This is a genomic window from Massilia sp. 01N417, assembly GCF_056399645.1.
In genome coordinates this window covers 57,672-148,022 of the sequence record NZ_JBFTRS010000018.1, presented here as the reverse complement: position 1 = coordinate 148,022, position 90,351 = coordinate 57,672, and the positions used below count along the sequence as shown (strand labels likewise).

Below are 90,351 nucleotides of genomic sequence, written 5' to 3'. Positions count from 1 at the left end.
CCCTGGCGCCTGCATCGCYCTGATCGAACAAGCCGCAGCCGGACGGCCGTGTCCGCATTGTGGCTGTCCCCGCAAACACCGCTGCGGCCAGGCGAGCGGCCTGCAGCGTTTTCGCTGCCTCGGCTGCCGGCGCAGCCATAACGCGTTGACGGGCACGCCGCTCGCGCGCCTGCGCAAGAAGGCATGCTGGCTGTCTTACCTGCAATGCCTGCTCGAGTCGCGCACGGTCCGCGACGCCGCGCTGGTCGTCGGCGTGGATCGCACGACCAGCTTCCGCTGGCGCCACCGCTTCGTGYCCGGCGCCATGCGGGACCGGCCGAGATATCTCACCGCCATCGTCGAAGCCGATGAAACCTATCGCCTCGAATCGCAGAARGGKTCGCGCACGCTCACGCGCCGGCCGAGACAGCGCGGCGGCGTKGCGGCGCGGCGCGGYATCAACCAGGAGCACGACTGCCTGCTCGTCGCCCGCGACCGCAGCGGCCAGACACTCGATTTCCATACCGGCCGTGGCCAGGTTACCGCCGCCCAAYTGRATCATTGTCTTCGGCCGGTGCTCGCTGCCGACGTGTTGCTGGTCAGCGACGGTGCGCTCGCGTATCGGCGCTTTGCCGCGCGATCAGGGATCACGCACGCGTGGGTGAACGTGCAGGCGGGAGAGCGCGCACGCGGCGCGATCCACGTGCAAAACGTGAACGGCTGGCATAGCCGGTTCAAGCGCTGGCTGGCGCGGTTCCGCGGCGTGGCGAGCCGTTACCTGATCAATTATTCAGGCTGGCAGCGCATGCTGGATGCGCGCAAGCTGACGACGCCGCGGCATCTGCTGCAAGCCGCCGTCCAGCTCAGCTAACTGGCGCAGTGACCGAATTAACGCGAACTCAGCCAAAAAAAATGCCGCCCAGCGAACTGGACGGCATGTCGGTAGCGTGTTTCAGGTCAGTTGTAACTGGTCCAGTGTTGCGGAATCTCGATGTGGCCCGACTGGGCTGCGTCAGCGTAGGCACGCATCTCGGCCACGACGGCCTCGAGTTGTTCCTTGCCCGGATTCGCGAGGAAGCCCTTCATGCGCTCCTGCACCGCGGCCTGCTGGTCTCGCCATTCGTAACGGGACGCCTTGCTCATGCTACCCCCTTGCGGCGAACTGCCGTCTTTGAATTTTTCGTGTTCATGACATCCTCCTTCTTCAGACGTTCAGGATGCCCGAAGCGGGTCGAGGTGGTCCGTGCGATGCCGCACATTGACCCGGCCGCCCGGCGCCGGCTCAGGGCCTGGCCAGCACGGCGCGGTAGAACAGGTCGAGGCGGCGGTCGAGTGCGCGGAGCGCCTGGTCCAGCGGCTGCTTTTCCGGCGGGAACACGAAGCGGCACAGCTGGTCGCCGGCGATGCAGCCCATCAAGTGGCCGGGCAGCAGGTCGAGGTCGATGTCGGGACGCAGCTGGGCGCGGATGTCGGGGCGGGCGAAGAAACGGCCCAGCATCTCGCGGGTCTGGCGCGGACCGCCGTTCCAGAAGGCTTCCGCCAGTTCGGGATTGGTGGGTGCCTCCGCCATCACGATGCGCTGCATGTCCACCGCTTCCTGCGAGGTGAGCAGTCCATACATCTGGCGCGCGAAATCGTCCACGACTTCCTTCAGCGGACGGGTGTCCGTCTGCATCGGCTGGTTGCGGAAGAAACGGTCGCGCTTGTCCGCCAGCACCGCATGCAGCAGGCCGGCCTTGCCGCCGAATTTGACGTAGATGGTGCGCACCGCCACGTGGGCGGCGCGGGCGATCGATTCCAGGCTGGTCTTGGTATAGCCGTTCTTGAGGAAGAGGCCGCCGGCAATCTGCAGCAGCTCCTGCGTGCGTGCTTCGACCTCGGCGGCCTTGGGCCGGCCGGCGGCCTTGCAGTCGTTTACGGGTTTGTCCATACCGACACTCTAACCCGGAAAAAAATGAAATGCAACCGTTTCATTTCTTGACTTCGCCGATTCTTTGTCGAATAATGCGATGAACCCATTTCATTTTTTCTTCGGAGTCGTATTCATGGCAGATTCGCAAACCACGGTCCAGCAGAAACCGACCGCCGCCGTTCCGCCTGCAGCGCCGGCCGCCGCCAACGGCAGCAAGGGACCGCCGAAGCGCGTGCTGATGGTGGTCGGCGTGATCGCCCTGGCCGCGCTCGCCGCCGGTGGCCGCATGTGGTACCGCAGCAGCAACTTCGTCGAAACCGAAAACGCCTACATCACCGGCCACGTGCATCCGGTCTCGGCGCGCATTCCTGGTGTCGTCACCAAGGTCCTGTTCGACGACAACCAGATCGTCAAGGCCGGCGACGTGCTGGCCGAGCTGGATCCGGCCGACCAGGGCGTGAAGGTCGAGCAGATCCAGGCCCAGATCGCCAGCGTGCAGCAGCAGATCGTGCAGGCCGACGCCGCCGTCGAGCAGGCGAAAGCCCAGGCCTCGGCCGCCGGCGCCCAGGTGGTGCAGGCCCAGGCCAACCTGGTGCGCGCCAAACAGGACGCCGAGCGTTACGGCCAGCTGTACAACACCAATATGAAGGCAGTCTCCAAGGCTGAAGTCGACGCCGCCACCGCGGCCCGCGCCGGCGCCACCGCCGACGTCAACGCGCGCCGCGACAACGCCAATGCAGCCAAGGCCCAGATCGCCGCCGCCGGCTCGGCGCGCGACGTGCTGAAGGCCCAGGTCAAGGTGCTGCAGGCCCAGCTCAAGGACGCCCGGCAGCAGCTCGGCTACAACCAGATCGTGGCGCCGGTGAGCGGCCGCATCGGCAAGCGCAGCGTCGAAGTCGGCGCCCGCATCCAGCCGGGCCAGCAGCTGGCCGCGATCGTCCAGGACGACGTCTGGGTGACCGCCAACTTCAAGGAAACCCAGCTGCCGGGCCTGGTGCCGGGCCAGGAAGTCAGGATCGAAGTCGACGCCCTGAAGGACAAGGAACTGGTCGGCCGCGTGGACAGCTTCTCGCCGGCTTCGGGCAACCAGTTCGCGCTGCTGCCGGCCGATAACGCGACCGGTAACTTCACCAAGATCGTCCAGCGCGTGCCGGTCAAGATCACCTTCAAGCCGGAAGACCTGAAGAAGTACGCCGGCCGCCTGGTGCCGGGCATGTCGACCGTGGTCGAGATCGACCTGCGCCAGAAACCGGCACAAGGCGCGCAGCAGCCGGCCCGCACCGCGTCGGCCCAGTAAAGGATCGTCATGACGAGTTCCACCCAGACGATGAGCATGCCGGCCAACGGCACGCGCGTCGACGCCCGCACCTGGATCGCGGTGGCCGCCGGCCTGCTCGGCGCCTTCATGGCGGTGCTCGACATCCAGATCACCAACTCCTCGCTGCGCGACATCCTCGGTACGCTGTCGGCCACGCAGGAGGAGGGCTCGTGGATCTCGACCGCCTACCTGTGCGCCGAGATCGTGGTGATTCCGATGACCGCGCTGTTCGTGCGCGCCTTCGGCCAGCGCCGCTACCTGATGCTGACCACGGCCCTGTTCCTGGCCTTCTCGACCCTGTGCGGCGCGGCCTGGAACCTGCAGAGCATGATCGTGTTCCGCATGCTGCAGGGCTTCACCGGCGGCGCCCTGATCCCGATGGCGATGACCCTGGTGATGACCCGCCTGCCTCCCGCCAAGCGCGCGGTCGGCATGGCGATGTTCGGCCTGACCGCGACCCTGGCCCCGGCCATGGGCCCGACCCTGGGCGGCTACCTCACGGAGCTGTACGGCTGGCCCTCGATCTTCTACATCAACTGGGTGCCGGGCGTGCTGCTGATCGCCGGCATGTACTGGGGCCTGGACAAGGAGCCGCTGAACCTCAGGATGCTGGCCAAGGCCGACTGGCTGGGCATCGCCTTCATGGCGGTCGGCCTGGCCAGCCTGACCATCTTCCTGGAAGAGGGCAATTCGAAGGACTGGTTCGAGTCGAGCTTCATCATCACCTTCGCCGCGATGGCGCTGATCGGCATCCTCGGCTGGGTGGTGATCGGCTTCTGGCGCGCCGACCCCTTCGTCAACCTGCGCCTGTATGGCCAGCGCAACTTCATGGTGGCGACCATCCTGTCGGCGGTGATCGGCATGGGCCTGTACGGCTCGTCCTACCTGCTGCCGCTGTACCTGGGCCAGATCGCCGGCTATTCGCCGATGCAGATCGGCGAGGTCATCGCCTGGATGGGCCTGCCGCAGCTGTTCGTGATGCCCTTCGTGGCGCGCCTGTCGCAGAAGATCGACAACCGCATCATGTGCATGTTCGGCCTCGGCCTGTTCGGCATCTCCTGCCTGATGAACGCCTACATGGACGCCAGCACCGGCTACGACCAGCTGATGGTCACCCAGATCATCCGCGCGATCGGCCAGCCCTTCGTGATGCTGACCCTGTCGAACTTCGCGATGAACGGCATCGCGCCGAAGGACATGCCGTCGGCCTCGAGCCTGTTCAACATGACCCGCAACCTGGGCGGCTCGGTGGGCATCGCGCTGCTGGCGACCTCGCTGACCAACCGCGAGCACTTCCACTCGGCGCGCATCGGCGAATCGGTGTCGATGTTCGCGTCCGCCACCCAGGCCCGCCTGGACCAGCTGACCCAGGGCTTCATCTCGCACGGCATCGACCCGGCCACCGCGGCCAACCAGGCGATCGCGGCGATCGACCGCATCGTACGGCGCGAGGCTTACGTGATGGCCTACAACGACGGCTTCTTCCTGGTCGGCGTGATCCTGATCGCGGCGATCGTGCCGCTGTGGTTTGCGGACAAGGTCAAGTCGCCGGGTGGGGCCGGGGGCGGCGGCCACTGATGATTGATATGTCGTCCCCGCCTTCGCGGGGGCGACGGGATGGATAACTCTCAATGAAAAATACTATGTTCAAGCCTGTCATCCACACCGCCGTCGCCGCGGCCGTCGCCGCGCTCCTTTCCGCCTGCGGCACCGTCGGTCCCGACTTCAAGGCCCCGCAGGACATCGCGAGCCCGGCATACCGCCACGCGCAGGCCGGCCAGCAGCAGGACGCCGCGCGCCTGCCGGCCAACTGGTGGACCGTGTTCGGCGACCAGACCCTGGACACCCTCGAGCAGCGCGCGCTGCACGACAACCCGAACGTGCGCGCCGCCGCGCAGCGCCTGGTGCAGGCACAGGCCCAGCTGGGCGTGGTGCGCGCCGGCCAGCTGCCGTCGGTGAACGTGCAGGCCGGTATCTCGAACTCGCGCACCTCGGCCGAGACTTCGCAGGGCCTGGCGCTGGGCCACCGCTCGATCGAAGGTAACAACTACTCGGCCGGCCTCGGCTTCTCGTGGGAGCTGGACCTGTGGGGCCGCGTGCGCCGCGTGGTCGAAGCGGCCGATGCCCAGGCCCTGGCGGCCCAGGACGACCGCGACGGCGTGCTGCTGATGCTGTCGGGCCAGGTGGCGACGACTTACTGGCAGCTGCGCGGCCTGGACGCCGAGCTGGCGATCCTGCGCAATGCGCTGGCGACCCGCCGCGAATCCCAGGAACTGATCGAGGCGCGCTTCAACGCCGGCCTGTCGAACGAACTGGACGTCTCGCGCGCCCGCATCGAGCGCGCCAACGCCGAGGCCGACCTGCACGAAGCCCAGCGCCAGCGCAACACGCTGGAGCATGCGCTGTCGGTGCTGGTGGGCGCCTCGCCGAGCGAGCCGCTGGTGGCTGGCAACCAGGACGCCGCGTTGCAGGATAAACTTTTACCCCAGCCGCCGAGCATCCCGGTCGGCCTGCCGGCCAGCCTGCTGGGCCAGCGTCCCGACCTGGCATCGAGCGTGGCCGGCCTGAAGGCCTTCAATGCCCAGATCGGCGTGGCCGAAGGCGCCTTCTACCCGGCGCTGTCCCTGACCGGCAACTACGGCTATGCCTCGGAAAGCCTGCGCAACCTGGCCCAGGGCAGCGCGCGCCAGTTCTCCTTCGGTCCGCTGGCACTGTCGCTGCCGGTATTCGACGCCGGCCGCAACCGCGCCAACCTGAAGTTGGCCCAGGCCAGGTACGACGAGGCGGTCGCCAACCACGAGGCACGCCTGCTGAGCGCATTGCGCGAAGTGGAAGATGCGCTGTCCGACGTGCAGGAACGCCAGCAGCAGGGCGAGGTGCAGGTCCAGGCCCAGCAGGCCGCCGCGCGGGCGCTGCAGGTGGCCCAGGCGCGCTACGACCGCGGCGTCTCGACCTACCTGGACGTCACCGACGCCCAGCGCAGCGCGCTGGCGGCGGACCGCGCCGCGGCCCAGATCCGTACCCAGCGCCTGCTGGCGGCGGTGTCGGTGGCGCGTGCGCTGGGCGGCGGCTGGACGCAGGGCGAGCCGGTGGCGACCATCGCCAGGGCCGGCAATTAAGAGGTGCTCCGGCCGGCCCGCACGCCGGCCGGAGAGGGGCGCACGGACGTGATTTTTGGTGATCTTCCGTGCCGGCCCCGCATGCTATGCTCGATCGATAACAATTCCATATGGGGAACCCGATCGATGAACACCGCCGTCAATTCGCAGATGTTTTATTGCCGCGCCTGCGGCTCGCAGATGCACTTCAGCGCCCAAGCCTGCCCGGGCTGCGGTGCGCCCCAGCAGGGCCAGGGACTCAGCGCCTCGCAAAAGCGCATCCTGCCGGCGGCCATCCTGTGCTTCTTCATCGGCTTCCTCGGCGTGCACCGCTTCTATGTAGGCAAGGTCGGCACCGGCATCCTGCAGCTGCTGACTTTCGGCGGCCTCGGCATCTGGGCCTTCGTCGACTTCATCATGATCGTCATCGGCTCCTTCCGCGACGGCGACGGCAACCTGATCAATCTCTGGACCTGAGCGCGGGCCGCACGGGCCTCAGCGCTTCTTGGCGCCGCCGCGCTGGTGCTGGGCGCGCTGCTGCTTCTGCTGCGTCTCCACGCGGTTCTGGCGCGCCTTGTACAGCGCCACCGCGTCCTTCTTCGCCTGCTCCAGCGTGCGCAGTTCCGGCTTGTCGTCGTGGACGACGAAGTATTCGGCGTCCTGCGCCTGCATCACCAGCTTGATGGCCGCCTCGTCCTCCATGTCGTACATTTCGGTGAGCAGGGTCGTGACTTCGTCGAGGAAGGCTTCGTAGGTGAGGGTAGTCATGGTTTTCGCTTCAAATTCCGGATAAGGCAGCCATTATCGCAAACCTCGCCCCCGGCGAGTGCGGCGGTGTAATATCGGCACTCATCATTATTACGAGACGCCGGATTCCATGCACCCACGCTCCCTCCTGATCGCCGCACTGCTGGCCTCCAGCGCCGCCTGCGCCTCCGCCTCCGCCCAGTCCTGGCAAGCCACCCCCAGCGGCACCAGCGCCGAACTGCGCGGCCTGTCCGTCGTCGATGCGAAGGTTGCCTGGGCCAGCGGCGCCAAGGGTACCGTGCTGCGCACCGTCGACGGCGAACACTGGCAGGCGATGCAGGTGCCGGAGGCCGACAAGATCGACTTTCGCGACATCCAGGCCTTCGATGCCAGGACCGCGGTGGTAATGGGCGCCGGCCCCGGCGCGGCTTCGCGCATCTACGCTACCTCCGACGGCGGCGCCAGCTGGCGCCTGATGACGACCAACCAGATGGCGGAGGGCTTCTGGGATGCGATGGCGTTCTGGGACAAGGACCACGGCATCCTGTTCGGCGATCCGGTCAAGGGCAGCTTCCAGGTCTACACCACCGGCGACGGCGGCGCGTCCTGGCAGCTCGTCGAGACGAAGGGACTGGAGGCGATGCCGAACGAGGGCGCCTTCGCCGCCAGCGGCACCTGCCTGACGGTGGCCGGCACGAACGATGCGTGGATCGCCACCGGCGGTTCGGCCGACTCGCGCGTGTTCCATTCCGCCGACCGCGGCAAGACCTGGCGCGCGCAGGCGACGCCGATCCCGGCCGGCGCGGCGGCCCGCGGCGTGTTCTCGGTGGCCTTCCTGAACCCGAAAGAAGGCTTTGCCGCCGGTGGCGATTACAAGGAGACGCACATGGCCGGCATCAACGGCGCGCGCACGGAAGATGGCGGCGCCACCTGGAGTCCGGTGCAGGTGCAGCCGGCCGGCTATATGTCGGTGGTGGTGCCGGTGCCCGGTGCGCCGCGCAGCCTGGTCGCCGCCGGCCTGGCCGGCTCCGGCTTCTCGCGCGACGCCGGGAAGAGCTGGACCGCGCTGGACAAGACACCGATGAACACGGTCGGTTTCGCCAGCCCGACCACCGGCTGGGCGGTGGGGCCGAAGGGCCTCCTGATGAAGTACAGCGGACCAGTTCTTGTCGGCAAATAAACACATCCAGGCGCGCCCTGCGCCGGGAATCACGATCGTGGTTGACGCCCTGTTGAGCGGGCAATTACACTCGCTCTGTTTTCATTTTTTGGGTCCATTCATGGGCACTTGTTCGAGCGATAGTTGTCGCCAGATTATTTCTGGCACATTCTCGGCAAGATAACGCAGGCTTTCCCGTCTCCTGCCGTCATCCTGCCAGGATGATGGTATCTTTTCTGTTCCGGCCGCACCGGAGCATTCATATTCCAGCAACACGCAAAACGGTCCCCGGTGGCCGGGCCGCACTGCGGTCCGCCGCCGGCGCGCATATCAACGACGGCTTCACTCTGCGTGCAAGGAACGTGGATGTTCGAGTTCTTCAATGACCGCCAGCCGGCGGCCGACCGCGGCGGACGCGGTTTCAATCGCTGGGATTGGCTCCTGCTGCCGCTGGTGCTGGCGGTGCTGGCCGCCTGCGCCTACGGCGCCATGCAGATGGCGCGTCCCTTCGTGGTCGGCCAGGCAACCCCCATCGCGCTGGATCCCGCGGCGCTGCCTTACTACCTGCTGCGCACCATCCTGCGGATGTTCATCGCGCTCGGCTGCTCGCTGGTGTTCAGCTTCGTGTTCGCGGCCGTCGCCGCCAAGTACCGCGCCGCCGAAAAGGCCTTGATCCCGCTGCTCGACATCCTGCAGTCGGTGCCGATCCTGGGCTTCCAGGCAATCGCGATCGCGCCCTTCATCGCGCTGTTCCCGGGCAGCCTGCTGGGCGTGGAATGCGCGGCCATCTTCGCGATCTTCACTTCGCAGGCCTGGAACATGGCGTTCAGCCTGTACCAGTCGATGCGCACCGTGCCCGACGAGCTGAACGAGGCGGCGCGCGTGTTTCGCCTGTCCGGCTGGCAGCGCTTCTGGCGCCTCGAGCTGCCGTATGCGACGCCGGCCCTGCTGTGGAACATGATGATGTCGATGTCGGGCGGCTGGTTCTTCCTGGTGGCTGCGGAAGCGATCTCGGTGGCCGGCCAGGACATCAAGCTGCCCGGCATCGGCGCCTTCATCGCCGTCGCCATCGAGCAGGAAAACGGTAAAGCCGTGGCGTGGGCGATCCTGGCCATGCTGGCCGGCATCGTGTTGTACGACCAGCTGTTCTTCCGCCCGCTGCTGGCCTGGGCCGACAAGTTCCGCTTCGAGGAATCGCAGGGCGAGACCGCGCAGCGTTCCTGGCTGCTCGACTGGGGCCGCCGCAGCCTGTGGGTGAGCCGCCTGGCGGAGCGCTTCTGGGCGACGATGCGTATCACCCTGGGCTGGTTCGGCACCGCCGGCGCGGCGCCGGCCCCGCAGAAACCGGCGGCCTGGCAGCGCATCCTGCCGCGCCTGTGGGACGTGCTGCTGCCGGTGGCCGTGCTGGCCGCCACGATCAAGCTGGCCATGTACGTGCACGCCGAGGTCGGCTGGAGCGAAGCCGGCCACGTGGTCCTGCTGGGCCTGACGACCCTGCTGCGCGTGATGCTGCTGATTGCGCTGGCCTCGCTGGTCTGGGTGCCGGTGGCGGTGTGGATCGGCCTGAGCCCGCGCTACTCGCAGCGCGTGCAGGCGGTGGCCCAGTTCCTGGCGGCCTTCCCGGTCAACCTGCTGTTCCCGCTGGTGGTGTTCCTGATGGTTCGTTTTCACCTGAATCCGAATATCTGGCTCAGCCCCCTGATGGTGTTCGGCACCCAGTGGTACATCCTGTTCAACGTGGTGGCCGGCGCCTCGACCATCCCGAACGAACTGCGGCTGGCGGCCGACAACCTGGGCCTGCGCGGCTGGCTGAAGTGGAAGCGGGTCTACCTGCCGGCGGTGTTCCCGGCCTACCTGACCGGTGCGATCACGGCCAGCGGCGGCTCCTGGAACGCCAGCATCGTGGCCGAATACGTCACCTGGGGCAAGACCACCCTGGCGGCGGATGGCCTGGGCAGCTACATCAAGCAGATGACGGACGCCGGCGACTTCCCGCGCATCGCGCTCGGCATCGGCATCATGTGCATCTTCGTGATGCTGCTGAACCGCTTCTTCTGGCGCAAGCTGTACCTGCTCGCCGAGAACCGTGCGTAATTGAAGGAAACGAGATGACTCAAGATACCCTGATCCAACTGGCCTCGGTGGGCAAATCCTTCAGCGGCGCCGACGGCGCGCCGCGGCGCATCCTGGACGGCGTCGACTTCACGCTGCGCCAGGGAGAAATCGTCGCGCTGCTCGGCAAGTCCGGCTCCGGCAAATCGACTCTGCTGCGCATCATGGCCGGCCTGGTGCCGTCCGACGGCGGCAAGGCCAGCTACCGCGGCCAGCCGATCGCCGGCCCGGCGCCGGGCGTGGCGATGGTGTTCCAGTCCTTCGCCCTGTTCCCGTGGCTGACGGTGCAGCAGAACGTCGAGCTGGGCCTGGAAGCGCAGGGCGTATCGCCGGCCGAACGCGAACGCCGCGCCGACGCCGTGCTCGAGCTGATCGGCCTGGCCGGCTTCGGCGGCGCGCTGCCGCGCGAGCTGTCGGGCGGCATGCGCCAGCGCGTCGGCATCGCGCGCGCCCTGGTCACGAATCCGGACGTGCTGCTGATGGACGAAGCCTTTTCCGCCCTCGACGTGCTGACCGGCGAGACCCTGCGCGACGACATCCTGCAACTGTGGGAGAGCAAGCAGATCCCGACCCGCGGCATCGTGGTCGTGTCCCACAACATCGAGGAAGCGGTGATGATGGCCGACCGCATCATCATCCTGTCCAGCGATCCGGGCCGCATCGTCAGCGAAGTCCGGATCGACCAGTCGCGTCCGCGCAAAGCCGACAGCCCGCGCGTACGCGCCCTGATCGACGAGGTGTATGGCCTGATGACGATGCGCCGCCCGGCGCCGGCGGTCGCGGTCGGCATGCCGGCCCGCCAGCCGGATTTCGGCCTGCCGGACACCGACGTCAGCCGCATCGAGGCGGTGCTGGAACTGGTGGCCGAGCCGCCTTTCGACGGCCGCGCCGACCTGCCGCACCTGGCCGAGGAAGCCGAGCTGTCCGACGAGGAGCTGTTCCCGACCTTCGAGGCGCTGGCGATGCTGGGCCTGGCCCAGGTCGAAAGCGGCGACATCATGCTGACCCACCTGGGCCGCCGCTATGCCGGCGCGGAACAGGCCGAGCGCCAGGAGATTTTCGGCCGCCAGGTACTGGAGAACGTGCCGCTGGCGGCGCGGATCCGCGCGGCGCTGGCCGAGAGCGCCGGCGGCACGCTGTCCGAAGAACCCTTCATCGAACTGCTGGAAGAGGGCATGAAGGAAAACCGCGCCCGCCGCACCCTCAACATCGCAGTGGAGTGGGGCCGCTACGGCGAACTGTACGAGTACGACTTCCACCTCAAGCGCCTGAAGCTGCCGGACATCGAGTAGCGCCAGCAGCGGGAGTAGCGGCAGTAGAGGTGAGCGCGGCGATAGTTGGATTACAATCGCCCGCATTACAACTACGCGAGAGACGCCATGAAGAATTTGTTCAGCCCACTGGTCGCCGCCCTGCTGGCGGCCGGCACGATGTCGGTCCCGGCCCTGGCTGCCGATGCCCCCGCGCCGGCCACGGTCGCCCAGCTGGCCACGATGGAGAAACGCTTCGCCCCGGTCGACCTGAACGCCGACACCGGCAAGCTGTCGAAGGGCGACCTGGTCGCCATCGAAAAGCTGATCGAAGCGGCGAAGATCGTCGACACCCTGCAGCTGCGCCAGCGCTGGTCCGGCAACGAGGCGCTGTGGGCCGCGCTGCAGAAGGACCAGACGCCGCTGGGCAAGGCGCGCCGCGACTACTTCTGGCTGAACAAGGGACCGTGGTCCATCATCGACGGCAACCATTCCTTCATGCCGGCCGAGTATGCCGGCATCAAGATCCCGGCCGAGAAACCGGCGGGCGCGAACTTCTATCCGGAAGGCGCGACCAGGCAGGCGCTCGAATCGTGGATGAACGGCCTGCCGGCCAAGGACAAGGAACAGGCCCAGTGGTTTTTCACCGTCATCCGCACCGGCAAGGACGGCAAGTTCAGCATCGTGAAGTACTCGGACGAATACCGTCCCGAGCTCGAGAAGCTGTCGACACTGCTGAAGGACGCCGCGAACGCCACCGACAACGCCTCGCTGAAGAAATTCCTGAACCTGCGCGCCGAGGCCTTCCTGTCGAACGACTACCTGGCTTCCGACTTCGCCTGGATGGACCTGGATTCCCCGGTCGACGTCACCATCGGCCCCTACGAGACCTATAACGACGAACTGTTCGGCTACAAGGCCGCCTTCGAAGCCTACGTGAACGTGCGCGATGCGAAGGAAACCGAGAAGCTGAACTTCTTCGGCAAGCACATGCAGGAGCTGGAAAACAACCTGCCGCTGGATCCGAAGTACCGCAATCCGAAGGTCGGCGCGATCGCCCCGATGGTGGTCGTGAACCAGGTCTACGGCGCCGGCGACGGCAATATGGGCGTGCAGACCGCCGCCTACAACCTGCCGAACGACGAGCGCATCATCAGCCAGCGCGGCTCCAAGCGCGTGATGCTGAAGAACGTGCAGGAAGCGAAGTTCGACGCCACCCTCAAGCCGATCACCAAGCTGGTGCTGAGGCCGGGCGACCAGAAGGACCTCGACTTCGACTCCTTCTTCACCCACATCCTGGCGCACGAGATCATGCACGGCCTGGGCCCGCACGCGACCACCCGGGACGGCAAGCCCTCGACCCCGCGCCAGGACCTGAAGGACGCCTATTCGACCATCGAGGAAGCCAAGGCCGACATCACCGGCCTGTGGGCGCTGAGCTACATGATGGACAAGGGCCAGCTGAAATCCTCGCTGGGGCAGGGCAGCGCCGCCGAACGCAAGCTGTACAACACCTTCCTGGCATCGAGCTTCCGTACCCTGCACTTCGGCCTGACCGATTCGCACGCGCGCGGCATGGCAATCCAGGTCAACTACCTGCTCGACAAGGGCGGCTTCGTCTCCCACGGCGACGGCACCTTCTCGGTGGACTTCAGCAAGATCAAGCAGGCCGTGGCCGACCTCGACCGTGAATTCCTGACCATCGAAGCCACCGGCGACTATGCCCGCGCCCAGGCGTTCATGAAGCAGTACGTGGTGATCCGCCCCGACGTGCAGAAGGCGCTCGACAAGATGAAGGCGGTGCCGAATGATATTCGTCCGGCGTTTACGACGGCTGCGAAGCTGAGCGGCAAATAAGCAAGGTGCACTTTTGGTAAGTTTGCCGTTTTAAACAGTCAGTAAAAAATAATCCGGCGAGGGCTTCCCTGCGCGATAGAATTGCCTATAGGCATGTCATCTATCCCGTGGGGAATCCCTCTCATGTACAAGTCTTTCCTCCTCGCCGCCGTCCTGTGCGCGGCATCCCAGGCTGCAAGCAGCGCCAATGCGGCCGACCTCACCGTGCTCGAACAGCGCTGGATTGCTTCCGCCTATCCCGTCCTCGAGTACGCGCGCAGCGTCCAGCTGCCGATCGATATCGTGGTCCAGCCCCAGGCCGGCCCGAACGACGTGCCGCTGGCGATGGGCTTTGCCGAAGGGCGCTGCAAGCTGGTGGTGTCGCTGCGCGGCAATCCGGATGCCGAGAAGCAGCTGGCCGGCGTGGCGCCGGAAGCGCAGGGCGAGCTGATCGAGGCGATGGCGGCGCACGAGATCGCGCATTGCTGGCGCTACGCCCAGGGCGCCTGGCATGCGCTGCCGGCCGGCTTCGTCGAGGTCGGCGAGGAAACCGCGGCCGATCCTTCGCTGCTGGCGGAGTCGAAGGCGATGCGCGAGATGCGCCGCGAGGAGGGCTATGCCGACCTGGTGGCGCTGGCCTGGACCCGCCGCAGCCATCCCGCCGACTATGCCCGCGTGCACGCCTGGCTGTCCCAGGTGCGCGCCGTGCAGCCGGCGGCGCGCAGCGGCCACGATACCCGGGTGTGGGTGCAGCTGGCTGCCGACGGCAAGGGTTTCGGCACAGCCGCCAAGCCCTTCGAGGACGCCGCTCCCCTGTGGAAAGAAGGCCTGCTCAGCGACGAGTGATAAACGACGAGCGGGTCATTTATTATTTCTTCGACAAGTGTTCGTTCACGCACAGATGTTCGGTACGCTGGGGGCGTTAAATCACCGGTATCAATAATCATCGATACAAGGGATCCCCGACATGAAAACGCTGATTGCGACCCTGCTCGCGACGGCCGCCGGCGCCACGTTTGCCGCACCGACCTTCGCACTGAACCACGATCCCGCCAGCTACCGTGCCGTGACCCAGAAAGCCATGGCCGAGTACAAGGCGGCGACCGCGAAGTGCGACAGCATGAGCGGCAACGACAAGGACGTGTGCATGGCCGAAGCGAGGCTGACCCGTACCCGCACCGAAGCCAACGCCCTGTCCCAGTACAACAATACGCCCCGGGGCCGCGAAAAGGCGCGCACCAACCTGGCCGACGCCGAATATGACCTGGCCAAGGCCAGGTGCGGCGCGAAGAGCGGCGCCGACAAGGACGACTGCATGAACAACGCCAAGTCGGTGCACACCGCCGCGGTGGCGGACGCCAAGGCCGGCAGCACCGCCACCGGCGCCAGCGCGGCCGGCRSCACCGCATCCGGCGGCGACAGCCGCGAGCAGGCCCGGTCCGCGGCCGCCACCGACAAATGCGCCCAGGTGGGCGGCGACGGCAAGACCGGCTGCCTGGTGCAGACCAAGCCCTCGGCCGTGAAGGAGAACGCGAGCGAGATCGCCAACCGCAGCGAGAACGCCGCCGACCGCGCCGGCGACAAGGCTGCCGCCGCCACCTCGGCGGCCGCCGTGAAGACCAAGGAAGTCGCCTCGACGGTTGCCGAGAAGACCAGGGAAGTCGCCCACTCCGCCGTCGAGAAGACCAGGGAGGTCGCTTCGACCGTTGCCCAGAAGACCGAGAACGCCGTCGACCGTGCCGGCGACAAGACCCGCGACGGCGCCGCCGTCAGCGCGCAGAAGACCGACAACGCAATGGACAAGGCCGGCGACAAGACCCGCGACGCCGCCTCCACCACCCGCGTCGCCGCCTCCGACACCGCCATCACCACCAAGGTGAAGGCCGGCCTGATCAAGGAGCCCGACCTGGAATCGCTGGGCATCCACGTCGAGACCGAGAAGGGCGTCGTGATGCTGAGCGGCTTCGTGAATTCGAAGGCCGAAGCCGACAAGGCGGTCAAGGTCGCCAAGGGTGTGGACGGCGTGGCCAGCGTGAAGAGCGCGATCAAGGTCAAGTAAGCGCTCACCCAGGCTTTCAGCTTTCCGGCGGCCGGCTTTTTGTAGCCGGCCGTCTATTTTGTTCTGATACCACAGGTTGCGATCGACGTCACGGAAATTGCCTGTAGGCTAAAGTCTGCAAGGTATAATCGCCGCCGTGAACAGAATCGAAGCCTTCGGATACATTGCGGCCCAGGCGGCGCGCGGTGACATATCCTTCCCCACCAGCGTCAACGCCGTGCTGCGCCTGCAGCAGGCGCTGAACGATCCCGATTGCCACCTCGAGGAAGCGATCCGCCTGGTGCTGGGCGAGCCTCAGCTGGCGGCGCGCACGGTGGCGCTGGCGAATTCCTCGACCTTCAACGCCGGCAAGCCGCCGGTCACCAATGTGCGCGCGGCCGTCACCCGGGTCGGCTACCGCAACCTGCAGATGCTGGTGGCCAGCCTGGCGGTGCGCCAGTTCGGCAGCCGCATCCAGGATCCCGCCCTGCGCGCCAAGGCCGAACAATTGTGGGAGCACACGGTACAGGTGGCCGCGCTGGCCCAGGTGTTCGCACGCCGCGTCACCTTCGTCAATCCCGATACCGCCATGTTTGCCGGCATCGTCCACGAGATCGGCGCCTTCTACCTGCTGTCGCGCGCCGATGAATTCCCCGGCCTGCTCGACGACGACGAGGAGCGCTGGGGAGAGCTGTGCGAAGACGTGGTCACGCGCGAAGTGGCGCGCCGCCTGGCGCTGCCGGAACCGGTGGCCGACGCCATCTTCGAGTTGCGCGGCTGCTGGCTGAACATGCCGCCGAGCTCGCTGCTCGACACCCTGTTGCTGGGTAACCTGTACGCCAGGGTGCCGTCGCCGCTGGGCACCGAGGCCCCGCCGCTGCCCGACCACAGCGAAAGCGCGCTCGACTACCTGGTCGACGAGGCCACCCTGCGCACCATCATCGAGGAAGCCGCCGAGCTCAGCGCTTCGATGGGGCAGGCCGTGCTGGTCTGATCAGTCCCAGGCCAGTACGCCCGCCTGCCAGGCTGTCGTTTTCGCCACCATCTTCCTGCCGCGCAGGATCTTCACTACCGCCGCCACGTCCGGACGCCGCATCGCCGCGGCCTTTCCCGCCAATGCGAAGCTGCGCCGGGCCGGGATCGGCAGCGCCAGCAGGCGCACGCCTTCCGGTGCCGGAAACACCGCCAGCTTCGGCATGATCGAATAGCCCATCCCGCGCGCGACCATGGCGGCGATGCTGGTGTCGTTCGCCAGCCGGTGTCCGGCGCGGGCGTCCAGGCCGGTGGCGCGGCAGCGTTCCAGCACCTCGTCCGCGCCCGCGCAGGCGAGCTGGATGAAGGACAGGCCATCGAGCTGGTCCCAGGACAAGGGTTCCGAAACGGCGTGAGCGGCGGGCAGCACCAGCACGTAGTCGTCGTGCAGATAGGGCAGGGAAGCGAGGCCGCGCGCCAGCGGCAGCTGGGCGATGGCGATGTCGGCGCGTCCCTCGCGCAGGGTGGCGAGCAGGGCTTCGCGGTCGGCATGGCTGTCGTCGATGTCGAGGGCGATGCCCGGGTGGACGGCGGCCAGGGCCTCGGCGGCATAGGGCAGCAGGTGGGTGCCGAAGCTGCGGAAGCAGGCCACCCGCACCTGCCCGGACAGGGGCGGCGTCTCGCTGGCGCTGGCGCGCAGGCCCTGTTCGAGCTGCAGCATCTGCCTGGCCTTCTCCAGTACCCGCAGGCCGGCGCCGGTAGGCGTCGAGCCGCCGTGGGCGCGGTCGAACAGGCGCAGCGCCAGTTCCTTTTCGAGTTCGGCGATCGCGTGGCTGATGCGCGACTGTGTGCACGCCAGCTCGGCGGCGGCCGCACTGAAACTGCCGTGGTCGGCGACCGCGACGAACATCCGCAATTGGCTGAGCTTGAGAGCCATCGAAATCCTTCATGCCTGGATCGTCGATTATCCGGGATTTCGGTAGCGCATGCCAGGCGGCGGCGCGAGCATGCGGTTTTCACAAGGAGAGACACATGCAATTGCCCGCCAACGCCGCCCTGATCGTGATCGACGTCCAGCAAGGCTTCCTCGATCCGCGCTGGGGCCAGCGCAACAATCCGGCTGCCGAGGAAAATATCGCCGCGCTGCTGGCCGCCTGGCGCGCCGCGCGCCGCCCGCTGATCCACGTGCGCCACGCCTCGACCAGCCCAAGCGGCACCTTCCGCGCCGGCACGCCCGGCTTCGCCTTCAAACCCCAGGCGCAGCCGCTGATGGGCGAGCCGGTCGTCACGAAGTCGGTCAACAGCGGTTTCATCGGCACCGACCTGGAACGGCGGCTGCGCGAGGGCGGCATTGATACCGTGGTGCTGTGCGGCCTCACCACCGACCACTGCGTGTCGACCACGGCGCGCATGGCCGGCAACCTCGGCTTCGACACCATCGTGGTCGAGGATGCCTGCGCCACCCACGAGCGCACCGGACCGGACGGCCGCCACTTCACGGCCGGGGAGATGCATGCCACGGCGCTGGCCAGCCTGAACGGCGAGTTCGCGCGGATCGTCTCGACGGCGGAGTTATGTGAAGTTTTCGTGTAAATTGATGGAATTGATGATACTCTTGAGAATCATCAATTTCTAATTGGAAATTTCATGTCTGCCCTGCGCCGCCTCGCCATCCTCTGTTCCGCCGTCTGCGCCAGCCATGCCCACGCCGGCGTGATCAACCTGACGGCGCCGATCGGCGGCGCCAACGTCTACGCGATCCACGATTTCTCGGCCTATTCGAGCGACGTCGAGGGCGCCATCGTCGCCGGCGGCAACGTCAGCCTGCAGAATTACGCGGTCAACGCAAAGAACAAGGATGCCTTCGGCGCCAGGGACATCGCGGTGGCCGCGGGCGGCAACCTCAAGCTGAGCAATGGCTCGATCAACAATGGCGTGGTGTATGCGGGCGGGACGACCTCGCTCGCTTCGGCGCCGGCCGTGGGCACGACCGCCACCAGCCCGATCGATTTCGCCGCGGCCGAGGCCTACTACAAGACGCTCGCGAGCTCGCTGGCCCAGCTCGATCCGACCGGCAGCGTGAGCGCCCTGTGGAGCGGGGTGATGGTGAGGGGCAGCGGCGCGGGTGGCGTGGATGTGTTCAATGTGCCGGCCTCGATGTTCGCGAATTCGAGCAGCTGGACCCTGGAGAACCTGACGCCGGGCCAGACGCTGATCTTCAACGTCGGCGGCTCGGCCGGGACCTTCAACAACGGCGGCATCAGCTTCACGCCGCTGGACAACTACAACGTGCTGTTCAACTTCTACGAAGCCAGCAGCCTGAACGTGAAGGGCGTGATCGGCAGCGTGCTGGCGCCCTATGCGACGGTGAGCGAGAACTGGGGCCAGGTCAACGGCAATGTGATCGTCGACACCTGGGCCTCGACGGTGCAGATCAACGCCAACCATTACTTCACGCCGGTCGACGTGGCCGGCTTTACCATGGGCGGCAAGAATGCCGACGTGCCGGAACCGGGCAGCGTGGCGCTGCTGCTGGCCGGTCTGGCGGCCGCCGCCCTGGTGCGCCGCGGCCGCCGTCAAGCCTGAAAGAGGATCAGGCCAGGGCGCGCACCGCGCGGCGCCCGTGGGCGTGCATCGCGCACGCCAGCACCAGGCCGGAGGCAGCCAGGCCTGCCGCCACCCACTGCGGCGAGGCATAAGAGAAGCCCAGGGTCAGCGGAATGCCGCCAAGGAAGGCGCCCAGGGCATTGCCGATATTGAAGCCCGACTGGCCCAGCGAGGAGCCCAGCATCTCGGCTTCGCGCGAGTGCTCGATCAGCAGCATCTGGATCGACGGACCCAGCGCCAGCGCATTCGCACCGACCAGGAAGGCCAGCACCACCATCGCCGCCTGTGACGACGCCAGCACCGCGTTCAGCAGCAGCAGCACGATCATCGATGCCAGCAGGATCTGGATTGCGCGCAGGGGATGCACGCGGTCGGCCAGCTTGCCGCCGAAGTGGACGCCCGCCGTCATGCCGACCCCGACCACGATCATGATCATGGGAATCATGTCGGCGTGGAAGCGGGTCACCTCGGTGAGCAGCGGCGCGATGTAGCTGAGCCAGGCGAACAGGCCGCCGGTGCCGATCGAGGTGATGCCCAAGGCCAGCCACAGCTTCGGGTTGCGGAAGATGCGCAGGTCCTGGGCCAGGCCGGCGCGCCGGCTGCCCTCGAAATAGGGGATGATTTTGTGCGTCATGAAGGCGGTGGCCAGGCCGATCAGGGCGACGATCAGGAACACGATGCGCCAGCTCATGTGGTGGCCCAGCCAGGTGCCGGCCGGCACGCCGACCACGTTGGCGATCGTCAGGCCGGAAAACATGCTGGCCAGCGCCGCCGCTTCCTTGCCCTTGTCCGCGAGGCGCGTGGCGACCACGGCGCCGACGCCGAAGAAGGCGCCGTGCGGCAAGCCCGCCAGGAAGCGGAACAGCATCATCGTGTGGAAGTTGGGCGCGAAGGCCGACAGCGCATTGAAGGCCGCGAACATCAGCATGAACCAGACCAGCACGCCGCGCGGCGGACGATGGCCGAGCATGCTGACCAGGGTCGGCGCACCGACCACGACGCCGACGGCATAGGCCGAAATCAGGTAGCCCGCTTGGGGAATGGAAATATTCAGGCCGGTGGCGACGTCGGGCAGGATGCCCATCATGACGAATTCCGTCATGCCGATGCCGAAACCGCCGAGGGCCAGTGGGGCCAGGCTCTTCTTGATCACGTGTTTATCGCTTTGTAATGACAGCCTGCCACGCAAAGCAGGCGGCAGGCGGGACGGTGAGGAACCGGCCATTATCGCGCTACACGGTGGGGGAGTCCGCTTTCGAGTGGTGATGACCGGTATAGCCGGGCATGATAGCGATATCAGCCAGTGTTTGCCGGCGCGTCGTCGATCCAGGCGACGCGGCCGCTGCCCGCTTCGTTCAAGCGGGCGATCAGCGGCTCGGCCTTGTCCACCGGCATCCGGAACGCGAATCCGACCTGGTCCGCATGCTCGACCTGCTCGAGGGTCGCCCCGGCCAGCTCCAGCTCGCGCCGCACCAGTCCCTCGAGCGGGTACGGAACGGCGCAGCGCAGCAGGCGCTGGCGGATGATGGCGATCTTGTCCGCCTTCAGCAGGGCCTGGGCCACGCTGTCGGTATAGGCGCGCACCAGTCCGCCGGCGCCCAGCTTGACGCCGCCGAAGTAGCGCACCACGGTGGCCAGCACGCCTTCGAGGTCCTGGTGGCGCAGCACGTCCAGCATCGGGCGTCCGGCGGTGCCGCTCGGCTCGCCGTCGTCGACCGCGGCCGACTGCCCGCCGGCCAGCAGCGCCCAGCACACGTGGGCGGCGCCCGGGTGTTCCGCGCGCAGGCCGGCCACCACTTTCTGTGCGCCGGCGCGGTCCGGCATCGGCTGGACGCAGGCGATGAAGCGGCTCTTCTTGATGATGAGCTCGTGGTGGACGGGGGTGTGGATGGTCTGGGGCATGGGCGCGGGCCTTGGAACGGCTGAAAACAAAAAAGCCAGCTCGAAAGCTGGCTGATCTGCTACTGCTTGTTCGTGGTAGGCCGTGCTGGGCTCGAACCAGCGACCAACGGATTAAAAGTCCGCTGCTCTACCAACTGAGCTAACGACCCGACGGCCCGCATTATAGCGGCTCGGCAGCGTGAGGCCAAGACCTTTCGTGTGGGAAATGAATCCTGACTCGACTGTGATACGGAAAAAGAATCACACAGCAATAAATCGTGTATTGGACAAATCACAGGACCTGCGGCACTCTGGTCGTTCATTCGATCGCCGTTCCGAGGAGACAGCATGCCGACCTACCGTTCCCGTACCACCACCCAGGGCCGCAACATGGCCGGCGCCCGTGCCCTGTGGCGCGCCACCGGCATGAAGGATGGCGACTTCGAGAAACCGATCATTGCCGTGGTCAACTCCTTCACCCAGTTCGTGCCCGGCCACGTGCACCTGAAGGACCTCGGCCAGATGGTCGCCCGCGAGATCGAGGCGGCCGGCGGCGTGGCCAAGGAATTCAACACCATCGCCGTCGACGACGGCATCGCCATGGGCCACGGCGGCATGCTGTACTCGCTGCCTTCGCGCGACCTGATCGCCGACTCGGTCGAGTACATGGTCAATGCCCACTGCGCCGACGCCATGGTCTGCATCTCGAACTGCGACAAGATCACCCCGGGCATGCTGATGGCCGCGATGCGCCTGAACATCCCGGTGGTGTTCGTCTCCGGCGGCCCGATGGAAGCCGGCAAGGTCGTCAAGACCGTCGACAACGGCCAGAAGATCATCAAGCTGGACCTGATCGACGCCATGATCAAGGCCGGCGACCCGACCCAGTCGGATGCCGACGTGCTGGAAGCCGAGCGCTCGGCCTGCCCGACCTGCGGTTCCTGCTCCGGCATGTTCACGGCCAATTCGATGAACTGCCTGGCCGAGGCCCTGGGCCTGGCGCTGCCGGGCAACGGCACCATCGTCGCCACCCACGCCGACCGCAAGGAACTGTTCCTGCGCGCGGGCCGCCTGATCGTCGAACTGGCCAAGCGCCACTACGAGCAGGACGATTATTCGATCCTGCCGCGCTCGATCGCCAGCAAGGCGGCGTTCGAGAACGCGATGACCCTGGACGTGGCGATGGGCGGCTCGACCAACACCGTGCTGCACCTGCTGGCCGCGGCCCACGAGGCGCAGGTCGAATTCACGATGGCCGACATCGACCGCATCTCGCGCAAGGTGCCCTGCCTGTGCAAGGTGGCGCCGATGACCGACAAGTACCACATCGAGGACGTGCACCGCGCCGGCGGCATCTATTCCATCCTGGGCGAACTGGCGCGCGCCGGCCTGCTCGATACCTCGGTCTCCACGGTGCACAGCCCGAGCCAGGGCGAGGCGATCGAGAAGTACGACATCCGCCGCAGCGCCGACCCCGCCGTGCATCAATTGTTCCGCGCGGCCCCGGGCGGCGTGCCGACCCAGGTCGCGTTCTCCCAGGCCGAGCGCTTCGAGGACAACGACATCGACCGCGCCAACGGCTGCATCCGCGACCTCGCGCATGCGTATTCGAAGGATGGCGGCCTGGCGGTCCTGTACGGGAACATCGCGGAGAAGGGCTGCATCGTGAAGACGGCGGGCGTCGACGAGAGCATCCTGAAATTCTCCGGCAGGGCGCGCGTGTTCCACAGCCAGGACGCGGCCGTCGAAGCCATCCTCGGCGACCAGGTGGTGGCCGGCGACGTCGTCATCATCACCTACGAAGGCCCGAAGGGCGGCCCCGGCATGCAGGAGATGCTGTACCCGACTTCGTACATCAAGTCCAAGGGCCTCGGCAAATCCTGCGCGCTGTTCACCGACGGCCGCTTCTCGGGCGGTTCGTCCGGCCTGGTGATCGGCCACGCCTCGCCGGAAGCGGCGGAAGGCGGTGCGATCGGCCTGGTGGAAGAGGGCGACATGATCGACATCGACATCCCGAATCGCACCATCGACCTGCGCGTGTCGACCGAAGAGCTGGCGCATCGCCGCGCGAAGATGGAAGACCGCGGCGCCGACGCCTGGCAGCCGGTCGGCCGTGAACGCGTGGTGTCGCAGGCGCTGCAGGCGTATGCGGCCCTGACCACCTCGGCGGACCGTGGCGCGGTGCGCGACCTGGCGCAGCTGAAGCGCTGATTCCGCTTCAGGCGCTCAGTCGAGGAAGCCGCGTCCCGGCAGCGGGCCCGTCGAGAACATTCGAGGCGGATGCCCGCCGGGCGCGCGGTAGTATTCGACCGTGAGCCTGTGGCTGCCGTTGTCGCTCAGCGGCTGCTGGAACTGGATCGAGACGTCGCCGTCGGGTGAGGCGAAGCGATCCGGTCCCACCAGCAGCAGCTGCTTTTCCTGGCCGGCGCCGATGCGGACGTAGAGCGTGTCGTCGAGGCTGAAGAGGTGGGCACGGTAGCCGTCGCTGAGGCCGTAGAGGCCTTCGGCCTCGGCGGCTTCCTGGGCGCTCGGCCGCCGGGGATAGTCGGTAGAAGTGGCGCAGCCCGCACCGCCCAGCAGCACGGCCAGGGCGGCAAGAAGGGCGCGTGAATAAGCTCGCATGATTCCCCCAAGGTAAAAACTCTGGCGTAAATCAAAACGGCCCGCTATAATGCGTGCCTTCTTCGGGTCGTTAGCTCAGTTGGTAGAGCAGCGGACTTTTAATCCGTTGGTCGCTGGTTCGAGCCCAGCACGGCCTACCAAGATTCAAGAAAAACGCCAGCCTTCGGGTTGGCGTTTTTTTTCGGCTGCCGTGCCGGCGTCAGCGTTGCGCCAGCGTGGCCGTGATCACATACCTGACGGCCAGGCGCTGGTCCGGCACATAGGTCATCAACATCTCGTCGCGGTCTTTGCCGCGATTGAAATCCATCGTCACATTGCCGTCGCGCGAAACGAACTTGTCCGCCGAAATCGGGATCAGTCGGATCGGGCGCTGGCGGTCGATCTGCGCAACGATGCCGGTGGCCGCTTCGCCTACCTTCAGGCGCCAGCCGTTCGACATCGCGTAAAGGCCGGTAACCGCCTCGGTTTCATCATCGCTGAGACGGAATGGGGCCGTCACCTGCACCGTGGCGATCGATGCGGAGGTTTCGGGTGGTGGGTAATTGCTGGACTGGGCACCAACATTCGATGCCAGCAGCAGGGTGGCAGGTACTGCCAATAATGAGAGGCGCATGATCGCTCCTTCGCAAAACTTCGGGTTGACCGCGATACTGGTCTGGCCAGGAGCGGTAAACTCAGTGTAGGACGATGTCCACCGGCCTCAAGCGATTTGAGGGGGCCATCACGAAACGGTCGCTATTCCGGAAAACCCAGATCAATAAGAAATGACCCAAAATCTGCGGGGTTCGCTGGATTTTGTATCGTGATTCAGTCGTCGTTCCAGGCGTGGGTGGGAGCGGTCACACAAAAAGGACTTAGCAAAATACCGCCGAGCCGCTATAATGCCGGGCTTCGGGTCGTTAGCTCAGTTGGTAGAGCAGCGGACTTTTAATCCGTTGGTCGCTGGTTCGAGCCCAGCACGGCCTACCACGAATACGCAGTAGCAGATCAGCCAGCTTTCGAGCTGGCTTTTTTGTTTTCAGCCGTGCCAGCCGGATTGCCGTATTACGCAGCGCCCGCCAGATGCCCGCCTTCGCCTTCCCAGTTGGCGACATCGTAGGGCAGGTCCTGGCCGGGTGGACGGTAGATGCCGGTCTTGGTCACGGCCTTGTCGATTTCCTGGGTCGTCAGCAGTACCGTGATCTTGCAGCTGGTGACGCCGGCGGCGTTGACCCTGAGGGCCAGGGCCGCGGCGCTCGTGTTGTCGGGCAGGTCGCCGATGATGATGACATCCCTGTCGCCGAACACGTAATAGAAGGCTTCCACCTTGCCGCCGATCGAGGCGAACAATTCTTCGACGGCCTGGCGCCGCCGCGTGCCGCCTTCCTTGATCAGGCCATTGATGCCTTTGCTGAGATAGTTCGCTTCCACGAGATACTTAGCCATGTCTGTCTCCATCCGGATGTCCAGCAATTGACCACTTCCCGCGCGCGGCTGCACACTATCCGCCGCAACGACGTATGTATGACGCTAACAATTCGTGACAGCTTTAGCAATAGCGAACTGTTATCCTTTTTCCCGTTCAGGCAAAACAGGCAGAAGGGAGAGAAGGCATGAAAGCGTTCCGTTTCGCATTGGCCGCAGCGGCCCTGGCCGGCGGCGGCGCCGAGGCGCAACTGGCGGATCCGGCATCCCAGGCCCGGCTGCAGGCCCGGCCTTCGCCGGAAGCCAGGGCATTCGCCAGGATCCCTGCGCCCTTCGAGCCTGACTATATGGTCAACGAGGGAGAGCATCCCTTTACCGGGCTGTTCGACGGCTACCGCAGCGACCCGCGCCTGGTCGCCGGCATCAACCTGAACCGCTATCTCGGGCTCGAGATGGGCTACCGCGAACGCAAGGACCGCGGCTTCCACGCGATCGATCCACGCGATCCGCTGGATACGACCGGCGCGCTGGGCACCAAGGGCTTCAACAGCTACGTCGCGGCCAAGGTGACGGCGCCGATCACCGACAATCTATCGGCCTACGGCAAGCTGGGCGCGTCCCATAGCGAGCGGCGCGGCGCAGACGCCCTCGGCCGACAGAACAATGTGGTCGGCGGCGTCTATACCGGCATCGGTGCGCAGTACAGGCTGAACGACAAGGCTTCGGTGACCGTGGAAGGCCAGAAATTCGGCAATAGCGCCGAGAAGTGGGGCAGCGACACCAATGCCAACGGCGTCAACGCCAAGCTGAAACTCGGCTTTTGAACCAATGCTAGGACAGCGCGGAAGTGACCTTCAATACCTCTTCCGCCGTCGTCACCCCTTCCACCACCTTGTAGGCACCCGCTATGCGCAGCGGCTTCATGCCGTCCGCGACGCTCTGCTGGCGCAGCGCCGCCAGGTCCGTCACTTCCTGGATCAGGTGGGTGAAGTGTTCCGTCACCGTCGCCAGTTCGTAGATGCCGGTGCGGCCGCGGAAGCCGGTCTGGCGGCATTCGGGGCAGCCGACCGGGCGGTAGACCGTGGCCGGCTTCGGGATCTCCCAGGCGCCGCCGACGCTGTTCCAGACCTCGTCGCTCAGTTCACCGTCCGGGCGCTTGCAGTGCGCGCACAGGGTGCGCACCAGGCGCTGGGCCATGATGCCGCTCAGCGTCGAGCCCAGCAGGTAATAGGGCACGCCCAGTTCCAGCAGCCGCATCACGCTCGAGGGCGCGTCGTTGGTGTGCAGGGTCGACAGCACCAGATGGCCGGTCAGGGCGGCCTGGATCGCCATCTCGGCCGTCTCCAGGTCGCGGATCTCGCCGATCATGATGATGTCCGGGTCCTGGCGCATCAGCGCGCGCACGCCGTCGGCGAATGACAGGTCGATGCCGGGCTGGACCTGCATCTGGTTGAAGGCCGCTTCCACCATCTCGATCGGGTCCTCGACCGTGCAGACGTTCACTTCGCTGGTGGCCAGCGCTTTCAAGGTCGTGTACAGGGTCGTGGTCTTGCCCGAGCCGGTCGGTCCCGTCACCAGGATGATGCCGTGCGGGCGCCTGGTGAGCGCGTCCCAGCGCTGGGCGTCGTCGGGCGGGAAGCCCAGTTCCGGCAGGGTTTTCACGACCACTTCCGGGTCGAAGATACGCATCACGAGCTTTTCGCCGAAGGCGGTCGGCATGGTGGACAAACGCAGCTCGACTTCCTGCCCGCCGCTGGTCCTGGTCTTGATGCGGCCGTCCTGCGGGCGGCGCTTTTCGATGACGTCCATCCGGCCCAGCAGCTTGATGCGGGCGGTCATCGCGATCATCACCACGGCCGGCACCTGGTACACCTGGTGCAGCACGCCGTCGATGCGGAAGCGGATCACGCCGGATTCGCGCTTCGGTTCCAGGTGGATGTCGGAGGCGCGCTGGTCGAAGGCGTAACTCCACAGCCAGTCGACGATGTTGACGATGTGCTGGTCGTTGGCGTCGACCTGCTTGTTGGTCTTGCCCAGTTCGACCAGCTGTTCGAAGTTGTTGCGCAGCGCGAGGTCCTGGCCGCTCGACTTGTTGGCGTCGCGGATCGACTTGGCCAGGCTGAAGAACTGCGAGATGTACTGGGCGATGTCGAGCGGATTCGCCACCACCAGTTCGATGCGCCGGCGCGAGATGCGGCCGATTTCGTCCTGCCACTCGGTGCGGAAGGGATCGGCGGTCGCCACCACCAGGGCGTCGCCCTTGAGTTCGACCGGCAGGATGTTGAAGCGCGCCGCATAGCTGGCCGACATCACGTCCGCCACCTTCGTGAAATCGATCTTCAGCGGATCGATGCGCAGGAAAGGCAGGCCGACCTTGCCCGCACACCATTCGCTCAGCAGGTCCAGGGTCAGCAGCCGGTGCGGCGGCCTGGCGGAGACGATCTTGCACTGGGCGATCGCCGTCAGCGGATGCATCGAGCCCACCGCATTCTTGAGGATCCCCTGGGCCTGGGCAAAGTGCGGCTTGACCGTCGACTTTTCGACGATGCCGTCGGCCAGCATCCACGAAAAGATGGTGTGCAGGTCGAGCGCCCTGGGCTTGCCGGACTTCGATGCGGCGGTCGGGGCGTTCATTTACCTTCCTGCAGTCCCTTGACCCAGGACTTGGCCGGCAGCTTGGTGGCGGCCACGATCTCCGCGGCGCGGGCGGCCAGGCGCTCGGGGTCGAGGTCGGGCTTGTTCTTGAAGCACAGCGCGACCACGTTGCCTTCATGGACTTCGGGCAGGCAGATCACGGTGTCGAAGGCGAAGCGCATGGCCTTGATGTTCTTCTTGAAGCTCGGATGATCGCCGAACAGGTTGACGGTCATGATGCCACCCTCGGCCAGGCAGGCATTGCAGGCCTGGTAGAACTCGGGCGTGTCGAGCACCGGGCCGCGCGCGGTGGCGTCGTAGAGATCGCACTGCAGGACGTCGAAGGCGTCGTGGTTGGCGTCGTCCAGCACGAAGTCCATCGCATCCATTTCCAGTACCTGCAGGTGCTCGTCGTCGGAAGGCAGCTTGAACATCGACGAGCAGATCGCGATCACCGACGGATTCAGTTCGACCGCGGTGACCAGGGCTTGCGGGAACTGGCGGTAGCAGAACTTGGTCAACGTGGCGGCGCCCAGGCCCAGCTGGGCGATGGCGCGCGGCTGGTCGATGAACAGCATCCAGGCCATCATCTGCTGGGCGTACTCGAGTTCCGGCCAGTCCGGCTTGCGGATGCGCATCGCGCCCTGGACCCATTCGGTGCCGAAGTGCAGGTAGCGCACGCCGTCCTGTTCGGACAGGGTGACGGGAGCGAATTTCGGCTTGCGCGCAGCAGGTTTGGCTTTCGATGCGGCGGCAGCCTTGGCGGGCGCGGACGCGGGACGGCGCGAAGATTCGGCCAGTTCGATGGATTTGCGTTTGATGAGCATAGGACGACCTGAAGGGAACGTCCTATTATCGGGGGGAGGCTTCCCCAGTGCAAGCAACGCACCGGGGAAGGGCAGCAGGCTGATGCTGCGGGAGGAACTGACGCCGCGGAAGAGGAGGGGGTCCTCCGCGCCGGTAGAACTTATTGCTGAGGCTTACTGGTACTGGTCCGGCTCGACCGACACGCGCAGGCGGACGCGGTTGCCCGGATCGCGGTTCATGACGGTGTTGAAGGTCTGGCCGCGGTAGTTATAGGTCACGTCGTAGCCGTTGGTGCGCTGTTCGACCGATTCCACGGTACGGCAGCGTTGCACGGCCTGTTCCTGGGTACCGGCGTAGCCGCCGCGGCCGTCGTTCTCGACGTGGTCGCCGACCATCGCACCGGCGATCGCACCGGCTGCCGCCGCGGCGACCTTGCCGTTGCCGCCGCCGACCTGGCTGCCCAGCAGGGCGCCGGCGATACCGCCGACCACCGAGCCGCCCTGGCCGCGCTGCTGCTGGACCGGGGCTTGCACGTAGTCGGTGCGGCATTCACGGCGCGGCGTGCGGATCTGCTCGACGCGCGGCTGCACACGCACGACTTGGCCGAAGTCTTCGAAATCGCCAGCCTGGGCCAGCGGCAGGGCGCAGACGCCCACGGCGGAAAGAATCAGTTTGGCTTTGAAGTTCATGTTCATACCTCGTTTTGGTGTGCTTGTGTGCTTGGTGTTCTAGATCAGTTGGAAATTTACTGCCATGAGTGAATGTTACCGCTAGTCGACTCGATGGGGGCGATCCTCGTGGCAACAAAATGTAACAGCCATACAGATACTTCGAAGCCTTAATTCAGACTGAAATAGCCCTACAATTCTTACAAATATGGGCTGCGCGTCCATATTCGGGTTGATCTGGATACCACAAAACGTTACCCTTACGGGACTAAGGGTTTTAACGGTGGGAAACGAAACTAGAGGGGAACTTGAGGATTGAGGGGAAAATGAGTTTGTTGATGAGAGTGCCGCCTAATCTTGTGCAGTCGATCCGTGCCTATCGTGCCACGGAACTGCAGAAGGAAGCAGGCCGCCTTGGCCATCACTTCCTCTATGCCCATTGCGCCAACGCCCTCACCAAGCAGCAAGTCTGCGCCCGCATCGGCGAGCAGTTTACCTTCCCCCGCCAGTGCAGCAAGAATTTCGAAGCGTTGCGTAATTGCATCACCAACGTGATCGCCGAAGCCGGGCCGCAGCCCGGTTTCATCGCCGTCCTCGACCAATTGCCGAATACGCAAAAATTCGACAAGGAGGCCCGCGAAACCCTGCTCGACGTTTTCCGCGACGCCGCCGAATTCTGGGCCGAGAAAAAAGTCCCGTTCCGCGTGTTTTATTCGTTTGAAGAGCCGCAATCGCCGCAATCGGTGGGGTGGGTTGGGGCGCGGCCGTTTGAATAGTGCCGCTGTCGCGAGGAGCCTTTCCCGACCCTGCTTTGGATGACTAGTGGTGGCGTTGACGTCGGCCTATCAAGCTCGGGTTAAAACAGCGTGGCTGGAACCTCTTGAGGTCTGGATAGTCATATTTAGAGCTCGTACTTCATTCCTTGAGCGCCAATTGCATCTAAATCCCATCAGTTCGGCCTAGCATAGAAATTAGAAAGTAACCTACGGAAGGTACTTGCCCGTCAAAGGATGCACAATGATCTTGGCGCATCGTATCCGGTTAAGCCCGAACAACGTGCAGGGTACTTACCTGGCGCGCGCTGCCGGCACGGCGCGCTTCGCCTACAACTGGGCCTTGGCCGAGTGGCAGCGACAGTATGAAGCTTGCAAAGTCGATCCATCGCTGCCAAAGCCAAACGCGGCGGCGTTGGCACGGCAGCTCAACACGATCAAGCGAACAGAGTTTCCGTGGATGTTGGAAGTAACCAAGAACGCACCGCAGATGGCTATCATTCAGGTGGGGCATGCGTTCGAAAATTTCTTTACCAAGCGCGCCAGCTATCCCGTATTCAGGAAGAGGGGGCTCGACGATCGCTTCGCCCTGACCAACGACCAGTTTCGAGTCGAGGACCGACGTATCCGCATTCCTAAGCTCGGATGGGTCCGTATGCGCGAAGCACTGCGCTTTTCGGGACGAATCGTCTCTGCCTCGATCTCGCGCGGTGCAGGCCATTGGTACGTCAGCATTACTGTCCACACCCCGGACTTGCCTTTGCCGTTAGCCGAAAATCAAGGCGCGGTAGGAGTAGATCTGGGGATCGCGGCGCTGGCCACATTGTCGACAGGCGAAAAATTCGCTGGTCCCAAGGCATTGCGAACCCAATTGGTACGGCTGCGCCGCCTATCGCGGGCTTTGTCACGTAAAGTCAAAGGGTCGTGCAACCGAGCCAAGGCAAGGCTGAAGCTGGCCAAGTTGCATGCGAGGATCGCTAGCATCCGCCGCGACAGTTTGCACCAGCTGAGCACCAGTATCACCCGGCGTTTTCATACGATCGGCATTGAGGATCTGAACGTCAAAGGCATGCTGGCCAACCGCCGGCTTGCACGCGCGATCGCCGACATGGGCTGGTCTGAGCTATGTCGCCAGCTCAAATACAAGTCGGCTTGGCGCGGTGGCCAGGTGGTAACGGCGGATCCTTGGTGCCCCAGCAGCAAAACTTGTTCAGGATGTGGGTTGAGACTCGATGCACTCGACTTGGGTACGCGGCTGTGGATATGCCCGGGCTGCGGCATACTCCATGACCGCGATATCAATGCAGCCATCAACCTAAAAAACATGGCGGTGAGTTCCACCGTGTCTGTCTGTGGAGGGGGAGGCGCTGGCCACGCGTGCAAGCGCGAGGCGAAACCGCCCCCGGCGAAACAGGAATCCAACATTAAAGTTACCTGCAGCTAACTTAACTGCAGCTAACTTTATATAAGTTTGGAGGAACGGTACAATGCGCGCTTATGAAAAATATCGTGATCCTTATTTCTGGCCGCGGCAGCAATATGGAAGCCATCGTGCGGGCGCGCGAAGCGCAGCAGTGGCCCGCCCGCATCGCCGCCGTGATCAGCAATAAGCCTGACGCCCAGGGTCTCGCGTTCGCGCAGGCGCACGGCATCCCGACCGCGGTGGTCGACCACAAGGCCTACGCTTCGCGCGAAGCCTTCGACGCGGCCCTGCAGCAGGCCATCGACGGCTACCAGGCCGACCTGGTGGTGCTGGCCGGCTTCATGCGCATCCTGACCAGTGGCTTCGTCGAGCACTACGCCGGCCGCATGCTGAATATCCATCCTTCGCTGCTGCCGCTGTTCCCCGGACTGCACACGCACCGGCAGGCGCTGGAAGCAGGCGTGGCGGAGCATGGTGCCACCGTGCATTTCGTCACCGCCGAGCTGGACCATGGCCCGAGCGTGCTGCAGGCGCGCATCCCCGTGTTGCCGGGCGACACGGAGGACAGCCTGGCGCAGCGGCTGCTGGCCGAGGAACACCTCATTTATCCGCAAGCGGTGCGCCTGTTCGTCGAAGACAGGCTCAGCATCGCCGACGGCGAAGTCCGCATCGCCGAGACCACCAGTATCTAAAATTCAAGGAATTACATGAGATTGCCACCCGCGATCCTCGGCAATGCTGAAGAAGTATTGCGCGAGATCCTGCGCTTCACGTCGCCGGCCGACGTCACCCTGTCGCGCTACTTCAAGGACCATCCCCGCCTGGGCGGCCGCGAGCGCGGCGCCATCGCCGAATGCGTCTATTCCGTGCTGCGCAACAAGAACTTCTTCACCGAATTCGGCGGCTTCGGCACCGGCGCCAGCGCCACCATGCGTCGCCTGGTCCTGCTCGGCATGGCCGACGCCATCGGCGCCGAGTCGCTGGGCGGCCTGAGCGAAGATGAAAACGCCTTCCTGGAACGCATCAAGGAAATCGACCGCTCGCTGCTGCCGCCGAAGAAGCGCGCCAACCTGCCGGATTGGCTGTACGACAAGTTCGTGGCCCAGTACGGCGAGGAAGAGACCCTGGAACTGGCCGCCGTGCTGAACACGCCGGCGCCGCTCGACCTGCGCGTCAACACCCTGAAGGCCGACCGCGAAAAGGTCATCGCCGAACTGGCGACCGCGCCGATCGTCGCCGAGCCGACGCCGTACGCGCCGACCGGCCTGCGCATCCGCAAGAAGCCGGCGCTGCAGAACCTGCCGCTGTTCAAGGAAGGCGCAATCGAAGTCCAGGACGAGGGCAGCCAGGTGCTGGCCCAGCTGCTGGGCGCACGCCGCGGCGAGATGGTGGTCGACTTCTGCGCCGGTGCCGGCGGCAAGACCCTGGCCATCGGCGCCATCATGCGCAGCACCGGCCGCCTGTACGCCTTCGACGTCTCCGAGAAGCGCTTGAGCAAGCTGAAGCCGCGCCTGGCGCGCAGCGGCCTGTCGAACGTGCATCCGGTGGTGATCGCGCACGAGCGCGACGCCAAGGTCAAGCGCCTGGCCGGCAAGATCGACCGCGTGCTGGTCGACGCGCCGTGCTCGGGCATGGGTACGCTGCGCCGCAATCCGGACGTGAAATGGCGCCAGCAGCCGCAAGACATCGCCGAACTGACCGAGAAGCAGATCTCGATCCTGGACGGCGCCTCGCGCCTGGTGAAGTTCGGCGGCCGCCTGGTCTATGCGACCTGCAGCCTGCTGGATGAGGAAAACGACGGCATCGTCGCGCAATTCCTGGCCAGCCATCCGGATTTCGAACTGATCCCGATGAACAAGGTGCTGGCCGAGCAGCGCATCGCGCTGGAGATGGGCGACACGCTGAAAATGCTGCCGCACAAGCACGGCACCGACGGCTTCTTCGCCGCCGTGTTCGAGCGCAAGGCCGGCGCCAAGCCTGTCAAGGCGGATGAGGCCGCTGCCGACGCCGGCGAGTAAGCACCTTGGCGCCGCTGCAGCTTTCCAGCCTGATCGACAACCTGCTCGATGACCTCAGCCGGCCCGGCATGCCGTGGCAGGTCGGGTCGGTCGCGGCCAGCATCCTGATCGGCTGGCTGTGCACGGGTCTGCTGCAGGCCTGGTGGCGCCGGCGCCGCACCGCGCGCGGGATCACGCGCCACGAAGGCGTCGCCAGCCTGGCGCGGGTCGCCGCGCCGCTGCTGGTGGTGGGCCTGCTCTACCTGTCTGCCTGGCTGCTGGACATGAACCGCTTCCACACGAATATCGTGAAAGTGGCGATTCCGGTGTTCTGGTCCCTGGTCGTGATCCGCGCCGCCTTCTTCCTGCTGCGGCGCGTGTTCGCGCGCCATGGCCAGCTGGGCGAGGCCTTCGTCACCTTCGAAAAAGTCTTCGCCCTGATCGTGTGGGCGGCGGTGGCACTGTATATCACCGGCAAGTGGCCGGACATCATCCATTACCTGTACAGCACCACCTTGCAATACGGCCCCAAGGCCAGCAACAAGGTGCTGCTGGGCGACGTGCTGGAAGCCGTGATCTCGATCGCGGTACTGCTGATGCTGGCGCTGTGGGCCGGCGCGGCGCTGGAAGAACGCCTGATGGGCGTGCAGGCCCTGCACAGTTCGCTGCGCGTGGCGCTGGCGCGGGTCAGCCGCGCCGTGCTGATCGTCGGCGCCGTTCTGCTGAGCCTGAGCCAGGCCGGCCTCGACCTCACCGTGCTGTCGGTGTTCGGCGGCGCCCTCGGCGTCGGCCTGGGTCTGGGCCTGCAGCGCATCGCCAGCAACTATGTGTCGGGTTTCATCATCCTGCTCGAGCGCAGCCTGTCGATCGGCGACATGATCTCGGTCGACAAATACACGGGCAAAGTTACCCAGATCAATACCCGCTACACGGTGCTGCAGGGCCTGGACGGCGTCGAAACCGTGTTGCCGAACGAGATGCTGATCTCGGGGCCGGTGCTGAACCAGACGCTCAGCATGCGCGCGGTGCGGGCCTCGACCAAGGTCATGGTGGCCTACGGCTCCGACCTCGACGAGGTGATGCCGCTGCTGGCGGCCCAGCCCGTCGGCATCCCGCGGGTGCTGGAAACGCCGGCGCCGGGCGTATCGCTGAGCCGTTTCGCGCCGGAAGGCTACGAGCTCGACCTCGGCTTCTGGATCGGCGATCCGGAGAACGGGCAGGGCGGTGTGGTGTCCGCCATCAACAAGAAGATTTACGACCTGGTGCAGTCCGGGCAAATCAAACTTGGCATCCCGTCACTTGATACCCGCCTCCTTGATGCGCATATAGCATCGGTTGTGGCGCGGATCCACAATTAAGCCTGAACTCCTTGCTGTGTAACGTGCCGCAGGTCACTGGATACGCGTAAAATGCGTATTTGCGTCATGCGGTTCGTATGACATCTCGGCGAACCAAGTCATCCATTGTGGAGTGTTAATGAATTTTCTGAGCAACATCTTCGAAGCCGTCCTGTCCTTCCTGGACGGTGGCTTGATCGGCCTGTCGGGTTGGCAGATGGTTGTGTACACGCTGATCGTGACCCACATCACGATCGCCGGCGTCACCATCTACCTGCATCGTCACCAGGCTCACCGGGCGCTCGACCTGCACCCGATCGTCAGCCATTTCTTCCGCTTCTGGCTGTGGCTGACCACCGGCCAGGTCACCAAGGAATGGGCCGCCGTGCACCGCAAGCACCACGCCAAGTGCGAGACCGTCGAAGATCCGCACAGCCCGGTCACCCGCGGCATCAAGAAAGTGCTGCTGGAAGGCGCCGAACTGTATCGCGCGGAGACCAAGAACAAGGAAACCCTGGAAAAATACGGCCACGGCTGCCCGAACGACTGGATCGAGAACAATCTGTACACCAAATACAGCTGGCTGGGCGTGTCGGTCCTGCTGCCGTTTAACGTGATGATGTTCGGCGTGGCCGGCATCACGATCTGGGCCGTGCAGATGCTGTGGATCCCGATCACCGCGGCCGGCATCATCAACGGCCTGGGCCACTACACCGGCTACCGCAACTACGACTGCAACGATGCCGCCACCAACCTGCTGCCCTGGGGCATCCTGATCGGCGGCGAGGAACTGCACAACAACCACCACACCTTCGCGACCTCGGCCAAGCTGTCGAGCAAGTGGTACGAGTTCGACATCGGCTACGCCTACATCCGCATGATGGAAATGGTCGGCCTGGCCAAGGTCAAGAAGACCATTCCGAAGCCGAAGCTGGCCAAGAACAAGCTGGAAGCCGACCTCGACACGCTGCAATCCGTCATCACCAACCGCTACGACGTGATGGCCAAGTACGCCAAGTCGGTCAAGGCTGCCTTCAGCGAGGAAATCGAGCACCTGAAGCACAAGGCCGAACTGGAGAAGCGCTTCCTGAAATCCTCGCGCAAGCTGATGCAGCGCGAGCCGGCCAAGCTGCAGGCTCCGCAACAGGCCCAGCTGAGCGAACTGTTCGAACACAGCAAGGTGCTGGAAACCATGCACCAGATGCGCGTGGAACTGGGCGCGATCTGGGAGCGTTCGCACTCGACCCGCGACCAGCTGCTGCATCAACTGCAGGACTGGTGCACGCGTGCGGAAGCTTCGGGCATCAAGGCGCTGCAGGAGTTTTCGATGCGGCTTCGTAGCTATGCCTGATGGCGTGATGGCTTGATGAAGAAACGGCTCCTGCGGGAGCCGTTTTTTTTTGCCGTCGTTCCCCGCAGGCGTGAATGACGGTCAGCGGCATCCCGAAAATCGCGGATAGCCACAGGCAATCAACTCCCCCACCTCCGGCCTCTCCAGATAGTCCAGGTGCGCCGCCACCGGGTCCTCGATCAGGCCCAGCCAGGAGCGGGCATTCGACACCAGCACGTCCGCCACCGCCACATCGGGCGCCGCGTAGCGGGCCGGCAGCAGGCGGTAGGACAGCAGGTCGTTCGGATCGGTGAAGGCGACCACCGCCAGGCGGCCGACCGATTCCGCGAGCGGGGCGGCCTGGCGGCGGCGCAGTTCGAGGAAGCGTTGCAGCGAGTCGGGCGCCGGCGCCGAACGGTTGTCGGGGCGGCGTTCGATGTCCTGTTCGGCCAGGCCGAGGATGGGCAGCTGGTTGCCCGCCATGTACAGCAGGCCCAGGCGGCGCGCGGCCTGCTGGCCCAGTGCCTGGGTGCGCGGCTGGCGCGATTCGAGCATGCTGCTCAGGGCATCGAAGAGGATCTTGCTGCCCAGGCTTTCCGCGACCACGGCCAGGGTATGGTCGCCGTTCGGATTGCTTTCGATGATGCGCGACACCGATTCGACCATGGCGTCGCGGATCGCGTTGCGGCTGGCGCCTTCGTAGATCACCGCATCGGACAGGCAGTCGTTCAGCAGCCTGTCCTTGACGTAGCCGTTCAGCCAGGCGCGCGTCGGCTTGCACTCGCCGCTGCCGGCCGGCGAACAGTCGCTCGGGCTGCCGGTGTTGTCGTAGTCGAGCTGGCGCTTGAGCGGCGCCGTCAGCGGCGACCAGATCAGGGCATGGAAGCGCACCGGCGTGCCGCCGACCTGCTGGGTGCGCTCGACCAGCTGGATGCCGTTGGGCCCGGCCGCCGCCTGCTCGGGCAGGTTCGCCGATACGACGCCGGCGATGCGGTCGATGCCGTGATTCGCCCAGCTTGCGTCGTGGGTGCACATGCCGTGCACCAGGATGACGTCGAGCGGACGCTTGCTGCCGGGCTGGACCAGGCTGACGATGCCGGGGAAGGGGGCGCTGTCGCGGACGACGACGGGTGGACGGTAGGGTGTGGTGCAGGCGGCCAGCAGGCCAGGGGTCAACAGGGTCAGCAGCCGAAGCCAGTTCGAAGGTGAATGCCGCATCGTTCTCTCCCCGGAAACGCCGGCCGGAGCGGTCGGCAGACGGGCTCGACTATAGCGAGCCTGGGGGCGTGCAGCGGGGCAATTCGATGATGGGCTGATCCGAGTCAACAACAAAAAAGCCGCGCACTGCGAAGTGGGCGGCTTTTTTGGACCAGAAGAAAACCAGATTACTTGATCTTGGTTTCTTTGTAGATCACGTGCTTACGTGCTTTCGGGTCGAATTTGGTGATTTCCATCTTCGCCGGCATCGTGCGCTTGTTCTTGGTCGTGGTGTAGAAGTGACCGGTACCTGCGGTCGATTCCAGTTTGATCTTGTCGCGGCCAGTTTTTGCCATGATGACTCCCTATTTAGATTTTCTCGCCGCGGGCGCGCATATCGGCCAGCACAGCGTCAATGCCGAGCTTGTCGATGACGCGCAGGCCGGCGTTGGAAATACGCAGGGAGACCCAGCGGTTTTCGGATTCTACGAAGATGCGGCGGTTCTGCAGGTTCGGCAGAAAACGACGCTTGGTTTTGTTGTTGGCGTGGGAGACGTTGTTGCCAACCATCGGGCCCTTGCCAGTAACTTGGCAAACACGTGCCATAGCGCACTCCTTGAGTAAACTTCCACAATCGGAAAAACGAGAGTATAGCTTGAAAACAGCCGCGTAATCAACAACTTGCGGAAAAAAATTGTTTCTCAAATCATCGCGCAGATTTAACAATCGTAAAATTACGCAAGAATTGCGCCGTAAGCTGCTGTTTACACGCTGTTATCGGGGCCTGGCGAGGTGTTGCGCGACGGCCCGCAGGACCCCTTCGATGGCTGGAGCGAAGCGCTCGGAGGCGGCGATCGCATCGGGCCCGACGCCGGAACCGATCACGGGAATGCGCACGCAGGCGTCCAGGATCAGCTCGGCCGACATCATTCCGAGGATCTCCTTGATGCTGTCGTCGGCATGGTGGGACTGCCAGGACGGATTCAGCACCGCCACCGGCTTGCCGGCAAAGCCCGGGTGGCCGACCAGCCAGTCCAGGGTGTTCTTGATGGTGCCGGTGACGCCATGCGCATACTCGGGACTGGCGACGAGGATGGCGTCCGCCGCGTCGACGGCCGCGTGGAGGGCCTGCACGCCCGCCGGCAGCCCGGCGAGTTCGGGATTGAAGAGGGGGAATTGCTTGTGTTCTTCGAACAGGACGACCTCGACGCCGTCCGGCGCAAGGCGGCGGCAGGCGCGCAGCACGCCGCCGCTCATCGATGCCGTGCGCTGGCTGCCGCACAGGGCCAGCAGCTTCATGCGTCACCACCGTGCATGACGGCCTCGGCGATTTCCTGGGCGCGCTGCACGCTGATGCCGCGATGGAAATCGACCGCCAGCGGGTGCCCGGACTCTTCCAGCACGATATAGGGACGCTGCTTGTTCGCGCGCGGATGGACCGAGGTCTTCAGGCCGAGCGTGTCCGGATACCAGGGCAGGGCATTGCAGAACCAGCCGAAATAGCGGTCGCCGGTGTCCGGGGCGTCGTAGGTATCGATGTGGCGTTCGTAATTCGTTTCGCTGAGCGAGACCCATACGCCCCACAGGAAGGGATCGGCGACGCCATGGATCGGCACTTCGAGCACGACGCGGATGAAGAACTGGCGGCCGTCCTCGTCTTCATAGCGGCAGACATCGCTGCCGAGGTGGCCGGCTTCCTGCACGGCTTCCGGCTGGGCCAGCCAAGGATCGGGCGCGCGGAAGGAAAAGCTGGGCGAGCCTTCGTGGATCTCGTCGCAGGACGCGCATTTGAAGCTGAAGATGGCCGCCATCGGTTTGTCATTGCTGGAAATAATTTCCAAGTGTAGCAGTGTGGAAGCTGCAACCGGCATGCCGGCACGTTTGTCCAAGTTCAAACCCATGCGCTGCGGATGCCGCAGTGTGGACACACCCGAGACACGAGGATGCCATGCACGACGATTCCCTGGCCCATGTGGAGCGCCCGGCCGGCGCCTCCGCCGCGCCGCCCGGTCCGCCATCGGCAAGAGACTGGCGCCCGCTGCTGGCGCTGCTCGCCTGGTGCTGCGCCTTCCTCGCGATCCGTCTTGCCGAACACGGCACGCTCGAGCGCGACGAAGCGGAGATCGTCTATCTCACCCAGCAGCTGCGGCTCGGCTACGGCACCCAGCCGCCGCTGTACGCCTGGCTGCAATGGCTGTTCTTCGAGGGTTTCGGCGTCAACCGCTTCGCCCTGCTGATCCTGAAAGACCTGGCGCTGGCCGCGAGCTGCATCGCCATGTTCCGCGCGGCCCGCCTGCTGCTCGGCCGCCGCGGCGCCCTGGCGGTGACCGCCTCGCTGGCGCTGTTTCCCCAGGTCGGCTGGGAAGCGCTGCGCATCCAGACCCATTCGGTCCTGATGACCGCCATCGCCTGCGCCACCCTGTGGCTTTATTTCGCCCTGCTGCGGCGGCCGACGCTGGCGCGCCATATCGGCTTCGGGGTGCTGTGCGGACTCGGGCTGCAGACCAAGTACAACTATGGCGTGTTCCTGGCCGGCCTGCTGGGGGGCAGCCTGCTGGTGCCCGCGCACCGCGAGGCGCTATGGAATCGCCGGGCCTGGGCCGCCGTGTTGCCGGCCGTCCTGCTGGTCTTGCCGCACGCCGCCTGGATGGCCGGCCATCCCGCGCTGGCCTTCGGCGGCACGCTGCAAAAAATGCAGGACGGCGCCGCGGACGCGCCCTGGCTGGGGCGGGTGGGGCAGGGCGGCGTGGGTGTGCTGGAAGCGCTTACCTCCTTCGCAGCGCTGCCCGTGCTGGCCTGGGCGCTGGTGTGCTGGCGCCGGCGCGCGCTGTGGCGCGGCCGCCTGCACGTCGACCGCAGCGCGCCGGCCAGCCGCTTCTTCGCCTGCCTGTATGGCGTCTGCGGGCTGTTGCTGGTGGCGCTCGCGCTGACGGGGGAAGTCGGCACGATCAAGGAGCGCTGGATGATCCCCTTGCTGTTTTCGCTGCCGCTGGGCCTGTGCGTGATGTTTCCGGCGCTGGACAGGGCGGCGATCCATGCGGACATCCTGCGCATTGCCGCGGTGGCCGCGCTGGGCCTGCTGCTCCTGCTGCCGGCGCGTACCTGGCTGGGCCCGGCCTTCGGCAAGATCATGACGCGCCACCATCCCTATGCCGGGCTGGCGGCTGCGGTGGAACGGCGATGTCCGCAAGCGCGCACGATCGTGACCGAAAGCCTGCTATCGGCCGGCAACCTGCGCTTCGCCCGGCCGGCGATGACGACCCTGCTGCTGGAGGATGCGCGGCGCGAGGCGACGCCGCTGCCGGGGCCGGCCGCGCTGGTGACGCACGCCCCGGACGCGCCGTCCGCGCTGGCGGTGTTCCGCGCCACCTGGCCGCAGGCGAGACTGGCGCCGCGCGCGGTGGTGAGCCTGGCGCTGGAGGATGGCAGCGGCCGGCGCATGGACTTCATGCTGGCCTGTGTCGCAGGGGAAGCGCCGCGCTAGAGCTGGCCGTGCTCGGCAAACGAGTGCACCAGCGGTCCGGCGATGATGAAATGGTCGAGCACGCGGATATCGACCAGGCCCAGCGCCTGGGACAGCGTGCGGGTCAGGCGCTGGTCGGCGTCGCTCGGCTCCGGCGAGCCGGACGGATGGTTGTGGGCCAGCAGCACGCCGGCGGCATTCCAGGCCAAGGCTTCCTTGACCACTTCGCGCGGGTGGACGCTGGCGTGGCTCAAGGTTCCACGGAACATTTCTTTATCGGCAATTAAGCGATTCTTGATGTCTACAAACAACACCACGAAGGATTCGTAGGGCCGGCCGCCCAGTTTGATGCGCAGGTAGCGCTTGACCGCTTCCGGCGAGGACAGCAGGTCGCCGGCCTGCAACTGCTCGGYGATCGCGCGCCGGGCCAGTTCCATCACGGCCTGCATCTGCGCATACTTGGCCATGCCGAGTCCGTGCACTTCGGAAAAATCGGCCAGGGTCGCGCCGAACAGGCCGTGCAGGGAGCCGAAGTGCTGCAGCATGTCGCGCCCCAGCTCGACCGCGCTCTTGCCGCGCACGCCCACCCGCAGCATCAGGGCCAGCAGCTCGGAATTCGACAGCGCCTGCGCCCCTTCGCGCACCAGGCGCTCGCGCGGCCTTTCCTGTTCGGACCAGTCATTGATACCCATGCATTTCCCCGTCTAAAAATGGCGTGGAGCGGGCGCGACGGGTAGGTCTAGCTTACAATAGCGGTTTGCACGTTACGCACACGCACAATCCCGCAATGTCCACCACCAACGCTCCCATCGTCACCGAATCGGCTTACCTGACTCTGCATTATCGTCTTGCCACCGCCGACGGTACTGATATCGTCACAACCTTCGGCAGCACGCCGGCCACCCTGTTGCTGGGCCAGGGCCAGCTCGCCCCCTTCCTCGAACAGCGCCTGCTGGGCCTGGCGGAAGGCACGCACACGAGCTTCGAGCTGAGCGCGCTCGAGGCTTTCGGCGAGCGCAACCCGGAACTGATCCAGGCCGTGTCGAAGAAGACGCTGGAAGAGAACTCGGTGCCGGACGCCGATTACCAGGTCGGCGACCTGGTCGATTTCGCGGCGCCGGGCGGCGGCCGCTTCGCCGGCGTGCTGCTGCAGGTGCGCGAGAACGACGCCCTGTTCGACTTCAACCACCCGCTGGCCGGCCAGCCGCTGAAGTTTGAAGTGCAACTCATTTCCGTACTCTAAGACATGGACAACGAAATCCTGTTAGCCCAGCCGCGCGGTTTCTGCGCCGGCGTCGACCGTGCGATCGAGATCGTCGAGCGTGCCCTGCAGCAGTTCGGCGCGCCCATCTACGTGCGCCACGAGATCGTGCACAACGCCTATGTCGTCAACGACCTGCGCAACAAGGGTGCGATCTTCATCGAAGACCTCGACGACGTCCCGGCGGGCAACACCCTCGTGTTCTCGGCCCACGGCGTGTCGAAGGCGGTGCGCGACGAAGCCGAATCGCGCGGCTTGAAAGTGTTCGATGCGACCTGTCCGCTGGTCACCAAGGTCCACGTCGAAGTCGCCAAGATGCGCAAGCAGGGCGCCGAGATCGTCATGATCGGCCACGCCGGCCACCCGGAAGTCGAGGGCACCATGGGCCAGGCGGAAGAGGGCATGCACCTGGTCGAGACGGTCGAGGACGTCGAGAAGCTGCAGGTCGCCAATCCGGACCTGCTCGCCTACGTGTCGCAGACCACGCTGTCGGTCGACGACACCGCCGAGATCATTGCCGCGCTGAAGAACCGTTTCCCGAACATCATCGAGCCGAAGAAGGGCGACATCTGCTACGCCACCACCAACCGCCAGGAAGCCGTGAAGTTCCTGGCGCCCCAGGTCGAGGTCGTGGTCGTGGTCGGCAGCCCGAACAGCTCGAACTCGAACCGCCTGCGCGAAGTGGCCGAGAAGAAGGGCACCCCGGCCTATATGGTCGACAATGCGGCCGCCATCGATCCGGCCTGGATCGCCGGCAAGAAGCGCATCGGCGTGACCGCCGGCGCCTCGGCCCCGGAAGTGCTGGTGCAGGCCGTGATCGACCGCCTGAAGGAACTCGGCGCCGCCAGCGTGCGCGCCCTCGAAGGCGTGGAAGAGCACGTCACCTTCCCGCTGCCCAAGGGCCTGACCGGCGATCCGGCCGGCGCTCCGGCGGCCGGCGCTCCGGCGACCGACGCCTCTGCGGCGGCCTGAGCGGAAAGACGATGGCTTTCGATTCGATTCCGCTGGAGTTCTTCAAGGACTATCCTGAGCCGGGCGTCAATTTCATCGACGTCGGCTGCGTCTTCGACAATCCGGTGCACTGGCAGGTCGCCATCGACACCCTGTACGAGCGCACCGCCGAGCTGCATTTCGACTTCATCGTCGCGATGGATGCGCGCGGCTTCATGATCGCCGGCGCGCTCGCCTACAAACGCGCGATCGGCTTTGCGATGGCGCGCAAGCCCGGCAAGCTGCCGGGAGAAGCGATCAGCATCGAGTACCGGCGCGAGTACGGCAGCGCCACCATCGAGATCCAGCCGGCCCGCATCAAGGGCGAGCGCGTGCTGATCGTCGACGACGTGCTGGCCACCGGCGGCACCATCGAGGCGGCGGCCAGCCTGCTGCGCCAGATGGGCAAGGAAGTGGTGGGCGCGGCGGCGCTGTTCGACATCGCCTTCTTCCAGGACAAGCGCACCCTGACCATGCCCGTCATCACCCTGCGCGACGTCTGAACCGAACGCCTTCGCGGCACAAGTAAAAAAGCCGGCGCCCCCGCAAGGAGGCGCCGGCTTCATTCATTCAGCGGCCGCTCAGAACTTGTAGCTGTAGGCCAGGCCGATCAGCTGCATATGGGTCTTCCAGGTGCCGCGCGTGGTTTCGCCGTTGCCGGTGCAGGAGGTGGCGACCGGGTTGCAGCCATTGCTGTAGTTGCCTGGCGCATCCTTGAAGTCCAGCCAGGTGTAGGCCAGGTCGAGCGACGAGGCCGGGCCCAGCTTCCAGTTGGCGCCGAAGGACAGTTGCATCCGGTCGGCGTCGGGCAGGGCGGCGTGGCGCAGTTCGTTGCTGCGCACCGGGGCGTCGTCATGGGCGATGCCGCCGCGCAGGGTGACGTTTTCGTTCAGCTTGTAGTTGGCGCCCAGCGCCACGCGCACGGTGTTCTTCCACTGCTGGCGGATCACTTCGTCGCCTTCGCCGGTGCCGACGAATTCGATGTCGATGTTCTGCATGCGCGAGTTGCGGGTCCAGGTGACGTCGGCCATGCCGGCCCACTTGTCGTCGAACTGGTGGAAGGCGTTCAGCGACAGGGTTTCCGGGGTGCGGATCTCGACGCGGGCGGCCGAGTTGGCGCGCCGCGCGGCCGCCTGCAGCACGCCGTTGACGACCTTGTCGCCGCTCACGGTCGAGAAGTCCCACACCGCCCCGCCCTTCAGCTCATGCTTGATCGAGGAGCGGTAGGCGATGCCGAAGCGGGTGTTCTGGTCCAGCGAGAACAGGTAGCCCAGGTTGAAGCCATAGCCCCAGTCCTTGCCTTCCACGCCGGCATGGGCGTCGCCGGCCGATGCCAGCGCGGCCGGGTTGCCGCCCATCGCCGCGATCTGGCGCGCCAGCGCGGCGCCGGTGCCGGCGGCCTGGGCGGCCAGGATGGAGCCCGGCACGTCGACGGCCTGGCCCAGGCGGGCCTTCATGTATTCGATGTCGAGGCCGAAACCGAAGGCGTGCTGTTCATTGAGCTTGAACGCGACCGACGGGTTCAGGTTCACGGATTCCAGCTTGATGTTGGTGAGCGAATAGCGGCCCGCCCAGTTGCTGTCGTAGTCCAGCTTGGTGCCGTAGGGAACGAAGACGCCCAGGCCGGCGCTCCACTGGTTGTCGATCTTCTGGCTGTAGTACAGCGAGGGGCCGGCGACCACGCTCGGCACGTAGTCGTCCTGCGACGCCTGGCCGCCGGTGGGCGTGCGGGTGAAGCGGGTCGAGCCGGCATCCAGGTAGCTCGAGTGCGGCACGACGGCGGTCACGCCGCCCATGATCTGCCTGCCTTCCAGGCGCGACAGGCCGGCCGGGTTGGCGAAGATGGTGGAGGCGTCGGCGGCTTCGGCGCCGTTGGCTTCCGCGGTGCCCTGGGAGGACACGTTCTGGGAGCCGAAGCGGTAGCCGGAAGCGGCGGCGGTTGCGGATGCGCCGGCCAGGGCCACGGCGACCATCAGGGTCAGGTATTTTTGTTTCAAGTAAGTCTCGCTGATTGTTGTATTGAGTGTGCGGCCCCGGGATCGGTATGCAATATGCATGAGGTCGCGAGGCGCGGAGCATACTACAGACGGCAAATTTGTGACGGCGGCATGGCATTTTTTTCATGCGTGGGTCATGGATGTAATATGATGATGTCGCTCGGAAATGTGGTCTGCCGCCGCGCGGCGCAACAAGAGAAAGAGAAAACCCACGATGGAAACTTTTATCCAGCAAATCCTGAACGGACTGGTGCTGGGCAGCATGTATGCGCTGATCGCGCTCGGCTACACCATGGTGTACGGCGTGCTGAACCTGATTAACTTTGCCCACGGCGACGTGCTGATGATCGGTGCCATGGTCGGCCTGAGCATCCTGAAATTCCTCGATGCCAGCTTCCCCGGCATGGCCGGCGGGCTGCAGCTGGCGATCGCCATCATCGGCGCGATCCCGGTGGCGATGCTGGTCAACGTGCTGATCGAACGCATCGCCTACCGCCGCCTGCGCAATGCGCCGCGCCTGGCGCCCCTGATTACCGCGATCGGCGTCTCGATCCTGCTGCAGACCATCGCGATGATGATCTGGGGCCGCAGCCCGCTGCCTTTCCCCCAGCTGCTGTCGTCGGAGCCGATCATGGTCGGCGGCGCCGTGATCTCGCAGACCCAGGTGCTGCTGCTGGTGCTGGCCGCTTGCGCCATGATGGGCCTGGTGTTCCTGGTCGAGAAGACCAAGATGGGCCGCGCGATGCGCGCCGTCGCCGAGAACCCGCGCGTGGCCGGCCTGATGGGCGTGGATTCGAACCGCGTGGTGGTGACCACCTTCGCCATCGGCGCCGCCCTGGCCGCGGTCGCTGGCGTGATGTGGGGCGCCAACTATGCGTCGATCCAGTTCGCGATGGGCACGGTGCCGGGCATGAAGGCCTTCTCGGCCGCGGTGCTGGGCGGCATCGGCAATATTTATGGCGCGATGATCGGCGGGATCGTCCTTGGCATCATCGAGAGCCTGGGCGCCGGCTACATCGGCGACCTGACCGGCGGCTTCCTCGGCAGTAACTACCAGGACATCTTCGCCTTCATCGTGCTGATCCTGGTGCTGACCGTACGCCCGTCCGGCATCATGGGCGAACGCGTGGCCGACCGCGCCTGAGGAAAGGAAACGACAACATGGCTCTCCTGACCTTCGACACCGCCAACAAGCCGCGCCAGGCCTATGCCAGCATGGCCATCCTGCTGGCGGTGATGCTCGTCTTCCCCTTCGTCGCCAGCCAGTTCGGCAACTCCTGGGTGCGCATCCTCGACATGGCCCTGCTGTACATCATGCTGGCGCTGGGCCTGAACATCGTGGTCGGCTTCGCCGGCCTGCTCGACCTCGGCTACATCGCCTTCTTCGCGGTGGGCGCCTACCTGACCGGCCTGATGGCTTCGCCGCAGTTCGCCGCGCTGCTGGAATCGGTGGTGAATTATTCGCCGGCGCTGGGCGATTCGCTGACGGCGATGTTCGGCGAGAGCATCCGCACGGAGGGCATCCACCTGTCGGTGTGGGCGATCGTGCCGCTGGCGGCGCTCGTGGCGGGCCTGTTCGGCGCGCTGCTCGGCGCCCCGACCCTGAAGCTGCGCGGCGACTATCTCGCCATCGTGACTCTCGGCTTCGGCGAGATCATCCGGATCTTCATGAACAACCTGAACGATCCGATCAATTTCACCAACGGCCCGCAGGGCATCAACCTGATCGATCCGATCCGCATCTTCGGCGTGTCGCTGGCGGGGGAGGCGGGTTCGCGCGCCACCGTGTACTTCGGCAGCTTCGGCATGCCATCGGTGAACGCCTACTATTTCCTGTTCCTGCTGCTGTGCATCGTCACCATCTTCATGACCAGCCGCCTGCAGCATTCGCGCCTGGGCCGCGCCTGGGTGGCGATCCGCGAGGACGAGATCGCCGCCAAGGCGATGGGCATCAACACCCGTAACGTCAAGCTGCTGGCGTTCTCGATGGGCGCCTCCTTCGGCGGCGTGGCCGGTGCCATGTTCGCCGCCTTCCAGGGTTTCATTTCGCCGGAATCCTTCTCCTTCACGGAATCGATCGCCGTGCTGGCGATGGTGGTGCTGGGCGGTATCGGCCACATCCCCGGCGTGGTGATGGGCGGCGTGCTGCTGGCGGCGTTGCCGGAAGTGCTGCGCCACGTGGTCGAGCCGGCCCAGCGCACCCTGTTCGGCAAGGTGCTGATTGAGGCGGAAGTGCTGCGCCAGCTGCTGTACGGCCTGGCGATGGTCGTCATCATGCTCTACCGTCCGGCCGGACTGTGGCCGTCGCCGCGCAAGGAAGACCGCCCGGCCGCGGCGCTCGCGAAAGAACACGCGGAGGAGGCGGCATGAGCGCGACCATGACGACTGCACTACTGAATATTTCCGGCGTCAACAAGCGCTTCGGCGGCCTGCAGGCCCTGACCGACGTCGGCATCCGCATCGAGCAGGGCCAGATCTATGGCCTGATCGGTCCGAACGGCGCCGGCAAGACCACTTTCTTCAACGTGATCACCGGCCTTTACCAGCCGGACACCGGCAGCTTCGAACTGGGCGGCAAGCCCTACTCGCCGTCGGCGCCGCACGAGGTGGCGAAGGCCGGCATCGCCCGCACCTTCCAGAACATCCGCCTGTTCGGCGAGATGACGGCGCTGGAGAACGTGATGGTCGGGCGCCACGTGCGCACCCGCCAGGGCGTGATCGGCGCGATCCTGCGCCACAAGGCGGCGCGTGCGGAGGAAGCGGCGATCCGCGCCAAGGCCCGGGAATTGCTGGACTTCGTCGGCATCGGCCAGTTCGCGGACCGCACCGCGCGCTATCTTTCCTACGGCGACCAGCGCCGCCTCGAGATCGCCCGCGCGCTGGCGACCGAACCGCGCCTGCTGGCGCTGGACGAACCGGCCGCCGGCATGAACGCGACCGAGAAGCTGGCGCTGCGCGAGCTGCTGGTGAAGATCCAGGCCGCCGGCGTCACCATCCTGCTGATCGAGCACGACGTCAAGCTCATGATGGGCCTGTGCGACCGCATCTCGGTGCTGGAATACGGCAAGCTGATCGCGGAAGGCGTGCCGGCCGAGATCCAGAAGAACAAGGCGGTGATCGAGGCTTACCTCGGCACCGGGAGTAGTCATTAATGAGTGAGAATATCCTTAAAATTGCCGGCCTCAAGGTCGCCTACGGCGGCATCAAGGCCGTCAAGGGCATCGACCTCGAGGTCAACCGCGGCGAGCTGGTGACCCTGATCGGCGCCAATGGCGCGGGCAAGACCACCACCCTGAAAGCCATCACCGGCACCCTGCCGGCCTGCAAGGTCGAAGGCAGCGTGTCCTACCTCGGCCAGCCTCTCGGCAGCGCCAAGTCCTTCAAGCTGGTGCGGAACAAGCTGGCGATGGTGCCGGAAGGGCGGGGCGTGTTCACCCGCATGAGCATCCACGAAAACCTGCTGATGGGCGCCTACACGCGCAACGACAAGGCCGGGATCGAGGCCGACATCGACAAGTGGTACGCGGTATTCCCGCGCCTGAAGGAGCGCGCGAACCAGCTGGCCGGCACCCTCTCCGGCGGCGAGCAGCAGATGCTGGCGATGGCGCGCGCCCTGATGTGCCACCCGACCCTGCTGCTGCTGGACGAGCCCTCGATGGGCCTGTCGCCGATCATGGTCGAGAAGATCTTCGAGGTGATCCGCGATGTGTCTTCCCAGGGCATTACCGTCCTGCTGGTGGAGCAGAACGCGCGCCTGGCGCTGCAGGCCGCTACCCGCGCTTATGTGATGGAGTCGGGGGCGATTACGATGACGGGGAATGCGGCGGATATGTTGAATGATCCGCGGGTGCAGGCGGCTTACCTGGGCGAATAATCCGGCGCTCCGTCATTCCCGCGCAGGCGGGAATCCAAGTTTGTGTGAATATCGCGAACGCTAACGGTTGGCCACGAACTTGGATTCCCGCCTTCGCGAGAACGACGAATGATGAGCTCGCGGGGACGACGTGTTGAAGCCAGCCATAAAACAACGGCCCGGACCGCTCACGCAGTCCGGGCCGTTCTTTTGCCAAACGGCAAAAATTAATCAGGCAGCGTTGGCAGCGCCGTTGGCGGCCTTGCCGGCGGCAGCAGTGAACTGCGACACGGCGGCGTTCAGGTTCGACTCGATCGCTTCAGCGGCCTGCTTGGTGGTCTTGGTGAACTGCTCGTAGCCGGCGTTGGCGTTGCTGATGGCGGTTTTCAGCGCCGACACATAGGTCTCGGAACCGGCCGGGGCGTTCTTGGTCACTTCGTCGACCAGCGAGATCACCTTGCGGTTGACTTCGGCGAACTGGCTTTCGGCGGCGCGCGAGAACTCGGCGCCGGTGTCGGCGGCGATGGCGGCAACCTGGCGGCTGTACGACAGGGCTTTTTCAGCGTTCGGCTGGGCCTGGGAGGCGGTCAGCGAGAAGAATTCCTGCGGATCCTTGGCGGCCAGCAGCTGGCGGGCGGTTGCCGACGAGTTTTCCAGCGCGGACTTGGCGGTGTTGATGTTCAGGTCCACCAGCTTTTCCATGCCTTCGAAAGTCTTGGAGGTCAGGGCCGACAGCAGGGCGAATTGGGAATCCAGATTAGCTTTGGTCGCGTTCGAAAACTGCTCGGGGAATGCAAACATGTAGTTCTCCAGTATTGGACAAATAATGAACTTGGTTGGACCCGGATGTTGCTCGGATGCGTGATGGCAGCGTTCTGAAACTCTTTTGTGCGCCGCAACATAATCAGATTCTACCGGGTTCCGATTATGCGTCAAGCACTTTTGATGCGGCGCACAATACAAATCACTTGTTTTGAGTTATATCAACGCGTGCAATCGTTTGCGTGGCAATTCGTTTGTACGGATACAACAAACGGGCTGGCAAGGGGCGGCCGGCGGACACCCGGACAGCATGCTAGACTGGCAATCCGATGACCCCCGACACCTCTTCCGATACCGCCGCCACGCCGCCCGTCCAGCCTTCAACGGTCCCGTCCGCTTCGCCGGCGCACGCCGCCTGGCTGTCGCCGGTGCCGCTGTTCTTCGTCGTCCTCTGGAGCACCGGTTTCATCGCCGCCAAGTACGGCCTGCCGTATGCGCCGCCGCTGACTTTCCTGATCGTACGCTGCGTGGGCGCGATCCTGGTCCTGCTGCCGCTGGTGCTGCTGAGCAGGGCGCCGTGGCCGCGCGGACGCATCCTGCACGTGGCCGTCGCCGGGCTGCTGCTGCAGGCCGGCTACCTGGGCGGGGTCTGGAGCGCGATCAAGATCGGCATGCCGGCCGGGCTGTCGGCCCTGATCGTCGGCCTGCAACCCATCCTGACCGCCTTCGCCGCGCCCCTGGTCGGCGAACGGGTCAGCGCGCGCCAGTGGCTGGGCCTGCTGCTCGGCCTGGGCGGCGTGGCCCTGGTCGTCTACGCCAAGATCAGCCTGAACGGCCTGGCGCCCGCCGCCATCGGCTTGTGCGTGCTGGCGCTGCTGTCGATCACCTGCGGCACCCTGTACCAGAAGCGCTTCTGCCCGCAGTTCGACCTGCGCACCGGCACCCTGATCCAGTTCACGGCCAGCGCCCTGTTGCTGCTGCCGCCCGCGCTGGCGCTGGAAGGTTTCGGCCCCACGCTCGGCAATGTGGACTGGACCCCGCAGTTCCTCGGCGCGCTGCTGTGGTCGATCTTCGCGTTGTCGATCGGCGCCATCTTCCTCTTGTTCCGCCTCATCAGCCGCAACGACGCCACCAAGGTCACCAGCCTGCTCTACCTGACCCCGCCGACCACGGCCGTGATGGCCTGGCTGATGTTCGGCGAAGCGCTGAGCCCGCTCGGACTGGTGGGCATGGCGGTCGCGGTGATGGGCGTGGCCTTCGTCGTCAAAAAATAATCCAAGGAGATTCCATGATCACCAGCCCACAGCAGCAGGCCGTCGACGCGGCCATCACCTCGCGCCGCTCGATCCGCGCCTACCTGGACACCCCGGTCGCGCGCGAAGACGTCGAGGCCATCCTCGAGGTCGCGTCGCGCGCACCGTCCGGCACCAATACCCAGCCGTGGAAAGTCTACGTGCTGACCGGCGAAGCCAAGGAGCGCCTGGGCAAGGCGATCCTGGAAGCCTACCGCGACCCGCAGCAGGTGAAGGAACACACCGAGGAATACGCCTACTATCCGCGCGAATGGGTCTCGCCCTTCATCGACCGGCGCCGCAAGGTCGGCTGGGACCTGTATGCCCTGCTGGGCCTGACGCGCGAGAACAAGGCCGGGATGGCGGCCCAGCATGGCCGCAACTACCGCTTCTTCGACGCGCCGGTCGGCCTGCTGTTCACCATCGACCGCGTGATGGAGCAGGGCTCCTGGCTCGACTATGGCATGTTCCTGCAGAACATCATGGTGGCGGCGCGCGGACGCGGCCTCGATACCTGCCCGCAGGCGGCGTTTACCCAGTTCCATCGGATCGTCGCCGGGCAACTGGGCTTGCCGGAGAATGAGATGCTGGTCTGCGGCATGGCGCTCGGCTTCGCCGATCCCGCCAGGATCGAGAACAGCCTGGTAACGGAACGCGAACCGGTGTCCAGCTTCGTGCGCTTCATCGACTAGCTTGTTCGCTATACTGGGACGCCAAGCTGTTGAATTATCAAGAGATTTCTGCAACGTGAGAAACATTGCGTTGTAGCAAAATGAGAGCGCAGGTGTTACATTCCTTGCGCTTAACTCGTGTTTCGCTACACTGCATTGTGTGCTCTTCAGTTCGCGTTCAAGGATTTTCAGATGCTCAAGCTCGCGCTGGCTGCCGCCATTTCGTTGATGTTCCTGCTTGAACCCTCCCAGGCCATGGCCAGGACCAAGCACCAGGGACACACGGCAAGCGCCAAGCGGGTGAAACACCCGCCCAAGCGCACCGACCTCGCCAAGTCCATCGCCGCCGAGAACCGCGAGCAGATGGTGCGCCGGATCGAGATGGTGCACGGCAAGCGCAGGGTGGTCTACCAGCGCGTGCGCCGCGCCGCGCCGGCGATCGCCTTCCTCAGCGCCGGCGACCTGGCCGGCCTGGCCAAGACCCACGATCCGCTCGACCTGCGCTCCTCGGTCGCCTATGTGATGGACCAGGCCAGCTCGGAAGTGCTGTTCGAAAAGAATTCCACCGTCGCCCTGCCGATCGCCTCGATCACCAAGCTGATGACCGGCCTGCTGGTGGTTCAGGCCCAGCAAAACCTGGACGAGGTGCTGACCATCACCGACGCCGACGTCGACAAGCACAAGTTCACCAGCTCGCGCCTGCCCGTCGGCACCCGCATGACGCGCGGCAACCTGCTGCACATCGCCCTGATGAGCTCGGAAAACCGCGCCGCCGCCGCACTCGGCCGCAACTATCCGGGCGGTATCGATGCCTTCGTCCAGGCGATGAATGCCAAGGCGAAAGAACTCGGCATGAACGACACGCATTATGTGGATTCGAGCGGCCTGTCGAGCCAGAACGTGTCGAGCGCGCGCGACCTGGCCAAGCTGGTCATGACGGCCCACCAGGAACCGCTGCTGCGCCAGTACACGACGGATCCGAACTACGTGGTCGAAGCCAGCGGCCGCCGCATGCAGTACCACAACACCAACCACCTGGTGGCCATGCCGGACTGGAACATCGGCCTGCAGAAGACCGGTTTCATCAACGAAGCGGGGCGCTGCCTGGTGATGCAGGCCATGATCCAGGGCCGCAACGTGATCATGGTGTTCCTGGATTCGAAAGGGAAGCAGTCGCGGACCGCGGACGCGGGACGGATGCGCAAATGGCTGGAGGCATTGAAGCCGGCGGCGATTCCGGCGTCGGCTGCGGCCGGCGTGCCGGTGACGGTGTCGGCGGTGGTGCCGGGGACGACTGCGCAGTAATTTTGACCGCTAACGTGTAAACGTCGCGCGGACGACGGCGTTATGAAACCCGATGCCCCAGCGTCGCCGAAATCTGCGCCGCCGTGTTCACCAGGTCTTCCAGCCACTCGTCCTGCAGCCGGTCCGCCGGCGCCGAGATCGACAAGCCCGCCACCAGCTTGCCGCTGTCGTCATGGATGCCGGCTGCCATGCAGCGCACGCCCAGTTCCAGTTCCTCGTTGTCGCGCGCATAGCCGCGCGAGCGCACCAGCGCCAGTTCGCGTTCCAGGCGGCCGAGGTCGGTGATCGAATTCTTGTTGTGGCCGGCGAGGCCGGTGCGGGTCGCGTAGGCGCGGATCGCCTTCGGTTCGTCGATCGACAGGAACAGCTTGCCGGTCGAGGTCAGGTGCAGCGGGCCGCGGCCACCGATCGCGCGCACCACCTGCATGCCGGAGCGCTCGGAGAAGGCGCGGTCGATGTAGACGATCTCGTCGCCCTGGCGCACCGACAGGTTGACCGTCTGGCGGGTCTTGTTGTGCAGGGCGCGCATCAGATCGACCGCCGCTTCGCGCACCGACAGCCGGCTCTTCACCACATTGCCCAGTTCCAGCAGGCGCATGCCGAGGCGGTAAGTGCCGGGTTCGACGCGGTCGACGAAGCGCGTCACCACCATGTCGTTGAGGATGCGGTGCGCGGTCGAGGGGTGCAGACCGGATACCTTCGACAATTCCTTCAGGCTCACGGGGTCCGTATAGCTGGCCAGGACGTCGAGCAGGGCGACCATGCGTTCGATCACCTGGATGGAAGTTTTCGCCGGTTCGAGAGTTTCCATTTTCATGTTGAGCTTGCTGCGGTGCGGTATATTTCTCTACTTTATACCATAATGTGAAAATTGTGTTTAACGCGTTGTTTCGGAGTGGGGCATAATGCCAATCCTGCAAGCAAACACGACACCCATGGATCAACCAAGCAGCGAGTTCAAGAGCAAGGGCGGACTGGTGCGCATCGCCGGTGCTTTCCGTTATTCGATCGAAGGCTTCAAGACGGCCTGGCGGCACGAGCATGCCTTCCGCCAGGAACTGATGGTGGCGGTGCCGGCGGCGATCGTCGCGCTGTTGCTGCCGGTGTCCGCCTTCCAGAAGCTGGCCCTGATCGCGGTGCTCGGACTGGTGCTGCTGGTGGAGCTGATCAACGCCGCCATCGAGGCGGTGGTCGACCGTGTGTCGCTGGAGCGCCATCCGCTGTCCAAGGCCGCCAAGGACCTGGGCAGCGCGGCGGTGGCACTGGCGATCACGATGGCTGCCGCGACCTGGGCCGTGGTCTTGTACAACCGCTTTTTCTGACCGCAGTTTCAGTCCCTTAACCTGAAGGAGATCAGCATGACTTTACGCCTGGGCGACACCGCTCCCGATTTCGAGCAGGACTCCACCATTGGCCGCATCCGCTTCCACGACTGGGCGGGCGATTCCTGGGTGGTACTGTTCTCGCATCCGGCCGACTTCACGCCGGTGTGCACGACCGAACTGGGCCTGACCGCAAAACTCAAGCCGGAATTCGACAAGCGCAACGTCAAGGCCATCGCCCTGTCGGTCGACCCCGCCGAGCAGCACAAGGCCTGGATCAAGGATATCGAGGAAACCCAGCAGACCGTGGTCGGCTTCCCGATCATCGCCGATGCGGACAAATCGGTCTCGCAGTTGTACGACATGATCCACCCGAACCAGTCGGCCACCGCCACCGTGCGCTCGCTGTTCGTGATCGACCCAGCCAAGAAAGTTCGCCTGATCATCACCTACCCGATGAGCACCGGCCGCAACTTCGACGAAGTCCTACGCGTGATCGACGCCCTGCAACTGACCGACGGCTACACCGTCGCGACCCCGGGCAACTGGAAGGACGGCGACGACGTCATCATCCCGCTGACCGTCCAGGATCCGGAACAGCTCAAGCAGAAATACCCGAAAGGCTATTCGGCGCCGCGTCCTTACCTGCGCCTGACGCCGCAGCCGAACAAGTAATGCTGCCCGTGGGCTCGGTGAGCCCACCCTACGATCGCCCGCAGTAGGGTGGGCACCCCGTGCCCACGAGCAAGGCTCGCATAAGCAAATAAGGAAGCTGTTGTTTGCTTTACGGTTGAGGCACCTTACCCTTGGAGCCAATCTGGGGGTAAAGCATGTCCTTAACGTATATCCTGTCGGGGTTCGCCGTCGGTTTGCTGGTCGGAATGACCGGCGTCGGCGGCGGCTCGCTGATGACGCCGCTGCTGACGCTGCTGTTCGGCGTCACGCCGTCGGTGGCCGTCGGCACCGACCTCGCCTTCGCCTCGCTCACCAAGAGCGCCGGCACCATCACCCACCGCAAGCGCGGTAACGTCCAGTGGCACATCGTCGGCCGCCTGTGCATGGGCGCGCTGCCCGCCGCACTGCTGGCCACCCTGGCCCTGCAATATCTCGGTCCCCTGAACGCCGCCATCGGCCAGGTGATCCGCTATTCGATCGCCGTCTCCGTGCTGCTGACCGTGGTGGCGATCCTGTTCCGCACCCGCATGCTGGCCTGGGTCCACGCCAAGCCCGGGCGCCAGCTGCACGGCAGGAGCCTGGCGGCCGCCACCATCGCCGCCGGCGCCATCCTCGGCACCCTGGTCACCGTGTCCTCGATCGGGGCGGGCGCGATCGGCGCCACCCTGCTGGTGATGCTGTATCCGAAGCTGAGCCCGGCGGAAGTGGCGGGCACCGACATCGCCTATGCCGTGCCGCTGACCGCGATCGCCGCCTTCGGCCACTGGTGGCTGGGTTCGATCAACTGGATGCTGCTGGTGACCCTGCTGGTCGGCTCGGTGCCGGGCATCACCCTCGGTTCCTGGGCCGCGAAGGCGGTGCCGGAAGGCTTCCTGCGCGTCTTGCTGGCGATGACCCTGGCCGGGGTGGCGCTGAAGCTGATCTACTAATGATCTACTGAAGCCGCGGCCTCATACCGAAATCTTCTATACAAATAGAAAATGCTTCGTTTGTAATATGTAATTCGCGTGCAATTATGGCGCCCTATTAGAAGAAATTGTAATAAGGCCCTTCCATGAATACGCTAGTGACCAGCCGCAGCAGCGCCAACCGGGTGATTCCCGGCTTCGGGCTGTCGCTCGGCTTCACGATCTTCTACCTGGCGCTGATCGTGCTGATCCCGCTGTCGGCGATCTTCCTGAAAACCTTCACCATGAGCTGGGACGCGTTCTGGAACGCCGTCACCTCGGAACGGGTGATGGCTTCCTACCGCCTCAGCTTCGGCGCGGCCCTGATCGGCGCCGCCATCAACGTCGTGTTCGGCGGCATCGTCGCCTGGGTGCTGGTGCGCTACCAGTTCCCCGGCAAGCGCTTCATCGACGCCCTGGTCGACCTGCCGTTCGCGCTGCCGACCGCGGTGGCCGGCATCACCCTGACCGCCCTGTACTCGAGCAACGGCTGGATCGGCAAATACCTGGAACCGCTCGGCATCAAGGTCGCCTTCACCCCGCTGGGCGTGGTGGTGGCGCTGACCTTCATCGGGCTGCCCTTCGTGGTGCGCACCGTGCAGCCGGTGCTGGAAGACGCCGAGCGCGAGCTGGAAGAGGCCGCCGCCAGCCTGGGCGCCAGCCCCTGGCAGACCTTCACCCGCGTGATCCTGCCGGGCATCGTGCCGGCACTGCTGACCGGCTTCGCGCTGGCCTTCGCACGCGCCACCGGCGAGTACGGCTCGGTCGTCTTCATCGCCGGCAACATGCCGATGGTCTCGGAGATCACGCCGCTGTTCATCATCACCAAGCTGGAGCAGTACGACTACACGGGCGCCACCGCGATCGCCGTGGTCATGCTGGTCGCTTCCTTCCTCCTCCTGCTGGCCATCAACCTGCTGCAGGCCTGGACACGCAAACGGGCGGGCAAGTAAATGAGCGCAGTCCTCGACGACATCAAACCGGCCGACACGGCCGTCGCACAGGCGCCACGCAAGGCCACCAATACCCTCGAACCGGGCTGGGTGCGCTACGCCTTGATCACGGTGGCGCTGCTGTTCCTGACCCTGTTCCTGTTCGTGCCGCTGGTGGCCGTGTTCGCCGAAGCGCTGAAGAACGGCTGGTCCACCTACAAGGAAGCGATCCTCGATCCGGACGCGCTGGCGGCCATCAAGCTGACCCTGATCGCGGCCGTCATTTCGGTGCCGCTGAACCTGGTGTTCGGCGTCGCCGCCGCCTGGGCGATCGCCAAGTTCGACTTCCGCGGCAAGAGCATCCTGCTGACCTTGATCGACCTGCCGTTCTCGGTGTCGCCCGTGATCGCCGGCCTGATCTACGTGCTGATGTTCGGCTCCCAGGGCTGGTTCGGCCCCTGGCTGATGGACCACGACATCAAGATCCTGTTCGCGGTGCCGGGCATCGTGCTGGCGACCGTCTTCATTACCTTCCCCTTCGTGGCGCGCGAGCTGATCCCGCTGATGCAGGCCCAGGGCAGCGAGGAAGAGGAAGCCGCGCTGGTGCTGGGCGCATCCGGCTGGGCGACCTTCTTGCGCGTGACCCTCCCCAACATCAAGTGGGGCCTGCTGTACGGCGTGATCTTGTGTAATGCCCGCGCGATGGGCGAGTTCGGCGCCGTGTCCGTGGTGTCGGGCCACATCCGCGGCGAGACCAACACCATGCCGCTGCAGGTCGAGATCCTCTACAACGAATACAACTTCACGGCGGCGTTCGCGATCGCCTCGCTGCTGGCCCTGCTGGCCCTGGTCACGCTGGCGGTGAAATCCTTTATCGAATGGCGGTTGCACCAGGCGAAGAAGACCGCAATTCGAGCCAACACGACGGAGCACGGAGCATGACGATCGAAGTCCAACACATCCGCAAGCAGTTCGGCCAGTTCACGGCCCTGGATGACGTCTCGCTGCAGTTCGCGGACGGCGAGCTGACCGCGCTGCTCGGGCCTTCCGGCTGCGGCAAGACCACGCTGTTGCGCATCATCGCCGGCCTCGAGTTTCCGGACGCCGGCCGCGTGCTGCTGGACGGCGCCGATGCCTCCGCCAGCGACGTGCGCGAGCGCCAGGTCGGCTTCGTGTTCCAGCACTATGCGCTGTTCAAGCACATGACGGTGTTCGAGAACGTCGCGTTCGGCCTGCGGGTCAAGCCGCGCAAGGAACGTCCGTCCGAGGACCAGATCCGCGAGAAAGTGAAAAAGCTGCTCGAACTGGTGCAGCTCGACTGGATCGCCGACCGCTATCCGCCCCAGCTGTCCGGCGGCCAGCGCCAGCGCATCGCCCTGGCCCGCGCCCTTGCCGTGGAGCCGCGCGTGCTGCTGCTCGATGAACCCTTCGGCGCACTCGACGCCAAGGTGCGCAAGGAACTGCGCCGCTGGCTGCGCCAGCTGCACGACGAGCTGCACGTGACCTCGATCTTCGTCACCCACGACCAGGAGGAAGCGCTGGAAGTGGCCGACCAGGTGGTCCTGATGAACAAGGGCCGCGTCGAGCAGCTCGGCACACCGGACGCCGTCTACAACCAGCCGGCGTCGCCTTTCGTCTATGGCTTCCTGGGCAACGTCAACCTCTTCCACGGCCGCGTCAACGACGGCGTGCTGGCCAGCGGCGATGCGAAATTCCATGCGCCCCAGTATGCCGGCGTGCAGAACGGCGAGGGCATCGCCTATGTGCGTCCGCACGACCTCGAGGTCGAACGCTTCGTGCCGGGCGGCGAGGGCGTGCCGGTCAAGCTGCGCCGCGCGCATGCGATCGGCCCGCTGGCCCAGCTCGACCTGGAGCGCGCCGACAATGCGCAATTGATCGAAGCGGTGATACCGAATGAGCAGTTCCGCGCGCTCAATCTGCGCGACGGCGAGACCCTGCTGGTGAAGCCGCGCCGCATGCACGTTTTCGTTGATCAGGGTGAGGGAATATGAACTTTCAGCAGCTGCGTTCGGTGCGCGAGGCGGCGCGCCGCAATTTCAACCTGACCGATGTGGCGAATGCCCTGTTCACCTCGCAGCCCGGGGTGTCGCGCCAGATCCGCGAGCTCGAGGATGAGCTGGGCGTGGTCATCTTCGAGCGCAACGGCAAGCGCCTGACCGGCATGACGGATCCCGGCAAGGGCATCCTCAAGATCATCGAGCGCCTGCTGGTCGAGGCCGAGAACCTGCAGCAGGCCAGCAGCGAGTACGCGGCCCAGGACAGCGGCACCCTCACCGTCGCCGTCACCCACACCCAGGCCCGCTATGCGCTGCCGCAGGTGGTGCAGGCCTTCCGCACCAGCTTCCCCGGCGTGCGCATCGCCCTGCAGCAGAGCGCGCCGGACCATATCGCCGAATGGGTGCTCTCGGGCCGCGCCGACATCGGCATCGCCACCGAGGGCCTGTCGACCTTCCCAGACCTGGTCTCCTTCCCCTGCTACCGCTGGAGCCACCTGGTGGTGGTACCCGACGGCCACCCGCTGCTGAGCCGCAGTCCGATCAAGCTGGCCGACCTGGCCGAGTTCCCGCTGATTACCTACGACGTCGGCTTCACCGGCCGCGGCCACATCGACGCCGCCTTCGCGGCCGCCGGCGTGAGTCCGGACATCGTCCTCACCGCCATGGATTCGGACGTGATCAAGCAGTACGTGTCGCTGGGGATGGGGGTCGGTATCGTCGCCTCGATGGCCTTCGACCACGGACGTGACCGTGGGCTGCGGGCGATCGAGTCCTCGCACCTGTTTGCGCCGAATGTGACCCGGCTGGCGGTGCGGAAGGGGGCTTACCTGCGGGCGTATGCGTATGACTTCATCGAGCGGTTTGCCCAGGGGTTTACGCGGGCGGATATCGAGCGGGCGCTGCATCCGGTGGTGGCGGATTAGCTCTTACTGGCCCGGGTTGGTATAGCGGGAGTGGATCTCATCAATCGCCTTCATCACCTCGACCGGTAAGACGGTACTCTCCGCATCGATGTTCTCCTTCAGTTGCGCCAGCGTGGTCGCCCCGATGATGGTCGAGCCCACGAACCAGCGCGAATAGCACCACGCCAGCGACATCTGCGCAGGGCTCAATCCGTTGGCACGCGCCAGCGCCGCATACTCCTTCACCGCCGCGAACACGGCCGGACGCAGGTAGCGCGGGCTCCAGGTCGGCGGGTAGATCGTGAGGCGGCCTTGTGCCTGTGGGTTGTCGACGTACTTGGCGCTCAACTGGCCGAAGGCGAGGGGGCTGTAGGCCAGCAGGCTCACCTCTTCGCGGTAGCAGACTTCGTCCAGCAGCGTGGTCTCGAAAGCGCGCGCGGTCAGGTTGTACAGGTTCTGGATGGTGGCGATGCGCGGCAGGCCCTTCATCTCGGCCTGCTTGATGTACTCGCACACGCCCCACGGGCTCTCGTTCGACACGCCGATGTGGCGGATCTTGCCTTCCTTGATGAGTTCGCCCAGCACGGCCAGCGTATCTTCGATCGGCACGCTGGTGCGCTCCTTCTTCGGCTCGAACTGGTTGGCGCCGAAGATCGGCACGTTGCGGCTCGGCCAGTGCAGCTGGTAGAGATCGATGTAGTCGGTCTGCAGGCGCTTCAGGCTCTCGTCGACGGCGGCGCGGATGTTCTTCGCATCCAGGTTGTGGCGGCCACCGCGGATCCAGGTCTGGTTCGCGTTCGGGCCGGCGGCCTTGGTGGCCAGCACCACCTGGCCGCGCTTGCCGGATTTCCTGAGCCAGCTGCCGATGAAGCGTTCGGTCGCGCCCTGGGTGCCTGCGCTGGGCGGTACCGGGTACATCTCGGCGGTGTCGATGAAGTTGATCCCGCGTTCGAGTGCGTAGTCGAGCTGGCTGTGGGCGTCGGCTTCGGTGTTCTGTTCGCCGAAGGTCATGGTGCCGAGGCAGACGCGGGAGACGGTGAGGTCGGTGCGGCCGAGTTTGTTCGTCTTCATGAAAGTGTCCTGTTGGTTAGCTTGCCGTCGTTCCCGCGCAGGCGGGAACCCAAGTTCCTTTGGTTCACCACAAACTTGGATCCCCGCCTGCGCGGGGACGACGGAGGTGGCGCGGGGACGACGGAGGTGGCGCGGGGATGACGGAGGTGGCGCGGGGGTGACGCTTAGGACGTGCGCAGCGCGTCCGCGCACTCCTTCACCAGCCCCGGCCCACGGTAGATCAGCCCGCTGTACAGCTGCACCAGCTGGGCGCCGGCCGCGATCTTGGCCTTGGCGTCGCTGCCGCTCAGGATGCCGCCGACGCCGATGATCGGGACCGCATCGCCGACTTCCTTCTTGAGCGCGCGGATCACGATGTTCGACAGGTCAAATACCGGCGCGCCGGACAGGCCGCCCTGCTGGTTGGCGTGGCGGAGGTTCTCGACGTCGCGGCGGCCGAGCGTGGTGTTGGTGGCGATCACGCCGTCGATGCCGTGGCGCAGCAGGGCCGCGCCGATGTCGCGGATCTGGTCGGCGTCGACGTCGGGGGCGATCTTCAGGGCCAGCGGCACGTAGCGGCCGTGCTCGTCGGCCAGGCGCGACTGCTCGCCCTTGAGCTGGCCCAGCAGGGCGTCGAGTTCGGAGGCGCCTTGCAGCTGGCGCAGGTTCTTGGTGTTCGGCGAGGAGATGTTCACCGTCACGTAGCTGGCGTAAGGGTAGACCTTGCGCAGGCAGTGCAGGTAGTCCTCGGCGGCGCGTTCGATCGGGGTGTCGGCGTTCTTGCCGATGTTCAGGCCGAGCACGCCTTGCTGTTCCAGGTAGAAGCGCGAGGCGCGCACGTTGGCGACGAAGGCGTCGACGCCGCCGTTGTTGAAGCCCATGCGGTTGATGATGCCGCGCGCGGCGGGCAGGCGGAAGATGCGCGGCTTCGGATTGCCGGCCTGCGGGCGCGGCGTCACGGTGCCGACTTCGATCGAGCCGAAGCCCAGGGCCGCCAGGCCGTCGATATAGGCGCCGTCCTTGTCGAGCCCGGCGGCCAGGCCGACCGGGTTCGGGAAGGTGATGCCCATCACGGTGCGCGGGTCGGGCTTGGGTTTCCTGACCAGGCCGGTCAGGCCGAGCGCGTTCGCGCGGCGCAAGGCGGGCAGCGTCAGGTTGTGAGCCGTTTCGGGATCGAGGGAAAACAGCAGCGGGCGGGCAAGGGCGTACAAGAGTTTGTCGGACATGGCTGGCTAAAAGTGAGTTGCCGACATTCTACCTTGTACGGGTGGGTGTGGAGCACCCACCCGGGGTCAACGTTCGAGCACGCCCCACACGCCGTCGATGCGTGCCTCCAGCGGCCGGAAATTGATCTTGTACGCCATCTTGGGACTCTGTTCGATCCAGTAGCCCAGGTAGACGTAGGGCAGGCCCAGCTCGCGCGCCTGTTCGATCTGCCACATCACGTTGAAGGTGCCGAAGGAAGCGCCCTCGACGTCGGGATCGAAGAAGGTGTAGACCGAGGACAGGCCGTCGGACAGCACGTCGATGATCGACACCATCCGCAGCGTGCCGTCCGGCTCGCGGAACTCCACCAGGCGCGTATTCACACGGCTCTGCAGCAGGAACTGGGCATACTGGTCGCGGCTGTCCTGGTCCATGCCGCCGCCGACGTGGCGGGTGGTCTGGTAGCGCAGGTAGAGCGCATAGTGCTCGTCCGAGAACGACAGGTTGGCCACCATCGCGGACAGGTCCGCGTGACGCTTCCAGGCGCGGCGCTGGCTGCGGTTGGGAGTGAAGTCGTCGACGGCCACGCGCACGGGAATGCAGGCGCGGCAGCCGTCGCAGTAGGGCCGGTAGGTAAAGATCCCGCTGCGGCGGAAACCGTTGCGCACCAGTTCCGAATACACGTCCGCGTTGATCAGGTGCGAAGGCGTGGCGACCTGCGAGCGCGCCTGGCGCGCGTCGAGGTAGCTGCACGGATAGGGCGCCGTGGTATAGAACTGCAGCGTGGAGAAGGGCAAGTCATTTAAGTGCGTCATGCAATGCTCTCGAGACGACGTTTGACCCATTGTAGCCAAAGACGGCGCGGCGCACCGTTAGGTGGTCAACGGTGACGTAACTTCCCACCTTTCGATGGGGGGCTCGGCGATCGCCTGCCGCAGGTGGTCGAGGAAGACCTTGCGCGGAATCGGGAAGGCGCCGAGCGAGGCCAGGTGGCCGGTCTCCTGCTGGCAGTCGAGCATGCGTACGCCATGGCTGCGCAGGAAGGCGACCAGGTAGGCCAGCGCCACCTTGGAGGCGTCGGACACGCGTGCGAACATCGACTCGCCATAGAACATGCGGCCGATGCAGACGCCATAGGCGCCGCCGACAAGTTCGCCGTCAAGCCACACTTCCGCCGAGTGCGCATAGCCCATCCGGTGAAGGCCGGTGTAGCCGGCGATGATGTCGTCGGAGATCCAGGTGCCGGGCCCGTCCTTGCGCGGCGCGGCGCAGGCGCGCATCACGGATTCGAAGGCGCTGTCGAAGCGCACCACCCAGGGACCGTCCTCGCAGCGCGAACGTTCGACCTTGCGCAGGGTCTTCTTGAGGCTGTCGGAAATCTTGAAGTGGTCGGTGTACAGCACCATGCGCGGATCGGTGCTCCACCACAGGATGGGCTGGCCTTCCGAGAACCAGGGGAAGATGCCGTTGCGGTAGGCCTGCAGCAGGCGCTGGGGCGAGAGGTCGGCGCCGGCCGCCAGCAGGCCGGGCGCGTCGGTGGTCAACGCTTCGGATACGTCGGGGAACGGCGTACTTGCCTCGAGCCAGGGAATCATGGTGCGCGATCGGTCAATCGGGTTCGACGGGGCCCCGCATCGGCCGCGTGATGTCGCGGCTGTGGAAGCCGTAGCTGCCGCCTTCCACGACCTTGCGGCGGTCGGCGAAGAACAGCTCCAGCGTGGTGCGGATGGTCGGGAAGGCCAGGTCGTCCCAGGGGATCTCGTGTTCGGCGTACAGCTGCACGTCCAGGCTCTCGACGCCGGGCGCGAAATCCAGGTCGAGCAGGCGCGCCAGGTAGAACATGTGGACCTGGTGCACATGGGCGACGTTGAGCAGGGTGAACAGGTCGCCGAGTTCGACGTTGGCGCCGGCTTCCTCCTCGGTTTCGCGCACCGCGGCCTGGCCGGTGGTCTCTTCGTTTTCCATGAAGCCGGCCGGCAGCGTCCAGTAGCCGTAGCGCGGCTCGATCGCGCGCTTGCACAGCAGTACCTTGAGTTCGCCGTCCTTTTCCCAGACAGGAATCGAGCCGATCACCATCTTCGGGTTCTGGTAATGAATGGTGCCGCATTGGGTGCACACGTAGCGCGGACGGTTGTCGCCTTCGGGGATGGCCACCGTCACCGGATGGGCGCACTCGGAGCAGAATTTCATGGAAAAAGTAGGTAGTAACGTTGCCCTTACTTTACCACCGTATCGGACCGGCTGTGCCGCAATCCGTACGCGCATCCAGGCCGCCGTGCAGGCAGCGCATGCTGCTTCGGGCCGGGAAAACCGGACCGGCATTGCGCAAATGGCCGGAGCTGCGTATAATACGAACCATCAGACGCGGGGTGGAGCAGTCTGGCAGCTCGTCGGGCTCATAACCCGAAGGTCACAGGTTCAAATCCTGTCCCCGCAACCAGATTCCAAGGCCGTTGATCCTGTTCAGGATCAGCGGCCTTTTCATTTTCACTGCCGGCCCCGGCAGCGCCTGAAGCGCCTCAATCCCCATCTCCTTTGCCGCAACCCCCGCGGACCAGTCCGGTCGAAGACATGTCGGCTGAATGCGGAGTCTTTCGATGATAACTGTGGACGAGATTAACGAAGCCTGGGGCTGGACCGGCCTGAATGCCGTCGAAGTGCTGGGGGAGAATGCCTTCGGCAACCTGATCATCCGCGACGAGGAGGGCCGCTACTGGCGCCTGTCGCCGCAGGACCTGTGCTGCGAACCGGTGGCCGAAGACCGCGCCGCCCTCAATGCCCTGTCCTATAACCAGGAATTCCTGAACGACTGGTACATGCCCGAGCAGGTGCGGCTGGCCGAATCCGCGCTGGGTCCGCTCAGCGCCGGCCGCAAGTACTGCCTCAGGATCCCGAGCGCGCTGGGCGGCCATTACGGGCGCGACAACCTGGCCACCGTGCCCTTGTCCGAACTGATCCGCTTCGCCGGCGAGGGCGCCCAGCAGTTCGAGGGCCTGCCGCGCTGGAGCTAGCCTAGAAATCCTTGAGGAATCCCACCTGGAACAGGTCGCGGTCGTCGGTCTGGCGGAAGGTCTTGACCCGGTTGAAGTTCGCGAACACGCGCGCATGGCGCGTCACGGCGTGCTCGGCCTGGAAGGTGATCAGCAGGTTGCCGTGGGTGATGTTGTCGTCGCGACGGTTGCGGGCAATATATGGGCCGAGTCCGGCGCTGATCGCGAAGCGCGGCGTGACCCGCTGCACGTAGAACAGCTGGGCGGCCAGGCCGCGGCGGTCGACCCGTGCGCCGTCGTCGCCTTCGAACAGGAATTTGCCGGACACGGCCCAGTGCTCCATGCGCTCGCCCAGGTAGCGGCGCGCTTCCAGCACGGCGGCCAGGGCGGCGTCGGTGCCGGACATATTGGTGATCGAGTTGCCGCCCGAGATGCCGAACCAGGTCTGGCCGTCGGCGGGATCGGTTTCGGGATCGGCTTCCGAGCGGCCGAACTGGCGGCCGATGCCGATCATCAGCGCATCGGAGCGGTGCACATTGCGCATCTGGACGTGGTTGTAGCCGATGCGCAGGTGGGTGCCTTGCGGCATGAAGTTCAGTGGCAGCCGCAGGCCCACGCTGACCAGCGCGCCGACGTTGGCGTCGTCGATCTGGCGGCCGTCGATGACGGTCGTGTTCATGCTCAGGTAGGGCCCGATGCCCAGCTCGACGGCACTGCCCGTGCCGAGCTGGCGCACCACCAGCCATTGCACGGCGAACCCGTCGCGGTGGTTGTTGTCCGGATGGCCTTCGTTGTAATGGACGAAGTCGATCCGTTCGCTGAGGCTGTCAGGCAGGGGCGAGCCGAACAGGGTGCGCTGCTGGCGACCAGCGCGGACCTCGAAGGTGCGTCCGCGCATCCAGACGTTACCCTCGGCATTGCCGCCATGGATGCGGCCATTGCCGAATATCGCCGACAGGTAGGCGCCGTGGTCGTCCGGGGCATCGGTGACGTCGGTCTGGGCCCGGGCAGGGCTGGCGCATGCCAGCAGCATGGCGAGCAGGGAAAAGGAGAAGGTCGGTTTAATGTTCATGAAACAATTCTAATACCGCTTGCGTATCCCTACCAGAAACAGATCGCGGTCATCCATCCGGACGAAGGTTTTTACACGGCCGAAGTCGAAGAAAACCCGGATGTCGGGCGACAGGGCGCGCTCGGCCTCCAGGCTGATCAGGAGGTTGCCGCGCACCGGGGCGTCGGTGTCGGCCTGGACGCTCTCGCGCCGGTTCCTGGCGAAATACGGACCGATCCCGGCGCTCATCGAGAAGCCCGGCGTGACTTCCTGCACGTAGCGGAACTGGGCCGCCAGGCCGCGCCGGTCGACGCGGCTGCCGTCGCTGCCTTCGAACAGGATCCGCGCCGACCACGCCCAGTGCACGGCGCCGTGGTCGAGGTCGCGGCCGGCATCGAGCACGGTGACGCGGCCGGTGGCGGTGCCGGGCATGCTGGTGACCGCGGCGCCGCCCGCCACGCCGAGCCAGAGCGGGGTGGAGGTGTCGGCGATCGGCCCCTGCCCGACCGCTCCGAACTGGCGGGCGAGACCGAGCATCAGGGCATCCGAGCGGTGCACGCCCGGCATCTGGGCGTGGTTGAAACCCAGGCGCAGATACGTTCCCTCCGGCGCGGAAAACAGCCGCATGCGCAGCGCCGCGCTGAGCAACAGGCCCCAGCGCGTATCGTCGAGCTGGCGGCCGTCGAGGAAGGTCGTGTTCATGCTCAGGTAGGGACCGATGCCGAGTTCGGTGGAGAAGCGGTCGTCGAGCTGCCGGACGCCGGCCCATTGCAGGGCGAAGCCGTCGCGGTGGTTGTTGTCGGGATGGCCTTCGTTGTAGTAGACGACGTCGATGCGGCTGTCGGCCGCCCCGTTCAGCGGCCGGCCGATGCGCAGTTCGCCGGCGCGGCTGCGCATCCAGCGGTTGCCGGCGGCCCGGCCGCCCTCGATGCGTCCGCCGCCGTGCTGCACCGAAAGATAGGTGCCGCTGTCGATCGCCTCATCGCCGGCGTTGGCGCTGCCGGCCCAGGCCAGCAGTAGTGCGCAGATGCATGCTCGTGCTCTCATTCCCGACTCCCCTAGCTGACGACCTCATCAGTCTCACCAGGCGGGATGCCGCCGCCTTGTGTTAGCTCAGGCTCGCCCACAGGTGGGCGGCGGCCATGGTGCGATGAGGGCGGTAGTTGGCGAGAAAGGCCGCGGCTTCCGCCAGGTTCGGGCGTTCCGCGGTGCCGAGCAGGCGGCCGATGGCGGTCCGCACGGCAACGTCGCCTTCGAGCGAGCAATCGGCAAAGCCGTAGCCGCGCAGCAGGCCGTAATTCACGGTCCAGGGACCGATGCCCTTCACCGCCAGCAGGCGCTCGCCGACCTCATGCAGGTCGGCATCGCGGTCCAGGGGAAGCGAGCCGTCTGCCAGCAGGCGCGCCAGCCGCAGCAGGGTCTCGGCCTTGGCGCGCGAGAACTTGCGGCTGGTGAGCTGCTCGAGCTCGAGGCGGGCCGCATCCTCCGCGTCAGGATAGCACCACAGGCCGTTCGGGTGCGCGCGGCCGGCCAGCGAGATGAAGGTGCGGCGCAGGGAGATCGCGAAGGCCAGGTTGATCTGCTGGCCGATGACGGCCCAGCTCAGGGCTTCGAAGACGCTGGCCGACTGGATCACCCGCAGTCCGTGCGCGCGCGCCACCAGCGGCGCGAACAGGGGATCGTCCGCGACCTGGGCCTCGAAGGGAGCCGGATCGATGCGCAGGCCCAGCACGTTGAGCAGCATGCCCTCGACCTGGGCCGGCAAGTGCGCGGCATCGATGTCGACCGTGCACAGGGCGCGGTCCGGCTGCGCGCCCAGGTCGATCCCGAGCACCGCCGGCACGCCGTCGACCATCACGCCCTTGCGGATGGTGTGGGCGTCGATGCGCTCGGCCAGGCCTTCGGCGTCGCGGCCGTGAAAGGTGAAGACGTCCCGCCGGCGGTAGTCCGGCGGCAGCTCGACGGCAAGTTCGAAGCGACTCATGCAGCCGCTCACTTACCTGCCGCCGGCGCAGCGGAACGCCGGTCCGCGCCGCGGTTGAAGCGCGGCACGAAGCCCGTCACCAGGGCGGTGCCGACCAGCACGATGGCGGAGCCGGCGATGGTGTACCAGCCGATGGTCTCGCCGAGGAAGAGGGCGCCCCACAGGATGCCGAATACCGGGTTCAGGAAGGTGACCGTCAGGGCCGAGGTCGTGCCGACTTCCTCGATCAGGCGGAAGTAGAGGATGTAGGCGATGCCGCTGCACAGCACGCCCAGCGCCACGACGGCGCCGACGATGCCGGGTGTCGGCGCACCCGTCATCGGGAAGAAGGGCAGGGCCGGCAGCACCATCAGGCTCGAGGTCCACATGGTGCCGTGGGCGTTGGCGAAGGGCTCGACGCTCTTCGCCGAGCGCGCATACTGGCTGGCGATGCCGTAGCTCAGCGCGGCGACGAGGGCGGCGGCCACGGCCAGCCCGGCACCCGGCTTGCTGGAGACGTGATCGAAGCCGACCAGCAGGGCCACGCCCGCCGTTCCCAGCAGCAGTCCGATGGCGGTGCGCAGGCCGATGGCATGGCGGGTCCAGACCGCGCCGACGATGGCGCCCCACATCGGCGCGGTGGCGTTCAGCACCGACAGCACCGAGGCCGACAGGGTGCGTGCGCCGAAGGCGAACAGCAGGAAGGGCAGGGCGGAATTGAAGAAGCCGAGGATGAAGAAATGCTTCCAGTTGGCGCGCAGGTCGAGGCGCTTCTTCAGCACGAAGCCGACCACGGCCAGGAACAGGGCGGCGAACAGCACGCGGAATTCGATCAGCACCGCCGGCCCCAGCACGGGAGCGCTGATGCGCATGAAGAGGAAGGATCCGCCCCAGATGGCGGCAAGGGAGATGAGGCGCAGCAGGTTGACGGTGTTCATTGCCTTATTCCGTGTGAAGCGTCAGGCATGATGGCCCGATGCGGCGCCGCGGACTCTCCGTTTCTTGCTGCCGAATTGGAGAGTGCGGCGGGGAACTGGCAATGATACAAAAAATTTACACCACCCGTCGTCCCTGCCTTCGCGGGGGCGACGTTGATTCATTGCGAGGGACGACGCTTACAGGCTTACGGCACCAACGCCTTCCTGGCCGCCTTCTTGCTCTTGATCTCCGCCTGCGCCTTCTCGATCGCCGCCAGGCGTGCCGCGATGGCCGGGTGGTTGGCGCTGTAGCCGTTCAGTACCGTGGCCGGATGGGTTTCGGTCAGGCGCTTCCAGAAGTTGTCGGCGTTGTCGATGCCGTAGCCGGCGCGCGCGGCCAGGTAGAGGCTGAGACGGTCGGCGGCGGCGTCCATTTCGGGCGGCATGGCCTTGATGCCGCCGCTGCCGATCAGCATCGAGGTATCCGGCGTGACGCTCTTGAGGTTGTCGATGATGCTGCCGATGGTCGACACGTTGCGCTGGGCCGCGGCGTGGCCGAGCATGTTGTGGGCCATGGTCTTGGCCAGCACGTAGGCCAGTTCCTCGTCGTTGCGGGTGAAGTTGATCATGCCGCGGGTGACCAGCACGCGCGAGCCGTCGGCATAGGCGTTGACGTTGTCGGCGTTGCCCAGTTCGATCGCGAAGGCGCAGGCGCGCGTGACCGGAATCGAGAGCTGGCGCTCGCTGTCGTGGCGTTCCACCGTCATCGGCAGCGTCGCCTGGGAGGCGATGATCTTGCCGAAGATGCCGCCGGCCTGGCTCAGCGCATGCTGGCCGGTGGGCAGCGGCTTGCCGCCGGCGGCGAGCAGGACGTCGCCGGTCTGCAGGCCGGCCTTGGCGGCGCCGCTGCCGGCCAGCACGCTGGTCACCTGCAGCCGTTCGTCCATGCCGAAGGCGACATGCGCGGCCTCGTTGTAGTCGCCCGGGTAGGACCAGCGGTTCTTGGCGGTGAAGCCGAGCAGGTTGCGGGCCTGGCCCTTGCACAGTTCGGCGTTCTGGATGAGGAGGGGAGCGGCTACCTTGTACAGGCGGTTCTGCTGATCCGCCATCCTGGTCAGGGTGTCGGCGGCGGCGGCCATCTGCGGGCTGAGGGCGGGCGCCTCGGGCGTGCGTTCGACGACGCGCGGTACCGTTCCTGGTTGCTGCGGCGCCTGGGTGGCGCAGCCGGTCAACAGCAGGGCGATGAATGTGGCAAATGCAGCCGCGAAGCGATTGGCGCTCATGTGCTCCTCATGTCTGGTTTATTGTTTGCCGGTGCTGCCGAATCCTCCGGCGCCCCGGTCGCTCGATGCGAACTCCTCCACGACGTTGAAACCAACCTGAACGACGGGAACCACGACCAGCTGCGCAAGCCTGTCCATCGGCTGCAGCGTGAACGTGGACTGGCCCCGGTTCCAGGTCGACACCATCAGCTGGCCCTGGTAATCGGAGTCGATCAAGCCTACCAGATTGCCGAGAACGATGCCGTTCTTATGGCCGAGCCCACTGCGCGGCAGGATCATCGCCGCATGGCCGGGGTCGGCGATGTGGATGGCGAGGCCGGTCGGCACCAGCACCGTCTGGCCCGGTTCGAGCACAAGCGGCGCATCGATGCAGGCGCGCAAGTCCAGGCCCGCGCTGCCGCCGGTGGCGTAGGCGGGCAGGAAGTCCTTCATGCGCGGGTCGAGAATCTTGAGGTCGATCTGTTTCATGGAGAGTGAGGCGTGAAGCGTGAAGCGTTGATGGATGGATCAGGTAAGCAGCGAGCGCTGTTCGAGGCGCTTGGCGATTTCCGAGACCAGCTGGCGCGCCAGCTGCAGCTTGCCCGCCTGTGGCAGCACGGTGTGGCCGCTGTCGTCGAACAGGACGATCGAATTCTCATCCTGCCCGAAGGTATGGTGGCCGATATTGCCGACCAACAAAGGGATGCCTTTCTTCTCGCGCTTGGCGGCGCCGTATTCGATCAGGTTTTCCGACTCGGCGGCAAAGCCGACGCAGTAGGGCCAGCCGCTCAGCGAGGTGGTGGCGGCGACGGTCGCGAGGATGTCCGGATTCTGCGCGAACTGCAGCTGCGGCGTGCCGCTGCCGTCCTTCTTGATCTTCTGCGCGCTGGCATTCTCGACGCGCCAGTCGGCCACCGCCGCCACGCCGACGAAGATGTGCTGGCCGGCGATGCCCGCCATGACGGCGTCCAGCATCTGCCGGGCGCTCTGCACGTCGATGCGGCGCACGCCGTGCGGCGTGTCGAGCGCGGTCGGGCCCGATACCAGGGTCACTTCGGCGCCGGCTTCGCGCGCGGCGCGCGCCACCGCATAGCCCATCTTGCCGGACGAGAGATTGGTGATGCCGCGCACCGGGTCGATCGCCTCGTAGGTCGGACCGGCCGTGATCAGGACGCGCTTGCCCGCCAGGACCTTGGGCTGGAACGAGGCCACCAGCTCTTCCAGCAGCTCGTGCGGTTCCAGCATGCGGCCCATGCCGGTCTCGCCGCAGGCCTGGGAGCCGGCGGCCGGACCGAAGATCTGTACGCCGTCCTCGCGCAGCTGGGCGACGTTGCGCTGGGTCGCCGGCTTTTCCCACATCTCGACGTTCATGGCCGGCGCCACCAGCAGCGGCACCTGGTGCGGGCGCGCCAGGCACAGGGTCGACAGCAGGTCGTCGGTGGCGCCGTGGGCCAGCTTGAACAGGAAGTCGGCCGAGCAGGGCGCGACCAGGATCGCATCGGCGTCGCGCGTGAGGTCGATGTGGGCCATGTTGTTGGGGATGCGGCCATCCCACTGGTCGGTGTAGACGGTGCGGCCGGACAGGGCCTGCATCGTCACCGGACCGATGAAGTGGGTGGCGGCGTCGGTCATCACGACCTGCACGCCGGCGCCCTCCTTGGTCAGGGCGCGGCACAGCTCCGCGGCCTTGTAGCAGGCCACGCCGCCGGACAGGCCGAGGACGATCTTCTTGCCCTTCAGGTCCATGCTCATGGTGAAGCTCCTTAGTGCTTGTTCACCCGGCGCAGTTCGTCGAAGATGAACAGGACCGCACCGATGGTGATCGCGCTGTCGGCGATGTTAAAGGCCGGGAAGTGGCCGACGCCGGACAGGTGGAAATCGAGGAAGTCGATCACGTGGCCCTGGACCAGGCGGTCGATCAGGTTGCCCAGCGCGCCGCCCATGATCAGGGCCAGGGCCCAGCAGAACATGCGCTGGCCGGCGTGCTTGCGCAGCAGGTGGATGATGAATACGGCGGCGGCGATGGCGATGCCGGCGAAGAGGTACTTCTGCCAGCCGCCCTGGTTGGACAGGAAGTTGAAGGCGGCGCCCTCGTTATACGCCAGCACCAGGTTGAAGAAGCTGGTGATCGGCTTTTCTTCGCCATGCACGAAGGTGCGGATGACGGTGATCTTGCTGATCTGGTCGAGCAGGATCACGATGAAGGCGATGCCGAGCCAGGGCGTGAGGCTGGCGCCAGAGCTGGATTTGACGGCGGTGAAGCTTGGTTTGGTTTTTTTTGTGGCCATGGCTTGGACGATGAGGGAGGGAGAGCCGCCCGCGTCCGGCCCTGTCGGACCGGATGCGGACGGCGGCTTGTCAATGCTTGGGCACGGGCTCAGGCAAACCTGCGTTGCTCACCGCTGCCGAACAGGTTGCTCGTGCAGCGGCCGCACAGGCCCGGATGCGCGTGGTCGTGGCCGACGTCGCGGCGGTAGTGCCAGCAGCGCTCGCACTTTTCCGCTTCGGACGGGGTCACGCTCACCGCTTCCTGGGCCGCGTCCTCGACCTTCTCGACGCTCGCCTGCGAGGTGATGAAGACGAACTTCAGGTCGTCGTCCAGGCTGGCCAGGGCGTCGTACTTCTCGCCGGCGGCCTTGAGCGCCAGTTCCGCCTGCAGCGAAGAGCCGATCGCGCCGGATGCGCGCACTTCCTCGAGCTGCTTGGTGACGTCGGCACGCACCGCGCGCAGCAGGGCGTACTTGGCCAGCAGGGCGTCGCGGCCGGCGATCTCCGGGAAGTTCCACAGGGTCTGGGTGAAGATCGTCTCGTCGCTTTCCGCATAGGCCTTCTCGCCGGCGAACACGGCCCAGGCTTCCTCGGTGGTGAAGGACAGGATCGGCGCCATGACGCGCAGCAGGGCGTGCGCGATATGCCACAGCGCGGTCTGTGCCGAGCGGCGGGAGAGCGAGTCGACGCCGGTGGTATACAGGCGGTCCTTCAGGATGTCGAGGTAGAAGCCGCCCAGGTCTTCCGAGCAGAAATTCTGCAGGCGGGCGACCACCGGGTGGAACTCGTAGCGCTCGAAGTGGGCTGCGATGTCGGCTTGCAGCTTCTCGGTCTCGGCCAGCGCATAGCGGTCGATCTCCAGCATCTCGGCCACCGGCACGGCATTCTTGACCGGGTCGAAGTCCGAGGTGTTCGCCAGCAGGAAGCGCAGGGTGTTGCGGATGCGGCGGTAGGATTCGGTCACGCGCTTGAGGATCTCTTCGCCGATCGACAGCTCGCCGGTGTAGTCGGTCGATGCCACCCACAGGCGCAGGATGTCGGCGCCCAGGGTATCGGAAATCTTCTGCGGCGCCAGGGTGTTACCCAGCGACTTCGACATCTTCTTGCCGTTCTCGTCGACCGTGAAGCCGTGGGTCAGCAGCGCCTTGTACGGCGGACGGCCGTTCAGCATCGAGGAGGTCAGCAGCGAGGAGTGGAACCAGCCGCGGTGCTGGTCCGAGCCTTCCAGGTAGAGGTCGGCCGGGAAGGCCAGCTGTTCCTTGTGCGAGCCACGCAGCACGGTCTGGTGGGTGGTGCCGGAATCGAACCAGACGTCCAGGGTGTCGCGATTCTTCTCGTAGATCTCGGCGTCGTCACCCAGCAGCTCGCGCGGGTCGAGCTGGTGCCAGGCGTCGATGCCGTTCGCTTCGATCAGCTTGGCCACCTGCTCCAGCAGTTCCGGGGCGCGCGGGTGCAGCTCGCCGGTTTCCTTGTGGATGAAGAAGGCCATCGGCACGCCCCACTGGCGCTGGCGCGACAGGGTCCAGTCCGGACGGTTGGCGATCATGCCGTGCAGGCGCGCCTGGCCCCAGTCCGGGAAGAATTTGGTGGCGTCGATGCCGGCCAGCGCGGTCTCGCGCAGGGTCGGACCGCCGTCCTTCGGCGTCACGTCCATGCCGGCGAACCACTGGCTGGTGGCGCGGTAGACGATCGGGGTCTTGTGGCGCCAGCAGTGCATGTAGCTGTGGTCGAACATCTTCAGTTCGAACAGGGCGCCGGCGTCGGTGAGCGCGCCGCAGATCGGCTTCGATGCTTCCCAGATGGTCATGCCGCCGAACAGCGGCAGGGTCGAGGCGAAGCGGCCGTCGCCCATCACCGGTTTCAGGATCTCGTCGTCCTTCATGCCGTGCGCCTTGCAGGACTGGAAGTCTTCCAGGCCGTAGGCCGGGGCCGAGTGGACCACGCCGGTGCCGCTGTCGGTGGTGACGTAATCGGCCAGGTAGACCGGGGAGCTGCGGTCGTAGAACGGGTCGGCCTTGTGCAGCGGATGCTTGAAGCGGACGCCTTCCAGCTTGGCGCCGACCGTGGTGGCGACGACCTCGCCTTCCAGCTTGTAGCGCTGCAGCACGGATTCCGCCAGGTCCCTGGCGACGATCAGCAGGACCGGCTTGCCGTCCTTCTCGGTCTTCACCAGCGCATACGTCACTTCCGGGTGCACGTTCAGCGCCTGGTTCGACGGGATGGTCCACGGGGTGGTGGTCCAGATCACGATGAAGCCGTCGCCGGCCGGCAGTTCGGCCAGGCCGAAAGCGGCGGCCAGCTTTTCCGGTTCCGCGAACGGGAAGCCGACGTCGATCGCCGGGTCGCGCTTGTCCTGGTATTCCACTTCCGCCTCGGCCAGTGCCGAGCCGCAGTCGAAGCACCAGTTCACCGGCTTCAGGCCGCGGTAGACGTAACCCTTTTCCAGCAGCGTGCCGAGGGCGCGCAGCTCGTCGGCCTCGTTACCGTAGGCCATGGTCATGTAGGGATTGTCCCATTCGCCCAGCACGCCCAGGCGGATGAAGCCGGCGCGCTGGCGGTCGATCTGCTCGAGGGCGTAGGCGCGGGCTTTCTGCAGCACCTCGGCGGTCGGCAGGTTCTTGCCGTACAGTTTTTCGATCTGGATCTCGATCGGCATGCCGTGGCAGTCCCAGCCCGGCACATAGGGCGCATCGAAGCCGGCCATGGTGCGCGATTTGACGACCATGTCCTTTAGGATCTTGTTGACGGCGTGGCCCAGGTGGATGTCACCGTTGGCGTAGGGCGGACCGTCGTGCAGCACGAACTTCGGACGGCCGGCGGCCGCCTTGCGGACGCGCTCATAAATCTTTTTCTCTTGCCATTGCTTGACCCAGCCCGGCTCGCGCTTGGCGAGGTCGCCGCGCATCGGGAAGGCGGTATCGGTCATGTTGACCGGGTATTTGCTGTCGGGCTTGTTGCCCCCTTGTTTGGCCCCTTTCGGGCCGTTCTTCGTATCGGACATAGGATTTTTCTAAAGTGGACTGCTGTTGTGCGTGAAGCGTGACAGTGGCCAGGCCGCGTCAGGCGGCGTGGCCGGCTTGGTTCACGTTCAAATTCGGTCGGTGGCGGTGAGGGCGGCGCGGCGCTGGGCGAACCAGGCGCGCGCCTGCTGGGCGTCATTCTCGATCGCCGCCGTCAGGGTCGGCAGGTCGACGTATTTTTCTTCGTCGCGCAGCTTTTTGAAGAATTCGACGCGCACCAGCTTGCCGTAGCAGGGCTGGTTCCAGTCGAATACATGGACTTCGAGCAGCATGCGGCCCGCATCCTCGACGGTCGGGCGCACGCCCAGGCTGGCGACGGCCGGCAGCGGCTGATCCGCCAGGCCATGTACCTGCACCACGAAGATGCCGGCCAGGGCCGGGCGGTGGGCGACACGCAGGTTCAGGGTCGGGAAGCCCAGCGTACGGCCGAGCTTGGCGCCATGGATCACGTGGCCGGACATCGAATAGGGATGGCCGAGCAGGGCGCGGGTGGCGTCGAAATCGCCGGCCGCCAGCGCGGCGCGCACGGCCGAGGACGAGATCCGGGTGGCGTCGTGCAGCACGGCGGGCAGGCTGTGTACTTCGAAGCCGTATTCCTTGCCGGCGTCAAGCAGCTGGGCGACATTGCCGGCGCGGCGGGCACCGTAGCAGAAATCGTCGCCGACCATCAGCCACTTCACGTGCAAGCCCTCGACCAGCACCTTTTCCGTGAATTCCCGCGGCGACATCGAGGCGAAGTGCTCGTTGAAATGCTCGACGATGACGCGGTCGACGCCGGCATCGGACAGGGATTCCAGCTTGTCGCGCAGGTTGGCGATGCGGGCCGGCGCCTTCGACAGGTCGTTTGCCCGGCGGGCGAAGTATTCGCGCGGATGCGGCTCGAAGGTCATCACGGCGGACTCCAGTCCAAGGCGCTGTGCGGCCGCGGTCACGTGCGCCAACAACGCCTGGTGCCCGCGGTGGACACCGTCGAAGTTGCCGATCGTGAGTGCGCAAGGGGCGCGCGCCCTGTCGTTGGGAAGTCCGCGAAATACCTTCATTGGATGATTCGTGCTCCGAGGCGAAATACCAGATTATACGGCAAAGGGCATGTTGCACAGCGCAATGCCCTGAATGCCGTATATGACCATGGGAAAGAAAAAAGCGCCGCCTGCAGGGCAGGGCGGCGCTTTTCAGCGATGCGGGGAGAAAGTCGGGGCTCAGGCCGCCGGCTTGTTGATCGCCATGATGAAGTAACGAGCCAGGTCGGCCGTGCCATCCTTGCCGCCCACGGTCCTGAACGTGTTGATGGCCTGCTGCTTCTTGCCGGCGGCGGCATAGGCCTCGCCCAGGTGCAGCTTGGCATCTTCCGGATACTTCAGCTTGCCCGACTTGATGGCGGCTTCCATCATTTTCAGGCCCTTGTCGGCCTGGCCGGCCTGCACCAGGGCGTAGCCCAGGGCCAGCAGGCCGTCCTCGTCGCCCAGCTTGGTCAGGTCGGCTTCGGTGGCGGCAAAGTTCTTGTTCTGCTCTGCCAGGTTCTTCTCGGCCAGGTCCTTCAGGCGCTGGTGACGATCGGCATCCGGACCCGTGCCCAGGGCGCCGGCCTTGTAGCCCTTGTCGACGACCTTGACGGCTTCAGCCGGCGCTTTCGACTGCAGAACAAGCTGAGCCATTTCCATGAACTCGCTCGGCTTCTTCATCAGGTTGTTGGCCAGCTTCAGGCGGTAGACGTCCACCGACAGGCGGCTCGCGAAGCCCGGCTTGCTCTGCACGCGGTTCAGCAGGTCGGTCCAGTACTGGGCTTTCGGATAGTTGGCTGCCAGTTTTTCGATGGTGTTGACGTAACCGGCCTTGTCGTTCTTCTTGAGCTGGATGTTGGCCAGCATGCCCAGCTGGTCTTCGCTCAGCGAACCACGCTTCTCGGCGGCGCGCAGTTCGTTTTCCAGCGCGGCGACGTTGCCCTGCTTGTAGTAGTTCTGCAGCAGGTAGGCGCGCAGTTTCGGATCGTCACGCTCTTTCAGCTGCTTCTCGATCGCGGCGTTCGCCTTGTTCAGGTCGCCGGCACGCATGTAGATGCCGATCAGGCCTTCGGAAACCTGCGATTTTTGAGCGGCGGACAGCTTGCCGGAGGCGAGCAGGGTCTCGGAGGCCTTGGCGGCGGTGTCGTAGTCACCGGCCTGCACGGCGGCGCCGAGACGGGTCATTTCGATCAGATAGGTTTCGTTGGCGGATTTGCCGCTGACGCTGTCGAGCTGGCGCAGGGTCGCCAGAGCTTCCTTGTTCTTGCCCGACTTCATCTGTTGCTGGGCTTGCTGCAGCGGTTTGCCGATTTCCGGACGGACCGTTTCGGCGGCGTAAGCCGGAGCCAGGCCAACCACCGGAGCGGCAGCGGTGAATCCGAGTGCGGCCAGTGCGAGGCCGAGATGTGCGAGGCGGAACTTGGACATTGTTAGATTTCTTCCTTCAAAATAGACACGGCAGGGAGTCCCTGCCGTGTTCATTATAGCCAAAGTGACTTTACTGGAACTGTTCGTTACCGACCATACCGATCTTGGTAACGCCCAGACGCTGTGCCGTCGCCATGACGCCAGCAACTACCTTGTACTCAACCAGCTTGTTCGGACGGAGATGCACTTCCGGCTGGTTAGGCATCGCAGCGATGCTGTTCATCTTGGCTTCCAGGGTTGCACGATCCGGAATCGCCTGGCCATCCCAGAGGATGGTGCCGTCGAAGTCCACGTCGATCGTGACCACTTGCGGTTTTTCCGTCTGCGGCGGCGGGGTGCCAACCGGCATGTTCAGATTGACCGAGTGGTTTTGCTTCGGAATCGTGATAATCATCATAACGATGAGAACGAGCAGGACGTCGATCAGCGGCGTCATGTTCATTTCCATCATCGGTTCCGGATCAGCTCCTTTGGCGGAGCCTCCACCTACGTTCATACCCATGGTGTTTCCTTTCAAATGTTGGGGCACGGCGGTGGCGCCAGGCGGGCCTGGCGCCACCGAGGGGGATTAGCCCTTGTCCGGCGGTTCGATGATGAAACCGACCTTCTGTACCCCAGCACGCTGTGCCGTATAGATCACCCGGCCGATCGCTTCGTAGCGGGTGGTCTGGTCGCCGCGAATCTTGACTGCAGGCTGCGGGACCTTCACCGACTGCTCCGCGAAGAACTTGAACAGTTCATCCGTGTTAGCGATGTGTTTCTGATTCCAGTACATCTCGCCTTCAGAGGTCACGGTGATGTTGATGTCTTCCGGCTTGGTCTTGGTGACCTGGTTCGCTTCAATCGGCAGGTGGACGTTTTTCAACTTCAAGACCACCGGGCTGGTGACAAGGAAGATGATCAGGAGAACCAACATGATGTCGACGAGCGGCGTCGTGTTGATCTCTGACATCACGGCATCTTCTTCTCCGGAATCGGAGCCGACACTCATTGCCATAATTTATCCCACTTTCTTGGCGCTCGCTGCCGCGCGACCAGCTTCCGAGGTCGACATGGCGCCCGAGATCAGGACCGAGTGAACGTCGGCGCTGAACGAACGGATGTCTTCCATGGCTGCCTTGTTGCGGCGAACCAGCCAGTTGTAACCCAGAACTGCCGGAACTGCGACGAACAGACCGAATGCAGTCATGATCAGTGCTTCACCCACCGGACCTGCGACCTTGTCGATCGAGGCGTTACCCGACATGCCGATGGCGGTCAGTGCGTTGTAGATGCCCCAGACGGTACCGAACAGACCGATGAACGGCGAGGTCGAACCGACGGTTGCCAGGAACGACAGGCCATCCTGCAGACGCGACTGGACTTTGTCCACGGCGCGCTGGATCTGCATGGTCACCCAGGTCGACAGGTCGATCTGCTCGAGCAGGGCGCCGTCGTGGTGCTGGGTTGCCTTGGTGCCGGTTTCAGCGATGAAGCGGAACGGCGAGCCATCCTTCAGTTGTGCCGAGCCGGCAGCGATCGACGGAGCTTTCCAGAACTTCTGGGTGGTTTCCTTCGACTGACGCATCACTTTAGCCTGGTCCAGCAGCTTGGTGATGATGATGTACCACGAACCGATCGACATCAGCGACAGGATGATGATGGTGCCCTTGTTGACGAAGTCGCCTTCTGCCCACATCTTTGCGGGACCGTACGGGTTCTCGACTTTTTCCTTGGTGCCTTCGGCAGCCGGAGCGGCAGCCGGAGCTGCTGCGTCGGCAGCCGGAGCTGCTGCGTCGGCGGCCGGTGCGCTTGCCGCCGGAGCCGCGGCGCCTGCTGGTGCGTCAGCGAAGGCCGGCGCGGACACCAGGGCCGATGCTGCCGTTACCGAGAACAGGACTGCCGCCAGGAGAGCGGACAAACGGGTATTCTTAAACATGCTTCCTCCAAAAATTTAAAATGAACAGTTCGCTGAACAAATGACAACGAAATTTAAAACTTGAGACTTTCTTACGAGCGTCTCTCTTATTCAAGCGTCCAGACGTACTGCACCGGCTGCCATGCTTGCACGGGCACGCCATTCTCCGTTGCTGCCTTGAAGCGGCACTTACCCAGAGCTGCCTGAGCTGCCTTGTCCAGGTCACGGAAGCCGCTCGACTTCGTGATCTTGGAATCCATCACCCGACCGTCGGCACCGATCAGGAACGAAATAGTGGAGACACCGGTTTCCTCGTTACGCAGCGACGATTTCGGGTATTCCGGCTTCGCGCAAGTATTGAAGTCGGCCACTGCCTCGGTACGGCTCGGACCCTTGGACGGCGGGGCCGAAGGAGCCGGGTTTGCCGGAGGAGCGGGCGGAGCCAGGTCCCGGGACGGCGGAGGCGTGTTGGTCGCAGCCGAGATGGTGTTTTGCGGCGGCGGCGGTTGCTGCACCTGCACCTCGACCGGCGGGATGAACGGCGGCGGCGGCGCCTTCATTTCCGGCGGCGGCGGCGGCGGCGGAGTTTCCGGCGGTGGCGGCGGTTTCACGTCTTCGATCAGTTTCGTTTCCACAGCTTCCGTCACCTTGCTGACGATCTTGGTACCAAGGCCATTAACGATTGCCCAAGCGACCAGAACGTGCAACAGGACGACGATGGCTATGCCTGTGAAATTCTTCCCGGGGTTTTTCTCATGCGAAAAATTCATGCCATATTTCTCCAATACCATCTCTTTTTTGTTGCTACTAAACCCACTAAACACGACAAAAACTCAGGGCCGCATCCGGGACATCGAGGAATTATACCTACGAATTCTTTTTTGCACATACATTTTTATACCTCCAAAGAGGGGCTAACTGCCTGTAAAAACAAGCAAACAAGCTCATCCGTAATGAGGAAGCACGGGGTGCATGATCGAGAATGCAGTTAGCTTTATGGCAATGTTAGCGTTATCCCCTTGTCGATGTGTAGAAGATCAGGTCAAGTAGCCCGTTTCGCCAAATTTTCCATGCCGATTTTGCCAGTTGGCAAATAAGATATGATTCAATAATGGCGTTTCTGCAAACTATAGCCAGATTCATTCATGGGGGGCGTACTGTTGAAACGGCCTCGCCCTTGTGGTAAGGGCAAAGGTCATAAGAGGCACTTATGTACGCACGCCTGTTTGATATGGCTCACTTGCCACGCAGGTAGAATTTTGCGTTGACACAGAAAAAAGGCCTGTCCTAAGAAGACAGGCCTGTCGGCGCGCATGCCACCAGCATATATATATTAGTAGCGTGCGCGCTTCTCGCGGCGGCACTCGAGGCTGCTGACCACCCGCCCCGACGGATCGACCGTTTCCAATCTGACGTCGAAACCCCAGAGCCGGGCCACGTGTTTGAGCACTTCGTGAGCTTGCTGGTTCAGCGGACGGCGCTGGAACTGCGTATGGCGCAGGGTCAGGGCACGGTCGTCGCGGGTGTTGACCTGCCATACCTGGATGTTCGGCTCGCGATTGCCCAGGTTGTACTGCTCGGCCAGCTGCTGGCGCACGTAGCGGTAGCCCTGCTCGTCGTGGATCGCCGAAATCGTCAGCTTGTCGCTGCGGTCGTCGTCCAGCACGGCAAAGAAGTGGAAATCGCGGATCAGCTTGGGCGACAGGTACTGGGCGATGAAGCTTTCGTCCTTGAAGTTCCGCATTGCGAAATCGAGGGTCTTGATCCAGTCGCTGCCGGCGATGTCCGGGAACCAGGCGCGGTCCTCAATGGTCGGCTCCTCGCAGATGCGCTTGATGTCGGTCATCATCGCAAAGCCGAGCGCGTAAGGATTGATCCCATTGTAATAAGGGCTGGTTGCCGGCGGCTGGTAGACCACGTTGGTATGGCTCTGCAGGAATTCGAGCATGAAGCCGTCGCCGACGATGCCCTCTTTATATAGTTCCTGCAGGATCGTGTAGTGCCAAAAGGTGGCCCAGCCCTCGTTCATCACCTGGGTCTGGCGCTGCGGATAGAAATACTGCGAGATCTTGCGCGTGATGCGCACCAGCTCGCGCTGCCAGGGTTCCAGCAGTGGCGCGTACTTCTCGATGAAGTAGAGCAGGTTTTCCTCGGGCTCGGCCGGGAAGCGCGGCGGCGGCGCATCCCGGTGGGACTCCTCGCGCCGCGGCAGGGTACGCCAGATCTCGTTGATCTGGGACTGGGCGTATTCCTCGCGCTCCTTCTGCCGGTTCTGTTCCTGGGCCACCGACAGCTTGGCCGGACGCTTGTAGCGGTCCACGCCATAGTTCTGGAGGGCGTGGCAGGAATCGAGCAGTTCCTCGACGGCGTCGATGCCGTGGCGCTGCTCGCACTCGGCGATGTAGTTCTTGGCGAAGACCATGTAATCGACGATGGCGTCGGCATCGGTCCAGGTGCGGAACAGGTAATTCCCCTTGAAGAAGGAATTGTGGCCATAAGCCGCGTGGGCGATCACCAGCGCCTGCATCGTCAGGCTGTTTTCCTCCATCAGGTAGGCGATGCAGGGGTTGGAGTTGATCACGATCTCGTAGGCCAGGCCCATCTGGCCGCGGCGGTAGCTTTTTTCCGTGGTCAGGAAATGCTTGCCGAAAGACCAGTGGTTGTACGACACCGGCATGCCCACCGACGTGTAGGCATCCATCATCTGCTCGGCGGTGATGATCTCGAGCTGGTTGGGGTAGGTGTCCAGGCCAAACTTCCTGGCCACCCGGCGGATTTCCTCGTGGGCTTGCTCGATCAGGTCGAAGGTCCACTCCGACTGGTCGGGCAGGGCACGCGGATTCTTGGGATCTCTTGGCATGAGCGGGCCTCGTCTACTTGGGCTGCTTCTTGAACAATTCGCGGAACACCGGGTAGATGTCGGCCGGGGTCACGATCTTCTGCATCGCGAAGTTCGCATGCGTGGCCGCCACCTCGCAATACTGCTCCCACAGGTTCTGCGGCGGCCCGTCCGTGATCTCGACATAGGTGTAGTACTGGACCCGCGGCATGATCGCATTGGTCAGGATCTGCTTGCACAGGACCGAGTCGTTGTCCCAGTTGTCGCCGTCGGACGCCTGGGCCACGTAGGTGTTCCAGTCGCCGCTGCTGTAGCGCTCGCTGATGACCTTGTTCAGCAGGTGCAGCGCCGAGGACACCACGGTGCCGCCCGATTCGCGCGAGTGGAAAAAGTCGTTTTCGTCGACCTCTGCGGCGGCCGTGTGGTGGCGGATGAAGACCACGTCGATCTTCTCATACACGCGCTTCAGGAACAGGTAGAGCAGGATGAAGAAGCGCTTGGCGGTGTCCTTGCGGCTTTCGTCCATCGAGCCGGAAACGTCCATGATGCAGAACATCACGGCCGAGGTCGACGGCTTCGGCACCTTGATCCGGTTGCTGTAGCGCAGGTCGATCGGGTCGATGAAGGGGATCGCCAGCAGCCGCGTGTGCAGGGCGTGGATCTTGTGCTTCAGTTCGAGCACGCGCGGGTCGTCATCCTCGGCGCCGAGCGCCTGGATCTCTTCGAGTTCCTGTTCCAGCTTGGCCAGGTTCTTGCGGCTCGCCCCGCCCACGGCGATGCGGCGGCCGAGCGCGCCGCGCAGCGAGCGCAGCACGTGGATGTTGGACGGCGTGCCGGAGATGTTGTAGCCGGCGCGCTGGTTCTTGAATTCGACGACCTGGGTCAGCTGCGTCTTGATCATGTTCGGCAGCTCGAGGTCCTCGAAGAAGTAATTCATGAATTCTTCGCGGCTCAGTTCGAAGATGAAATCGTCTTCGGTGGTCTGCTCGCTGTTGCCGGCACGGCCGCGTCCGCTACCACCGCCGCCGCTGCGCGGACGGTTGATCTGGTCGCCTTTCTGGTATTCGGTATTGCCGGGGTTGACGACTTCCCAGACGCCCCCATGGGCGTGCCCGAATTTGGGCTCGTTCACGTCCTTGACGGGAATCGAGACCTTCTCGCCATTTTCGATGTCGGTGATCGAGCGACCCTTGATCGCCCGGCCGACCGCATCCTTGATCTGCGCCTTGTAGCGGCGCAAGAAGCGTTCGCGGTTGACCGCAGACTTGTTCTTGCCCTGCAAGCGTCGGTCGATGAGGTAAGTCAAAACAGGCCTCCTGCTCAAATTCGCGGCGGGCCGGCAATGAACCGGTACCCCTATATTAACGCGCCGCGCATCAACGTGGTTGGCGTCCCGGATTTTGGTGGGACAAAGCCTACGAGCGGACCAGAAATCTGGTCCGCCCAACCACGCACCTGGTGTCGCAATGGCCTGGTTACGAGGATTTGCGGACCCTCAGGTACCACTCGCACAGCAGCCGAACCTGCTTCGGCGTATAACCCTTCTCGACCATGCGGGCCACGAAGTCGGCGTGCTTGGTTGCATCCTCCGTGCTTGCCTTCGCATTGAAGGAGATGACGGGCAAGAGTTCCTCGGTGTTCGAGAACATCTTCTTCTCGATCACGGTGCGGAATTTCTCGTAGCTCGTCCACGCAGGATTCTTGCCGCCATTCGTCGCACGCGCACGCAGGGCGAAGTTGACGATTTCGTTTCGGAAATCCTTCGGGTTCGAGATACCGGCCGGCTTCTCGATCTTCTCCAGTTCGGCGTTCAGCGATTCGCGGTCGAAGCTCTCGCCGGTGTCCGGATCGCGGAATTCCTGGTCCTGGATCCAGAAGTCGGCAAAGGTCACGTAGCGGTCGAAGATGTTCTGGCCGTACTCGGAATAGCTTTCCAGGTAGGCGGTCTGGATCTCCTTGCCGATGAAGTCGACGTAGCGCTGCGCCAGGTGTTCCTTGATATAGGACATGTAGCGCTGCTCGGTCTCGCCGGCGAACTGCTCGCGCTCGATCTGCTGCTCGAGCACGTAGAGCAGGTGGACCGGATTCGCGGCGACCTCGGTGTTGTCGAAGTTGAAGACCTTCGACAGGATCTTGAAGGCGAAGCGCGTCGACAGGCCGTTCATGCCTTCGTCCACGCCGGCGTAGTCGACGTATTCGTGCATCGACTTGGCCTTCGGATCGGTGTCCTTCAGGTTCTCGCCGTCGTACACCAGCATCTTCGAATAGATGCTGGAGTTTTCCGGATCCTTCAGGCGCGACAGGATCGCGAACTGCGCCATCATGCGCAGCGTGCCCGGTGCGCAGGGTGCCTTGTCGAGCGAGGAGTTGCGCAGCAGCTTGTCGTAGATCTTGATCTCGTCCGACACGCGCAGGCAATACGGCACCTTGACGATGTAGATACGGTCGAGGAAAGCCTCGTTGTTGCGGTTGTTGCGGAAGGTCTTCCACTCGGATTCGTTCGAGTGCGCCAGGATGATGCCCTCGAAGGGGATCGCGCCGAAGCCCTCGGTACCCTTGTAGTTGCCTTCCTGGGTCGCGGTCAGCAGCGGGTGCAGGACCTTGATCGGGGCCTTGAACATCTCGACGAATTCCATCAGGCCCTGGTTGGCCAGGCACAGGCCGCCGGAGTAGCTGTAGGCATCCGGATCGTCCTGGGAATAGTCTTCGAGCTTGCGGATGTCGACCTTGCCGACCAGCGAGGAGATGTCCTGGTTGTTTTCGTCGCCCGGCTCGGTCTTGGCGATCGCGATCTGCTTGAGGATGCTGGGATAGCGCTTGACGACGCGGAACTTGTTGATGTCGCCGCCGAACTCGTGCAGGCGTTTGACCGCCCACGGGCTGGGGACGCCGCGCAGGTAGCGGCGCGGGATGCCGTAGTCCTCTTCGAGGATGGCGCCGTCTTCCTCTTCGTTGAACAGGCCGAGCGGCGATTCGTTTACCGGCGAGCCCTTGATCGCGTAGAACGGGATCTGTTCCATCAGGTGCTTGAGCTTTTCGGCAATCGACGATTTGCCGCCGCCAACCGGGCCCAGCAGGTAAAGGATCTGCTTGCGTTCTTCGAGGCCCTGGGCCGCATGGCGGAAGTAGGAGACGACCTGCTCGATCACTTCCTCCATGCCGTAGAACTCGCGGAAGGCGGGATAAATCTTGATGACCTTGTTGGCGAAGATGCGCGACAGGCGCGGGTCGAGGCGGGTGTCGACCAGGGTGGGGTCGCCGATGGCGGCCAGCATGCGCTCGGGAGCGCTGGCGTAAGTCAGGGGGTCTTTCTTGCACAGTTGAAGATACTCCGACAGCGAGTATTCCTCTTCCCGGGTACGCTCATAGCGGGCTGCGTAGTTATCAAAAATGGTCATGTGAATGTCCTCTAATGTGCTAACACTGATCACTGTCGCGGCAGCCGATGAAAGACGACTGCCCAGGCCCCGGTTCTGGCATCAAGCTGTTGTGGGGTCGCCGTCTGCGTTCGAGAGGTCAGGCATGCGGCCTGACATGAAACGGAGGGCGATTTTCTTGTTCTCATCCGGTTATGAAAACCGGTTGGTTAGCGCCCGCTGAGAGCGTCTTCTTACGCTTATGAAATTTATTATGTGCCTATTAGTTCTCGAAGTCAAAACAGTGTCGTGCATCGAAAAAAGCCATTTTGACGAGCCTGCCGATCCAGTCTTGACGCCGTTTTGCAGGGTCCTGGCGAGGTCATGTTTGACGGGGTTTTTGGCCCCGTTCGACAACGTCGTGTTTGTCAAAAGGTAAGTCAATAGTGCACCAACTTGCTAAGCAGTGGCGCACGCGCGCATGGCGTCGGCCATCTATAAAATTCCAGGGTGAAATGAGCCTGGAGAGCGCATGCGCTACACTTCTTTAAATGGCGACGAACGCCGGTCCACCGTGGAGATCCCTCATGCTGAACGAAGAGCTGCGCCTCACCCTGCAGGCAATGCCGAAGGCAGAATTGCACATCCATATCGAAGGCTCTTTGGAACCCGAGCTGATTTTTGAGCTGGCGCAAAGAAACGGCGTTTCCCTCGCTTACCCCAGCATCGAAGCGTTGCGGCAGGCCTACGCCTTCAGCGATCTGCAATCCTTCCTTGATATCTATTACGCGGGCGCCAGTGTGCTGCTGACCGAGCAGGATTTCTACGACATGACCGCCGCCTATCTCCGGCGTGCGCAAGCCGACAACGTGCGCCACACCGAGATCTTCTTCGACCCGCAAACCCATACCGCGCGCGGCGTCGCCTTCGAGACCGTCATCGACGGCATCTGGCGCGCCTGCCAGGACAGCCCGGTCAGCGCGAGCCTGATCCTGTGCTTCCTGCGCCACCTGTCGGAAGAGGAGGCGATCGCCACGCTGGAGGAGGCGATTCCCTACCGCGACAAGTTCATCGGCGTGGGCCTCGATTCCTCCGAAGTCGGCAACCCGCCGGAAAAATTCGCGCGCGTGTTCGAGCGCGCCCGCAATCTCGGCCTGCACCTGGTCGCGCATGCGGGCGAGGAGGGACCGCCGGCCTATATCGAGAGCGCGCTGGATGTGCTGAACGTGGAGCGCATCGACCACGGCGTGCGCTGCCTCGACGATCCCGCTTTGGTGCAGCGCCTGGTGCGCGAGCAGATGGCACTGACGGTGTGCCCGCTGTCGAACATCAAGCTGCGCGTGTTCGACGTGATGGGCGAGCACAACCTGCGCCGCCTGCTCGACGCCGGCCTGGTCGCCACCGTCAACTCCGACGATCCGGCCTACTTCGGCGGCTACCTCAACGAGAACTACTTCGCCGCCTTCGAGGCGCTGCCGCTGGACCGCTCGCATGCGCGCCAGCTCGCGCGCAACAGCTTTGCCGCGGCCTTCCTCGAGCCGGAACAGAAGCGCGCCTGGCTGGCCGAAGTCGATCGCTTTTTCAGTGAGTCCGAATTTCAGTGAGAGCAAATAAATGCTGATGCAATCCCTGCGCATGACCGCGCGCGACTGGCGCGCCGGCGAGCTGCGCTTCCTGCTGGTGGCCCTGGTGGTCGCGGTGTCGGCCCTGACCGCGGTCGGCTTTTTCGTGGACCGCATGCGCGCGGGCCTGAACCGCGACGCCCATCAGCTGCTCGGCGCCGACCTCCTGATCAACGCCGACCAGCCGCTGCGCCAGGAATGGCGCGATGAAGCCCGGCGGCGCGGCCTGCTGCTGGCCGACACCGTCACCTTCCCGAGCATGGCGCAGGCCGGAACCGGGGATGCATCGCAGGCCGTGCTGGCATCGGTGAAGGCGGTCTCGCCCACGTATCCGCTGCGCGGCCAGCTGAAGATCACCACCAGCCCGGTCGACGCCAGCGAGGCCCTCGGCGACGCCACCCGCGAGACGCCGGCCCCGGGCACGGTCTGGGTCGACGTCAATTTGCTGGCGCCCCTGAAAGTGAAGATCGGCAGCGTGATCCAGCTGGGCGACAAGAGCTTCACGATCGCCCGCCTGATCGCCACCGAACCGGATCGCGGCGCCTCGTTCTCGAACTTCGCGCCGCGCGTGATGCTGGCGCTGTCCGACCTCAAGGCCACCGGCCTGGCCGACAACTACGCCCGCATCACCTACCGCATGCAGGTGGCCGCGCGTTCGCCGAACGACCAGGCCGCAGTGGCTGCTTACGAGCGCTGGGTGCGCGAACGCATCGCGCTCGACAACGTCAAGGGCGTGCGCATCGAGACCCTGGAAAACGGGCGGCCGGAGATGCGTTCGACCCTCGACCGCGCGGAACGCTTCCTGGCCCTGGTCGGCCTGCTGTCGGCGATGCTGGCGGCGGTGGCCGTGGCGATGGCGGCGCGCCGCTTCATGCAGCGCCACCTGGATTCGGTGGCCATGCTGCGCTGTCTGGGCATGACCCAGAACCAGGTCGGGCTGCTGTTCCTGATCGAGTTCGCACTGGTCGGCCTGGCGGGCAGCCTGCTGGGCGTGCTGGCCGGTTTCGCCGCCCACTACGTGCTGCTGGAACTGATCGGCAACCTGATGCCGACCGAGCTGCCGCCGGTGTCGCTGCTGCCGGCGCTGCAGGGCGTGGCCACCGGCCTGCTGCTGCTGGTCGGCTTCGCGCTGCCGCCCGTGCTCCAGCTGCGCAACGTGCCGCACAACCGCGTGATCCGCCGCGAGCAGGCGCCGCCGCGGCCGATGGCGCTTGCCACCTATGGCCTCGGCACCGCGGTCTTCGTCGGCCTGCTGCTGTGGCAGGCCGGCGACCTCAAGCTGGCGCTGCTGACCGCCGGCGGCTTCCTCGGCGGCCTGGCCGTGTTCGCGCTGGTCGGCTGGCTGGCGCTGCTGGGCCTGCGCAGCCTGCGCGGGGTCTCCCGCAACCAGGGCTGGCGCTTCGCCATCACCTCGCTGCAGCGGCGTCCCGGCGCCACGGTGGTGCAGATCGTTTCGCTGTCGCTGGGCCTGATGGCGCTGCTGGTGCTGACCGTGGTGCGCGGCGACCTGATGGACGCCTGGCGCCTGGCCACCCCGGCCGACGCGCCGAACCGCTTCATCATCAACATCCAGCCCGACCAGAAAGAAGGCGTGGAAAAGACCATCCGCGCGGCCGGCGTCGACAACCCGATGCTCTACCCGATGATCCGCGGCCGCCTGGTGGCGGTGAACGGCAAGGAGATCACCGCGGGCACCTACACCAGCGAGCGCGCCAAGGCGCTGTCGGACCGCGAATTCAACCTCTCCAGCGTGAACGATCTGCCGGAAGGGAACGACGTCGTGGCCGGCCAGTGGTACCGCGACGCTCCCGGCGTGGCCGAGGCCTCGGTCGAGCAGGGCATCGCGCAGACCCTGGGACTGAAGCTCGGCGACACCATGCGCTTCGACATGGGCGGCCTGCAGGTCGATGCGAAGATCACCAGCCTGCGCAAGCTGGAATGGGGATCGATGCGCGCCAACTTCTTCGTCGTCATCAATCCGGCCGCGATGCGCGACGCACCGACCACCTACATGACCGCCTTCCACCTGCCGGCGCACGGCGTGGGCCTGGCGAACACGCTCACGCGCCAGTTTCCGAACCTGACCGTGATCGACGTCAGCGGCATCATCCGCCAGCTGCAGGACGTGCTGGACCAGGTGGTGACGGCGGTCGAATTCCTGTTCCTGTTCACGCTGGCCTCCGGCGTGCTGGTGCTGTACGCGGCCCTGATGGGATCGACGGCCGAACGCACCCGCGAAGCCGGCCTGCTGCGCGCGCTGGGCGCCACCCGCGGCCAGCTGGCGAGCGCGCAGCGGATCGAGTTCGCGCTGGTGGGCGGTTTGTCCGGCCTGCTGGCGGCGACCGGCGCGGCGGGACTGGGCTGGGCGCTGGCCGAATACCAGTTCAAGTTCCCCTGGCATTTCGAACCCCAGGTGTGGGCGGCCGGACTGCTAGTGGGGGCGGCGTGCGCGCTGATCGGCGGCTGGCTGGGGCTGCGCAATGTGTTGCGGCAGCCGCCGCTGCAGACCTTGCGCGAGGCGTGACCGAGGCGGGAACGTGGGCACGGTGTGCCCACCCTACGAATGCCGATGACGCGGTAGGGTGGGCACTCTGTGCCCACGCGATGTTGCGAATCGCCGACCTGGGACAAAAGGCCCTCCCACGGGCCTTGTCCGCTGCGCTATCATGGACAGATGCAAGAATCTCAGAATACCCGACAAGACGCCGGTCAAGACCAGGAACAGGATCAGCGCAGCGCCTATGAACTGATCGGCGGCGAGTCCCGCCTGCGCGAACTGGTCGACCGCTTCTACGACATCATGCAGCTCGAGCCGGACTTCGCCGGCATCCACGCCATGCACCCGGTACCCAACGACAGCTCGCGCGAGAAGCTGTTCATGTTCCTGTCCGGCTGGCTGGGCGGCCCCAACCTCTTCATCGAACGCTACGGGCACCCGATGCTGCGCGCCCGCCACCTGCCGTTCGCGATCGGCACCACCGAGCGTGACC

At 65.0% G+C, this 90,351-nt stretch carries 88 protein-coding genes and 4 tRNA genes (1 of these 92 cut by a window edge); 47 read left to right on the top strand and 45 right to left on the bottom strand.

What is annotated here, in order from left to right:
• The coding region (locus tag AC1DOQ_RS19210) for an IS1595 family transposase (protein ID WP_477367799.1) at positions 1-850 on the top strand (850 nt) is incomplete at its 5' end.
• Positions 851-936: 86 nt separating this feature from the next.
• Here AC1DOQ_RS19210 and AC1DOQ_RS19205 read toward each other — a convergent pair.
• Both AC1DOQ_RS19205 and AC1DOQ_RS19200 read right to left on the bottom strand, forming a co-directional pair.
• On the bottom strand, positions 937-1,122 hold the full coding sequence (locus AC1DOQ_RS19205) for a hypothetical protein (protein ID WP_442124614.1): 186 nt from the start codon (positions 1,120-1,122) through the stop codon (positions 937-939).
• Positions 1,123-1,261: 139 nt separating this feature from the next.
• Entirely contained in the window at positions 1,262-1,909 is a 648-nt protein-coding gene (locus tag AC1DOQ_RS19200; protein ID WP_477367796.1) for a TetR/AcrR family transcriptional regulator, read from the bottom strand.
• 115 nt (positions 1,910-2,024) lie between these two features.
• On the opposite strand from AC1DOQ_RS19200, the gene AC1DOQ_RS19195 reads away from it, so the two are divergent.
• The 4 genes from AC1DOQ_RS19195 to AC1DOQ_RS19180 all read left to right on the top strand — a co-directional run bounded on the left by AC1DOQ_RS19195 (position 2,025) and on the right by AC1DOQ_RS19180 (position 6,784).
• The gene (locus tag AC1DOQ_RS19195) at positions 2,025-3,188 is read left to right on the top strand and encodes an HlyD family secretion protein (protein ID WP_477367793.1); all 1,164 of its coding nucleotides are present in this window, start codon (positions 2,025-2,027) and stop codon (positions 3,186-3,188) included.
• 9 nt (positions 3,189-3,197) lie between these two features.
• A complete protein-coding gene (locus AC1DOQ_RS19190) occupies positions 3,198-4,787 on the top strand; it encodes a DHA2 family efflux MFS transporter permease subunit (RefSeq protein WP_477367791.1) in 1,590 nt (529 codons plus the stop codon).
• 53 nt (positions 4,788-4,840) lie between these two features.
• Entirely contained in the window at positions 4,841-6,328 is a 1,488-nt protein-coding gene (locus AC1DOQ_RS19185; protein ID WP_477367788.1) for an efflux transporter outer membrane subunit, read from the top strand.
• 126 nt (positions 6,329-6,454) lie between these two features.
• Positions 6,455-6,784 carry a TM2 domain-containing protein gene (locus AC1DOQ_RS19180; RefSeq protein ID WP_477367785.1) on the top strand — a complete coding sequence of 110 codons (330 nt, stop codon included), beginning with the start codon at positions 6,455-6,457 and terminating at the stop codon, positions 6,782-6,784.
• An 18-nt stretch (positions 6,785-6,802) separates the two neighbouring features.
• On the opposite strand, the gene AC1DOQ_RS19175 is transcribed toward AC1DOQ_RS19180, so the two are convergent.
• On the bottom strand, positions 6,803-7,075 hold the full coding sequence (locus tag AC1DOQ_RS19175) for a hypothetical protein (RefSeq protein WP_477367782.1): 273 nt from the start codon (positions 7,073-7,075) through the stop codon (positions 6,803-6,805).
• A 109-nt stretch (positions 7,076-7,184) separates the two neighbouring features.
• Between AC1DOQ_RS19175 and AC1DOQ_RS19170 the strand changes: the two genes are divergently transcribed.
• The 7 genes from AC1DOQ_RS19170 to AC1DOQ_RS19140 all read left to right on the top strand — a co-directional run bounded on the left by AC1DOQ_RS19170 (position 7,185) and on the right by AC1DOQ_RS19140 (position 16,443).
• Positions 7,185-8,234, top strand: coding sequence for a WD40/YVTN/BNR-like repeat-containing protein (locus AC1DOQ_RS19170; RefSeq protein WP_477367778.1), 1,050 nt, complete (start codon positions 7,185-7,187; stop codon positions 8,232-8,234).
• A 345-nt stretch (positions 8,235-8,579) separates the two neighbouring features.
• Positions 8,580-10,307, top strand: coding sequence for an ABC transporter permease (locus tag AC1DOQ_RS19165; RefSeq protein ID WP_477367775.1), 1,728 nt, complete (start codon positions 8,580-8,582; stop codon positions 10,305-10,307).
• A 14-nt stretch (positions 10,308-10,321) separates the two neighbouring features.
• Positions 10,322-11,617 (top strand): ABC transporter ATP-binding protein, encoded by a 1,296-nt coding sequence (locus AC1DOQ_RS19160; protein ID WP_477367772.1) that lies wholly within the window; start codon positions 10,322-10,324, stop codon positions 11,615-11,617.
• Positions 11,618-11,704: 87 nt separating this feature from the next.
• On the top strand, positions 11,705-13,432 hold the full coding sequence (locus AC1DOQ_RS19155) for a dipeptidyl-peptidase 3 family protein (RefSeq protein ID WP_477367769.1): 1,728 nt from the start codon (positions 11,705-11,707) through the stop codon (positions 13,430-13,432).
• Between the two features lie 123 nt (positions 13,433-13,555).
• A complete protein-coding gene (locus AC1DOQ_RS19150; protein ID WP_477367766.1) occupies positions 13,556-14,257 on the top strand; it encodes a hypothetical protein in 702 nt (233 codons plus the stop codon).
• Between the two features lie 121 nt (positions 14,258-14,378).
• On the top strand, positions 14,379-15,470 hold the full coding sequence (locus tag AC1DOQ_RS19145) for a BON domain-containing protein (RefSeq protein WP_477367763.1): 1,092 nt from the start codon (positions 14,379-14,381) through the stop codon (positions 15,468-15,470).
• A gap of 136 nt (positions 15,471-15,606) precedes the next feature.
• Positions 15,607-16,443 (top strand): HDOD domain-containing protein, encoded by an 837-nt coding sequence (locus AC1DOQ_RS19140; protein ID WP_477367760.1) that lies wholly within the window; start codon positions 15,607-15,609, stop codon positions 16,441-16,443.
• Here the strand turns inward: AC1DOQ_RS19140 and AC1DOQ_RS19135 are convergent, their stop codons facing one another.
• Positions 16,444-17,358, bottom strand: coding sequence for a LysR family transcriptional regulator (locus AC1DOQ_RS19135; RefSeq protein WP_477367757.1), 915 nt, complete (start codon positions 17,356-17,358; stop codon positions 16,444-16,446).
• A 95-nt stretch (positions 17,359-17,453) separates the two neighbouring features.
• On the opposite strand from AC1DOQ_RS19135, the gene AC1DOQ_RS19130 reads away from it, so the two are divergent.
• Positions 17,454-18,014, top strand: coding sequence for a cysteine hydrolase family protein (locus tag AC1DOQ_RS19130; protein WP_477367754.1), 561 nt, complete (start codon positions 17,454-17,456; stop codon positions 18,012-18,014).
• 54 nt (positions 18,015-18,068) lie between these two features.
• Entirely contained in the window at positions 18,069-19,007 is a 939-nt protein-coding gene (locus AC1DOQ_RS19125) for a choice-of-anchor A family protein (protein WP_477367751.1), read from the top strand.
• A gap of 7 nt (positions 19,008-19,014) precedes the next feature.
• Here AC1DOQ_RS19125 and AC1DOQ_RS19120 read toward each other — a convergent pair whose 3' ends face one another.
• From AC1DOQ_RS19120 to AC1DOQ_RS19110, 3 genes are all read right to left on the bottom strand, one after another.
• Positions 19,015-20,181 carry an MFS transporter gene (locus tag AC1DOQ_RS19120; RefSeq protein WP_477367748.1) on the bottom strand — a complete coding sequence of 389 codons (1,167 nt, stop codon included), beginning with the start codon at positions 20,179-20,181 and terminating at the stop codon, positions 19,015-19,017.
• A 143-nt stretch (positions 20,182-20,324) separates the two neighbouring features.
• Entirely contained in the window at positions 20,325-20,930 is a 606-nt protein-coding gene (locus AC1DOQ_RS19115) for an IMPACT family protein (protein WP_477367745.1), read from the bottom strand.
• 73 nt (positions 20,931-21,003) lie between these two features.
• Positions 21,004-21,079, bottom strand: a tRNA-Lys gene (locus tag AC1DOQ_RS19110).
• Between the two features lie 178 nt (positions 21,080-21,257).
• On the opposite strand from AC1DOQ_RS19110, the gene ilvD reads away from it, so the two are divergent.
• Positions 21,258-23,120: a dihydroxy-acid dehydratase gene (ilvD, locus tag AC1DOQ_RS19105; RefSeq protein ID WP_477367742.1), complete on the top strand. Its 1,863-nt coding sequence runs from the start codon at positions 21,258-21,260 to the stop codon at positions 23,118-23,120.
• Between the two features lie 15 nt (positions 23,121-23,135).
• On the opposite strand, the gene AC1DOQ_RS19100 is transcribed toward ilvD, so the two are convergent.
• Positions 23,136-23,531, bottom strand: a complete 396-nt coding sequence (locus AC1DOQ_RS19100) for a hypothetical protein (RefSeq protein ID WP_477367739.1) — start codon at positions 23,529-23,531, stop codon at positions 23,136-23,138.
• A 64-nt stretch (positions 23,532-23,595) separates the two neighbouring features.
• Between AC1DOQ_RS19100 and AC1DOQ_RS19095 the strand changes: the two genes are divergently transcribed.
• A tRNA-Lys gene (locus AC1DOQ_RS19095) sits at positions 23,596-23,671 on the top strand.
• A gap of 59 nt (positions 23,672-23,730) precedes the next feature.
• Here AC1DOQ_RS19095 and AC1DOQ_RS19090 read toward each other — a convergent pair.
• A complete protein-coding gene (locus tag AC1DOQ_RS19090; protein WP_477367736.1) occupies positions 23,731-24,144 on the bottom strand; it encodes a hypothetical protein in 414 nt (137 codons plus the stop codon).
• A 280-nt stretch (positions 24,145-24,424) separates the two neighbouring features.
• Between AC1DOQ_RS19090 and AC1DOQ_RS19085 the strand changes: the two genes are divergently transcribed.
• Positions 24,425-24,500: transfer RNA gene (locus tag AC1DOQ_RS19085), tRNA-Lys, on the top strand.
• A 75-nt stretch (positions 24,501-24,575) separates the two neighbouring features.
• Here AC1DOQ_RS19085 and AC1DOQ_RS19080 read toward each other — a convergent pair.
• The gene (locus AC1DOQ_RS19080; protein WP_477367733.1) at positions 24,576-24,956 is read right to left on the bottom strand and encodes a GYD domain-containing protein; all 381 of its coding nucleotides are present in this window, start codon (positions 24,954-24,956) and stop codon (positions 24,576-24,578) included.
• A 167-nt stretch (positions 24,957-25,123) separates the two neighbouring features.
• On the opposite strand from AC1DOQ_RS19080, the gene AC1DOQ_RS19075 reads away from it, so the two are divergent.
• Positions 25,124-25,759 (top strand): outer membrane beta-barrel protein, encoded by a 636-nt coding sequence (locus AC1DOQ_RS19075; RefSeq protein ID WP_477367730.1) that lies wholly within the window; start codon positions 25,124-25,126, stop codon positions 25,757-25,759.
• 7 nt (positions 25,760-25,766) lie between these two features.
• Here the strand turns inward: AC1DOQ_RS19075 and tfpB are convergent, their stop codons facing one another.
• The 3 genes from tfpB to AC1DOQ_RS19060 form a co-directional block, all read right to left on the bottom strand.
• Positions 25,767-27,569, bottom strand: a complete 1,803-nt coding sequence (tfpB, locus tag AC1DOQ_RS19070; RefSeq protein WP_477367727.1) for a type IV pilus assembly ATPase TfpB — start codon at positions 27,567-27,569, stop codon at positions 25,767-25,769.
• Positions 27,566-28,396: a spermine/spermidine synthase domain-containing protein gene (locus AC1DOQ_RS19065; RefSeq protein WP_477367724.1), complete on the bottom strand. Its 831-nt coding sequence runs from the start codon at positions 28,394-28,396 to the stop codon at positions 27,566-27,568. Before AC1DOQ_RS19065 ends, tfpB begins: the two co-directional genes overlap by 4 nt.
• Before the next feature lie 153 nt (positions 28,397-28,549).
• Positions 28,550-29,065: a glycine zipper 2TM domain-containing protein gene (locus tag AC1DOQ_RS19060; protein ID WP_477367721.1), complete on the bottom strand. Its 516-nt coding sequence runs from the start codon at positions 29,063-29,065 to the stop codon at positions 28,550-28,552.
• A gap of 305 nt (positions 29,066-29,370) precedes the next feature.
• Between AC1DOQ_RS19060 and AC1DOQ_RS19055 the strand changes: the two genes are divergently transcribed.
• The 6 genes from AC1DOQ_RS19055 to AC1DOQ_RS19030 all read left to right on the top strand — a co-directional run bounded on the left by AC1DOQ_RS19055 (position 29,371) and on the right by AC1DOQ_RS19030 (position 35,925).
• A complete protein-coding gene (locus AC1DOQ_RS19055) occupies positions 29,371-29,820 on the top strand; it encodes a barstar family protein (RefSeq protein ID WP_060567075.1) in 450 nt (149 codons plus the stop codon).
• Positions 29,821-30,061: 241 nt separating this feature from the next.
• On the top strand, positions 30,062-31,261 hold the full coding sequence (locus AC1DOQ_RS19050; RefSeq protein ID WP_477367718.1) for an RNA-guided endonuclease InsQ/TnpB family protein: 1,200 nt from the start codon (positions 30,062-30,064) through the stop codon (positions 31,259-31,261).
• 53 nt (positions 31,262-31,314) lie between these two features.
• Positions 31,315-31,932 (top strand): phosphoribosylglycinamide formyltransferase, encoded by a 618-nt coding sequence (purN, locus tag AC1DOQ_RS19045; protein WP_477367715.1) that lies wholly within the window; start codon positions 31,315-31,317, stop codon positions 31,930-31,932.
• 15 nt (positions 31,933-31,947) lie between these two features.
• On the top strand, positions 31,948-33,258 hold the full coding sequence (locus AC1DOQ_RS19040; RefSeq protein WP_477367712.1) for an RsmB/NOP family class I SAM-dependent RNA methyltransferase: 1,311 nt from the start codon (positions 31,948-31,950) through the stop codon (positions 33,256-33,258).
• Positions 33,259-33,263: 5 nt separating this feature from the next.
• A complete protein-coding gene (locus tag AC1DOQ_RS19035) occupies positions 33,264-34,595 on the top strand; it encodes a mechanosensitive ion channel family protein (RefSeq protein ID WP_477367710.1) in 1,332 nt (443 codons plus the stop codon).
• Positions 34,596-34,713: 118 nt separating this feature from the next.
• Complete coding sequence (locus tag AC1DOQ_RS19030) at positions 34,714-35,925, top strand: DesA family fatty acid desaturase (protein WP_477367707.1); 1,212 nt, start codon at positions 34,714-34,716, stop codon at positions 35,923-35,925.
• Between the two features lie 81 nt (positions 35,926-36,006).
• Here the strand turns inward: AC1DOQ_RS19030 and AC1DOQ_RS19025 are convergent, their stop codons facing one another.
• The 5 genes from AC1DOQ_RS19025 to AC1DOQ_RS19005 all read right to left on the bottom strand — a co-directional run bounded on the left by AC1DOQ_RS19025 (position 36,007) and on the right by AC1DOQ_RS19005 (position 38,912).
• Complete coding sequence (locus tag AC1DOQ_RS19025) at positions 36,007-37,122, bottom strand: hypothetical protein (RefSeq protein ID WP_477367704.1); 1,116 nt, start codon at positions 37,120-37,122, stop codon at positions 36,007-36,009.
• A gap of 167 nt (positions 37,123-37,289) precedes the next feature.
• A complete protein-coding gene (gene rpmG / locus AC1DOQ_RS19020) occupies positions 37,290-37,457 on the bottom strand; it encodes a 50S ribosomal protein L33 (protein WP_005665735.1) in 168 nt (55 codons plus the stop codon).
• Positions 37,458-37,470: 13 nt separating this feature from the next.
• On the bottom strand, positions 37,471-37,707 hold the full coding sequence (gene rpmB, locus AC1DOQ_RS19015) for a 50S ribosomal protein L28 (protein WP_025511730.1): 237 nt from the start codon (positions 37,705-37,707) through the stop codon (positions 37,471-37,473).
• A gap of 168 nt (positions 37,708-37,875) precedes the next feature.
• The gene (locus AC1DOQ_RS19010; RefSeq protein WP_477367701.1) at positions 37,876-38,400 is read right to left on the bottom strand and encodes an NADPH-dependent FMN reductase; all 525 of its coding nucleotides are present in this window, start codon (positions 38,398-38,400) and stop codon (positions 37,876-37,878) included.
• Complete coding sequence (locus tag AC1DOQ_RS19005; RefSeq protein ID WP_477367698.1) at positions 38,397-38,912, bottom strand: DUF2199 domain-containing protein; 516 nt, start codon at positions 38,910-38,912, stop codon at positions 38,397-38,399. The genes AC1DOQ_RS19010 and AC1DOQ_RS19005 overlap by 4 nt, the downstream gene beginning before the upstream one ends.
• A gap of 137 nt (positions 38,913-39,049) precedes the next feature.
• On the opposite strand from AC1DOQ_RS19005, the gene AC1DOQ_RS19000 reads away from it, so the two are divergent.
• Positions 39,050-40,585, top strand: a complete 1,536-nt coding sequence (locus AC1DOQ_RS19000) for an ArnT family glycosyltransferase (protein ID WP_477367695.1) — start codon at positions 39,050-39,052, stop codon at positions 40,583-40,585.
• On the opposite strand, the gene radC is transcribed toward AC1DOQ_RS19000, so the two are convergent.
• Positions 40,582-41,256, bottom strand: coding sequence for a RadC family protein (gene radC / locus AC1DOQ_RS18995; protein WP_477367692.1), 675 nt, complete (start codon positions 41,254-41,256; stop codon positions 40,582-40,584). The genes AC1DOQ_RS19000 and radC overlap by 4 nt on opposite strands.
• Before the next feature lie 95 nt (positions 41,257-41,351).
• On the opposite strand from radC, the gene AC1DOQ_RS18990 reads away from it, so the two are divergent.
• Genes AC1DOQ_RS18990 through AC1DOQ_RS18980 form a run of 3 tightly spaced genes read left to right on the top strand, consistent with a single transcriptional unit; the run spans position 41,352 to position 43,318 of the window.
• On the top strand, positions 41,352-41,807 hold the full coding sequence (locus AC1DOQ_RS18990) for an FKBP-type peptidyl-prolyl cis-trans isomerase (protein ID WP_477367689.1): 456 nt from the start codon (positions 41,352-41,354) through the stop codon (positions 41,805-41,807).
• 3 nt (positions 41,808-41,810) lie between these two features.
• Complete coding sequence (ispH, locus tag AC1DOQ_RS18985) at positions 41,811-42,797, top strand: 4-hydroxy-3-methylbut-2-enyl diphosphate reductase (RefSeq protein WP_477367686.1); 987 nt, start codon at positions 41,811-41,813, stop codon at positions 42,795-42,797.
• Between the two features lie 11 nt (positions 42,798-42,808).
• A complete protein-coding gene (locus tag AC1DOQ_RS18980; protein WP_477367683.1) occupies positions 42,809-43,318 on the top strand; it encodes an adenine phosphoribosyltransferase in 510 nt (169 codons plus the stop codon).
• 78 nt (positions 43,319-43,396) lie between these two features.
• Here AC1DOQ_RS18980 and AC1DOQ_RS18975 read toward each other — a convergent pair whose 3' ends face one another.
• Complete coding sequence (locus AC1DOQ_RS18975; RefSeq protein WP_477367681.1) at positions 43,397-44,812, bottom strand: OmpP1/FadL family transporter; 1,416 nt, start codon at positions 44,810-44,812, stop codon at positions 43,397-43,399.
• Positions 44,813-45,026: 214 nt separating this feature from the next.
• Between AC1DOQ_RS18975 and AC1DOQ_RS18970 the strand changes: the two genes are divergently transcribed.
• From AC1DOQ_RS18970 to AC1DOQ_RS18955, 4 genes are read left to right on the top strand one after another with little or no spacing between them, the layout of a single operon-like run.
• Positions 45,027-45,956, top strand: a complete 930-nt coding sequence (locus AC1DOQ_RS18970) for a branched-chain amino acid ABC transporter permease (protein ID WP_477367677.1) — start codon at positions 45,027-45,029, stop codon at positions 45,954-45,956.
• A gap of 17 nt (positions 45,957-45,973) precedes the next feature.
• Positions 45,974-47,182 (top strand): ABC transporter permease subunit, encoded by a 1,209-nt coding sequence (locus AC1DOQ_RS18965; protein WP_477367674.1) that lies wholly within the window; start codon positions 45,974-45,976, stop codon positions 47,180-47,182.
• An 8-nt stretch (positions 47,183-47,190) separates the two neighbouring features.
• A complete protein-coding gene (locus tag AC1DOQ_RS18960) occupies positions 47,191-47,964 on the top strand; it encodes an ABC transporter ATP-binding protein (RefSeq protein ID WP_477367807.1) in 774 nt (257 codons plus the stop codon).
• Positions 47,964-48,686, top strand: coding sequence for an ABC transporter ATP-binding protein (locus AC1DOQ_RS18955; RefSeq protein ID WP_477367671.1), 723 nt, complete (start codon positions 47,964-47,966; stop codon positions 48,684-48,686). The genes AC1DOQ_RS18960 and AC1DOQ_RS18955 overlap by 1 nt, the downstream gene beginning before the upstream one ends.
• 210 nt (positions 48,687-48,896) lie before the next feature.
• Here the strand turns inward: AC1DOQ_RS18955 and phaP are convergent, their stop codons facing one another.
• Positions 48,897-49,466 carry a TIGR01841 family phasin gene (gene phaP / locus AC1DOQ_RS18950; protein ID WP_477367668.1) on the bottom strand — a complete coding sequence of 190 codons (570 nt, stop codon included), beginning with the start codon at positions 49,464-49,466 and terminating at the stop codon, positions 48,897-48,899.
• Between the two features lie 290 nt (positions 49,467-49,756).
• Between phaP and AC1DOQ_RS18945 the strand changes: the two genes are divergently transcribed.
• The 3 genes from AC1DOQ_RS18945 to pbpG all read left to right on the top strand — a co-directional run bounded on the left by AC1DOQ_RS18945 (position 49,757) and on the right by pbpG (position 52,695).
• Positions 49,757-50,701 carry a DMT family transporter gene (locus AC1DOQ_RS18945; RefSeq protein ID WP_477367665.1) on the top strand — a complete coding sequence of 315 codons (945 nt, stop codon included), beginning with the start codon at positions 49,757-49,759 and terminating at the stop codon, positions 50,699-50,701.
• A 14-nt stretch (positions 50,702-50,715) separates the two neighbouring features.
• Positions 50,716-51,411 (top strand): nitroreductase, encoded by a 696-nt coding sequence (locus AC1DOQ_RS18940; RefSeq protein WP_477367662.1) that lies wholly within the window; start codon positions 50,716-50,718, stop codon positions 51,409-51,411.
• A 171-nt stretch (positions 51,412-51,582) separates the two neighbouring features.
• A complete protein-coding gene (gene pbpG, locus AC1DOQ_RS18935) occupies positions 51,583-52,695 on the top strand; it encodes a D-alanyl-D-alanine endopeptidase (protein ID WP_477367659.1) in 1,113 nt (370 codons plus the stop codon).
• 40 nt (positions 52,696-52,735) lie between these two features.
• Here the strand turns inward: pbpG and AC1DOQ_RS18930 are convergent, their stop codons facing one another.
• Entirely contained in the window at positions 52,736-53,512 is a 777-nt protein-coding gene (locus AC1DOQ_RS18930; RefSeq protein ID WP_477367656.1) for an IclR family transcriptional regulator, read from the bottom strand.
• Positions 53,513-53,630: 118 nt separating this feature from the next.
• Here AC1DOQ_RS18930 and AC1DOQ_RS18925 point away from each other — a divergent pair, with 118 nt between their 5' ends.
• The 7 genes from AC1DOQ_RS18925 to AC1DOQ_RS18895 all read left to right on the top strand — a co-directional run bounded on the left by AC1DOQ_RS18925 (position 53,631) and on the right by AC1DOQ_RS18895 (position 59,512).
• The gene (locus tag AC1DOQ_RS18925; protein WP_477367653.1) at positions 53,631-54,017 is read left to right on the top strand and encodes a diacylglycerol kinase; all 387 of its coding nucleotides are present in this window, start codon (positions 53,631-53,633) and stop codon (positions 54,015-54,017) included.
• A gap of 36 nt (positions 54,018-54,053) precedes the next feature.
• Positions 54,054-54,692 (top strand): peroxiredoxin, encoded by a 639-nt coding sequence (locus AC1DOQ_RS18920; RefSeq protein WP_477367650.1) that lies wholly within the window; start codon positions 54,054-54,056, stop codon positions 54,690-54,692.
• Positions 54,693-54,847: 155 nt separating this feature from the next.
• On the top strand, positions 54,848-55,621 hold the full coding sequence (locus tag AC1DOQ_RS18915; RefSeq protein ID WP_477367647.1) for a sulfite exporter TauE/SafE family protein: 774 nt from the start codon (positions 54,848-54,850) through the stop codon (positions 55,619-55,621).
• A 125-nt stretch (positions 55,622-55,746) separates the two neighbouring features.
• Positions 55,747-56,592 (top strand): sulfate ABC transporter permease subunit CysT, encoded by an 846-nt coding sequence (cysT, locus tag AC1DOQ_RS18910; RefSeq protein ID WP_477367644.1) that lies wholly within the window; start codon positions 55,747-55,749, stop codon positions 56,590-56,592.
• Positions 56,593-57,513, top strand: coding sequence for a sulfate ABC transporter permease subunit CysW (gene cysW / locus AC1DOQ_RS18905; protein WP_477367641.1), 921 nt, complete (start codon positions 56,593-56,595; stop codon positions 57,511-57,513).
• The gene (locus AC1DOQ_RS18900) at positions 57,510-58,583 is read left to right on the top strand and encodes a sulfate/molybdate ABC transporter ATP-binding protein (RefSeq protein WP_477367638.1); all 1,074 of its coding nucleotides are present in this window, start codon (positions 57,510-57,512) and stop codon (positions 58,581-58,583) included. Before cysW ends, AC1DOQ_RS18900 begins: the two co-directional genes overlap by 4 nt.
• Positions 58,580-59,512, top strand: coding sequence for a CysB family HTH-type transcriptional regulator (locus tag AC1DOQ_RS18895; protein WP_477367635.1), 933 nt, complete (start codon positions 58,580-58,582; stop codon positions 59,510-59,512). The genes AC1DOQ_RS18900 and AC1DOQ_RS18895 overlap by 4 nt, the downstream gene beginning before the upstream one ends.
• 3 nt (positions 59,513-59,515) lie before the next feature.
• Here AC1DOQ_RS18895 and AC1DOQ_RS18890 read toward each other — a convergent pair whose 3' ends face one another.
• From AC1DOQ_RS18890 to AC1DOQ_RS18870, 5 genes are all read right to left on the bottom strand, one after another.
• Positions 59,516-60,562: an aldo/keto reductase gene (locus tag AC1DOQ_RS18890; RefSeq protein ID WP_477367632.1), complete on the bottom strand. Its 1,047-nt coding sequence runs from the start codon at positions 60,560-60,562 to the stop codon at positions 59,516-59,518.
• Between the two features lie 164 nt (positions 60,563-60,726).
• Positions 60,727-61,767 carry a quinone-dependent dihydroorotate dehydrogenase gene (locus AC1DOQ_RS18885; protein WP_477367629.1) on the bottom strand — a complete coding sequence of 347 codons (1,041 nt, stop codon included), beginning with the start codon at positions 61,765-61,767 and terminating at the stop codon, positions 60,727-60,729.
• Between the two features lie 66 nt (positions 61,768-61,833).
• Entirely contained in the window at positions 61,834-62,562 is a 729-nt protein-coding gene (locus AC1DOQ_RS18880) for an arginyltransferase (RefSeq protein WP_477367627.1), read from the bottom strand.
• Positions 62,563-62,619: 57 nt separating this feature from the next.
• On the bottom strand, positions 62,620-63,342 hold the full coding sequence (gene aat / locus AC1DOQ_RS18875) for a leucyl/phenylalanyl-tRNA--protein transferase (protein ID WP_477367624.1): 723 nt from the start codon (positions 63,340-63,342) through the stop codon (positions 62,620-62,622).
• A 13-nt stretch (positions 63,343-63,355) separates the two neighbouring features.
• Complete coding sequence (locus tag AC1DOQ_RS18870) at positions 63,356-63,937, bottom strand: NUDIX hydrolase (protein WP_477367621.1); 582 nt, start codon at positions 63,935-63,937, stop codon at positions 63,356-63,358.
• A gap of 173 nt (positions 63,938-64,110) precedes the next feature.
• Between AC1DOQ_RS18870 and AC1DOQ_RS18865 the strand changes: the two genes are divergently transcribed.
• Together AC1DOQ_RS18865 and AC1DOQ_RS18860 are read left to right on the top strand one after the other, a co-directional pair.
• Positions 64,111-64,187 (top strand) — tRNA-Met (locus tag AC1DOQ_RS18865).
• A gap of 157 nt (positions 64,188-64,344) precedes the next feature.
• Entirely contained in the window at positions 64,345-64,758 is a 414-nt protein-coding gene (locus AC1DOQ_RS18860; RefSeq protein ID WP_477367618.1) for a T6SS immunity protein Tdi1 domain-containing protein, read from the top strand.
• Between the two features lies 1 nt (position 64,759).
• On the opposite strand, the gene AC1DOQ_RS18855 is transcribed toward AC1DOQ_RS18860, so the two are convergent.
• The 18 genes from AC1DOQ_RS18855 to AC1DOQ_RS18770 all read right to left on the bottom strand — a co-directional run bounded on the left by AC1DOQ_RS18855 (position 64,760) and on the right by AC1DOQ_RS18770 (position 85,781).
• On the bottom strand, positions 64,760-65,809 hold the full coding sequence (locus AC1DOQ_RS18855) for a hypothetical protein (RefSeq protein WP_477367615.1): 1,050 nt from the start codon (positions 65,807-65,809) through the stop codon (positions 64,760-64,762).
• A 9-nt stretch (positions 65,810-65,818) separates the two neighbouring features.
• Positions 65,819-66,835: a hypothetical protein gene (locus AC1DOQ_RS18850; protein WP_477367612.1), complete on the bottom strand. Its 1,017-nt coding sequence runs from the start codon at positions 66,833-66,835 to the stop codon at positions 65,819-65,821.
• Between the two features lie 61 nt (positions 66,836-66,896).
• Positions 66,897-67,772, bottom strand: coding sequence for a DNA-3-methyladenine glycosylase 2 (locus AC1DOQ_RS18845; protein WP_477367609.1), 876 nt, complete (start codon positions 67,770-67,772; stop codon positions 66,897-66,899).
• 8 nt (positions 67,773-67,780) lie between these two features.
• Positions 67,781-68,689, bottom strand: coding sequence for a DMT family transporter (locus AC1DOQ_RS18840; RefSeq protein ID WP_477367606.1), 909 nt, complete (start codon positions 68,687-68,689; stop codon positions 67,781-67,783).
• A gap of 185 nt (positions 68,690-68,874) precedes the next feature.
• Entirely contained in the window at positions 68,875-69,951 is a 1,077-nt protein-coding gene (locus tag AC1DOQ_RS18835) for a M48 family metallopeptidase (RefSeq protein WP_477367603.1), read from the bottom strand.
• 18 nt (positions 69,952-69,969) lie between these two features.
• Positions 69,970-70,419, bottom strand: a complete 450-nt coding sequence (gene dut, locus AC1DOQ_RS18830; protein WP_477252933.1) for a dUTP diphosphatase — start codon at positions 70,417-70,419, stop codon at positions 69,970-69,972.
• 39 nt (positions 70,420-70,458) lie between these two features.
• A complete protein-coding gene (coaBC, locus tag AC1DOQ_RS18825; protein WP_477367804.1) occupies positions 70,459-71,676 on the bottom strand; it encodes a bifunctional phosphopantothenoylcysteine decarboxylase/phosphopantothenate--cysteine ligase CoaBC in 1,218 nt (405 codons plus the stop codon).
• Positions 71,677-71,693: 17 nt separating this feature from the next.
• Positions 71,694-72,218: a signal peptidase II gene (gene lspA, locus AC1DOQ_RS18820; protein WP_477367600.1), complete on the bottom strand. Its 525-nt coding sequence runs from the start codon at positions 72,216-72,218 to the stop codon at positions 71,694-71,696.
• An 89-nt stretch (positions 72,219-72,307) separates the two neighbouring features.
• A complete protein-coding gene (gene ileS, locus AC1DOQ_RS18815) occupies positions 72,308-75,199 on the bottom strand; it encodes an isoleucine--tRNA ligase (protein WP_477367597.1) in 2,892 nt (963 codons plus the stop codon).
• Between the two features lie 87 nt (positions 75,200-75,286).
• Positions 75,287-76,258, bottom strand: a complete 972-nt coding sequence (locus AC1DOQ_RS18810; protein ID WP_477367594.1) for a bifunctional riboflavin kinase/FAD synthetase — start codon at positions 76,256-76,258, stop codon at positions 75,287-75,289.
• 159 nt (positions 76,259-76,417) lie between these two features.
• A complete protein-coding gene (locus tag AC1DOQ_RS18805) occupies positions 76,418-77,647 on the bottom strand; it encodes a tetratricopeptide repeat protein (RefSeq protein WP_477367591.1) in 1,230 nt (409 codons plus the stop codon).
• A gap of 70 nt (positions 77,648-77,717) precedes the next feature.
• On the bottom strand, positions 77,718-78,149 hold the full coding sequence (locus AC1DOQ_RS18800) for an ExbD/TolR family protein (protein ID WP_477367588.1): 432 nt from the start codon (positions 78,147-78,149) through the stop codon (positions 77,718-77,720).
• A 66-nt stretch (positions 78,150-78,215) separates the two neighbouring features.
• Positions 78,216-78,644: an ExbD/TolR family protein gene (locus AC1DOQ_RS18795; protein ID WP_477367585.1), complete on the bottom strand. Its 429-nt coding sequence runs from the start codon at positions 78,642-78,644 to the stop codon at positions 78,216-78,218.
• Between the two features lie 3 nt (positions 78,645-78,647).
• Positions 78,648-79,565 (bottom strand): MotA/TolQ/ExbB proton channel family protein, encoded by a 918-nt coding sequence (locus tag AC1DOQ_RS18790; protein ID WP_442123388.1) that lies wholly within the window; start codon positions 79,563-79,565, stop codon positions 78,648-78,650.
• Positions 79,566-79,651: 86 nt separating this feature from the next.
• Positions 79,652-80,314, bottom strand: a complete 663-nt coding sequence (locus AC1DOQ_RS18785; RefSeq protein WP_477367802.1) for an energy transducer TonB — start codon at positions 80,312-80,314, stop codon at positions 79,652-79,654.
• A 563-nt stretch (positions 80,315-80,877) separates the two neighbouring features.
• Positions 80,878-82,404, bottom strand: a complete 1,527-nt coding sequence (locus tag AC1DOQ_RS18780; protein ID WP_477367582.1) for a SpoVR family protein — start codon at positions 82,402-82,404, stop codon at positions 80,878-80,880.
• 13 nt (positions 82,405-82,417) lie between these two features.
• Positions 82,418-83,689, bottom strand: a complete 1,272-nt coding sequence (locus tag AC1DOQ_RS18775; protein WP_477367579.1) for a YeaH/YhbH family protein — start codon at positions 83,687-83,689, stop codon at positions 82,418-82,420.
• 169 nt (positions 83,690-83,858) lie between these two features.
• Positions 83,859-85,781: a PrkA family serine protein kinase gene (locus AC1DOQ_RS18770; RefSeq protein ID WP_477367576.1), complete on the bottom strand. Its 1,923-nt coding sequence runs from the start codon at positions 85,779-85,781 to the stop codon at positions 83,859-83,861.
• Positions 85,782-86,326: 545 nt separating this feature from the next.
• On the opposite strand from AC1DOQ_RS18770, the gene AC1DOQ_RS18765 reads away from it, so the two are divergent.
• The 3 genes from AC1DOQ_RS18765 to AC1DOQ_RS18755 all read left to right on the top strand — a co-directional run.
• Positions 86,327-87,343, top strand: a complete 1,017-nt coding sequence (locus tag AC1DOQ_RS18765) for an adenosine deaminase (protein ID WP_477367573.1) — start codon at positions 86,327-86,329, stop codon at positions 87,341-87,343.
• A 10-nt stretch (positions 87,344-87,353) separates the two neighbouring features.
• Positions 87,354-89,885 (top strand): ABC transporter permease, encoded by a 2,532-nt coding sequence (locus AC1DOQ_RS18760; RefSeq protein ID WP_477367570.1) that lies wholly within the window; start codon positions 87,354-87,356, stop codon positions 89,883-89,885.
• A gap of 150 nt (positions 89,886-90,035) precedes the next feature.
• Positions 90,036-90,351, top strand: partial view of a group II truncated hemoglobin gene (locus AC1DOQ_RS18755; RefSeq protein ID WP_477367567.1) — the 5' portion only. Its footprint extends 119 nt past the window's final position; 316 of the gene's 435 nt are visible here — the first part of the coding sequence; its start codon is at positions 90,036-90,038; its stop codon lies beyond the right edge, outside the window.

Coding starts and splice junctions, on each gene's coding strand:
- AC1DOQ_RS19115 (WP_477367745.1), bottom strand. CDS start 20,930: ATGCCCCAGACCATCCACACCCCCGTCCACCACGAGCTCATCATCAAG.
- AC1DOQ_RS18980 (WP_477367683.1), top strand. CDS start 42,809: ATGGCTTTCGATTCGATTCCGCTGGAGTTCTTCAAGGACTATCCTGAG.
- AC1DOQ_RS18855 (WP_477367615.1), bottom strand. CDS start 65,809: ATGAACATTAAACCGACCTTCTCCTTTTCCCTGCTCGCCATGCTGCTG.
- AC1DOQ_RS18760 (WP_477367570.1), top strand. CDS start 87,354: ATGCTGATGCAATCCCTGCGCATGACCGCGCGCGACTGGCGCGCCGGC.
- AC1DOQ_RS19155 (WP_477367769.1), top strand. CDS start 11,705: ATGAAGAATTTGTTCAGCCCACTGGTCGCCGCCCTGCTGGCGGCCGGC.
- AC1DOQ_RS19200 (WP_477367796.1), bottom strand. CDS start 1,909: ATGGACAAACCCGTAAACGACTGCAAGGCCGCCGGCCGGCCCAAGGCC.
- AC1DOQ_RS18940 (WP_477367662.1), top strand. CDS start 50,716: ATGATCACCAGCCCACAGCAGCAGGCCGTCGACGCGGCCATCACCTCG.
- tfpB (WP_477367727.1), bottom strand. CDS start 27,569: ATGAACGCCCCGACCGCCGCATCGAAGTCCGGCAAGCCCAGGGCGCTC.
- AC1DOQ_RS19150 (WP_477367766.1), top strand. CDS start 13,556: ATGTACAAGTCTTTCCTCCTCGCCGCCGTCCTGTGCGCGGCATCCCAG.
- AC1DOQ_RS18840 (WP_477367606.1), bottom strand. CDS start 68,689: ATGAACACCGTCAACCTGCTGCGCCTCATCTCCCTTGCCGCCATCTGG.
- AC1DOQ_RS19025 (WP_477367704.1), bottom strand. CDS start 37,122: ATGCGGCATTCACCTTCGAACTGGCTTCGGCTGCTGACCCTGTTGACC.
- AC1DOQ_RS18835 (WP_477367603.1), bottom strand. CDS start 69,951: ATGAGCGCCAATCGCTTCGCGGCTGCATTTGCCACATTCATCGCCCTG.
- AC1DOQ_RS19090 (WP_477367736.1), bottom strand. CDS start 24,144: ATGCGCCTCTCATTATTGGCAGTACCTGCCACCCTGCTGCTGGCATCG.
- AC1DOQ_RS19040 (WP_477367712.1), top strand. CDS start 31,948: ATGAGATTGCCACCCGCGATCCTCGGCAATGCTGAAGAAGTATTGCGC.
- AC1DOQ_RS18930 (WP_477367656.1), bottom strand. CDS start 53,512: ATGAAAATGGAAACTCTCGAACCGGCGAAAACTTCCATCCAGGTGATC.
- AC1DOQ_RS19160 (WP_477367772.1), top strand. CDS start 10,322: ATGACTCAAGATACCCTGATCCAACTGGCCTCGGTGGGCAAATCCTTC.
- AC1DOQ_RS18955 (WP_477367671.1), top strand. CDS start 47,964: ATGAGTGAGAATATCCTTAAAATTGCCGGCCTCAAGGTCGCCTACGGC.
- AC1DOQ_RS18785 (WP_477367802.1), bottom strand. CDS start 80,314: ATGAATTTTTCGCATGAGAAAAACCCCGGGAAGAATTTCACAGGCATA.
- AC1DOQ_RS18810 (WP_477367594.1), bottom strand. CDS start 76,258: ATGAAGGTATTTCGCGGACTTCCCAACGACAGGGCGCGCGCCCCTTGC.
- AC1DOQ_RS18800 (WP_477367588.1), bottom strand. CDS start 78,149: ATGGGTATGAACGTAGGTGGAGGCTCCGCCAAAGGAGCTGATCCGGAA.
- AC1DOQ_RS19050 (WP_477367718.1), top strand. CDS start 30,062: ATGATCTTGGCGCATCGTATCCGGTTAAGCCCGAACAACGTGCAGGGT.
- AC1DOQ_RS19030 (WP_477367707.1), top strand. CDS start 34,714: ATGAATTTTCTGAGCAACATCTTCGAAGCCGTCCTGTCCTTCCTGGAC.
- AC1DOQ_RS18795 (WP_477367585.1), bottom strand. CDS start 78,644: ATGGCAATGAGTGTCGGCTCCGATTCCGGAGAAGAAGATGCCGTGATG.
- AC1DOQ_RS19010 (WP_477367701.1), bottom strand. CDS start 38,400: ATGAAGCTGCTGGCCCTGTGCGGCAGCCAGCGCACGGCATCGATGAGC.
- AC1DOQ_RS19185 (WP_477367788.1), top strand. CDS start 4,841: ATGAAAAATACTATGTTCAAGCCTGTCATCCACACCGCCGTCGCCGCG.
- AC1DOQ_RS19195 (WP_477367793.1), top strand. CDS start 2,025: ATGGCAGATTCGCAAACCACGGTCCAGCAGAAACCGACCGCCGCCGTT.
- AC1DOQ_RS18890 (WP_477367632.1), bottom strand. CDS start 60,562: ATGAAGACGAACAAACTCGGCCGCACCGACCTCACCGTCTCCCGCGTC.
- AC1DOQ_RS18895 (WP_477367635.1), top strand. CDS start 58,580: ATGAACTTTCAGCAGCTGCGTTCGGTGCGCGAGGCGGCGCGCCGCAAT.
- AC1DOQ_RS18900 (WP_477367638.1), top strand. CDS start 57,510: ATGACGATCGAAGTCCAACACATCCGCAAGCAGTTCGGCCAGTTCACG.
- AC1DOQ_RS18790 (WP_442123388.1), bottom strand. CDS start 79,565: ATGTTTAAGAATACCCGTTTGTCCGCTCTCCTGGCGGCAGTCCTGTTC.
- AC1DOQ_RS19165 (WP_477367775.1), top strand. CDS start 8,580: ATGTTCGAGTTCTTCAATGACCGCCAGCCGGCGGCCGACCGCGGCGGA.
- AC1DOQ_RS19065 (WP_477367724.1), bottom strand. CDS start 28,396: ATGCTCATCAAACGCAAATCCATCGAACTGGCCGAATCTTCGCGCCGT.
- cysT (WP_477367644.1), top strand. CDS start 55,747: ATGAATACGCTAGTGACCAGCCGCAGCAGCGCCAACCGGGTGATTCCC.
- AC1DOQ_RS18925 (WP_477367653.1), top strand. CDS start 53,631: ATGGATCAACCAAGCAGCGAGTTCAAGAGCAAGGGCGGACTGGTGCGC.
- AC1DOQ_RS19100 (WP_477367739.1), bottom strand. CDS start 23,531: ATGCGAGCTTATTCACGCGCCCTTCTTGCCGCCCTGGCCGTGCTGCTG.
- AC1DOQ_RS18780 (WP_477367582.1), bottom strand. CDS start 82,404: ATGCCAAGAGATCCCAAGAATCCGCGTGCCCTGCCCGACCAGTCGGAG.
- AC1DOQ_RS19205 (WP_442124614.1), bottom strand. CDS start 1,122: ATGAGCAAGGCGTCCCGTTACGAATGGCGAGACCAGCAGGCCGCGGTG.
- purN (WP_477367715.1), top strand. CDS start 31,315: ATGAAAAATATCGTGATCCTTATTTCTGGCCGCGGCAGCAATATGGAA.
- AC1DOQ_RS18990 (WP_477367689.1), top strand. CDS start 41,352: ATGTCCACCACCAACGCTCCCATCGTCACCGAATCGGCTTACCTGACT.
- AC1DOQ_RS18970 (WP_477367677.1), top strand. CDS start 45,027: ATGGAAACTTTTATCCAGCAAATCCTGAACGGACTGGTGCTGGGCAGC.
- rpmB (WP_025511730.1), bottom strand. CDS start 37,707: ATGGCACGTGTTTGCCAAGTTACTGGCAAGGGCCCGATGGTTGGCAAC.
- AC1DOQ_RS19000 (WP_477367695.1), top strand. CDS start 39,050: ATGCACGACGATTCCCTGGCCCATGTGGAGCGCCCGGCCGGCGCCTCC.
- AC1DOQ_RS18850 (WP_477367612.1), bottom strand. CDS start 66,835: ATGAGAGCACGAGCATGCATCTGCGCACTACTGCTGGCCTGGGCCGGC.
- AC1DOQ_RS18765 (WP_477367573.1), top strand. CDS start 86,327: ATGCTGAACGAAGAGCTGCGCCTCACCCTGCAGGCAATGCCGAAGGCA.
- AC1DOQ_RS18805 (WP_477367591.1), bottom strand. CDS start 77,647: ATGTCCAAGTTCCGCCTCGCACATCTCGGCCTCGCACTGGCCGCACTC.
- AC1DOQ_RS19190 (WP_477367791.1), top strand. CDS start 3,198: ATGACGAGTTCCACCCAGACGATGAGCATGCCGGCCAACGGCACGCGC.
- AC1DOQ_RS19005 (WP_477367698.1), bottom strand. CDS start 38,912: ATGGCGGCCATCTTCAGCTTCAAATGCGCGTCCTGCGACGAGATCCAC.
- rpmG (WP_005665735.1), bottom strand. CDS start 37,457: ATGGCAAAAACTGGCCGCGACAAGATCAAACTGGAATCGACCGCAGGT.
- AC1DOQ_RS18920 (WP_477367650.1), top strand. CDS start 54,054: ATGACTTTACGCCTGGGCGACACCGCTCCCGATTTCGAGCAGGACTCC.
- dut (WP_477252933.1), bottom strand. CDS start 70,419: ATGAAACAGATCGACCTCAAGATTCTCGACCCGCGCATGAAGGACTTC.
- AC1DOQ_RS18965 (WP_477367674.1), top strand. CDS start 45,974: ATGGCTCTCCTGACCTTCGACACCGCCAACAAGCCGCGCCAGGCCTAT.
- AC1DOQ_RS19175 (WP_477367782.1), bottom strand. CDS start 7,075: ATGACTACCCTCACCTACGAAGCCTTCCTCGACGAAGTCACGACCCTG.
- AC1DOQ_RS18885 (WP_477367629.1), bottom strand. CDS start 61,767: ATGTCCGACAAACTCTTGTACGCCCTTGCCCGCCCGCTGCTGTTTTCC.
- AC1DOQ_RS19180 (WP_477367785.1), top strand. CDS start 6,455: ATGAACACCGCCGTCAATTCGCAGATGTTTTATTGCCGCGCCTGCGGC.
- AC1DOQ_RS18880 (WP_477367627.1), bottom strand. CDS start 62,562: ATGACGCACTTAAATGACTTGCCCTTCTCCACGCTGCAGTTCTATACC.
- phaP (WP_477367668.1), bottom strand. CDS start 49,466: ATGTTTGCATTCCCCGAGCAGTTTTCGAACGCGACCAAAGCTAATCTG.
- cysW (WP_477367641.1), top strand. CDS start 56,593: ATGAGCGCAGTCCTCGACGACATCAAACCGGCCGACACGGCCGTCGCA.
- AC1DOQ_RS18845 (WP_477367609.1), bottom strand. CDS start 67,772: ATGAGTCGCTTCGAACTTGCCGTCGAGCTGCCGCCGGACTACCGCCGG.
- aat (WP_477367624.1), bottom strand. CDS start 63,342: ATGATTCCCTGGCTCGAGGCAAGTACGCCGTTCCCCGACGTATCCGAA.
- AC1DOQ_RS19055 (WP_060567075.1), top strand. CDS start 29,371: ATGAGTTTGTTGATGAGAGTGCCGCCTAATCTTGTGCAGTCGATCCGT.
- AC1DOQ_RS19170 (WP_477367778.1), top strand. CDS start 7,185: ATGCACCCACGCTCCCTCCTGATCGCCGCACTGCTGGCCTCCAGCGCC.
- AC1DOQ_RS19135 (WP_477367757.1), bottom strand. CDS start 17,358: ATGGCTCTCAAGCTCAGCCAATTGCGGATGTTCGTCGCGGTCGCCGAC.
- AC1DOQ_RS18860 (WP_477367618.1), top strand. CDS start 64,345: ATGATAACTGTGGACGAGATTAACGAAGCCTGGGGCTGGACCGGCCTG.
- AC1DOQ_RS18915 (WP_477367647.1), top strand. CDS start 54,848: ATGTCCTTAACGTATATCCTGTCGGGGTTCGCCGTCGGTTTGCTGGTC.
- coaBC (WP_477367804.1), bottom strand. CDS start 71,676: ATGGACCTGAAGGGCAAGAAGATCGTCCTCGGCCTGTCCGGCGGCGTG.
- AC1DOQ_RS19075 (WP_477367730.1), top strand. CDS start 25,124: ATGAAAGCGTTCCGTTTCGCATTGGCCGCAGCGGCCCTGGCCGGCGGC.
- pbpG (WP_477367659.1), top strand. CDS start 51,583: ATGCTCAAGCTCGCGCTGGCTGCCGCCATTTCGTTGATGTTCCTGCTT.
- AC1DOQ_RS18770 (WP_477367576.1), bottom strand. CDS start 85,781: ATGACCATTTTTGATAACTACGCAGCCCGCTATGAGCGTACCCGGGAA.
- AC1DOQ_RS18960 (WP_477367807.1), top strand. CDS start 47,191: ATGACGACTGCACTACTGAATATTTCCGGCGTCAACAAGCGCTTCGGC.
- AC1DOQ_RS18945 (WP_477367665.1), top strand. CDS start 49,757: ATGACCCCCGACACCTCTTCCGATACCGCCGCCACGCCGCCCGTCCAG.
- AC1DOQ_RS19060 (WP_477367721.1), bottom strand. CDS start 29,065: ATGAACTTCAAAGCCAAACTGATTCTTTCCGCCGTGGGCGTCTGCGCC.
- AC1DOQ_RS18870 (WP_477367621.1), bottom strand. CDS start 63,937: ATGAAATTCTGCTCCGAGTGCGCCCATCCGGTGACGGTGGCCATCCCC.
- AC1DOQ_RS19080 (WP_477367733.1), bottom strand. CDS start 24,956: ATGGCTAAGTATCTCGTGGAAGCGAACTATCTCAGCAAAGGCATCAAT.
- lspA (WP_477367600.1), bottom strand. CDS start 72,218: ATGGCCACAAAAAAAACCAAACCAAGCTTCACCGCCGTCAAATCCAGC.
- AC1DOQ_RS19125 (WP_477367751.1), top strand. CDS start 18,069: ATGTCTGCCCTGCGCCGCCTCGCCATCCTCTGTTCCGCCGTCTGCGCC.
- ileS (WP_477367597.1), bottom strand. CDS start 75,199: ATGTCCGATACGAAGAACGGCCCGAAAGGGGCCAAACAAGGGGGCAAC.
- ilvD (WP_477367742.1), top strand. CDS start 21,258: ATGCCGACCTACCGTTCCCGTACCACCACCCAGGGCCGCAACATGGCC.
- ispH (WP_477367686.1), top strand. CDS start 41,811: ATGGACAACGAAATCCTGTTAGCCCAGCCGCGCGGTTTCTGCGCCGGC.
- AC1DOQ_RS19130 (WP_477367754.1), top strand. CDS start 17,454: ATGCAATTGCCCGCCAACGCCGCCCTGATCGTGATCGACGTCCAGCAA.